Raw genomic sequence first — 115,070 nt, 5'->3', positions numbered from 1 at the left:
TAACTCTGAGCAGCGCGTCTCCCGCGGAACGATGGACTGGGTATATCCTGGTTCTCTATTTGGTGACTGCCGCCACCATCGACCTTTCTCGGGGGTTGATTCCCAATCGTCTCAACTTGACTGCCGCCCTTTTCTTCGTGATGTGTCACGCTATATCGGATGGAGGGTGGATCGAGCCGCTTCTCGTTGCCAGCGGGGGCGCTGCGTTCCTGTTGGCAGTCGCTCTTCTCTCCCGCGGCGGAATGGGAGGCGGTGATATTAAAATGGTGGCCGCCTCTGGAGTCGCACTGGATTGGACTGGCATGGTATCCGGTTTGGCGGTGGCCATTATAAGTGGCGGACTCTGGTCCATTTTGCTTCTTCTCAGGGGAAAGGCAATGAAAAGGACGCCGCTTCCTTTCGCCCCCCATCTGGCGATCGGTTTTTTCGTCGGTTTTCTGTGGGGGGAGGAGCTGGTGCAGGGCTATCTTTCCTACCTTCATTTGGAATCCATCCTGTAACCCTGGCTTATCTTTCATCGGGTTCTATCTCAATCTATCAAAACATAGATTATTGGTAGTACTCGCTGGAAGAAGGAGACGATGGACCGATGGCAAAAATCCGAATTCGTATGCGAGCTAAACATGCCACGACGCCCCTTCCCCGTCGGTCGGAAGAGAAACCCCCGCATGATACAGAGGAAAGTAAGCAGAAAACGGCTGCCGGGAGGGAGATCTCCCCCAAGGAAACGAGGGCGGAGGATGGGGGTTTCCGGAAATGGCCTTTGTCCTGGAAGAGTCGGGAAGAAAGCGATGGGAAGACGGTCGGATGGGGAAGTCCCTATTCCGGAAACCGGCGGCGGGGACGTCCAGACGGGCGGCTCTGGGCGATTGTGAAAGCGGTCGGGGGAGCGGTGCTGCTGGGAAGCTTGATGGGTGCTTTGATCATGTCCCTCTTTTTTTCCGGTGATGCAGATGTCTCCAACTGGAGCATCGATTCCCATTTACAAAAGGTTCCTGGGAAGGAGGAGGAGTCAGAGACGGGCACCACTAAAAAAAAGGAATCCTCCGATCAAAAGGAAGGTTCCTTGCCAAAATTGGAAGCAGTCTTGGTTCAGGCCGGAACATTTAAGAAGGAGCCCAACGCGCTGAAAAAGGTGCGGGAATACCGTTCCCAAGGGATGGCGGCGGTGACCACCGAACAAGCTCCCTACCGGATTTATCGCGGTGTCGGCATGAATAAAAAGGAGGCTGAGGCTCTTTCCTCCTCCTTGCAGGAAAAAGGAGCGGATCTTCATCTAAAGCCGATTCGGGTTGCGGACAAGCCCGTCTCGCTTGCCGATTGGACTAACGACGACAAGGAGCGAAAAGCGTTGTCAGACATGATTGAAGAGGGGCATGAGGTTTTTCGGCTGATGGGTGAGAAGAGTACGACGGGGCTTCGTCAGGGCAAGGATTCGGTTTCTTTTGAGTCGGTATGGCAAGATGTCTTTTCCAAATACAGTGAAGTAGCCCAAAAAGCACCTAAAATGGAGAAGTCGCTGCCGAAAGAGGCCACACCACACTTGGTACAGATGGTTCGAGCCTTGGATCAAGTGGTGCAAAATAGTCGAACCTATCAAAAAGATCCGGAGACAGTCACTTTGTGGCAGATCCAGGAAGGATTAGTTCGATATGCTTTGGCCTACGAAAATTTCTTGGAAGCCTTCCGGTAAAGGAGGGAATCTTTCTTGTTCCACCAGACCGAATTTGCTAAACTGAACTTGTATGTCACATGTTTTCTCCGATCCTGTTCGTCCCTGTTAGGGACGGTCGTCCGGATCGCTTCCGGACGGAGATAGCAGGGTCGATTTCTTTGGTTTTATAAGCTCTGAACGCGAAACCCGACTGGATAGATGACACATAGAGGAATGCAACTAGAGTCGGTGCAGAAATTGAAGGAGGTCGGGGTCCCATGCCGCCGGAACTCGTTCTCGCCTCCGCTTCCCCTCGACGAAAACAGATGCTGAAAACTCTGGGTCTTCCTTTCTCCGTTCACCCGAGTTCAGTGACAGAGGAAGTCCCTGGAGACCCGACACCTGGGGAGCTGGTCGAGATTTTGGCCGCCAAGAAAGCATTGGCGGTGGCACATACAAAAAAACAGGCATTGGTGATCGGTTCAGATACGGTCGTGGCACTGGGGGATGAAATCCTGGGAAAACCGGCGGACGAAACGGAAGCCTGTCAAACTTTGGAACGCCTTCAGGGACAATCTCACCAGGTATACACGGGGATCGCCTTGGTGGAGGTGACCGGAGGTAAAGTCAATCGGCGTCTGATCAACCATCGCGTGACCGAAGTGATGGTCCGTAACATGAGTCGGGAAGAGATTGAATGGTATGTCTCCACAGGGGAGCCGATGGACAAGGCGGGAGCGTACGGCCTCCAAGGAACGGGCTCTCTGTGGGTCGACTGGATTGACGGCTGTTATACCAATGTGGTTGGGATGTCGCTTCCCCTTTTGTACGACATGATGAACGAGATGGGCTACCCGGTGTTGAAACCATCATTTTCTCCGGAAAATAAGGCCTAACAACCAGACCAAACACCCTGCTTCCTTATGGACCGGTTGACGGGAGGTTGTATGGGTTGCGTCAAGAGGGACAGTTGATGATCCGGGATGTGCCGGAAGAGGAACGGCCCCGGGAGAGGATGGCCCGGGAAGGACCGACCACCCTGTCCAATGCGGAGTTGATCGCTATCCTTCTTCGCACTGGTACATCCGCCGAATCTGTTGTTCAACTGGCCGGCCGGGCTTTGGCCCAGGCAGGGGGATTGAAAGGGCTTGCCGGTTCTACGATGAATGAATTGGTGAAGATTCGAGGCATTGGACCGGCCAAAGCGGTGCAGCTGCTGGCGGGGGTGGAGCTAGGACGTCGTGTGTCACGTGCTCTGCCCGCGGAACGAGCTGTGATTCGGTCCCCAGGGGATGCTGCTGACTATGTGATGGACGAGATGCGATACCTAACTCAGGAACATTTTCTGTGTCTGTTTTTAAACACGAAAAACCGGGTGCTCGATAAACAATGTATTTTTGTCGGAAGCCTCAACTCATCGGTGGTTCATCCTCGAGAGGTGTTCCGGGAAGCGATACGCCGCAGCTCCGCCGGGTTGATATGCGTACATAATCATCCCAGCGGAGATCCGACGCCAAGCCGGGAGGATATTCAGGTGACGGAACGGCTGTTCGAGGCAGGACGGATTGTCGGCATCGAACTCCTGGACCATATCATTATCGGGGACAACCGGTTTTACAGCTTGAAAGAAAAAGGGATTATTCCGCTGCAAGCCTGAATATAAAAGAAAGAACTCAAAGCAAAGGGTTGAGACAACTCATGCGATTTTGGTTTGGGAGCAAGGGAAACGACGGGGAAACAGAAACCATTTTTCAGAAATTCGGCGGTTTTACTCGGGATATGGGTATTGATCTGGGAACCGCCAACACCTTGGTATATTTGAAAGGGCACGGCATTGTGGTACGGGAGCCTTCGGTTGTTGCTCGGGAAACGGGAACAAAGGAGATCAAAGCGGTCGGCAATGAAGCGAAGCGCATGATCGGGCGGACCCCCGGCAACATTGTGGCCATCCGTCCGATGAAAGACGGGGTGATTGCTGACTACAATACCACTGCCACCATGTTGGAGTATTTTATTAAAAAAGCCCAGAATCAACGGGTTTACCTTCCTCGACGCCCCAATGTGATGGTTTGCGTTCCTTCCGGAGTGACACCGGTGGAAAAGCGGGCGGTGGAGGAAGCGACTCGTGCGGCCGGAGCCAAGGAATCCTACACGATTGAGGAGCCATTTGCCGCTGCTATCGGTGCGGGATTGCCTGTCTGGGAACCGACAGGCAACATGGTAGTGGATATCGGCGGTGGAACTACGGAGGTGGCCGTGATTTCCCTAGGCGGCATCGTGACCGCCAATTCTTTGCGCGTGGCCGGAGATGAAATGGATGATGCCATCATCCACTACATCAAACGGGTTTATAACCTGATGGTCGGAGAGCGGACCGCGGAAAATCTGAAGCTGGAGATCGGCTCCGCCCAACCATCCGATGAAGAAAAAAGCCGGGAGATCCGGGGCAGAGACCTAATCTCCGGCTTGCCCAAAACGATTGAGATCACCACCTCAGAAATTGTGAAGGCCCTTGACGACACCGTCAATTCGATTATCGATTCGGTCAAGCTCACTTTGGAGCAGACCCCTCCGGAGCTGGCCGCCGATATTATGGATCGCGGCATCGTGTTGACCGGTGGAGGGGCCCTGTTGAAAGATCTCGATCAACGGCTGTCCGAAGAGACCCAAATGCCCGTGGTGGTGGCGGATAACCCATTGGATTGCGTCGCTATCGGCACCGGTCAATCCCTTGAAAATATCCATCTGTTTAAATCCGGGGCGGGGATCACCTCCTCCCGTCGTCGTCCGTAAAGGGTGATGTCTTTTGTTCATGCGATTGTTTGCCAATCGTCGTCTGTTTGTCACCCTGTTGGCCGTGATCTTGTTGGTCGTCAGTATAGGGCTCACACGGGAGCGAGGAGGACTTACCTGGGCAGAAGCTGGTTTAAAAAATGCGGGTGCATGGTTGAGCGGTTGGCTGGCTACCCCTTCCCAGGCTGTAGCAGATTGGTTTGGCGGTGATGTGGTTGCGGGGGACGGATCGGAATCCGATCGGATCCTACAGCTGAAAGCGGAAGTGGCCCGGCTGAAACAAGAAAATGATAACCTGAAAGAAGTGGCTGGCTACGATAAAGAGGATAAGCGTAGCTACATCACAGCTAAAACCGTCGCCCGCAGCCCAGATCGCTGGAATGATCGGGTGGTGATCGATCGGGGAAAGGATGACGGGGTGAAAAAAGGAATGCCGGTCATCACCGAGGAGGGATTGATCGGCCGGGTATCGGCAGCGACCGACCACATGGCCGATGTCCAACTCATGACCGACTCGGGCAGCACCCCCGGGATTGCAGCCCAGGTTCAGGCAAAAGGGAAAAATGTGTTCGGTCTGATCGAAGGTTACGATGCGAAGAAAAAACGATTGCTGCTGAAAAAGGTTCCTGACGGGGCCGAGCTGAAAAAGGGACAACTGGTGGTCACTTCCGGACTCTCCGATCTATTTCCGGGGGATCTACTGATTGGAACCGTAGATGAAGTGACCCGAGGAGAATTTGGGGTGGACCGGATGGTCTACGTTAAACCGGCGGCCCGCTTTGAACAACTTCACTATGTGATGGTCGTCCGTGATCCGGCCAAGATTCATGTGGAAGAACACCGCAAGGAACTGAATAAACGCAAAGGGGGAGGAGATTAAGTGGTGGTTTGGATACTGACCGGCTTCCTCTCCTTCCTTTTTTTGTTGGAAGGGACGGTTTTGCAGTATGTAGCACCGCAAGCTTGGGGTTCACCTCTTGTCTGGATTCCCCAGCTGGTGACTAGCGGTGTCATTATTCTATCGTTGTACCGCGGCAGAAAATCAGGGATGATCTTTGGATTTTGCTTTGGTTTGATCCATGATGTGATCTATGCACAGGCACTAGGTGTTTACGCCTTCAGTACCGCCGCGATCGGATATGTGGCAGGGTTGATCTCGCGTCAATTCTTTTCCGGGCCTCTGGTTGCCCTGATGACAACGGGAGTTTGTCAGGCCGTCCATCTTTTGATGAGCTATGGTTGGTTCCGCTTATTTAATATGACGGAGATGCCTTGGAAAATGGCTTTATTCTACCATATTATTCCTTCGGTGCTGATCAATATGGTAGTTGCCTATCCCATCTATCGCGGTGTTCGCTGGATTCTTAAACGCTCTCACCCTCATTCCGTCCAACTGTTCGATTGACCGGCATAGTGATCGTCCGGTGTGACAGAAGCATGATAAAATACGAGCGGCGGCAACGGCTGTACGATTCATTATTTCATTCGATCGTTGCCCGCTGCATTTAACACAATGCTTCTAAGGATAGGAAGGATTTCCGTAAATGGTGCCGAAAACATAAGAGTGAGGCGGGGTGACGCAACATGGGTAAAGTGTTAAAGCCGGCGGTCAATATCAAGGGGACCAAGGACGGGCTCCTATTTCTCCTCGATGAATCCCGTCCGTTTCCCGCGGTCTTGAGCGAACTGAAATATAAGCTGGAAAATGCTTCTAATCTATGGGACGGGCCAGACACCCGCGTCTGCATTAAGTTAGGGAATCGGCAGATTACGCGGGACGAGGAAAAAGAGATGCGGGAGTTGTTTTCCACACACAAAAACCTGATCATTCACACGATCGAGGCGGATCACGGTAAACCGTATCTGGTGGATGATCAGGGAATTCAACTCCAGGCGGGCACGGTCCGTTCTGGACAAGTATTGGAACATCGGGGTGATCTGTTGCTTCTCGGCGACGTCAACCCGGGGGGCACCGTTCGTTCCACGGGGAGCATTTTTGTATTGGGTGCCTTGCGCGGACTTGCTCACGCCGGGGGGGAAGGGGATGATTCGGCTATCATCGCCGCTTCCAGCCTGTGCCCAACCCAACTCCGGATCGCCAATGTGGTCTCTCGCCCCCCGGATGAATGGGAAACATCTGAAACGTCGGGCATGAACTTCGCTTACTTGGTAAACGGTCAGATCGCCGTAGACAAGATGCACCATCTGAGCCGGATCCGTCCCGATATCGAATGGAAGGATAACCGTTTTAAACGATAGAGGGTGACAGGATATGCCGGAAGGGGGAGGAAGATGGGTGAAGCCATTGTGGTCACATCCGGAAAAGGCGGTGTGGGTAAGTCGACGACGTCGGCCAATATCGGTATTGCTCTGGCGCTGACCGGAAAAAAAGTGTGCCTGTTGGATACCGATGTCGGCCTCAGGAATCTGGATGTGTTGATGGGCCTGGAAAATCGCATCATTTATGACCTTGTGGATGTGATGGAACAAAATTGCCAAATGAATCAGGCGCTCGTCAAGGATAAACGTTGCGAAGCCCTATACCTTTTGCCTGCGGCCCAGACCAAAGATAAATCCTCCATCAATACCAAACAGATTCGTTGGCTGATCGCCGAGTTGCGGGAACAATTCGATTATGTGATGATTGATTGCCCTGCCGGGATTGAGATGGGCTTTAAAAATGCCGTTTCCGGTGCAGACCGGGCGATTGTGGTCACTACTGCAGAGAGCGCCTCGATCCGGGATGCGGATCGAGTGATCGGATTGCTGGAAAAAGAAAAGGTGCCGCAACCCAAGGTGGTGATCAACCGTTTTAAGTCGCAGATGGCGAAGGACGGAGGTATGATGGATGTGGATGAAGTCGTCTCCGTTCTGGCTGTCGACCTGTTGGGTGTCGTACCGGACCATGAGGATGTTATCCGCTCTGGACATTTGGGAGAACCCATCGTTTTACATAAAAAGACGCCGGCGGCTAAGGCATATAAGAATATCGCACAACGAATCCAGGGAGAAGCCGTCCCCCTTCTCCTCGGGGAAAAGGAGCGGGGATTTTTCAAGCGGATGAAGCGGTGGTTCGGCTTCGCATGATGAAGGATCTAAAAAGAGCCTTCTCCGGGGATGGAGGAGACTCTTTTTTACTGATCTTCAGACCAGTGGCGGCTATACGTTTTTAGGTGGCATGGGTGGGGAAAGAGTAATAAGAGGTTCTGACCCGTATACGAATTGCTGCAGAGGAGGAGCAACATGGAATATGATCAGATCTTTATCGAATTGGATACAAAGGATAAGAGTTTGTCCGAGGGGTTGGAGGCGGTGATTCGTCAGGTCCAGCAAAAAAAAGAGGCGGAGTTCGTGTTTATCCAGCAGGTGGTTCGTCACGATGATTCAAACTTTACAGTGATTGTCAACTATCGTTGAGATTGGGGCGTCCTGGAGATGGGCGCTTTTTTGCTGTCGGAATGGAGGCCATCCCGCTTGACGGTCAGGGGAGCGAAAGGATAAAATACTAACCAAAAGAAAGTTGCTTTTTTTTGTTTAGTTTAGGAGGTTTCCCATGAGCAAACAGACCGCTGGCGTTCATCATATCACAGCGATTGTTGGTCATCCGCAAGAAAATGTGGATTTTTACGCTGGAGTCCTGGGACTTCGCTTGGTGAAAAAGACAGTCAACTTTGACGATCCCGGCACCTATCATTTTTATTTCGGCAATGAGTCCGGGCAGCCGGGAACGATCATGACCTTTTTCCCATGGCCGGGAGCCCGGCAGGGCCGGGTGGGTGCCGGTCAGGTGGGAGTGACTACCTTCCTCGTACCCGAAGGGAGTCTCGGTTTCTGGAAGGAGCGATTGGACTCCTTCGGCGTATCCGTGATGGAAACGGAGCGCTTCGGTGAGAAATTTCTCCAGTTTGACGACCCCCATGGTTTGAAATTGGAGTTGGTCGCCCGTAAGGAGGGCCCGCAGAGTAAATGGTCCTTTAACGGTGTGCCTGCGGAAAAGGCGATCAAAGGTTTTGGCGGAGGGATTCTGTGCTCAGCCCATCCCGCTCGTACCATGGAGCTGATGGAATCGGTGATGGGAATGGATAAGGTGGAGGAAGATGAGTCTTTTATCCGTTTTCGGACCTCCGGCGAGCTGGGGAGTGTCATCGATGTGATGAAAAACGCTCCCGGTCCCGGACGGATGGGGGCCGGCGTCGTTCATCACATCGCCTGGAGCGCAGTGGACGGCGAGGATCAGGTGCAGTGGAAACAGTTATTGGAGCGGGAGGGCTATCATCCCACACCGGTACAGGATCGGCAGTATTTTACCTCGATCTATTTCCGGGAAGCCGGTGGTATCTTGTTTGAGATAGCGACCGACCCGCCGGGGTTTGACCTGGACGAACCATTGGAAGCTTTGGGAGAAAAGCTGAAGCTGCCCCCGTGGCTGGAACCCCATCGGGATAAAATCGAACAGGTTCTGTTGCCGATCGAGGTACGCGAACGAAAGGCGGATGGCAAATGAAGCATATATACCGCGAGGGAACCGATCTCAATCACCCCACCCTGCTGCTGCTCCACGGTACCGGTGGGAATGAAGAGGATCTGTTGCCGCTGGCTCGTATGATCTCTCCTTCTTCCTCTGTATTGAGCGTCCGGGGCAATGTTTTGGAAAACGGGATGCCCCGCTTTTTCCGCCGGTTGGCGGAAGGGGTCTTCGATGAGGAGGATTTGATTCGACGCACCGAGGAACTCTATGGGTTTTTGGACGAAGCAGCAGAAGAATACGGGTTTGACAGGAAAAACATCGTCGCCGTCGGGTATTCCAACGGGGCCAACATCGCTGCCAGTCTGCTCTTCCATTATCGCGATGCCTTGGCCGGCGCTGTCCTCCATCATCCGATGGTTCCTCGACGGGGGCTGAAGCTGCCCGATTTAAGCGAGCTTCCGGTCTGGATCGGAGCAGGCCGCCAAGACTCCATCTGTGCTCCCGAGCAGACAGGAGAGTTGCAATCCCTGTTGGAAAAAGCAGGAGCTAAGGTGGAAGTGGCCTGGCAGAATGGAGGCCATCAGTTGACCCGAACCGAAGTGGCCCAGGCGGCTGCCTGGTATGAAAATATGTTTACATGATGATATCCTCCCCCCGGCATATGCCGGGGGTTTTTTAGGTATAACCGGCTGAGACAACTCATAGGATGTACAAAAATGCGGAAGAGACCAAAGGCGGTGAAGGTTTCATGAGGGAATGGTCCCGGGGGGTAAGCAAGCGAAGGCAGGAACAGATCCACCGGATTAAACGAGGAAAGGGGGAGATGGGGAGAAAACCTCGTTACTCTGCGCGGAGGGCCGCCCCGTCCCAGGAAAGATGGGACGAGCTTCCCTGGAACCGGCCGGGAAACTGGATGGATGAACGGAAAAAGAAAAAAGAAAGCCGCCTGTTGATACAAGCTTTTTTCGCTTTTTTCCTCTTGACTGGCACCTACCTGGTGTTTCAGTCGGACTCCTCTTCAGCCAAACAAGCCCAAGCCTTTATATCCGAGGTGATGGTACGGGACTACAACTTCGCCGGTGTGGCACAGTGGTATGAAGAAAACATCGGAGGCATGCCCACGATCCTTCCGGCCTTTCAGGAAAAACCATCTGATGATCGTGACGCGACTTCCTGGATTGCACCGCTGAAAGGCGAGGTGGTACGTCCCTTTACAGCCGAGGACCGGGGGATGGTGATTCGCGCAGCGGAAAACGCTCCGGTGGTAGCGGCGGCAGAAGGTTGGGTGGTGCAGGCCGGTCGGGAGGAAGGGTTAGGGAAGGTGGTGGTCATCCGCCATGGGAATGGTTGGGAAACCTGGTACGGGTGGCTGGGGGAGATCCAAGTGAAAGAAAAGGATTGGGTGCAGCCGAAGCAGTTGTTAGGTGAGGTGGCTGGAGAGGAGGGCGACCCCCTCCTCTTTTTTGGGATGAAACAGGGAGGACAGTTTGTCGATCCGGCGGGAGTGGTGCCCGTTGAATGATTCCCTCCCCTGGCAGGGAATTCACTTTCGAATCCATGGGCTGTTTTGGATTGTGATCTTGACTTCTGTAATCACCGGATATTTTATGGAAGTGATCACTCTTTTCGTGCTGGTGCTGATTCATGAGATGGGTCATGTCACGGTGGCCAAGTCCTTGGGATGGCGGATGACAGACGTTCAATTGTTGCCCTTTGGCGGTGTGGCTCACACGGATGAGTGGGGAACCGTCCCGGCCCGGGAGGAGATCGCCGTCGCCCTAGCCGGTCCTTTTCATAATGTCATGATGATCCTGTTCGGTTATTTTTTTTATCGGATGGGATGGTGGTCTCCAGAGTGGACAAACTATTTTATCCATGGCAATGCGTTGATGGCGGGATTTAATCTCCTGCCCATTTATCCCTTAGACGGGGGACGAGTGCTGCAAGCTCTGTTCAGTTATCATCTCCCTTATCGAAGGGCGTTGGTTTGGAGTCTCAGCGGGGGCTGGGTGGGTGGTGGGCTGCTCCTTCTATACAGCTTGGGAGGGAGCAAGTGGGACCTCAATCTGGCCATGATCGCTCTGTTTTTGATATACTCCAATGTGACGGCGTTTAGACAGCGGGAGTTTCAATATATGCGCTTTTTGATCCGGCGCAGGGAATCTCCGGTTCCAGAGGATGCGCGGATCGTCGAAATTCCTGTTCAACGTGAGGAGGCGCTGACCAACGTGATGAGAAAGCTGCGGAAGGAATCTTATCACGTGCTGTTGGTTCAGGATCTCCGCGGCAGATGGCATCCGCTTCCGGAAGAGGCGGTACTCCGTCGCTTTTTCGATGAAAAAAAGCCGGACAGTCGTATGGGGGATCTGATCGCCTGACATTGACAGGGATAAATTGATATGGTATGATTAGCGTTGTGTGAATTCGCTTGCTCTCCCGGAGTAGGCAAAAACCGCTCAGGTTGGGTTTGAAGGGGGAAGGGTTCTTCCACCCACACCTGGCGAGTCTTCATGAGGAGGAGGTTCCGGGATGTACGCATTGATTGAGACTGGCGGCAAGCAGTATCGCGTCGAAGAGGGACAAGCGCTCTTCGTTGAGAAACTGGATGCTGAAGAAGGCCAGACGGTTACCTTTGACAAGGTGCTGCTCGTCGGCGGGGAAGACGGTACCACCGTCGGTACTCCCCTGGTGGAAAATGCCAAAGTAACTGGAAAAGTGGAAAGGCACGGCAAAGGGAAAAAGCTGACCGTGTTTAAATTTAAACCGAAAAAGAACTACAAGCGGAAACAGGGTCACCGCCAACCCTTCACCAAAGTGGTCATCGACAAGATCGAAGCCTGATTCACATGATCCGGATTTCATTGCACCATGATGGTGAGGGAAGACTGGAGAGGATCGTCGTGCAAGGCCATGCAGGTTATGCCGAGGCCGGTGAAGATATTGTTTGTGCGGCGGTATCCGGTATTTCCATCGGTCTGGCTAACGCATCGGAAACCCTGTTAGGTGTTACCGTGGTTCAGGATGCGGATGAGGAGGAAGGCGGTTATCTCGATTGCCGCATTCCCGAAGAGTTGGAACCGGACAAAAGAAAGCAGGTCCGCTTCCTCCTGGAAGCGATGGCCGCATCCCTCCAGTCCGTTGCGGATGAACATTCTGCTTATGTACAGATGAACCGATATTAAAAATATTCCTTTAAAGGAGGTGGATGTCATGTTGAAAATGAACCTTCAATTTTTCGCCCAGAAAAAAGGTGTCGGCTCCACCAAGAACGGTCGTGACAGCATTGCGAAACGTCTCGGCGTGAAACAAGCGGACGGCCAACTGGTAAATGCCGGCAGCATCTTGGTCCGCCAACGGGGAACCAAGATCTACCCGGGAATGGGCGTGGGCCGCGGCGGTGACGACACTCTCTTTGCCAAAGTGGACGGTGTAGTCAAATTTGAACGCATGGGTCGTGACCGCAAGCGGGTGAGCGTCTACAGTCAAGCGGATCAGCCGCAAGTGCAGGCTTAATCCCTTTTACGACTAAAACCTCGGCTTTGCGCTGGGGTTTTTTTACTGCCGCAAATCCGGTAAAATGAGGGACGCCCGGAAGATTCAATAAATGGGGGAGATGTTGTGTCAAATGGGTGGTCCTTTTGGCTGAAACGATCTTTCCCGGTCGCAGCGGGAATCCTGCTGATCGCCGTACAGCCCTGGGGTTGGAAGGTCGGGATCCCGATCGGAGTTTTGCTGTGGATGGGGATCATCCGATGGCTGAGGCGGTTATCGGAGGATTGGATCGAGCATAACCGTGTCGAAACGGCCCGTCACCAGCTGACCCAGCTGCGCAGACAACGCCATGACTGGATGAATCACATCCAAGTCTTATTGGGATACGCTTCGCTGAACAAAACGGATCGAATCACCATTTATCTTCGGCAGTTGACAGAACAGTTGGAGATGGAACGCAAGTTGGCTCAGGTGAAACATCCGCTGTTGGCCCTCTCCTTGGTTACGATTCAAAGACGGCATCCGGAATGGCGATGGACGCTGGAGTTGGATAGTGTGGATCAGCTGCCGGAGCAGAGGGCCGATCAGATCCGAAAGGTGCTGGAAGAGGTTGCTGGATGGCTGAATCCTTGGGCTTCGCAAGAGGTTCCGGATCTATACTGCCGGTTGAGCGGCCAAGAAGATGGTGTCCAGATTTTTTTCCACCCGGAGTGGGATGCGGAGACAGTCCCTGCGAGTGAATGGTGCGCGCTTCGGGAACAGATAAAGATATACGGCGGTTCGATGGACTCGACTGACCGGGATACCAACATCACGATTCAGATTTCCGGGTAAGGCAGTAGCACTACATAGACAGGCGGTGTGGGCAATGTTTGTCGATAACGTGAGCATTTTGGTCAAAGGGGGCGACGGCGGAAACGGCATTGTCGCCTTCCGCAGGGAGAAATACGAACCGAAGGGAGGCCCGGCGGGCGGGGACGGCGGACGTGGCGGAGACGTCATCTTCCGTGTGGACGAAGGCTTGCGGACGTTGATGGATTTTCGCTATCAGAAGCACTTTAAAGCAAAAAGAGGCGAAAACGGACGCTCCAAAAGCCAGCACGGCAAAAATGCGGAGCCGTTAGTGGTCCGTGTGCCGCCGGGAACGGTCGTTTATGAGAAAGAGACAAAAAATGTCATCGCTGATCTGACCCGTCACGGCCAGGAGGCGGTGATCGCCCGCGGCGGTCGCGGCGGCCGCGGTAACATCCGTTTTGCCAACCCCAAAAATCCAGCGCCGCACCTGGCTGAAAACGGAGAACCTGGAATGGAGCGTCAGGTGGAACTGGAGCTGAAGCTGTTGGCCGATGTGGGCTTAATCGGTTATCCCAGTGTCGGAAAATCCACGCTGTTGTCTGTTGTTACCGCTGCCAAGCCGAAAATCGGGGCTTACCCCTTTACGACGATCCATCCCAATCTAGGTGTCGTTGAAGTGGAGGATGGGCGCAGCTTTGTGATGGCCGATCTTCCGGGCCTGATTGAAGGAGCTCATGAAGGAGTCGGTCTGGGTTATCAGTTCCTGCGTCACGTGGAACGGACCCGGATGTTGATTCACGTGGTGGACATGGCTGCCACCGAAGGGAGAGAGCCCTATCAGGATTGGCTTCACATCAACGAAGAGCTGAAAAAGTATCGGGAAGCTCTAGCTCGCCGCCCACAGATTGTGGCTGCCAACAAAATGGATTTGCCTGGTGCGGAAGAAAACTTCAAGCAGTTTAAGGAAGCCGTAGGACAGGAAGTCTCCGTCTATCCCGTCTCGTCAGCGACACGTCAGGGATTGCGGGAATTGTTGTTTGCGGTGGCTGATCGGTTGGACGCATTGCCGACGGAATCCCCGGATGAGGAGGAAGAGGAGCGGAAGATTTATCGGAGCGAAGCACCACCCACTCCCTTCACCATTCACAGGGAGAATGAAATCTATGTGGTAGAAGGGGAACGTGTAGAGAAGCTGGTTCGTATGACCAACTTCCAGTATGATGAGTCCATTCGCCGGTTTGCCCACATCCTAAAGGAGATGGGCGTGGATGATGCACTTCGCGCCAAGGGGGCAAAAGCGGGGGATACCGTTCGCATTTTGGATATGGAATTTGATTTTCAAGACTGATATGGGTGGAAGGTGATTCTTGTGTTGACAATATTATGGGGAATCGGCGGGATGTTGGTGGTCCTTCTGATCGCTTGGCTCTTCTCGTCGAACCGCAAAGCGATTCGCTATCGGACGATTCTGGGCGGATTGGTTATTCAGTTCAGTTTTGCCCTCATCGTGTTGAAGTGGGAGGCGGGAAAAGAGGCGCTCAGCTGGTTTAGCGCCAAAGTGCAGAGCCTGATCAATTACGCCAACGATGGGATCAGTTTCTTGTTCGGTGATTTGCTAAAAGGCAACGAGGGTCCCATCTTTGCCTTACAGGTGCTGCCGATCATTATTTTCATCTCGGCTCTTATCTCGATTTTATACTATTTAGGCGTTATGCAGTGGATCATTAAAATCCTCGGCGGTGCCGTATCTAAACTCTTGAAAACCAGCAAAGCGGAATCGCTGTCAGCGACGGCCAACATTTTTGTGGGGCAGACGGAAGCTCCGCTTATGGTTCGACCCTATATTGCTAAAATGACTTCCTCGGAGCTGTTTGCCGTGATGACCGGTGGGTTTGCCTCTGTTGCCGGCTCCGTGTTGGTCGGGTACTCCCTCTTGGGGATTCCCTTGGAGTATCTGTTGGCTGCCAGTTTTATGGCCGCACCAGCTGGGCTCGTCATCGCCAAAATCATGGTTCCGGAGACGGAGAAACCGGTGACGCAGGATGACGTGGAGATTGAAGCGGATACCCAGCACACCAATGTGATTGATGCGGCAGCTTCCGGCGCTTTGGACGGTTTGCGGTTGGCGGTCAATATCGCCGCTCTGTTGCTGGTGTTTATCGGTTTAATCGCCTTGCTCAACGGGATCCTGAGCAACATCGGCGGGCTGTTCGGATATTCTGGGTTAACACTTGAAAAAGTGCTGGGATGGGTTTTTTCTCCCTTGGCTTTTGTGATCGGCGTTCCCTGGTCGGAAGCGATGGCCGCAGGCAACTTCATCGGCCAAAAAATCGTGTTAAACGAATTTGTCGCTTACACTAGCTTTGCGCCTCAAATCGACTCCTTGACACCGAAAACCGTAGCAGTGGTCACCTTCGCCCTGTGCGGCTTCGCCAACCTTTCCAGCATCGCCATCCAACTGGGCGGACTGGGCGGCATGGCTCCCCAACGCCGAGGCGATATCTCTCGCTTCGGCTTGAAAGCGGTTTTAGCCGGTACCCTGGCCTCCCTCCTCAGCGCCTCCATCGCGGGGATGTTGATTTGAGATTGGTTCAAAAAACCAGCCACTCTCCCTAAACGGGAATGGCTGGTTTTTTTATTCCTTGGCATACTGTTCCAATATCCGGTCCACGGAGGGGCCGTAGGATTCTCCGAAGAGATTGAGGTGAACGAGAAGGTAGTACAGCTGATAGAGGGGTTTCCGTTCCTCATACCCGGGATCCAGAGGCCAGGTCTCTTGATAAGCTTCGTAAAAGCGGGTGGGAAAGCCCCCGAACAGTTGGGAAAAGGCGAGATCGACCTCCCGGTGGCCGTAGTAAGCGGCGGGATCAATCAGGTAGGGGACGCCGTCGGGACCGGCCATCCAGTTGCCGCCCCAAAGGTCACCGTGCAAGAGAGAAGGGCGGATGGATGGATCCTGCAACCACTTGTCCAGGTGATCGATCAAATAGGTGAGCAGCCGCTCCCTGCGAAGAGGGAGGTGTTTTCGTTTTCGGGCGAGCTCTAGCTGAGGCGTTAGCCTTCGCTCTCGGTAAAAATCGGTCCAGCGATCCATCCAGCCGTTCACCTGAGGGAAAAGGCCGATAAAGTTGTCCTTCTCTAGCCCGAAGGCAGGGGCGGTCTGGCGGTGGATCTCCGCCAGTCCTTGACCGAGGATCTCAGCAACCACGGTTGGGGGTGAGGGGTTGCTGTCCACCCACTCCATCAAAATCCAACCGGTGCCCGGTTGCTGTTCCGGTCCTTCATGGGCGATCACCCGGGGGCTTCGGACCGCGGTGCTACCTCTGGCGAGGAGTTCCAGACCCGTTCGCTCGGCGGTAAAAAAGTTCGTCGGTACATCTTGTCTGTACTTGAAAAAATAGCGGTCGAATCCCGTTTCCAGACGGAAAGAATGACCGATATCCCCACCGGAAACCGGATGGATCTGTTGTATCGGTTTCGGGACTCCCTGCTGGCTAAGGGCGGTGGTCACTGCGGACAGAAGCTGACGGGCTAGCATCACAATCCTTCCCGTTCCCGGATCATCTGTAAAATTCCCCGACAACCGGATTCCACCAAGCGGTAGGTCTCTTCAAAATTGCCGGTGAAGTAGGGATCGGGCACTTCGGAATAGGAGGACTCGGGAATGAAATCGACCAGACGGTGAATATGGATCCCCGACTCCTGGGCCATCTGGTCAACCTCTCGATAATTATTTTCGTCCATTACGATGATGTAGTCGAAGTGAGTGAGATCGTCTGCTTCGATGGGCCGAGCCTGAATCCCCGCATCGGAGATTCCGTGTTTGGACAAAATATCTCGGGTTCCCCGGTGGGGCGGTTTGCCGGTGTGCCAGTGGCCGGTGCCGGCGGAATCGACCCGCACCTTGTCTCCCAACCCTTCCTGTTGCAGCTGGTGGCGCAAGACCGCCTCAGCCATAGGAGAGCGGCAGATATTCCCGAGACAGACGAACAAAACGGAAATCATGTGAATCACTCCTCATCCAACAACCAGATAAAAATGGCTTTTTACATTTTAACACAAGCTTGCAGAGGAAGCGGGATGTAAGCGCTTCAAAAAACTTAATAAAAATAAAGGTTGCAGATGGGGGAACTGGCCATCTATAATTGTCCGTAATACATGAACATATGTTTTTTGAGGGAGGACGGTGGCATGGGCCAACAGGAAGAGACCTATTATCTCATTCGTTCCGATATGTTGCCGGAAGCGATTCGGAAAACAGTGAAAGCTAAACAGATGCTTGCCTCCGGCGAAGCGCAAACCGTGCAGGACGCCGTGGATCGGGTCGATATGAGCCGAAGTTCGTTTTACAAGTATAAAGATGGAGTTTATCCTTTCAACGCGTTGATGAAGGAGAAAATCGTAACGGTCTCCCTGACCCTTGAGCACCGTGCTGGAGTTCTCTCCGGCTTGTTATCTCACCTGGCTTCAAGAAAGGGAAATGTGCTGACCATCCACCAGACGATTCCGCTGTCAGGAGTGGCTGGCGTCACGATGTCCCTGGATACAGCGAATATCGAAGAAGAGCTTACCTCCCTGATTGATGGCTTGCACGAATTGGATGGTGTGATCCGGGCTGTGCTCGTGGCCCGGGGCGAATAAAGACAAACCTAGCGAGGAGTGGAGAATATGGTGGATGAGCCGATCCGGGTCGGTCTGATGGGCTTGGGAACTGTTGGTACCGGTGTGGTTCGACTGATCGAAGAACACCAGGAAGATCTTGTACATCAGACGGGCAAACCGATTGCAATCGAGAAAATCCTTGTCCGGGATCTACTAAAAGAACGTCCCCTTGCTGTCGATCCCGACTTGTTGACGAATCGGCCGGAAGAGATTGTCCAAAATGACCGAGTCGATCTGGTGGTGGAAGTGATGGGGGGCATTGAACCGACACGGGGCTATTTGCGAGAAGCCCTGGAAAACGGTAAACATGTGGTGACCGCCAATAAAGATCTGATGGCGGCTCACGGTGCTGAACTCTTGTCGATTGCCGCTCAGCGAAATTGTGACGTGTATTATGAAGCGAGTGTAGCCGGGGGGATCCCTATCCTGCGGGCGCTGGTTGAAGGGTTTTCCTCCGACCGCATCACGCGGATCGTCGGGATTGTCAACGGCACCACCAACTATATTTTGACAGAGATGGCCCGGAAGGGAACTCCCTTTGAGGAGGCCCTCGCCCGGGCTCAGGAGCTGGGATATGCGGAGGCGGATCCCACCGCAGATGTGGAAGGGCTGGATGCGGCTCGCAAGATGGCTATCCTGGGCAACTTGGGTTTCCATACGAACCTGTCCCTGGAGGAGGTGTCGGTCCGGGGAGTATCCGACGTGACCCCAGCGGATGTCCACTTCGCGGAGCAATTAGGCTATGTGTTGAAACTGGTGGGGATCGCTGGTTTGGATAAGGAGAAGGTGGAAGCCAGTGTGCAACCGGTGCTGCTCCCCCGCTCCCACCCCTTGGCTTCCGTTGACGGCGTCTTTAACGCCGTGTGCGTCTATGGCGAAGCGGTGGGGGAAACCATGTTTTACGGTCCTGGAGCGGGAGAGCTGCCTACGGCCACCGCTGTGGTGTCCGATTTGGTGACAGTGGCGAACAATATGCAGTTGGGTGTGACGGGTCGTAGTACCGTCACCCCCTACCGGGAAAAACGGATGAAGGGGGCCGACGAGGTTTTTTCCAAGCATTTTTTACGGGTTCGTGTGGAGGATGAAGCCGGTGTGCTTGCTTCCTTGACCCAAATTTTTGCCGAAGCCGGGGTCAGCCTGGAAAAAGTGTTGCAGGTCCCCCATTGTGAAGACGGGGAAGCGGAAATCGTTCTGATCACCCATACAGCCAGCCAATATCAGTTGAAAGACGTTCAGTTTCGCATGGAAGAGTTGCCGGCGGTGCGGCGGCTGATGAGCTATTATCGCGTGGAGGGGGGAGAACAATGAGCTATTCCGGTCTGATTCACCATTATCGTTCCTTTTTACCTATTAATGAAGAGACCCCACACCTCACCCTGCATGAGGGGGACACCCCGTTAATTCGGGCGAACCGCCTTTCGGAGGAGTTGGGGATCGACTTGTATCTGAAAGTGGAGGGGTTGAACCCTACCGGTTCATTTAAGGACCGGGGGATGGTGTTGGCCATCGCCAAGGCAGCGGAAGCCGACAGTGAGGCAGTGATCTGTGCATCGACAGGGAATACCTCCGCTTCCGCCGCCGCTTATGCCGCCCGAATGGGGATGCGTTGCATTGTGGTGATTCCGGATGGGCATGTTGCCCTCGGCAAATTGTCCCAGGCGGTCATCTACGGGGCGGAGGTGTTGGCGGTTCAAGGCAACTTCGACCAGGCCTTGGAGATTGTTCGGGAAATCGCCGAACATCATCCCGTCACCTTGGTCAACTCCGTCAATCCTTATCGTATCGAAGGACAGAAAACCGGGGCCTTTGAGGTATGCGACCGGTTGGGAGACGCTCCCGATGTGTTGGCGATTCCCGTTGGAAATGCCGGAAATATCTCCGCATACTGGAAAGGTTTCAAGGAGTACCAGGAAGCCGGACACAGCGCGACTCTTCCCCGGATGTGCGGTTTTGAAGCCGAAGGGGCCGCCGCTATCGTGCGGGGGGAACGGGTGGAACAGCCGGAAACGGTGGCCACCGCGATCCGTATCGGCAACCCGGCCAGTTGGAAAATGGCGGTGGACGCGGCGGAAGAATCCGTCGGAAAGATCGGCTCCGTTTCCGATGCGGAAATCTTGGATGCGTACCGGGATCTCACGCGGAAGGAAGGGGTTTTTGCCGAAGCCGCCTCCGCCGCCTCTTTAGCCGGAGTGAAAAAGTTGCGCTGCTCCGGAGAGCTGGCGCAAGGCGCGCGGGTGGTCTGTGTACTGACTGGCAATGGTCTCAAAGACCCGGCTGCGGCGATGGAGGCCGTTCCGGTCAAACCGAAGGTGCTCCCCTGTGAGCGGGAGGCGGTGCTACAGGCTGTGAAGGAAGGGAGCGAGGCGGGTCATGGATCCCTTTCAACCCTTTGAGGTGACCGTACCAGGCAGCACAGCCAATCTGGGATCCGGGTTTGACTCGATCGGGATGGCGGTCAACCGGACACTCCGGTTATCCTTTTCCCCCGCCTCCCATCTGACCCTAACCACTCCAGACCCAGAGCTAAAACCCATGATCGAGGAAGAGGAGAATCTGATCCTGAAAGTGATGCGGGAACTCTTTTTCGCAGCCGGGACATCGCTGCCCTCCTTTCATCTGGAAATCCGAAGCAATATCCCGCTGATGCGGGGGTTGGGAAGCAGTGCCGCTGCGATTGTGGCGGCACTGGTGGCTGCCAACCATCTCCTGGGACGCCCGCTGGACCGGGAAACGCTTTTTCAGCAAGCGGTGAAGTGGGAAGGACACCCGGACAATGTTGGCCCTTCCCTCTTCGGCGGCGTGGTTATTTCCTCCTGGGACGGGGAGGAGGCGAGCCGGGTGCAGGCGCCCGTTCCTCCCTTTCACCTGGTGGCAGCAATCCCCGAGGTGACCCTGGCCACCACTCGGGCCCGGCAGGCGTTACCAGAGCAGCTGACTCACCAGGAGGCCGTTTTGGGCAGCAGCCGGGCCAATCTGTTGACTGCAGCGCTGCTCACCCAGAATTGGGAGGCCCTTCGGGTGGGGTTGCGGGACCGTTTTCACCAACCTTACCGGAGTGCGTTAGTTCCAGGCTTGGAACGGGTGTTGACCGATGCCGGGGAACACGGCGCCATCGGAGCCGCTTTAAGCGGTGCGGGCCCTACGGTGATCGCTTTTTCCATGGAGCCGGTATCTACCCGCCGCTTCATGGAGGAATCCTTTCAAAAAGAAGGGGTTCCGGTAAAGGTGATCGGGCTGAAACCCTGTTCAGAAGGGGCGAAGGTTCGGTTGACAGGGGAAAAGGAGCATAGTAGATTATTGGGAAACATCAAAGGAGCGAGCCGATGAAACAACCGGTTGCCTATCTCGGACCTCGAGGTACCTTTACCTATGAAGCGGCCAGGTCCCTGTTTCCCGAGGAGAGTTACCAACATACGCCCTGTGATTCGATTCCCGATGTGCTGACTGCAGTGGATTCGAAAGAGTTTGCCTACGGGGTGGTCCCGGTGGAGAACGCTATCGAGGGATCGGTCAATATGACACTGGACTGGCTGGTTCATCATGTGGATGTCCAGATTACCGGGGAATTGGTGTATCCGATCACGCAAAATCTGATGACCCATCGGGAGCACGCGGATTGGTCTTTTGATCGGTTTACCCGGGTCATCTCCCATCCCCAAGCGGTGGCCCAGTGCCGTTCCCACCTGCGGGAAATCTTACCGGAGGCGAAGATTGCCTATGCGGACAGCACCGCTGAAGCGGCCCGGCAGGTAGCCGGCCACCCGGAGGAAGCCTGGGTAACGGTAGGACCCCGGAGTGCCGGTGAGCTGTATGGTCTGTCCGTCCTCCGCTCGGGCATTCAGGACTATGCCAACAATTTTACCCGCTTTATCGCCGTAGGCGAAAAATGGAGCCATCCCATAGTGGCACCGGAAAGGGAGAAGTGCAGCCTGCTGATCACCCTGCCCTCTGATTTTCCCGGTGCGCTGCATCGGGTGCTGGCCTCTTTCGCCCGGAATGGGGTCAACCTGAGCCGGATTGAATCCCGTCCCACCAAGAAAAAGCTAGGGACCTACCATTTTTTCATCGATGCGGAGCAGGGAGCGAACCAACCGGGGGTTGCCGAAGCGTCCCAGGAAATTAAGAAATGGGGCTGCGGGGTTCGTCAACTGGGTTCCTATCCCTGTTACAGTTTCGATAAAATCAGCGGGAACCGTTCCGTTGACAAAGGGGTCACGACGCCCTATAATCAACGTTAAATTTAATATTTTGAATCGTATAATCAGGAGGATACCTAGGGTTCCGCTTTGTGTGACAAAGGTCTGGTCCGAGCGGTATCAACACCGATCACTGGTGTACACCGTGGGGAAAAAAGCCCCTAGCGGCAGGTTCTGATTTCTCCTTAACCTGCGCAGGGGCTTTTTCTTATATCCAAAATGAACCATTCCGGGGGTGTTATGCAATGGAACAGCGTTGGGTTTTCATCAATGGAAAATATGTGAAGAAAGAGGAGGCCTCCGTCTCCATTTTTGACCACGGTTTTTTGTACGGAGACGGGGTGTTTGAAGGAATTCGCGTCTACGAAGGGAATGTGTTTCGGCTGCGTGAACACCTGGAGCGTCTGTACGATTCGGCCCGCTCCATCTTGTTGGAAATCCCTTATACCATCGACGAGCTGGAAGAGGCTGTTGTGGATACCGTTCGAAAGAATGAGCTGTCCAACGCTTATATCCGTCTGATTGTCTCCCGGGGCGTGGGTGAATTGAGCTTGGATCCGGCCCAATGTTCCGACCCGCAGGTGATCATCATCGCGGATCAGGTCACTATGTTTCCTCAGGAAAGGTATGAAAAGGGTCTGAATATCGTCACGGTTCCGACCAGAAGGAACGTTCCGGATGCTCTCAATCCCAAAATCAAGTCCCTCAATTACCTAAATAATATTCTGGTGAAAATCGAGGCCAACCGTGCCGGAGTGGGGGAAGCGTTGATGCTGAACCATGATGGCTATGTGGCCGAAGGGTCCGGTGACAATATCTTCATCGTCAAACGGGGCGTTCTCTTCACACCTCCGGGGTATGTGGGTGCTCTGGACGGGATCACCCGCCAGGCGATCATCGATCTCTGCAACCGGTTGAGCTACGAAGTGAAACAAGAGCCTTTCACCTTGCATGATGTCTTTACCGCTGATGAATGCTTCCTCACTGGTACCGCCGCTGAAGTGATCGCTGTGGTAGACGTGGACGGACGCACCATCGGAGAAGGGAAACCGGGACCGATCACCAATCACCTGTTGGAGGAGTTTCGCAAACTGGTGACGGTGGATGGAACTCGGGTGGACCAGAAAACAGTAAGCCCGGCGGGTTGAGCGAGCACCCCTCTCCAGCCCTGATCTCGAAAAGAGGTCAGGGCTTTTGCTTGCCTCCGAAGTATCGAATATTGAAAAAGTTGGATGAATAGAAAGGGTTTGCATTTCGAGAGGGAGAAATATTAACAGGTCGGTAAAAGGGGGGACCGACGCGTCATCTTGGATACAAGAAAGGGGAGTTGATTGATTGAATATGAAGAGAACATGGTCAGGATTCCTGGCTGCCGCTCTGATCATGGGGGTTGTCGGTGCGGGCAGCGGGATGTCGGATGTCTCCGCAAAACCGAAACCTTCTGAGGAAGAAGGTCCGTTTGTGGATTGGGGAACGGTCAACGTCGAACGGTTGGCCCAAGCACTTATTGATCAGGGTAAGATTGATCGTGACGCTCCCTCCAAGGATGTGGAACAGGCCGTAAAAGAATATGTGAAAAATCGGAAGGTTCCCCACGGGATCGACACTTCCACCAAGGCGGGGAAAAAGGCCAAAAAAGGACTGGAACAGGTCCGCGAGCGGGGACACAAAAATGCCAACCGCGGACTGAAAAAAGGATTGGCCAGGGCACCGCACACCGATCAATTAGTGATGGCCTTGATCGAATACCCGGATTTCCCTCACAACCAGATCAAGCAGGAGGAAGGAAACCTGTACACCGAGGACTTTTCTCCTGAACACTATGAACAGATGCTGTTTCATCCCGATGGGTATACCACACCGGAGGGCCTGGATCTGATGACGATGACCCAGTATTACCAAGCACAATCCGGGGGATCCTGGACTGTGGACGGGACGGTGATCCCCTGGATTGAAGCGGAACATGAGGCCGCTTATTACGGGGGAAACAATTCTGACGGAAGTGACAAGGCACCCCGGGAGCTGGTGCAGGAGACATTGGAACAGGTAGGCGAATCGATCCGAGGAAACGAGGAGAAATTTGACCAGCGGGATCCCTATGATCTAGATAGCGATGGGAATGTGATGGAGCCAGACGGCCTTTTGGACAACCTGATGCTGATCCACTCCGGCATTGGTGAAGAAGCTGGAGGCGGCGAGCTGGAAGAGGATGCTATCTGGTCCCATCGCTGGACATTGAAAGAGCCCACGGAAATCCCCGGCACCTCGCTCAAAGCGTATGACTACATGATTCAACCGGAAGATGGTGCGGTCGGGGTGTTTGCTCACGAATACGGACACAACCTGGGACTACCCGATCTATACGATACGATCGGTTCTGGCCTCGGTTCTCCAGTGGGTTCCTGGTCGCTGATGTCTGCCGGCAGTTGGAACGGAAAAGTCCTGGGGACGGAACCCACCGGTCTCGATCCTTGGTCCAAAATGTATTTGCAGGCCACCTATGGCGGTAACTGGATTTCCCCGATGGAAATGGATTACGAAGCGATCAAAGGCAAGAGGCATGTTCCCATCAAGGAAGCGGTCAGCTCCGATCCCCGTAAGAAGGTATTGAAGGTCAATCTCCCGGATGTGGAGAAAGAACCGCCAACCCAACCGGTGGGTGGGGAGTATGCCTATTTTTCCGACTATGGCGATGATTTAAATACCAAAATGACGTCTCAGCCGATCGATCTGACCAGGGCGGAGTCAGCCCGCTTAACCTTTGACAGCTGGCGGGAGATCGAAACCGGATATGACTACCTCTATGTCCGTGTGATCGATACCGCCACCGGTGAAAAAACCACCCTCCAATCCTACGATGATTCCACCGAAGGGGAATGGGTGCAGGAAAGCCTGGACTTGTCCGCGTTTGCTGGTAAAAAGATTCAGCTGGAATTTAATTACGTGACCGATGGCGGTCTGTCCAAAGCCGGTTTTTATGCTGATCATATCACCGTGGAAGCTGATGGTCTGCCGATCTTTCAAGATGACGCCGAAGGAGAACCCAAGTTCCAGTTGGACGGGTTTAAACATTTTGACGGGAGCGGGGAGAAATTTCCCAGCTTTTATCTGATCGAATGGCGCACCCACAACGGGGTGGATCAAGGACTGGCCAACCTACGGCGGGGCCAAAGCTTTATAACGTATGACCCGGGAATGGTGGTTTGGCATTATGACGGTCGATATGCCAAAGGGGCGGACAACCATACCGGAAACCACCCGGGTGAAGGATTCCTGGGGGTTGTCGATGCCCATCAACGGGTTCACTATTGGAACGATGATCCGGATCATCCGGCGACGGACCGGTACCAGGTGCTGGACGCCGCCTTCGGTCATGAACCGACATCAGAGATCCATATCGACAATTATGTGGATCTCGGCAGCATGCACTATCCGTCATTACCTGGGGTTCCGGTCTTCTATGATGGGAACGATTACTCTATGCCGGGAGCGGAAGATGTGGGTAAAATCCTTCCCCAACTAGGCCTCCAATTTAAAGTGAAAAAGGAGATCCAAAAGGGAAAAGCGGGGTTGGTTGAGGTTTCCCGAAAATAAAGCCGATGCCTCCGGTTCATCCAGAGCCGGAGGTTTTCATCTATTGACAGCCTGTATATACAGGTGTAAGATCTCTATTGAAACCGCTAAAATGAAAGGGCTTTCTATTTCACTCTTATCTTGTCTATACAGGTTTCGGTTTGGGGAATGGATATAGACACCATCCTGTTGTGGAATAACAAGGTTATCAGAAAGGGAGTGTGAAGGATGATGGCCAAGAGTCGAGGGATTTCATTTGACTTTTTCCAGCGCGTCGGCCGCTCAATGATGGCTGTCGTGCTGATATTGCCTCTGGTTTCCATCCTGATGGGTTTGGGAGGGGTGCTGCTCAACCCCAATGTTCATCAATTGATGCCTTTTTTGGCCGGTGATGGATTTCAGGCGGCAGGTGAATTGATGCAGCGGGCTGGACAGGCGGTCTTCAACAACCTGCCGGTTTTGTTTGCTGTCGCCATCGCCATCACTTGGACCGGGGCAGGGATGGCCGGTTTCGCCGCCTTAGTTGCTTTCTTCATCATGCACACGGTGTTGGGATCACTGATCGACATTACCGGGCTGCAGTTAAATGACCAGTTGACGGGGGAAGAACTGGGCATCGAGACGATGCAGACCGGGGTATTCGGCGGGATTCTGATCGGGTTTTTAACTGCCTGGTTGTATAACAAGTTTTATCGAACGGAATTGCCCGATGCCATCTCCTTATTCAGCGGAGAACGCCTGGTACCGATCGTCGCTTCTTTTGCCTCCATCGGTGTGGCGATACTCTTTTACTTCGTCTGGCCGGTGATCGGACAGGGTATTTTTATACTCGGAAAATACGTTGCCACGCACACCAATCCATTGATCGTCGGGCTGTATGGCGGGATCGAAAAACTGCTGATCCCCTTCGGTCTGCATCATATTTATAATACTCCACTTCTGTTTACTGAGATCGGGGCCAGCTATGAAACCTTGGATGGAGCCCGGGTGGTCGGGGACCAAAATGTCTACATCGCCCAGGTGATCGATAAATTGCGGGACCCCTCGATAGCGATCACTGGAGGAACCTATATTGCTGGTAAATTTATTCCGGTGATGTTCGGGTTGCCGGCTGCGGCCTTGGCGATGATCCGAGTGGCCAAAGATGACCGGAAAGCAAAGGCCCGTTCCCTGTTGATCGCTGCTGCCTTTACCGCCTTCTTGACCGGGATCACCGAGCCCTTGGAATTTACCTTTCTGTTTGTGGCACCGCTGTTGTACGGAGTGCATGCCCTCTTGACGGGAGTCGCTTTCGGACTGGCTAATTTCTTGGGTATGAAAGCCGGATTTGCTGGAGGATCAGGCTTGATCGACTTTGTGCTGTTCAATATCCTTCCCAATCAGTCCAACGCATGGTTGTGGACTATCGGGGTTGGGGTGGTCTTTGCCGTCGTCTACTACTTTGTCTTCCGTTTCCTCATTGTTGCCCGGGACCTGAAAACCCCAGGTCGTGAGGAGGAAGGGGAGGAGACACGCCTTTACTCCAAGGAGGAAGCTCGGGAAAAAATCGGCGTATCCAAGGGAGAAAAAACGACTGATAATGGGGCAGCCGACGACAGCCGCGCCGCTAAAATTTTGGCTGCTCTAGGTGGAGAAGAGAACATCACCAAACTGGACGCCTGTATCTCCCGGCTTCGGGTCGGTGTGAAAGATACGGATAAAGTGGATGAACAGGCATTGAAAGACGAGGGGGCTTCCGGCGTCTTGCGGGTCTCTGATGGAGTTCAGGCGGTATACGGAACCCGTTCCTCGGTAATCAAGGAAGAGATTCAAGAATTGGTGGGTAAGGAGCATTTGTCATGACAGAATGGTGGAGAAAAGCGGTCGTTTACCAGATTTATCCCAAGAGTTTCTTGGATACCACAGGAAATGGGATCGGCGACCTTCGGGGGATCATCAGTAAACTGGATTACTTGAAACAGCTGGGGGTGGATGTGTTGTGGCTGACACCGATCTATGCTTCTCCCCAGCAGGACAACGGCTACGATATCAGCGATTATCGTCGGATTTTTGAGGAATACGGAACGATGGAAGATTTTGAGGAGCTGTTGCGAGAAGCCCATGATCGGGGGTTGAAGATCATGTTGGATATCGTGGTCAATCACACCTCCACCGACCATCAATGGTTCCAAGAAGCCCGTCGCTCCAAGGAGAACCCTTACCGGGACTTCTATATCTGGAAGGAAGGAAAGGAAGGCGGGAAACCTCCGACCAACTGGCAGTCCAAATTTGGAGGCTCCGCCTGGGAAAAAGATGAAGAGACCGGGGAATATTATCTCCATCTATTCGATGTGACCCAAGCGGATCTCAATTGGGAACACCCGCCGGTGCGTCGAGAAGTGTACGAGATGATGCGCTGGTGGTTGGACAAGGGGGTAGACGGGTTCCGCCTCGATGTGATCAACTTGATTTCCAAGGATCAACGCTTCCCTGACGACGACGGTTCTGTTCCACCGGGAGACGGTCGCAAGTTTTACACGGACGGGCCGCGGATCCATGAGTTTCTGCAGGAGATGAACCGGGAGGTCTTTTCCCGTTACGATATAATAACGGTCGGCGAAATGTCCTCTACCAGCATTCCTGAATGCATTCGGTATACCCGCCCCGACCGCGGGGAGCTGAACATGACCTTCAGCTTTCACCATTTGAAGGTGGATTATCCCCAGGGGGAAAAATGGACCCGGGGCGAGATGGATTTCCTCGCCCTAAAGCGGATCCTTGCCGAATGGCAACGGGAGATGCACGCCGGCGGTGGATGGAATGCCCTCTTCTGGTGCAATCACGATCAGCCGCGGGTGGTCTCCCGGTATGGGGATGACGGACGTTACTGGAAAGAGTCGGCCAAAATGCTGGCCACCGTTATCCATATGATGCAAGGGACCCCCTATATCTATCAGGGGGAAGAGATCGGGATGACCAATCCCGGCTTCAACTCGATCGATGACTACCGGGATGTGGAGACCCACAACATGTATCGCATCCTGTTGGACCAGGGCATGGATGAAGAGGAAGTGATGGCGATCATCCGGGAGCGATCTCGGGATAATTCCCGCACGCCGATGCAGTGGGACAGCTCGGCTCACGCCGGATTTACCAAAGGGGAACCCTGGATCCAGGAGGCCCCCAACTATCGTCAGATCAACGTGGAGCAGGCTCTGGCTGATCCGGATTCGATCTTTTATCATTACAAAGAACTGATTCGGCTGCGCAAGGAGTACGAGGTTGTCACCACCGGCGATTTTCAGCTGCTTTTACCGGATGATCCCCATCTGTTTGCTTATGTTCGAAACGGAGAGGGAGAGAAGCTGCTGGTGCTCAATAACTTCAGCGACAACGAAGTTCCCTTCGCCTTGCCTCAAGAGGTCGCCCAGCTGTCGTCCTGGAAGGGGGAGTGCCTTCTGGCCAATTATCCGGATCCGTCAGAGGATTTTCGGGAACTGACACTCCGTCCCTATGAATCGGTGATCTATCGGTTGCACGAACAATAAATAGAACCATTGCGGGAGGGGTGGAATGGACAACAAGTATCTGACCATTTACCGCGATTTTGCGGAGCGCATCGAATCGGGACAGCTCCGAGTTCGAACCAAACTGCCCTCAGAACATGAATTGACCCAATTGTACGGGGCCTCCAGGGAAACGGTACGAAAGGCCTTAAACCTGCTGGCGGAAAATGGATACATCCAGAAGGTGAAGGGGAGAGGCTCTTTTGTCCTGGGTGTGAACCGGTTTGAATTTCCCGTCTCCGGGTTGGTCAGCTTTAAGGAACTGGCTGCTCGTATCGGTAAGGAATCCCGCACCCGCCTCGTCTCTTTAGAAACAGTGGCCCCGAACCGGGAACTGGCTGACCTGCTGCATATCCGGGCTAACCAGCCCGTCTGGGAAGTGGTGCGAACCCGTACCATCGGCGGGGAGACGATTATTCTGGATAAAGATTACCTGCGCCGGGATCTGGTTCCCAAACTGACGAAAGCGATCTGTGAGGACTCCATCTACGAGTATCTGGAACGCACCCTGGATCAATCGATCAGCTTCGCCAAAAAGGTGATCACAGTGGAGGAACCGACACCGGAGGACCAGGATTTGTTGGAGATGAAAGGTTACCCGATGATCGTGGTGGTGCAAAACCACGTCTACCTGGAGGATGCCACCCTCTTTCAATACACAGAGTCCCGCCACCGCCCGGACAAGTTCCGCTTCGTCGACTTTGCCCGGCGGCACCAATGATCAACCCCTTTCCTATCAGTGGGAAAGGGGTTTTTGTGATGAGAGGATCCGGGAACCTTTGTCGAATGAGCATAAAGAGTTCAATCTTCTGTAGTCATGAAGAGGTGGAGCCGATGACGCAATTACCAACAACACTTCAATTTCGGATTCACCCGGTGGGGGAGATTTCCCAGGCTTTTCTGCATCTCGGTATTGTCAGGTACGACAGGGCGGCTGAATATGTGTGTCGGATTCCTTACGGACGAAACCGAGATCGCGGAGATTTTCGGTAGGTGCTCTCCGAAGGGTGGGGGACCTGCAGCACCAAACATGCACTTCTAGCTCGGTTAGCAGCAGAACAGGAGCAACCTGTCGATTTGATGGTGGGGATCTACCGGATGAATAGAGCCAACACACCAAAGTTGGAGCCGGTGCTTGCACGATACGGATACTCTTTTATTCCGGAGGCCCATTGTTACGTGAAACAGGGAGACCGAAGGTTTGGCTTCACCAGGTACTCGGACAAGACAGAGGATCAGGATCCTTTTGACTCCCTCCTGTGAGACAGTGGATCCGTCCAGAGGATATCGGGGAAAGAAAAATTCGTCTGCATCAGGAGTTTATCATCGATTGGACGATGACCCGGGGGGGGGATCCGCCTGAGGCGTGGAAGCCAGGGAAGCTTGTATCCAAGCATTGACCCAAAATAGACGGGCCGGAGGAAGGAACAAAATCGGATGATGATTAGAAAGCCCGAGCAGAGTCGGGCTTTTCAATTTTTCTCCGTCAGAATGACGGGGCCGTCTTCGGTTACCCAGATGGTGTGTTCGTACTGAACGCAGAAGGAACCGTCCACGGTGCGGGCGGTCCAGCCGTCGGCATCGATTTGGGCTCTCCAGTCGCCCAGAGTGAGCATCGGTTCGATGGCCAGGGTCATCCCTGTCTCGATCCGGGGTCCGGTTCCAGGTAAACCAAAATGGGGGATCTGCGGGTCTTGCCACAGCTTACGGCCGACGCCATGGCCGCAGAATTGACGGACGACGCCGAGGCCGAGGGGCTCGGCAAAAGATTGGATCGCATGACCGATATCGCCCACCCGATTTCCGGGACGGGCCTGTTCGATGCCTAGAAAAAGAGCTTGTTTGCAAGTTTTCATCAGCCGGCGGACCTTCGGTCGCACGTTGCCTACGGCATAAGTCCAGGCGGAGTCTCCGTGGTAGCCGTCCACCTGGGCTCCGATGTCGATGGTGACCACATCTCCTTTTTTTAGCGGGGTTTTGCGGGGGAATCCATGGCAAATCTCATCATTTACTGCGACGCAAATAGAGCCGGGAAAACCGTGATGCCCCTTGAAACTGGGCGTAGCACCGCGCTTTCGAATGTGCTTTTCCACCAGGTGGTCCAGGGTGACGGTGTCGATGCCGGGTTGGATGCGGTCGGCGAGGAGAGCGTGGCACTCAGCGACGATGGCACCCGCCCGGCGCATGTTGTCGATCTTCTTCGCGTTCAATCGGTTCACCACCTGAATAAGGATGAAGAGTATTCAGACTGTACAGAAATCATATCCGATTGCCGCCGATTAAGCAAGAAAGGCCGACCCTTAAAGGGGTCGGCCGCAGGAAATTTGATGTTTAGACGTTTAACCAGTCGGTGTGGAAGTTTCCTTCCTTGTCTATACGCTGGTAAGTATGGGCGCCGAAATAGTCCCGCTGGGCTTGGAGCAGGTTGGCGGGAAGCCGTTCAGATCGGTAGCTGTCAAAATAAGCAAGGGCGCTGGACATAGCCGGAACGGGAATACCGCTATGGATGGCGAGGGCAATCACTTTGCGCCAGGCGTTCTGATACCGATCCAAGGTATCTCGGAAGTAGGGTGCGAGCAGCAGGTTGGACAATTTGGGATCCTCATCGTAGGCTTCTTTGATATTTTGTAGGAATTGAGCCCGGATGATGCAGCCTCCACGGAAGATCATGGCGATACTGCCATAGTCCAGATTCCAGTCGTACTCCTCGGATGCAGCCTGCATCTGAGCGAAGCCCTGGGCGTAGGAGCAGATTTTGCTGGCGTAGAGGGCCTGCCGGATCGACTCGATCCACTCCTTTTTGTTATCTGTGGTGATGGTGCCGGCCTCTGGACCGGTCAGGATCTGGCTCGCCTTGGTGCGCTCCTCCTTGAGGGCGGACAGAAAGCGGGAGAAGACGGATTGAGTGATTAAGGTGAGAGGGACGCCTAAGTCCAGAGCGCTCTGGCTGGTCCATTTCCCGGTTCCCTTCTGGCCGGCGGTGTCCAGGATCACGTCAACCAAGGGTTGGCCCGTTTCCTCATCTTTTTTGGTAAAAATATCTGCTGTGATTTCGATCAGGTAACTGTCTAACTCCCCTTTGTTCCATTCGCTGAACACTTCGTGCAGCTCATCGGTGGACAGGCCAAGGACCTCTTTCAGCAAATGGTACGCTTCACAGATCAGCTGCATGTCCCCGTATTCGATGCCGTTGTGGACCATCTTGACGTAATGGCCCGCGCCATCGGGGCCGATATGGGTCGTGCAGGGGTCGCCGTCCACCTTGGCGGCGATGGCGGTCAGGATCGGTTCCATCTCCTTAAAAGCCTCTTTCGGGCCGCCGGGCATGATGGAAGGACCTTTTAGGGCTCCCTCTTCTCCGCCGGAGATCCCGACTCCCATAAACCGGATGGCTTCCGCCTCAAGTTTCTGGGAGCGACGCAGGGTATCCTGGAAAAAGGCGTTACCGCCGTCGATCAAGATGTCTCCTTTATCGAGCAGGGGCTTCAATTCTTCGATGGTGGAGTCGGTCGGGCCGCCTGCCTTCACCATCAGGATGATTTTGCGCGGCTTTTCCAGAGAATCGACAAATTCCTCTAGGGTGAAGCACCCCTTGATGTTTTTACCTGCAGCCTCTTCGAGAAACTCCTCCGTTTTTTCCCGGGACCGGTTGTAGACAGCTGCGGAAAACCCCTTGCTCTCAATATTGAGGGCGAGGTTTTTGCCCATCACCGCCAGTCCGACCACTCCAATTTCCTGCTTGGACATGATCATCGTCCTTTCTTTCTAAATTGCTGGATGCATCTCTACGAAAAAGGAATGCCACCCGTATTTTTCCCCGGTCGGGAGAGGTTCAACCCTATGTGACGAAGATAGACGGGGGGACGTTCAATTTGACATTGTTTCAGGTATTTTTCTATTTGTCCAGTTTTCCTTTGCGATGTTCAATCCCTGTGAAAAAAGGAATGTGTCGCGACGTATGTCATTTTATCCGAGACAGGTAAATGATTCAATTCAGACGCAGCCATTGCATTTCGTTACAATTCCTCGTAAACTGACATTAACAATAAAAAAAGTGAAGCTTCCCTCATCCTCAAAGGTGAGGTAGAGGAGCAGTGACGATGAGTAACCGGCAGGAGGTTTGGGGATAACCATTGATGGTCGGTGAAAGGCGGAACTGCCGAAACCTGTGGATCTGTTTCCCCGAAGTCACGGGTTGGGCCCGTTCCCTAAGAGGGGCGGGACTGTCACGCGGAATCCCCGTGTGGAGCGCTATCTCGGAAGGTGATGTGGCCAAACAATGCCGCCGTTCCTTTCGGTGGTGTTTTTTTGTGCCTTCAATCAGGCTCCTTTCGAGTAATCAAGGAAGGGAGTGACAACATATGTCCGATAAGCAACAGGATGGCGGTCAACTGCGCCGCGGACTGAAGTCCCGGCATCTGTCGATGATCGCCATCGGGGGTGCCCTCGGCACCGGTCTGTTTGTAGCTAGCGGAAGCACCATCGCGACAGCGGGGCCAGGAGGTGCTTTGGTCGCCTATATCGCTGTCGGTATCATGGTTTACTTCTTGATGACCAGTTTGGGTGAAATGGCTTCTTACATGCCGGTAGCCGGTTCCTTCAGCACCTATTCCGCCCGTTTTGTTGACCCGGCTCTGGGCTTTGCCATGGGGTGGAACTATTGGTATAACTGGGCGATCACCATTGCCGCCGACTTGTCCGCCGCAACCCTGGTGATGAAGTTCTGGTTCCCCGACAGCCCCTCGATGTTGTGGAGCGGATTATTCCTGGCTCTGATGTTTTTGTTAAATGTCCTATCTGTCCGGGGCTTCGGTGAAGCGGAATATTGGTTTGCCATGATCAAAGTGGGGACTGTGGTGATTTTCCTCGTCGTTGGTCTATTGATGATCGTTGGCATTATGGGCGGGGAATCGATCGGTTTCAAAAACTGGACCTTAAACGATGCTCCGTTCCATAACGGCGTCGGAGCGATTTTGGCCGTCTTTTTGGTGGCCGGCTTCTCCTTTCAGGGGACGGAACTGATCGGCGTGGCGGCCGGTGAGAGTGAAAACCCGCGCCGCAACATTCCCCGGGCCGTCCGGCAGGTGTTTTGGCGCATCCTCTTGTTTTATGTGCTGGCCATTTTTGTGGTGGGTCTCTTGATTCCTTATACCAATCCCCATCTGGTCAACGAAGATGTACAAAACATTGCGGTCAGTCCCTTTACCATTATTTTTGACCGGGCCGGTCTCGCCTTTGCCGCTTCTCTGATGAACGCGGTCATCTTGACGGCGGTACTGTCCGCAGGTAACTCCGGGATGTACGCCTCTACCCGCATGTTGTGGCACCTGGCCAAAGAGGGGCATGCTCCGCGGGTGTTTGCCCGGGTCAATCGCTGGGGCATCCCGATCTGGGCGCTTTTGCTGACGACCGCCGTCGGGATGTTGGCATTTATGGCATCGATCTTCGGTGACGGTACCGTCTACGTTTGGTTGCTAAATGCCTCTGGCTTGTCCGGCTTTATCGTCTGGCTGGGGATCGCGATCAGTCATTATCGGTTCCGTAAGGCTTTTGTCGCCCAGGGCAAGGATCCGGCTGAACTGCCGTATCGAGCCAAGTGGTTTCCTTTCGGTCCGCTGTTCGCCTTTGCCCTCTGTCTAATCGTGATCGCGGGGCAAAACTACACGGCCTTTACCGGCGGTGAGATCGATTGGTACGGGGTCTTGGTCTCCTATATCGGTCTGCCTCTGTTTTTGGCTCTTTGGCTCGGTTACAAATGGGTGAAAAAGACGAAAGTGGTCTCGCTCAAAGAATGTCAGTTGGACGAAACGGAAGGATGAATCAAACCCCCGTGTGCAGAGGTTCCGCACACGGGGGTTTTTTATGCCAACACGTCCCGTTTTGCAAAGACGGTAAAAGCGATTATCAAACCGGCCAAAGACCAGAGGGTGAGGATGCTCAAGGAAAAAGGGAGGCTCATTCCCTCGATCATCGCTGGCCGTCCCGACAGATAATCGGTCAGGCGAAGGTTGGTGAAGGCCAAGTACTTCAGTGCGGTCCAACTGGGCGCAATTTGGGTGAGGAGACTACCGGAAATGACTGCCGCCAACATCGTCCCCATGCTGGCAGCGGTGCTCCGCATCAGTACCGACACCATGAAGGAGAGGGTGGCCACAGTAAGAGAGGAAAACCAAGCGAGACCGTATGCCATCAGGATATATTGCCATTGCGGAACCAAATGTACCTGTTGGGTGATCAGCTCGCCGTTGTTCTCCTTAAATCCTGTGAAAACCGGCATCTCCCAACCAGCGTATCCGAAGATCACCCCGGAAATCAGGGTACCCAGTATAGCAGTGGCTGTCACCGTAAAGGAGACTAATAGCAACAGAGCCACATATTTGGAAAGGAGGACCTGCCAACGTCGGACGGGGCGGGTGAGCAGCAGTTTGATCGTTCCCGCTCCTCGTTCCGAGCTGACAATATCGGAAGCGATCACGACCACCAAGAGGGGGAGGAAGAGGGAGACCGCCTCCCCGATAAACTTCCGTACAAAGGTGGGAGCTCCTGGTGTTGCTGGGTTGATGTCATGGTCCAGATAGTACTGCTGTTGTTGGATGTGGAGTTTCAGATGCTCTTTCCATTCTGGGGGCATTCGGCTGGATGACAGGCGGTTCTGATTGTCGATGATCTGTTGTTGTAGGATCGATCGCCAGTCCGATGTTTCCATCTGATCGATGGTGTTTTGTATCGTTCGGTATTGGCCGTAGGTGAAAAGAGGGATCAACACAGCGATGATTAAGAGCACGCTGAGGACCCGTTTTTTCTTCACCATTTTCAACAGTTCATTGTAGACCAGTCCGCTCATGTTACCCACTAGAATCCCCCTCCGTCATTTGGAGGAAAATATCCTCCAGCGTTAGAGACTGGCGATCCATCGCCTCCACTCGAATGCCGGCCCGAATCAGTTCCCGGTTGACGTCCCCGATCTTCTCCTCCGGAATGTGGGTGCGTATGCGGCGGTCACTGAGCGGTTCCAGGTCATGAACATAGGGCAGAGACTGCAGAACTTCCAAGCCGCGATCCAGGGGATCGATTCCCCACTCTACGGGGCCATCGCCTTCCAATAGGCGCTCAACCGGGCTGACGCGGATCATTCGGCCCCGGTTGAGAATGGCGACTCGGTCGCACATGAGTTGAATCTCGTGCAGAATGTGGCTGGAGATCAGGACGCTCATTTTCTCCATCTGCGCCAGTTGGAGGATCAACTGGCGTATTTCACGGATGCCGGCGGGGTCCAATCCATTGGTAGGCTCGTCCAGAATCAGAAGTTTGGGACGATGCAACAGCGATTGAGCGAGGCCGAGGCGTTGTTTCATTCCCAGGGAGTAGGTTTTCACCGTATCGTCCAAACGATCCCCCAGCTCTACCTGCTGAGCCACCTGATTGATCCGTTCCGGTGGCACCCCTTCCGTCATCCGTGAAAAAAGCTCCAGGTTTTCCCGACCGGTTAGATAGGGATACAGTTCGGGGTTTTCCACGATACATCCCACATGTTTGAGGGCGTTTAAGGGATCACGGGCTAGGTGGTGGCCAAAAATGGAAACGGACCCGGCAGTGGGGCGGATCAGACCGACTAGCATGCGGATGATGGTGGTCTTTCCGGCACCATTAGGGCCAAGAAAGCCGAATATTTCCCCCTCGTTGATGTGAAAGGTAATGTCGTCCACCAGGGTCCGCTTGCTGATGCACTTTTTCAAACCGGAGACGCGAAGGACTTCCCGCTTTTGATCACTAATCATTGACGGACACCTCCCGGACTTTGTCCATTCATCGCCTGCAGCAGGCGGTCAGCAAAAAATTCGTATCCCGTATGATTAGGGTGAAACAGGTCAGAGGCTAAGTATTTTTTGGGGTGGAGCTGGAAGATGTCAAAGACGGGAATAACGACGACTTGATCAAATGAACCCGCCACCTGGATCAGGGTGTTGTTCCATTGGTGAACGACCGTATCACCGGCACGCGGATCTTTCAGATGGCCGAAGGGATGATACAAGCCGAAAAGGAAGATTGGAGCGGTTTGGTTTTCTTGCCGGATCAGGGTCAGGATCTCCTTTAGGTTTTTCCGGTAAGCGATCCGGGCCTGTTGGGTGTGTTCGGTATCTTCCTCCAGAGCTGCTCCTTTCCGGAAGAGGTCGTTTCCGCCGATGGTCAAGGTGATCCAACGGGCATCAGCAATCACCCTGCGTACCCGTTTCAGCTTTACCTGCTCCAGCAAACCTTCGGAGGTTTGTCCCATCACCGCCAGATTGACGGCCCGGACCGCCTCGTTATTTTTCTGCAGGGCCTCCTTGACCCGGGTGACATAGCCTTGGCCCTCTCTATCCCCGGTGCCGCGGGTCAAGGAATCCCCCAAACTGACCAACAGTTTGTCTCTGGTTTCCTTTCGGGCGCCCGCTTCTCGAACTTCTTCCTGAGAAACCGGGTCTCCGGGAGATTGGATCACATCTTTGACTGCCCAGACAAAACCGAAAGCCAGGGTGAGGCCCATCAACAGGGATACCAGGCTGAACATCACCCAGAGCGGGTGTCCTTTGATCCGCATTGGTCATCCTCGCTCTCTTTGTTCGGAAGTAGTATCTTTTTATATCTTTTCCCCAGTTCGAGTGGGCAAACCGCCCAAACGCGCATATATATAAAACGTATTGTCTTTTTAGAGGAGGGACATCAGTTTGAAACTGTATATCGTGCAAAAGGGAGATACGCTTTCAAAAATTGCTCAGCAGTTTAACCTCCCCGTGAAACAATTGCAGGCAGCCAACAGGAATCTCAACCCAAAAGAGTTGAAACCCGGTACCAAGGTGCGAATTCCTGGTGAGAAAGTTCGAGTCGCTCGTCAGGAAGGGAAAAAAGCTGCGGAACATTCCCGGGAAATTTCGGAAAGGGAGGAATCGCCCCAAGAAAAACCATTGCCGAAACCGCCTGAGGACAACTGGAACTCGACAACGCCACGGGAGATGATGCCACCGATGCCAAAAGCTCCACAATACCGCGGGGAATCACCGAGAATGCCGGCACCGGGACCGGCTCCCGGACCGCCGACACCTCCTCCGCAATCATATCCCTATCCCTCCCCCCCTCCCTATGGAGGAGGATGTGGGTGTGGCGGGCGACGACCCTTTATGCCGCCTTACGGTTCCTACCCGCCGATGATGAGGCCGATGCAGCCAGGTGCCGGTTGGCAAAGCCCACCTCAACAGCAGCCACCGATGATGCCGTATCCCTTCCCCGGTCAACAGCCGGGAGGTGGCGGAGAAGGGCAGCCACCGATGATGCCGTATCCCTTCCCCGGTCAACAGCCGGGAGGCGGCGGAGAAGGGCAGCAACCGATGATGCCGTATCCCTTCCCCGGTCGACAGCCGGGAGGTGGCGGAGAAGGGCAGCAACCGACGATGCCGTATCCCTTCCCGGGTCGACAGCCGGGAGGTGGCGGAGAAGGGCAGCAACCGATGATGCCCTATCCCTTGCCTGGGCAACAGCCGGGCTGCGGTGGAGATCTGCAACCGCCGATGAAGCCTTTCCTCGGACAGCAATCAGGTGACGGTGGTGGAGAGCTGTTATCTCCCTTTGAACAGATAGGGCAAGATTATTCCTCCTTTCTTGAAGAGGAAAAAGAATGGGAGGAGAGTTCGGCAGAAAGGTGAGAAGTCCGTGGTTTCGAATTGTGAGGAGGGATGGGGATGGACGGTGCAGAAATCCTTCGTTGGAAACAGATCCTGGGGGAGACCATCTACACCGTCCACAGGAACCGCAGGTATCCTCTGCTGGAAACCCCGTCAGGCAAGTGGGTCGCAAAACCCCTTCGCAACCCCTCCCATTTACGCTGGTGGTACGGAGTGGACCGGGAATTAAGGCAGAGGGGATTTGACCCGATGCCTTCCTTCCGAACCGACGGGAGGGATTGGTTGTTAACCGCCTGGGTAAACGCTCGGCCAGCCACCTATCGGAACCGGGAGGAGATCCGGATGGCCGCGGATCTCCTCGCCCGTTTCCACCGGGCTGGACGGCATCTTTTCACCCCGCCCCCGTCTTTACGCTATGTTTCCCTGTGGGAGCGGATCGACAGTCGGTACCGCTCTTTTTCTTTATTGATGAAAAAGGCCGACAGAGTAGGCGGGGAGTTGGGTCTCTTATTGCGAGCGTATGGTGAGCACTTTCTGAAGTTCGCAACGGGGGCTCGGCAACGCTTGAGTCGCCTTCCGCTGAAGCCTTTGATCGGGTGGGAACGGAGTTTGCATTGTATCAGTCACCGGGATCTAGCCAGCCATAATATACTGATCGACGGAAATCAAACCGCATGGTTGATCGATTTTGAGACAGCAGACTATGATGCTCAAGTGGGTGATTTGTGGCAGTTGTTAAGCCGTTCATTAGCGGAACAGGCTTGGGACCCGGAGATTTTTATCGACGTGTTGAACACGTACGAAACTTATCGGGTATTGAGCCCTTTGGAGAGGGAGGTATTGACCGCTCTCCTCGGTTTTCCTAATGAATTTTTTCGTGAAGCACTGGGTATCGCTTGGAACAAGACCGGGTTTGACCGTGAAAAAATCATTCCCTACCTGCAAAAAATCGTCGACACCCTGCCCCGTTTTCTCTATTTTCTCCGGTATTGGGCCGGTTGGACGATGAAAGACCCTGTGATATGATGTTAGAGTCATCCTTCGGTACGGTGGAGAAGCTCGGAATCGGAATTGGGGTCGGGAAGATAAACCGTTTTGACGAAAAGAAAGGATCCGCCGTTCCGGATTTGTCCGCGGTGGATCCTTTACTTTCCCATCCTGACAATGATAGATGTTAAGGATGAAAGAGGTGTTTATGATGGCTGGTCACTCGAAGTGGAAAAATATTCAACACCGAAAAGGCCGCCAGGACGCAATCCGCGGAAAGGTTTTTTCCAAGCTTTCCCGCGAGATCTCGGTGGCAGCGAGAGAGGGGGGAGGCGATCCCGATCAGAACCAGCGACTTCGTCTGGCCATTTCTAAAGCCCGCGCACAAAACATGCCGAATGACAATATCGAGCGGGCCATTAAACGGGGAACCGGAGAAGATGGCGGCGGCAACTACGAGTCGGTCACCTACGAAGGTTACGGACCGGGCGGCGTCGCAGTGATGGTGGAAGCGTTGACGGATAACCGCAACCGGACCGCTGCCGATCTCCGCCACATTTTTTCCAAACGCGGAGGCAACCTGGGCGAAAGCGGCTGTGTCGCATGGATGTTCGATCGCAGGGGGTTTCTGCGCATCGATCGGGAAGAGGATGCCCTTGATGAAGAGGAAGTGATGATGCAGGCTCTGGAAGCGGGAGCGGAAGATGTGGAAGCGACTGATGATTCCTATGAAATCATAACCTCCCCTGATCAGTTTGAAGAGGTGAAGGATGCCCTGGAGCAAGAGGGATTCCGTTTCTCCACTGCGGAAGTGACCATGATTCCCCAAAATACGATTCATTTGACAGGGGATCATGTACCGAAGATGTTCCAACTGGTCGATGCCTTGGATGATCATGACGATGTACAAAACGTTTATGCCAATTTTGAAGTGGATGATCAGGAGATCCAAAACTACCAGGATTAACCCTTGGTCAGTGTAAGGGATCCCGAGACGGCCGTTTATCGGTCGTTTTTTATTTGCTCCTTTTCACGGAAAGCTCATTGGTATAAAATAAAAGTACAATATATGAACATTTGCTCATATAATGGATGGAGGGGGTTCCCTTGCGTTCCGATCCGGAACTTTTCTTATCCTCGAAGCAGGTGGAGGAGTTGGCCAGGACATTTAAAGCGCTGTCGGATCCCACGCGGATCCGCATCCTGTGTCTCCTTTCCGCAAAGGAGCATGCGGTGGGACAGATTGCAGATGCCTTGGGACTTTCCCAATCAGCGGTATCCCATCAGCTGGCGTTACTTCGCAACCTGCGGTTGGTTAAATACCGGAGAGAAGGACAGACATACCGATATTCCTGTGATGACCATCATGTGATCAGTCTGTTGCAGCAAGCGATCCGCCATACAGAACATCGATAAAGGAGGAAGGGGATTGCATCATCACCATCATCATGATCATGACCAGCGGACGCAAAATAAAAAAGGTCTGACCATCGCCCTTGCCATCACAGCGGGGATCATGCTGTTGGAGTTTTTCGGCGGGCTGTTGACCAACAGTTTGGCCCTTTTGTCCGATTCCGGGCATATGTTGAGCGACACCGCCTCTCTGGCGCTAAGCTTAGTAGCGATGTGGTTCGCCACTCGCCCTGCTTCACCCAGCAAAAGTTACGGTTTTTACCGTTTTGAAATCTTGGCTGCCCTGTTTAACGGGCTCACCCTTTTTGTAATCGCCGGTTTTATCGTCTGGGAAGCCGTGGAACGGTTGATGTCCCCACCGACGGTGGCCGGAGGGTCGATGATGATGATCGCCGCCATCGGCCTGATTGCCAACCTGTTGAGCGCCTGGTTTCTTATGAAAAAAGGGGATGTTCGGGACAACGTCAATCTGAAAAGTGCCTACCTCCATGTTTTGGGTGATGCCCTGGGGTCGGTGGGGGCGATTGTTGCGGGAGCGTTGATGATGGCCTTTTCCTGGTATGTGGCGGATCCGGTCATCAGTGTCCTAGTCGCCCTCCTGATCCTTAGAAGCGCCTGGGGGGTGTTATCCCAGAGCATTCATATTCTGATGGAAGGTACACCAGTCACCATCGACCAAGCAGAAGTGAAAAAGACCCTGGGGGCGATCGAAGGGGTTCGTGATGTCCATGATCTTCATATCTGGACCATTACCTCGGGACTGGATTCCTTAAGCTGTCATTTAGTGGTGGAAGACAGCCGGGACAGTCAGACCATCCTGCAACAGGCGATCCGAATCATCGACGAACAATTTCAGATCAAGCATACGACGATTCAAGTGGAGACGTCGGATTTACAACACCCTGAAACAGAAGTCTGAATCGTGTCCCCGGCCGTGAAATTTCTGCGTGCCCTACTTTGGACACCTCCATATCGATGGGTCATCTGGGGTGGTGGGTGATGGGCCTGGATTCCGGGTAAGATGGGGCGGGGGTGCTTTTTTGGCTCTGTCTCAGAAGGTGAAGAACCACGACAGTCTACTGCAAAACCCGGAGCCCAATGTGAAGCTGAAGAGGTTTGGAAGTGCGCTAAGGATCGAATCGGTCTCACGGTTCCATAGCTCCATTTAAAAAGCAGACGGTGTTAAACCGTCTCAGAGTGTGGAGAAAGCAGTGAAGGGCTTTCTCCACAAGACGGTGTTAAACCGTCTGCTTCTTTATGGGTTATACCCACCCCATTCCACGGACGATGGAGGAGACGGTATAGGTGACGCCGATGGCGATGGCGGTGGGGAGGGCAAAGGCAACAAAGGTCCACTTGGGGCTTTTGGTCTCTTGATAGATGTTAAACAGGGTGGTTCCGCAGGGGTAGTGGAGCAGGGAGAACAACATCATGTTGAGGGCAGTCAGCCAGGTCCATCCGTGATCGAGGAAGATCTGTTTCAGATCGGCCATGTTTTCCACTTCGATCATCGCTCCCGTGGACAGATAGCCCATCAAGAGGATGGGAAGCACGATTTCATTGGCGGGCAAGCCGAGAATGAAGGCGATCAAGATATAGCCATCCAGCCCCAGTGCTTGGGCAAAGGGGTCGAAGAAGCCGACGACATGTTCCAGCAGGCTCTGATGGCCGACGATCAAGTTGGCTAGAGTCCAGGTGACCACACCGGCAGGTGCGGCGACGAGCACGGCTCGTTTTAACACGAACAGGGATTTGTCCAGAGTGGCCCGAAGGATGGTATTCCAAATCTTTGGCCGGCGATAGGGGGGCAGCTCCAGCGTGTAGCGAGTGGGCACCCCTTTCAAAGCGGTTTTGGACAGCACCCAGGAGACCACGAGGGTGACCAGGATTCCGAAAAGAACGATCCCCATCACCATCGCAGCAGTCACCATCGTCGACAAACCGCCGCCAATGCCTGCGGCCATAAACAGGGAGGACAGAAGGATCAGTATCGGCCAGCGTCCGTTGCAAGGAACAAAGTTGTTGGTGAGGATGGCTAGCATTCGTTCCCGTGGTGATTCGATAATGCGGGTGGAGAGAATGGCCGCCGCGTTGCAGCCGAAGCCCATAGCCATGGTGAGGGATTGCTTGCCGTGACCGCCGGCTCCTTTGAAGAGACGATCCATATTGAAGGCAATCCGAGGCAGGTACCCGGCATTCTCCAACAGCGCAAATACCGGAAAAAAGATGGCCATCGGCGGTAACATGACGCTGACCACCCAGGAGACGCCCCGGTATAAGCCCAGGACCAACAGGCCGTGGAGCCAATCGGGAGCGTTCAGGGCAGCAAAAGTAAGACTCAGGTAACGTTCCAAGTGGCCGAACATTTCGGCCAACATCGCGGAGGGAACATTAGCCCCGGTGATGGTGATCCAAAAGATGGCGGCCAAGAGGGCGAACATAATCGGAAAGCCCCATAGGCGAGAAGTGAGGATGCGGTCGATCCGATCAGAAGTCTGATGGGGATCCGATGCGGTATATTGAACCACATCGCGGCAGATGGAAGCGCTGGTTTGGTAAAGAGGTGTGACGATCTCGTCGCGGCTGACCGATCCGGCAAGGTCTTTTATCGAGGCAAACAGCGGTTCTGATCGGTTATGCTTCCATCGGGTGGAAGTCATTGGATGTGTCCTCCTGTTCGATCCGTTTTTTGAGTGCGTCGATCAACAGCTGATCTCCCTCTAACAGACGCAAGGCGATCCAACGAATCGGAAACTGCTCTCCCAACGCGCGTTCAAGCCCCGGTGTGATCTCCTCGATCTTTTGCTCCATTTTATCGCTGTATCGGATTCTGAGGGGGCGAGGTTCCATCTCCTCCAGCACCATCTGACGCACAGTTTGTTTCAATTGGGTTAGCCCCTGTCCGTCTCGGGCCGAGGTTTTGACCACTGGGACACCCAGCCGTTTAGATAAGCCATGGTGATCGATCCGAATTCCTTTTCGGCGGGCTTCATCGATCAGATTGAGGCAAATCACCACTCGGCGGGACAGTTCCAACACTTGCAGCGCGAGGTTCAGATTTCGTTCCAGGCAAGTGGCATCCAGTACAACGACGGTAACGTCAGGTGGGTTAAAGAGGAGCACGTCCCGGGTTACTTCTTCATCCGTGGAGTTGGCGTCGAGAGAATAGGTTCCGGGAAGATCGATCAGGGTGTGGGTCATCCCCTTGAAACGGTATGCCCCCTCAGCATGTACCACCGTTTTTCCCGGCCAGTTTCCGGTATGCTGGCGCAGGCCGGTTAAGGCATTAAACAACGTGCTTTTTCCAGTGTTGGGGTTTCCGACCAGTGCAATTCGGCAACGGTTCCATCCGTCCACTTTTATCCCCTCCTGATGATCTCACCAAAAATATGTCCGTACTCCTCCCGACGCAAAGCGATTGTGGTGTGGCGGACCCGAAAGGCGATCGGGTCACCCAGCGGGCTTTTTTGCAGCACATCCACCGTTGCACCGGGGACAAATCCCAAATCCAACAAGCGATAGCGCGCGTTTCCTGTCAAGCTCATGCGCCGGATGCGTAATGTTTGCCCTGGTTGGGCTCTTGATAAGGAGATTTCTGCAGACATCCATTGCGCCCTCCTTTTTGTCTTGGTTCATCATTATTTTATAAGACAATAAATTTTGCTCCACAGAATTAAAGTTTCCCTTATGCAAACTTATGGCTTAAAGGTATTGTATGTGGGGATGGAAGATCTGTCAATCCCTCACTTGCGGGACAGGGTATCGTATAAAACAGAGGGGGGAAGGATGGAGTCGAAGGAGGCGAAGGGGGAGGCGGATGATTCATTTCAGGATTTTGGTGGCAAAGTTTGTAACAATCTATGTAGGTTTGCTGATCGCGTTGACTTGGGTGGTTAGACTGAACTGGACCGCCTTAGGCGTGATCAGCCTGATTTTTACCGTGGTAGGATACGTGATCGGGGAATGGTGGGCGCTGCCCCATCTCCATAACCTCACGTTATCCCTGGCGGACTTTTTGTTTGCACTCCTGGTGATCGGATGGACAGGGAACTGGTTGTACCAGATGGAATGGTCCTTGATCAATTTCTCCTTTTTCCTGGCAGGGGCGGCCTTTGTTGCTTTAGTGGAATGGGGGGTCCATGTCTATTACCGGAAAAAGGTGTTAAAGCGGGTGTTTTAACATTAAAGAAGAAGCCGACCCGCGGTCGGATTCTTCTTCGGGGCATCAGGAGGCTTGCGATGGTTGAATTTGTTGGCGTACTTCCTGAGCGTTGGTCTGGCTGTAGGCCGGCAGAACATTTTGTGTCGCCGTCTACGTCTGGGGTTGGGCATTGAACGTTTGCACCTGATTGGGCCATCTGTTGTACCTGCTGGAGTTGTTGGGCGGCCTGTTGTTCCTGGAAACCGAAGTTATTGGAACTGCCAGGTGTTTTACAATTCTTGTTGTTGCAGTTGCTGGCCGATCTGGCGAATCTGTTGCAGCGCGTATTGGGCTTGTTGAAGTGCTGAATCGATACGATGAGCATGTTATCGTTTCTACAGCGGTATTTTATACACCGAAAACGGCTGATTTATGGCTGCTCCACCCGCTTCCAAGTGAGAGCCGGATATTCCTCTTGATAACGTTGATAAGCATCATTGTTGATATAGCCGCCCCGCTGTTTGTCGTAATTCTGTTCAAACTTGGTCACGCGCCAACGGCCGTTCGTACGGCGGACACGAACTTTGAAATCCCTCTTGTCCGAGGGGCGGTGGATCAGGATCGTTTTTTCAAACATTTGCGAGTCTGTAGGTGAGACCGTCACCATGATGGGAGGATTTTTTCGTTCCGCAGAGGTTGTCTGCTCCACCCGCCACTGCAGATCATCGGATTCAGAAACGTGATCCAGCATACCCTGGGAGTGGTTGGTGTCCCCTTCCACCCACACTTCTTTATAAAAATCGACAGCGGCTTGTTCCGATCCATTGAGAGCATTGTCGCCACATCCAGCCGTATACAACATCAAACCGGCGCCGAGGATCAGCAGGTAAAAATGTTTCATCATATCCAAGACACTCCCCGTGTTCGTTCTCTTTTCATCATTTGCTGTTCGGATGGGTTTCATGCGACAAGATTCTCCCAAAATCGGGCGTAAATTGTGATATAATTGATCAGTTCCCAAAGAGAATAGGTGTTCGGATGGGGAGGAGAAAACGTGCGGATTTTGGGGATTGATCCGGGGATCGCCATTGTCGGTTACGGGGTGATCGACCAACGCGGTAATCGCCTCAAGCCGGTGGATTACGGCAGCATTCAGACCGAGGCGGGCCTGCCGACAGCGACCCGGCTCAAACAGATTTACGATGCGGCGACGCAATTGTTTTCGCGGTTTCAACCGGAAGTGGTAGCGATTGAGAAGCTGTTTTTTAATCGGAACGTCACCACCGCCTTTGCCGTGGGTCAGGCCCGGGGGGTCGTGATGTTGGCGGCGGAGGAAACGGGAGCTATGATCACCGAATATACCCCGCTGCAAGTGAAGATGGCGGTGGTTGGGTACGGACAGGCCCAGAAACGGCAAATCCAGGAGATGGTGCGGATGTTGCTCAACTTGCCGGAGATCCCGAAGCCCGACGATGTGGCTGACGCCCTGGGTGTGGCTATCTGCCAGGCACATTCCACCACCTTTTCCAAGCGGATTGGACAGGGGAGGGAAGGCTTGTGATCGACTTCATCCAGGGAACCGTCGCTTATCACACGATGGAGGCCGTCGTTGTGGAAACAACAGAGGGTGTCGGCTATCAGATTTATTGTACGAATCCCTTTGAGTGGGAAGAGGGAAGCCGGGTTCGGGTATATACCCACCAGGTGGTCCGGGAAGATGCCCACCTGTTATACGGCTTTAAGGAACGGGATACTCGGGATCTGTTTCGGCTGTTGTTGGAGGTGTCGGGAATCGGACCCAAGGGAGCGTTGTCCATCGTCGGTTCCGGTTCACCGGAGCGGCTGGTGGAGGCCGTGGAACAGGAAAATCTCAAGTTTCTCACCAAACTCCCGGGAATTGGGAAGAAAACGGCCCAACGCATGGTGCTGGACTTGAAGGATAAATTTGAAAAGGCGGGTTGGTCCCAACGATGGCTCCCCTCTGAAGGGGATAAGGGGATATCCGAAGCTGGAGGGGGTCAGGAGCGGGAGGCGATTGAAGCGCTCAAGGCCCTGGGCTATAATGAGGAAGAAGCTGCCCAATCCGTCCGTCTTGCCCGTGAGGGATGGGGGGATGGTCAGCCTGACCTCGACGAATGGATCCGGCGCGCGTTACAACTTTCCATGAAAAGTTAAAGGGGGGATGCGGGATGGATGAACGGATCATCTCTTCCCATCTGTCAGCGGAAGACGAACCGGTGGAGTTCAGCCTGCGCCCCAAATATCTGGATGATTATATCGGCCAGACGCGGGTGAAAGACAATCTGAAGGTATACATAGAAGCGGCCCGGATGCGGGGAGATTCGCTGGATCACGTGCTTCTGTACGGACCTCCTGGGTTGGGGAAAACCACCCTATCCCACATTATCGCCAACGAGATGGGGGTGCAGGTTCGGGCCACCTCCGGCCCCGCCATCGAACGACCCGGGGATTTGGCAGCGATCCTGACCAATCTGGAGCAGGGGGATCTCCTCTTTATCGACGAGATTCACCGATTAAACCGGAGTGTGGAGGAAGTTCTTTATCCGGCGATGGAGGATTTTGCCCTGGATATCGTGATCGGAAAGGGGCCCAGCGCCCGTTCGGTCCGATTGGATCTGCCGCCCTTTACTCTGGTGGGGGCCACTACCCGAGCCGGTTCCCTCTCTTCCCCGTTGCGGGACCGGTTTGGAGTGGTCAGTCGTTTGGAATATTACACCCAGGAACAGCTAACCCTGATTGTGATGCGGGCGGCAGATCTGATGCGGGTGGCCATCCGGGAAGACGGGGCCGAAGAGATTGCCTGCCGAGCGCGTGGAACCCCGCGGGTGGCCAACCGGCTGCTAAAGCGGGTTCGCGATTTTGTCCAGGTGAAGGCGGAGGGCGTGATCACTGCGGAAACCGCCCGGGACGCATTGGACCGGATCCAAGTGGATAAACTGGGACTGGATGAAGTGGACCACAAGCTCCTGCGATCGATTATGGAGCACTTTCGCGGCGGTCCGGTCGGGCTGGAGACGATTGCGGCTACCATCGGGGAAGAGGCCCATACGGTGGAAGATGTTTATGAACCTTATCTGATGCAGACCGGCCTGTTGCAACGGACCCCCCGGGGCCGAATGGTGACACCGCGCTGCTATCAACACTTTGGGGTGGAAATGCCAAAATGAGTCCGATCCCGAAAATGCTGATCTTCATGGGAGCCGTTCTGCTGGCGGTCGGCTTGGTCTGGCACTTTGGCGGCCGGCTGTTCAACCTGGGACGGCTGCCGGGAGATATTGTGGTTGAACGAGAGAACTTCAAATTTTATTTTCCCATTGTGACCAGCATCGTGATCAGTGTGGTGTTGTCACTAATTTTATACCTATTTCGCCTGTTCCGGTGAGGGACGGGCTTTTTTCCTGTGAGAAAGGACGAATTCTATTTTATGGATGTTTCGATGTTTGATTATCCGTTGCCAGAAGACTTGATCGCTCAAGAGCCGACAGAGGAACGAAGCGCATCGCGGTTGATGGTGGTGGATCGGGAAACAGAAAAAATCCAACACCGCCGCTTTCCTGATATCCTGGATTACTTAGGAGCGGGGGATGTGCTGGTATTAAACGATACCCGAGTCCGCCCCGCTCGCCTGATCGGAACCAAGGAAGGGACCGGAGCCCGCATCGAGCTGCTGCTGTTAAACCCTCTGGGTGAGGATCGCTGGGAATCCTTGGTAAAACCGGCGAAACGGATCAGGGAAGGGACGATCGTTCACTTCGGGGAGGGGGATCTAACAGCGGTGGCGGAGGAAAAAACCGAAGCAGCTGGAGGCCGGGTGTTTCGTCTCCACTACAACACCTCTGATTTGGAGCGATTGTTGGACAAGTTAGGAGAGATGCCGCTGCCACCATACATCCGAAAGCAGCTGGACGAGCCGGAACGGTATCAAACCGTATACTCCCGTGAAGTCGGTTCTGCCGCTGCCCCCACCGCCGGGCTCCATTTCACCCGGGAGTTGCTGGAGCAAGCCAAAGAAAAGGGTGTAGAGATCGTTCCGATCACCTTGCACGTCGGATTGGGCACCTTCCGCCCGGTGACTGCGGAGAACGTGGAGGAGCATCAAATGCATGCGGAATTTTACGAGGTATCCGAGGTGTCTGCGACAGCCATCCAAAAGGCGAAAGAGAGGGGGAACCGGGTGGTAGCCGTCGGAACCACCTCGGTACGCACCTTGGAGAGCGTTGCCAGGGAACATGGTGAGGTGCGAGCAACCCGGGGATGGACGGATATCTTTATCTATCCCGGCTTCCCCTTCCGGGTCGTGGACACCCTGCTGACCAATTTCCACTTGCCCAAATCGACGCTGCTCATGCTCGTCTCTGCTTTTGCCTCCCGGGAGTTGATGCTGGAAGCCTACCGGACAGCGGTTTCCGAACGATACCGTTTCTTCAGTTTCGGGGATGCGATGTTGATTCTTTGACGTTTGTGTCAAGTTATCGTTTATCCGCTCCGCCACTTCAGGTATAATGGAATGAGTAGGAGGAAGCCACATTGGCCGTTCGATATGAATTGATCAAAACATGCCGTCAATCTGGCGCCCGTCTCGGGCGATTACATACGCCCCACGGTACGGTGGAGACCCCCGTGTTTATGCCTGTGGGCACTTTGGCCACGGTGAAGACCATGAGTCCCGAAGAGTTGAAGGAGATGGGCAGTGGCATCATTTTGTCCAACACCTACCATCTCTATTTGCGGCCGGGTCACGAGGTGGTGCGGGAAGCGGGGGGATTGCACCGGTTTATGAACTGGGACCGGGCCATCTTGACCGACAGCGGAGGATTTCAGGTGTTTAGCCTGGCCGATCTCCGGAAAATTTCCGAGGAAGGCGTCTCCTTCCGCTCCCATCTGAGCGGGGAACCCCTTTTTCTCAGTCCTGAGAAGTCGATGGAGATTCAAAACGCACTGGGAGCAGACATCATCATGGCTTTTGATGAGTGTCCTCCCTATCCGGCAGAGCGGGACTATGTAAAGGCTTCTCTCGATCGTACATACCGCTGGTTGAAACGGTGCACCGAAGCCCACAGTCGGAAGGAAGACCAAGCCTTGTTCGGCATCATCCAGGGGGGCATGTATCGGGATCTTCGGGAGGAGAGTGCCCGGCTCATCACCTCCATCGATCTGCCAGGTTACGCTATCGGAGGCCTCAGCGTCGGGGAGCCGAAGGAGAAGATGTATGAGGCTCTGGAATGGACTACCCCCCTCTTACCCGAAGAGAAACCCCGCTATCTGATGGGGGTCGGCTCCCCCGATGCGCTGGTGGAGGGTGTGATCCGCGGGGTGGATATGTTTGACTGTGTGCTTCCCACCCGAATCGCCCGGAACGGGGCAACGATGACCAGCCGGGGACGGGTCGTGGTGAGAAACGCCAAGTATGCCCGGGATTTCTCCCCCCTTGACCCGGAGTGTGACTGCTACACCTGTCGCAACTATACACGGGCTTATCTTCGGCATCTCATCAAATCGGACGAAACCTTCGGCATCCGGCTTACCACCTACCATAATCTCTATTTCCTGCTCCGATTAAAGGAAAAGGTGCGCCAGGCCATCCGGGAGGATCGTCTGCTGGACTTTCGGGACCGTTTCTTTGAAGAGTATTACGGTTCCACAATGCCGACGAGAAACTTTTAATGAAAAACATTTAGATAGGAGGATGTTTGATGGAAGCAGCATTAGCCCAATTCCTGCCGCTGATCATTATTCTCGCCGTTTTCTATTTCCTGCTGATTCGTCCTCAGCAGAAGCGTAACAAGGAGCGTAACGCGATGCTGGCCGGCTTGAAAAAGGGGGATAAGGTGGTTACCATCGGCGGTTTACATGGTACGATCATGGATCTTACCGATGACCGCGTCACCTTGAAGGTGAACGATCAATCTCGCTTGGTGTTTGAACGTTCCGCTGTGAACGCTGTCGTTAACCAGGACGGAGATAAAGAGGAGCAAAAGGAGAACAACAGCTGAGCCAACAGGCGGGCCTTTCTGGCCCGTCTTTTTCTTTGCTTGCTTTTAGCATCTGTACAAACGATGTTTCTCTACTTTCGATCCAACAGCGGTACGATCAGGGAAGGTGGCACATAGGTTCCGAGGTTTTTTCTGTGGGCACGTAGTTTCAGTTGATGACTTCCCAGCGGTAGCACCCCCAAACGGAAGGCAAGTCCGACACTGATGGAAGCCAGGACGAATCCTCCGATCAGATCGACCCACCAGTGGATCCCCAAATACAGGATGGACAATAAGATCACACCTGCCGACAAGAGGCTGACCCCGGCCAGCCTTCGGTTTTCGGAATGAAGGGCGATCATCGCCATTGTCACCGAAATCGATGTGTGGAGACTGGGAAAGGAGTTGTCCATGCCGGAGAAGTAGCGGTACTCTAGCTCAAACCGCGGATACACCTCAGGTATCAAAAACTGGATGTCCGGATGGCTTGTCCATGCTTCCATAACAGGGGCGAATAGGAAAAAGGGAATCGCCAAAAAGTAATTGCAACTGATCCCGTAGACCAGGGCATACCAAGAACGGAAATCTCCTTCGCGATGATAAACGAGAAGGGAGACAAACATCAGCACACTAAACACGACCACATAGAAAAAGGTCGTCACCTGGGTCAGCATCGGATGCTGAAACATTTCCTGAACCAGCGGGGTGACGTTTTCCTCGAAGGCCCGGATATACGCGGTCCAATCGTTGACTTCTTCCCTCAGTTCCGGTTCCAACATCAATTCCAGCTTGTTCATAACCAGGATACTGCTCCCGCCGAGAAGGTGAAACAGCATCAGCCGATGGCGCACCAGATCCCGGGTACAGGCGATGATTACCGGGAAGGGATTTTGCCGGAGACAGTAAAACAGAATGACCAGGAACGTGATGAGACTGGCAGCCAGCAGGGTGATGGTGGATTGAAACACGGCTCACACTACTTGGCTGAATAAGGTTCGGCATAAAAGAAAGGCTTCGGCTTAAAGAGGAAAACCGAAGCGGATGGTTTTTGTAAGAAAAGAGTTCCACAAAAGCCGTGTGTTGAATCATGAGCATCAGCGTGGGTCGGTGTTGACACCGAAAATTCCCCCCAAGGCGCTCAGCCCAGTTGCGCAAACGGTAAAAAGGAAGGGCTGTACTCGCATCGTGGCGTCAAAAGCCAGAAAACCGATGATCAGCACAATAAGAACATACAGGATCCCTGTGATTCCCCCGTACATCCATCCCTTCTGACCGGCTCGTCTTCCGGCCATCCATCCTCCGGACAGAAGAGCGATGCCATTGATGGCGTAAGTAAAATAAGGGAGGGAAGCTTCCGCGATTCCTGTGAAACGGAGGAGCAGCGTCGTCAGAACCGATCCGACCAAAACCGTTCCCAAGACGACAGTGACTCCCGTGAGCAGCGGGGATCGCAAATAGGGGCGGGTGGATTCACCTATATTGGACTGCTGTTGCTGTTTCATCAGTGCACCTCCCGGCGGTGTTTGTACATGGGTATGAGCGTGTCTTCCTTTTTATGCCGCGGCTTAACGGCAAATGCCGGGAGGGTGGGTTCCTGTGGCAGCAGCGGAACGGGCCATGAGGATAGCTGATCTTTATCGCTGGTAAGCCTCTTCTCCACTGGATATGGGAAATCCTTCAAAAATATAACGCAGGCAGAGTGGCAAAAACTAAGTCTGAAGTGCCTATGGGGGGAGGGGTTTGGACCGATGTGGACCATGCTGTTCCGCTCTTTATTAATCTACCTGTTTGTCTTAATCGTTTTGCGGTTGATGGGAAAGCGGGAGATCGGCAAACTTTCTGTTTTCGATCTGGTGGTCTCCATCATGATTGCTGATTTTGCAGTTTTGTCCATCGAGAATACCGACATGCCCTTTTTCAGCGGCTTGGTCCCGATCCTGGTGATGATGAGCGCACAGATCCTCTTCTCCTGGTTGTCCCTGAAAAGTGCCACGATCCGCCATCTCGTAGACGGAAAACCGACATACTTGATTCGCAACGGAAAAATTCAGGAAGAAGAGATGCGCAGACATCGGTACAACATGGATGATCTCCTGGTCCAACTGCGGGAAAAAAACGTGGCTAATGTAGACGACGTGGAATTCGCCATTCTGGAAACATCAGGGAAGCTGAGTGTGTTCCCCAAAACGGAGAAAGAAGCGGTCAAAAAAGAGGATGTATTGGGCCCCCCGCCGTTTCCTCGCATGATGAGTCTACCCATCCCCTTGGTGATCGACCGGGAAGTTCAGGAAGACTCCCTTCGAGAGATCGGCAAGGATCGTTTCTGGTTGGAGGAGCAATTGAAAAAGTACGGCTACCAAGACCTGAATCAGGTTTTCTTCGTCAGCGTAGACCACACCGGAAGGCTCTATATCGATCCCCGGGATGATCAATAAGGAGCAACTCAATCGATGTATAGTCAAAAGTTAAAAGACCGGGACCCTTTGGGCGGCCCGGTCCTTCTTATTTCTAGCGCGGTAGAAAGGCTGCCAGCCAGTGGCCGATGTAGGGGATCCGCCTGACGTCGTCTTGTTTTAAGAGGGAGAGAACCACCAATGCGATCAGGTAGACGGCGACACTGGTGGTAAGGGAGAGAAGGATGCGCATCCACATCTGTCCGGCGGCATGGATAAAGACCAGGTGAGCCACAAAACCCATTGCCCCCACCGCCAGCGCCAACTTTAAAAGATCTCCCGCCATCAGGGGAAAGGGGGTGTAGCGCATCACGCTGAGAAAATGGAACACGGTGACGATCACCAGACCGCAGTTAAGGGCGATCACGACCCCGTCGATACCTAGAAAGGGCTGGGAGCCCAATAGAAAGATGAGCGCCGTTTTCACTACTGCCCCGAAAATGGAGTTGCGCATGGCATCCTTCGCTTTGTCCAATCCCTGCAGTACTGCGGATAACGGTCCCTGCAAGTAGAGGAAGACGGCGAAGGGAGCCATGATCTGCAGCAGCCGGGCGACGGAGGTGTTGTGGTATAAAAGGTCGGTTAACGGAACCGCCAACACAAACATGATGATGGCACAGGGGCCGCCCACCACCAGGGCGAGGCGCATGGCCTGGTTGAGCCGGTGGGCCACCATCCGGTGCTTTCCTTTGGCGGCAGCTTCGGAGATGGCGGGGACAAGGGAGACAGACAGGGCATAAGTGATAAAGGCCGGGAAATAGAGGAGTGGGATCGCCATCCCCTCCAGCTGTCCGTAGAGGGCTGTGGAAGCCGCCACGGAGATACCGGCGATGGCTAAGCTCTGGGACACGATGATCGGTTCCACGGCGTAGGAGAGGGACCCGACGGTCCGGCTGGCCGTGACTGGAACGGCCAATCGCATCAACCGCATGATTGTTTCCCGGAAGCGGCCCCATTGTTTCCATTGAAACAACTCCCTTGGCTTAAAGCGGAGAGGGGGACGTTTCGGATCGTTTTTATAGGAACGGAGCAAAAACAGCATGCCGGCAAACTCGCCGATCACCATCCCGATCATGGCACCGGCGGCGGCGTATTCCACCCCATAGGGCAACAGCAGGCGTGCGATCATGATCACGGTAAAGATACGTGTGATCGTTTCCACAATCTGAGAGATGGCATAGGGACTCATATGCTGCCGTCCTTGAAAATAGCCCCGGAAAATCGAGGAGACAGCGATGATCGGAACGATTGGAGCGATGCCCATCAGGGGATAGATGGCTCGTTCGTCTGTCAAAAGGGTGCGGGCGATCAAGGGAGCTCCCACCAGTGTGAGTAAGGTGAAGAAGAGACTGGCACAAATGACCACGAGGATGGAGACGATCAGGATGGATCGGATTCGCTGTTCATCCCGTTTCGCTTCGGCTTCTGAGACCAGTTTGGAAATGGCGACCGGAATGCCCCCGGTAGTGATGGTGATGATGAAGATCAGGATCGGGAAGGCCATCTGAAACAAACCCATCCCTTCATCCCCGATCAACCGAGACAGTGCGATCCGGTAGACAAACCCCAGGACCTTGGTGACGAATCCGGCACCGACTAAGATCAGGGTTCCGTGCAAAAATGTCTGTTTGGTCAAAACCGGACCCCCTTCTTTTTCCGCAGTTTGCTTGTGATACAAGCTTATGCGCCTGTCCCCCAGCTTCATGACTGAAAGAAAGGCTGGATCCGGGACTTGCCCTTGCTGTTCACGCGCCGCGGCCATATAATTGATCCTAGGGATACAAATCGTTGGCAGGTTCGTTACTCGATCCACGGGGGAGCACCCCACCGTGGACAAGTCCCGGGTGGCGGATGGGATCGCCCGCCGGTCCCGGGCCTTTATGCTTTCAAGGGTTCTCATTCTGTGCAAAGGAGGGAGAGGGGTTGGCAAATCTGAAACCCGTCAGCAACCGGCGCCAGCAGTCGGTGGAGCTTTTGAGCGAGTCGGATTTGATGAAGTGCATTGAAGACCTGTGTAACAGTAAAGCGGCGGAGTTCCGTTATTACGGATATGAAAATGTGACCGGCGAACAGGTCTGGGCCTGTGTTTCCGAAAGCTATCGCAGCGGTTGGCCGAGGCTGAACCGGTTGGTTAACGACATTTTATCCTTAAAAGCGACGCGGTTTATGAACTGGTTGATGGTGAGCGTATACAAAAACACAGGCGAGGAAAAATAATCGCCTGTGTTTTTGTATCCCATAAATTGACATATTTTCTCGGTATTGGGATAATGGGCATGGTTGTCTTCGAAGAGAAGGAGGAAGGTCAGCATGAGGGTTCGCAAGGGGAAGATCGTGATCTTTTCCCTGCTGGTGATCGCTATCCTGGCAACGGTTCTCTTGACCGGAAAACAGGTGGCCCAGGATATCACTTTGGGGTTGGACTTGCAAGGCGGTTTTGAAGTTCTGTACGAAGCCCAGCCCCAGGAAAAAGGGCAGAAAATCACGGAAAATACGCTGAAGGACACCGCTCAGGCCTTAAGTCGACGGATCGACGTTTTGGGGGTGACGGAACCCCAGATCACTGTGGAAGGGGAGGACCGGATCCGGGTGCAGCTAGCCGGGGTGAAGGATCAGGACAAAGCCCGGGAAGTGCTCGGTAAGCCGGCGAAACTCACCTTCCGCACGCCGGACGGAAAGAAGGTTTTGATGGATGGGTCCGATCTGAAAGAAGGCGGGGCCAAACAGGATTATGATCAGAGCGGTCAGCCTGCGGTCACCGTTCAGTTTAAAAGTGCGGATAAATTTAAAAAGCTGACACAAAAATATATCGGCCAGCCGATACCGATCTATCTGGACGAGCAGCAGTTGTCCGCTCCAGTGATTCAGGAAGCGATCCCCAACGGGGAAGCCATCATCAGCGGCAATTTCACCGCCGAAGAAGCTCAGGAGTTGGCAGAGCTGTTGAATGCTGGTGCGCTACCCGTCGATCTGAAGGAGATACATAGTTTCGCTGTCGATGCCTCCCTAGGGAAGGAGTCGCTTCAACAAAGTGTGGAAGCAGGCCTTTATGGCGTTTTGATCATCTTTATCTTTGTGATCGGTTATTACCGATTGCCCGGGCTGGTGGCGGTCCTCACCCTGATCAGCTATACCTATCTGGTGCTGCTCGCCTTCTCCCTCTTGCAGGTGACTCTCACCCTGCCGGGGATCGCCGCGCTAATCCTAGGGGTGGGTATGGCCGTCGATGCTAACATCATCATGTATGAGCGGATCAAAGAAGAGATGCGCTACGGGAAGAGAATCTCGTCGGCCTTACGCGCCGGTTCCCGTCGTTCGTTCCTGACCATTCTCGACGCCAATATCACCACCATCATCGCCGCGGCCGTGTTGTTCTACTTCGGGACATCCAGCGTGCGCGGTTTCGCCGTCTCTCTCATCACCGGGATCGTGGTCAGCTTCCTGACAGCGGTAGCCTTGTCCCGGATCATGTTGAATCTGTTGGTCCGGTCCAATCTGTTCCGCCATCCCGGCTGGTTTGGTGTGAAGGAGAGTGAAATCGGTGAACTATAAGCTGGATTTTGTCAAGCACAGAAAATGGTTTATGTTGTCCTCCGCAGTATTTCTGGTGGCGGGGTTGCTCTCCCTCATGTTCCAGGGGCTCAACCTGGGTGTGGACTTTGTCAGCGGGACCCGTGTCGATGTCAACATCGGTCAGGCATACAACTTAGAAGTGGCCAAGGATTATTTGGAGGAGCTAGGTTACAACAGTCCCGATGCTCGCAAAGCGGGAACCAACGACGATATTCTTGTCTTCCGCACCAGTCAGGTGTTGTCACCGGATGAGGTAGGCGAGATCGAAAAGAAATTCCAGGCGGAATACAATAAGAACGTCGGGGTGAATGAGCAGAAGGTGGACCCGGTGATCGGGCGGGAGCTGGCGCGAAATGCCATCATCTCCGTGTTGTTGGCCGCGCTGGCGATCATCCTCTATATCACCATCCGCTTTGAATACCGGTTTGGGGTATCGGCAGTGATCGCTTTGCTTCACGATGCGTTGTTCGTGATCGGGATGTTCTCCATCTTCCAGTGGGAAGTGGATTTGGTCTTTATCGCCGCTATACTCACCATCGTCGGTTACTCCATCAACGATACGATCGTCATCTATGACCGGATCAGGGAGAACATGAATTTTAATAAGCCGAAAACCTGGGATGAGCTGAAAAAAACGGTCAACGACAGTATCGGGCAGGTGCTGGTCCGTTCCCTCAGTACCTCCTTTACCACGGTCTTTGCTGCCACTGCCCTGTTTATCTTCGGCGGGGAGAGTATCCGCTACTTCTCCTTAGCCTTGCTGATGGGACTGGCTGCCGGGACCTACTCTTCCATCTTTATCGCCAGCCAGATCTGGATCACCTGGAAGTGGCGCTCGATGGCGAAGGAAAAAATGAAAGCCCAGACTGCCGAATAAAAAATGGTGTACCGGCCATAAACTGTAATGGAGACAGCCGCGGGATTCCCGCGGCTCCATTTTTCGGGAGATGAAACGATGGATCGGGAACGGGTACGCAAAGCGGAATGGGGGGCATGGGTCGGGATTGTCGGTAATCTCCTGTTGGCGATTCTGAAAGGGAGTATCGGTCTGATTGCCAACAGCCGGGCCTTGTTGGCGGATGCCGTCCATTCCGCTTCGGACGTGGTCGGTTCCTTGGCTGTGCTGATCGGTGTCCGTGTGGCCAAGGTGCCGCCGGACAAAGATCATCCATACGGCCATGGAAAAGCGGAATCCATCGCGGCGATCATCGTGTCCGTCCTGCTTGGGGTGGTGGGCCTGGAGATCGGTTATCAATCCTTTCAAGCACTGTTTGAACCTATCGAAGCCCCGGGCGGTTTGGCGGTGATTGCCGCCCTGGTGTCAATGCTGGCCAAGGAAGGCATGTTCCAATACAAATATCGCCTAGGCAAGCGCATCGGCAGTCAGGCGGTTATCGCCAATGCCTGGGAACACCGGTCCGATGTTTATTCCTCCATCGCAGCCCTGGTGGGGATCGGCGGTGCGGTTTTGGGGGAACGATGGGGGATCTCCTTTTTGCTTTATCTGGACCCGATCGCAGGGGTATTGGTCTCCCTGTTGGTTCTGCGCATGGCTTATCATTTGGCGAAAGAGTCGATTCACAACACCTTGGACCATGTGCTTCATGATGAGGATGCCCAGGACCTGGTGGAAGCCGCCGCCAAAGTGGACGGGGTGTTGCGGGTGGATGAATTGCTGGCCAGAGAACACGGCTTTTACGTGATCGTCGATGTGAAGGTGGCGGTGGAACCTGGAATCACAGTAGAAGAAGGGCATCGGGTGGGAAAAGAAGTGAAGGAGCGACTGATGAAAGATTTTCATCATGTCTCCAACGTTTTTGTTCACATCAACCCCTACCGCTCGAAACATCACCAGCAGGATGATTTTTGAAAGGAGCACTAGTAACAACAGCTTGGGCTAACGAAGAACAAATTGAAGGATATTATCAAGACGACATTCAACCAGTTCTTCTCGAAGCCACTCCTTGCCCAAGCCTTTTATTGCTGGGTTGTCAAAAAACAAAAAGAAGGAGTGGATACCCATGAGTAAAGCTATGTTTTTGCATCGGGAAGAGATCTTGTTGGAAGGTCTCGTGATGATCTCCATCCCCTCTTCGGATGGTTTTGGTGAAAAGATGAATGCGATACATACGGAGATAACTGAATCCATCGGTTAAACAGGAAGTGATTTTGTCTGTCACTTCCTTTTTTCCGGGTCAACTTCGGTATGCTATAATAAAAAACGGCAAGGGAGGTGGTTCCCTATTGCTACGATCGAAAACACGATGGCAGCCGGTTGAGGCAAAAGAGCCTCTCATCCGACAGTTGGCGGAGGAATTGGAGGTGCATCCTCTAATCGCCCGTCTCCTGGCCAACCGTGGACTGACCGAGCCGCAACAAGCCCGTCAGTTTCTTCAGGCGGATGGTTCGGATATGTACGATCCGTTTTTGCTGGACGGGATGAAGGAGGCGGTGGCCCGAATTCGGGAAGCACTCGACCGGCGGGAACGAATTCTGGTCTATGGTGACTACGATGCGGACGGCGTTAGCAGCACCAGCCTGATGATGATGGTTTTCAGGCGCCTCAGCGCAGACGTCGATTATTACATACCCAACCGCTTTACCGAAGGATACGGTCTCAACGAAGAGGCGCTCAAACAGGCGAAGGAGGCAGGGGTACAGCTGGTAATCTCGGTGGATACCGGTATCAGCGCTGCGGCGGAAGCCGAGGTGGCGAAGGAGTTAGGGTTGGACCTGATCATTACCGACCACCACGAACCCCCAGAAATTCTGCCCGATGCTTATGCGGTGATCAATCCCAAAAAGCCGGGTTGCCCATATCCTTTTGACATGCTGGCAGGGGTGGGGGTGGCGCTAAAGGTGGCCCATGCCCTCTTGGGCTCCCTCCCGGAAGAAGTGTTGGACCTGGCGGCATTGGGGACAATTGCTGATCTGGTCCCGCTGTTGGATGAAAATCGGATCATCGCCTCGCTGGGTCTGGAACGGATGAATCAGCAGAGAAACCCGGGTCTAACCGCTTTGATGGAAGCTTCTGGAGTGAAACCTCCCGTCGGGGCCGGACATGTCGGTTTCTCCCTCGGTCCCCGGATCAATGCCAGCGGTCGGTTGGAGTCGGCCGGTATTGCTGTGGAACTGTTGCTGACCGAAGACCGGGAAGAAGCCCAGTCCATGGCGGAAGAGCTGGACCGATTGAATCGGGAGCGACAACAGTTGGTGGAAGAGATTACCCGGGAAGCGACGGCGATGGTGGAGGCGGATCCCGACCGCTACCGCCGTTTTATCCTGGTGGCAGCCCCGGGATGGAATGTGGGTGTGATCGGAATTGTCGCCTCCCGGCTGGTGGAGAAGTATTATCGTCCGACGATCGTATTGGGGATCGACGAAGAAACAGGCATGGCCAAGGGTTCGGCTCGGAGTATCGCCGGTCTGGATATGTATCGGGCATTGACGGAATGTGCCGATCTCTTGCCCCACTTTGGAGGTCACGAAATGGCGGCTGGCATGTCCCTTCCTCGGGAAAACCTCCTCAAACTGCACCGCCGGCTGGATCAGATCGCCGGGGACTGGCTGCAGGAGGAAGATTATATCCCCTTGTCCCGAGTGGAGGCCGACTTGACAATCGGCGATGTGGATGTGGACCTGATCCAGGAGTTGGAACGGTTAGCCCCTTACGGTGTGGGCAATCCGACGCCTCAGTTCCGGATCACGGGAGCGGGCCTTTCCCGGATGCAGTTGATCGGTAGGGAAAAAAACCATCTGAAACTGACCTTAAAAGATGGGGATCGTGTCTTAGAGGCGGTGGGTTTTCGGTTGGGGGAACTGGCCGAAGAGATAGCGCCCTCCGCCGCACCGGAATTGTTAGGGGAGCTATCCATCAACGAGTGGAACAATCGGCGGATTCCTCAGCTGATCATTAGGGATATCGCGGTACCTCATCTGCAGGTGTTTGACTGGAGGAGCAACCGGGATAAGTCGGATCAGTTCCGGCGCTTGGCTGCACAGTCCGGATCCGTTTTTGTGTTCCGGAAGGAACCCCGCGCCGCCAACTGGCTATCGACATCCCGGGTCTTATTGTGGGGAAAGATAGAGGAAATGTCCTCCCTTCCCCCTGTTCATCAGCTGGTTTTGGTCGATCTGCCTCCGTCAGTGGAAGCTTTTAACCGGTTGCTTCAGAAGTGTTCCGATGTAAAACGGGTATATTTCGCCTTCGGGGATGCGGAATTGGACGGCAGCTTAGCCCGCACGCCTGACCGTGAACAATTTAAACGTCTGTACGCATATTTGCTGAGAAAAAAGCAGTATCAGGTTCCTTCGGAGCTTAAAGGGTTGTCGCGACGAACGGGACTGTCCCCACGGGGGGTGGCTTTTATGCTGCGGGTATTTGATGAACTGGGCTTTGTACACCTTACCGACCATCAGCTGGACGTGGTTCCGCAACCTGCCAAACGCCCCTTGAGCGAATCGCATCTTTACTGCCAACAGCAGGAACGGGAACAGGTCCAACATGCTTTTGTTTATTCTTCATACAAAGAACTTTGTCAGAGAACGGTTTCGGTGATTTCGGGTGATCCGAAATGAGGAGGAGCAAACATGGACTTTAAAGAAAAAATCCGGTTGATTCAAGACTTTCCCCAACCGGGTGTCAATTTTAAGGATATCACCACTCTCTTGAAGGATGGGAAAGCTTTTCACGCAGCGATCGATCAAATGGTGGAACAGTTGAAGAGCAAGGAGATCGATCTGGTGATCGGTCCAGAGGCTCGCGGCTTTGTGGTGGGCACACCCTTGGCCTACGCCATGGGTGTCGGCTTTATCCCGGTCCGTAAGGCGGGAAAATTGCCGGGTGAAACGGTGGAAACCGGGTATAGCCTCGAATACGGCAAGGATCGGCTGGCGATTCACAAGGATGCCATTCGCCCCGGCCAGCGGGTGCTGATTGTGGATGATTTGTTGGCCACCGGAGGTACCGTCAACGCCACCCTAGACCTGGTTCGCCAATTGGAAGCGGATGTGGTCGGCGCCGCCTTTGTGATCGAGCTGACTTATCTCCATGGCCGGGCCAAGTTACCGGACCTCGATATCTATACCTTGATCCAATACTGATATATAGACGGAATCCAGCACCACCCCCTTTCCCTTTTACAGGAATGGGGGTTTTTTGCAATGTTGAAAAATAAGGAGGATGCAGGGAGAAAATGCCGAATAGGATTAGAAAGAAGAATCCTATTTTAAAACGGGAGACAGGGAGGTGTCGGCCTTGGACTGTCAGAAAGAGGATTTCATCTCGGAGGATGTGGAGAATCTGGAGGAGCCGGAGTTGTATGGAATCCTGATCGGTTTGGGACTCTGGGGAGCCACCCTGATTTCGTATATTGTTTTAGTTCGATTAAATTGGATCGCCGGGCTCTGAGTGATTCCTCTGGTCCCGGGGCCGTATATCCTGGTGAATGGACCATGCGCTGTTCAGTGCATGGTTTGTTTTTTCGTTGATAAAAGACATCGTGGCAGAATCGTGGTAAGGTCATGATGAGGGAGGGAGAGGAATGGAGTCGAGTGAAGGAGCGCCTTATGAAAGTTATCGGGCGTGGAAGATGCTGGGAATCCTCCTGGCGGCCCAGGTGGCAGTCGCCTTTCTCGGACGGGGGTTGGCGCCGTTGGGGCCGCTTATCGAGAAGGACCTGTCAATTACGAAGGCACAGGTGGGGATGTTGCCTGCTGCTCTTTTTCTGGGGCAGTCTTTTTTTAATTTACCATCGGGCTATTTTGCCGATCGATACGGTTCACGGATCATGCTCCTGATCTTGTGCCTGTCAGCGGCGGCCAGTTTTATACTGGTGACAGGCGTTCCTTTTTTCGGCTGGTTGCTTCTCTTTGTGGTTGTAGGCGGTTTTGCTTACGGCGGGATGCACCCGGTGACCAACCGGGGGATCATCTATTGGTTCCCCCAGCAAAGGCGGGGGACGGCGATGGGAATCAAGCAGACGGGAGTGACGGCAGGGTCCGCCTTGGCCGCACTGATCTTGCTTCCGGCGGCCATGACCTGGGGTTGGCGGGAATCCTTGATTGCCGCTGCTCTTTGTACCGGTGGGGTCGGCGTGCTCGTCTATCTCCTGTACCGGGATTCCCGAGAGGCCGCGCCGAGAAAGAAAAACGAAGGCGTTTCGCTGATTCATTCGGTTCGTCCCCTGGCCAAAAGTCGTCCACTGTGGTGGCTGAGCCTGGCCGCCGTCGGGCTCAACATGGGAAACCTGGTTCTCAGTACTTATGTGGTCTTTTTTGCTTATGAACACTTGGAATATCCTTTGTATGTGGCGGGCACGCTCCTGGTGGTATCTGAGGTGGCTGGGTCTGCTGGCCGGATTATATGGGGCTGGGTGAGCGATCGGTTGTTAGGGGGACGGCGCTTGGTCGTGTTGATGGGGATCACGCTGATCACGATCGTATTAAGCGTCATCTTTGCTCTGTTGCCGCCACACGTGCCGTACTTTTTGTTTCTACTGCTGGTGGTGGTGTTTGGCTTCTCCATCTCCGGATTTAACGGGATCTGGATGAACGCCGCCACCGAGTCGGTTCCCCGGGAACAGGCGGGCATGGCCAGCGGTTTCAGCGTTTCCATCGGTTCTTGGGGCGTCATTCTGGGCCCGCCGCTGTTTGGCTGGGTGGTGGATCAGGGAGGTTACACCCCGGCCTGGTTGGTGTTGGCCGGGATGATGGTCGCTGTTTTGCTGCTTCTTATCGGGATGGAAAAATCGTCGAGAATCCCTGTTAAGGAGGGTTACTGATGCCAATGGATCGAAGGATTCCCCCGGTTGTTCAGATCGTCGGTTTTTCCAACACAGGAAAAACCACTTTGATCACCCGCCTGCTTTCCCGGCTGTCGGAAGAAGGATGGAAAGTGGGCAGCATCAAACGTCACGCCGGGAACCTGGAGTTCGATGTGCCGGGAAAGGATAGTTGGCTGCACCGTCAGGCGGGGGCGGATCCGGTGGCGATTACCGCTGCCAATCAGACGGCCTTGATCTTTCCCCGCCCCCTTTGCCTGGATGAGCTTTTAATCCATTATCAGGAGCAGGATCTAGTGCTGGTGGAAGGATTTAAATATGCCTCGCATCCGAAGCTGGTGATGGCGACGGAACAGTCCCACCTCTCCCTAGTTCAAGAATTGTCCCATGTCCATGGTGTGGTCACCCCTGTTCCCATGGAAGGGGCGGGGGTTCAACAATTTCGACGGGATGATGTGGAAGGTGTGGCGATGGCGGTGAAACAGCTGGCAGGCCTGAAAAAATAGGGGAAATTTCCTTTCTGGCCCCAAAACAACCGAAGTCGAAACGGTCGTTTATTTTTCGATATTAAGTAAAGATTTTATCGATTCCGCGGTCATGAATTGGTACAGCGTTTTTTTATTTGGATTGTTCCCTTATGGTGACGACCATCTAATTCCTTATCCGACGGCGTTCGATCAAATCACTTCAAAGTAAAAACACGCGAATTCATTTCGTTGATGGCGGTGAAACGGTTGGGAGGCTTGATATCCTAAAAACAAAAATATCGAATGACGGGCCGTCAGATGCAATTGTTCAGAGTGTTTTCCAACAGGACGGGGCCCAAGTCCTGGTTTGTCGATTGACTGAGCCGTACCTGGACCCGGGTATCCGGGGTGAGTCGGGCCGTAATATGGTCAAATCGTCCCGCCCAGGTAGGGGCATCCGGCTCCGGGGTGGGATACAGCCGAAACCGCCAACTGATCACACCGGGTACCTGGGCAAATCCCTCATATTGATCAAAGGGACCCCATGAAGCGGGATGAGGCAACCCGTATGCCAGAATCGCCACACGGGTCCGAGTGCTGCCAAAGGGGGTGGTGATCCTTTGAATGAGGGAAACCCCGGATGGATAATCGGCTCCGGGATGAACTGGTGGCAGCACCAGACAACAGGGCATATCCACGCCGTTGTCCGCGATCCGGATCACTTGTCCCGGCAGGGGTTCTCCTTGCAGGTGGGGATTGGCTTGCATCAGTCGATCCAGAGGGGTTCCCACCCGTTGCGCAATCGCAGCTAGGGTCTCACCATCCCGTACCGTATACCATCGGCTGTCAGCAGACATCATCTGTGGATCATCTCCCGTAAGAAAGATGTTCCATTCTATGCGCAAACGGGAGAAAGTGGTCATTGCCCCAGGAGATCACCTGAACTTCCCTGATGGGGTTTGGATGTAGAGGTTGAAGAGATGTAAAAAAAGGTCAAGCTGCTTGCGGCAACGATACCACAGGCGCATTGACCCTTGTTAGTAGTCCGTACACCTTCTTCACCGTGGGCCCGTTCCCTCGTTGCCCCTTTTCTGTATAGATGCCCCGCAGACATAAAGGAAAACGAAAAATTGTAAATGCGGTGCCCTTATGTGCGAGGATTTGGAGTTTTGCACAATGGGTTGGGAATGATTGCAATGAAAAGGGGGAATCGGGACTATGCCCTTTTATCATCGCTTGGGTACCATTCCACCCTGAAGCGATCCCGGCCCCCTACTGGCACAGCAACGTGAACAGCGATGAAGTGTTATACGATGTGGAAGGCAACTTTATGAGCCGGAAAGGGGTGCGGAAAGGCTCGATCACCCTCCATCCCAGTGGGTTTCCCCACGGTCCCCATCCAGTTAAGGCGGAAGCCAGCATCGGGAAAAAAGGACGGAAGAATGGGCCGTGATGATCGACACCTTCCGTCCCCTCTACGTGACCCAGGCGGCGCGGAACGTGGAAGATCCACAGTATTTGACTAGTTGGTTGCCCGACGATCATGCTTAAATAGGAAGGGGATCCAGGTGCAGATCAATCCAAAAGATCAGGCCAAAAAAGAGAACGACAGGCTGTTGATCGGAAGCGTCCTTCCCCGACCCATCGCCTTCGTCACCTCTCTGAACGAGGAGGGGAAGGTGAATGCGGCCCCCTTCAGCTTTTTCACTGTGGTCAGCTCCGATCCGCCGATGCTGGCTGTCACCGTCAACCGCAAGCCGGGAGGTGTTCAAAAGGATACGGCCCGCAACATTGCGGCTTATAAGGAGTACGTGATCCAGGTGGTGGATGGGGAGAATGTGGAACAGGTGAACCAGTGTGCTACCGACTTCCCGCCGGAGATGAGTGAAGCGGAGGCCGTTGGATTTGATGTGGTTCCTGGTCAAAAAGTGAAAGTTCCCCGGATTGTTCAATCCAAAATCCAGATGGAATGCCGTCTTCATCAGATCCTATCGATGGGTGGAACGGCGGCCGAACCCAATGCCGATCTGGTGATCGGCGAAGTGGCGCTGTTCCATGTCCGGGATGATCTGTATGAGCAGGGGCGGATCGATAGCGAAACATTGGATCCTGTGGGCCGTCTCGCCGGTCTCTCCTTCGGGAAAATAGGCGAAACCTTCTCCCGTCGCCGTCTCAGCTATAAGGAATGGCAGGAGCGCGAGAAAAGTAAATCCAGCAGATCATAAAAACATCGGCGCCTCACAGGAGGTGCCGATGTTTTTGGTTACAACAACCATAGTGCAAAGGCGGTGCCCACGCTGCTGTACAAGAGAGCGAATCCGATATTCCAGCGGGTGATTCGGTAGGGAGATTCCCGGGTCAACTGCGTCATCATCGCGACGGTGGTGTTATAGGTGCCGGAAGCGTCGCTGGCGAGGTTGGCGGTTAACAACAGCACCGCCAGGCTGAGAGGATTTAAAGTGTCTAAGAGCGGTTGCAGAAGCAACCCCTGCAAGCCGAGGGTGACTAAGGGATGAAAACCGACCAGGGCCAGCAGAATAGCGGAAAGCTGAATCAGCACGAAAAGCAGCACCGGTGTCTCCGCGAGGGAGAGAAGCGGACCCTGTAAATAGGACAAGATATCGGTCTCCTCCACCATCCGATTAAAAAAACCGAGGGAAAGAAACAAGAGGGCCAGATTATGAAGTCCCGGGACCTGCTTTTTCCAAGCGAGCAGGCTGTATTTCCAATAGGCTTTGCCCCGCCGGATCAACAGCGCCCAGATCAAACAGAATGGCAGAATGAACAGCGTAATTGCGGCAAAAAAGTCGATGCTCAGCCAATCCGTCAATAGATTAGACATTCCGATCAGGAGGAACAGGGCGGCGATCAACTGCAGCAGTTTGCCCGGCCGGGCGGTCGCTCCCCCTGGGGTGGGGGTGACCGCAGGTTTCAGGGAGTGTTTGCGGTAACGTTGGGCCAGCAGCCAATCGATGGCCAGCATCACCACAGAAAAGAGAAGCAAGTAAGGCAACAGCTCGGGATAAGCGACCCCAGTCGCTCCCGATGCTACGACAATAAAGACTTCAACCGGGCTCCAAACAGTGGCGATGGAGAAAGCCCGCAGGATCGATTCGCTGGCAAACCGATGGCGCAAGGATTCCTGCAGCCCGCTCAGGGGCTTTTGCAACACCCGGTGGACCAAGGGAATCGATGCGAAAAAGAGGAAAATGCACAACACATAGCTGACCAGCGAGGTGCGCCGGTACAGGCTAGCCAGATGGCGGGTTCCGTTTTTCAACAGACGTCCCAGGTGCTGCTCATACCGGCCCACGGTGATCAAGTTGTTGATCCAGGGCAACATGTAGAGCAGCGACAGGATGAGTCCCGTCGAGGTGAAAAAGGTGGGAAATTGGGTCCAGCTCATCCCAGAGGTGATAAACAGGATCAACCCTACCGTTAAAAAAACAAGACTGACCGCCTGAAATGTCCGTATCGAACCGGGATAAGAAAGGGGGAGACACAGGATCGCGATCCCCCCCGTTATGCACGCCAAGTGGGGAGAGTCGAGAAACAAGTTCCCCATGTAGAACAGCACGAGCAAGGTATAAAGCCAGCGGCGTAGGGTATCGATGGCAAGCATGGTATCGGGACTCCTTTAGTAAACAATAGATTAGTGAGCCAGTGGTTTAAATAGCCGCCGGAGCAGAGGTGGAATGAAAAATAGGATGAAAAAGACGCGAAACATCTGGTATCCCGTTACCGTGGCCAATTCGGCATCCACCTCCCGCGCCACCACGCCCATGGTGGCCATTCCTCCAGGAGAGAGGCTGAGAAAGGCGGTGACCAGCGACTGATGGTGCAGGGAGACCAACAAGAGCCCCAACCCCCATGAAAAGAGCACCAAAGCCAACCCGGTGACCGGAGCCAGCAAGCCGATGCCGCGGCGTCGAAACAGATCCTCCCATTTCAACATGCGGCCGAAATAAGCCCCCATAAAGAGTTGGGCGAAATTCCGGATCAGGGAAGGGAGTTCCGGTGGATGAATGCCCGATACCCCGAATAGGGCTATCACCAACACCGGTCCCATCAAGAACGGGGTCGGAAAACGTAGCTTGCGGGCAGCCCAGGCACCGGCTGCGGCGATCAGACCGAACAACAGCAATGACGGATCCAACGACACCCCGTCGGTCTCACCGCCGGTCGCCGCGGGTGCGGCTTTTCCGGTCAAGCCGAGTACCAGGAAAGGGACGATAAAGATCACGGTCAACAGGCGAGTCACCTGATAAAAAGTGACGATGCTGAGATCGATCCCTTTCATTTCTTCTCCCAGGGTGACCATCTGGGAGAGGCCGCCGGGGATATTGGCCGTCAGAGCCGTTCGAAAATTAAGGCCGGTGTGGCGGGAGATGAGTAGTGCCAAACCGACGCTAAACCCCATCATCAATGTGGTCATCAGCAACATCGTCGGCAATTGAGCAATCATTTGGGCCAGGGTTTGACGGTTGAAAGAGGAGCCCAGCATATATCCGATAGCGACCAGCCCGGCATTGCGCCACCCCGAAGGCCAATAGAGAGGCGCGGGAGCGAAACGGGACCAGAGGAGGACGCTTACCATCGGTCCCAGGATCCAGGGAAGGGGAAGGCCGACAAAAGCAAAAATACCCCCACCGGACAGAGATAGGAGAAAGGTCCGGAACCAGGGGAGGAAGGAAGTTCGTAAACGTTGGATCGATGTCACCTTCTTACCCAATGAAGTCATATACGTTCAACTTAAACCAAAGGTGGGTTTTTAGCAACCGTTTCGAATAGCGAAAGGTTAAGCGCTCCATTCCATTTGAAACCGAGGAAAGCCGCCAGCAAACCTAGTGAGTAGGTGAGCCCGAGATAAAGATATCGGTGTTTAACACTCATCTGGAGCGTTTCCCAATGCAACGTGGAAAAGGTAGTGAAGGAGCCGAGCAAACCCGTTCCGAGGAACAAAAACCAGTCATCGCTCCAGCCCGTGTCGGCGATCGAGCCGAGCAGAAAGGAGCCCGCCACGTTCGCAGTCAATGTTCCCCAGGGAAGGAGGCGGTGGGGCCGGTTGAGCCATTGGCTGACAGCGTAGCGGAGAAGCGCCCCCGATGGCTACCCAAAAGCCGTGGATCAGCATCTGTTGTTCCTCCTCTTTGTCCCCAAACGGGAACCGGTATGGACAAGCAGGATCCCGCCCCAAAAACTGAGCAACAGATATATAACGGCCATGACTACATCCCCTTTTTGCGTCAGGGTTAATGTTTCGACACTGAAGGTGGAAAAGGTGGTGAAAGAGCCGATCATACCTGTACCGATGCCGGATCGAAGCAGGACGGATGCGGGGAGATGGGCATTTAACCAGCCCAATAGCAGACAGCCTGTCCAGTTGGCGGCCAGGGTGTCCAAAGGAATCCCTGCACCGGGGTGGAACAGAATCAATCCTAAACCATAACGAAGTAGCGCTCCGATCATTCCCCCGATGCCCACCGCGACGATATGATTCATAACCGTATCCCTCATCGATTGGTGTTTTCATTACCCTTCTCAGTTTAGAAAATTCGGTTAACGGGTGCAATCGAAGGGTGTTCCGATGAAGCCATACGTCGCTTTTTACAACAAGGAGCGTCTCCAACAAACATTTGGCGGCCTTTTCCCGTAGAGATGGATTAAGGCCGCTGTTATTTTACCAACCGGTAGAGAACTCATGGCTTGACCTGGCAAAAGGCCGGCTTTCTCAAAGGTTCAAATCGATCACGATATCATCGGTCTCCTCTTCGGTGACTCCAATATATCGCAGGGTGACCGATGGCGCGGAATGGTTGAAGATCGATTTTAACCAAGTGATATCTACCCCTGATTTATACGCATGGTAACCGAAAGTTTTCCGCAAGGTATGTGTTCCGATTTTATCTTGAATACCAACAGAACGAGCCGCTTGATTCAAAATTTGGTGCGCACGCTGTCGGGAGATGGGTCTGGAGCCCATGCGAGACTTAAACAAATACTCATCTGAATCGGGCCACTGACCGGTCTCCTCCACGTACAGATTGATGGCATTCCGCACATTTTCACCAAACGGAAACGTCTTTTCCTTCATGGTGCGGGATTCTATCAGTCGAAAAAACGTTCGAGGGCGTCCCCCATGGTCCATGACATCTCGGATTCGTAACCGCAAAATATCTGAAATACGAAGCCCTGAATTAATACCCAGCACGAATAAGAGGTGATCACGGGCAGACTGGGCTAGCAATTTCTTCTTCATTTCTTCAATCTGCTTCAGATCTCGGATCGGTTGAACGGTCTCCATCTCTTTTTATTCTCCTTACTGTATAATATAATACATTATGTAAAATTGAATAATCCTCTGGGAGGTATGGTGAATGATAAAAAGTCCATTCAAATCGTTTTTCTCTCCTAAACGCGTTTCATGGAAACTCAACGCCGGTTATTCTATTCTCCTTATTTGCCTTTACCTCCTTTTCTTCTCCCTTCTCTCCATGATCAACTGGAAATTAGCCGGTGAAAAAGGGCTGTTTTTAGCGATCGCTTCTTTTCCGATATTGGCCTACATATTGGCGCAAGTTCTCTTTTCGCAATTGTACCGTCCCCGACCCACTGTAAAACACCATTCCACTGTTTTCAGAAACATGCCACGCCCCAAGGTGGCTGCTATTCTGACGATGTACAATGAGGAGGGTCGGATGGTAAAAGAAGCGGTAAACGGCCTTCTTCACCAAAAGACCCCCGTGGACGAAATCTACGTCGTTGATGATGGAAGCCACGACCTTTCAGGCTATAAAACGGTTCTGAAGTTAAAAAGAGCATGGGAATCCTCACACGCCCAGGTATCCTCAGACAGTATCGCGATTTCAGAAAAAGCGAACCACAACCTGAAGTGGAAGATCCATCGTTTCCCGATCAATCAGGGGAAACGACACGCCCAGGCATGGGCTTTACGGCAGACAGACGCTGATATCATTGTGACGATGGATATGGATAGCGTTCTCCAAGCAGAAGCGATTGAACAATTGATTCAACCGTTTTTCCAGCAAAACGTGATGGCTGTAGCGGGTGATATCGGTGTCACCATGAAAAAGAAAAACTTGTTGACCCGTTTGACCGATTTTCACTACCAATACCTTTTCCGTACAGAATGCGCCGCCCATTCTGCCACCGGACACCTCTTGTACTGTTCAGGACCTCTTGCCGCTTATCGACGGGAAGTCATCATTGATCACCTCCATGAATATGTGAACCAACGGTTTATGGGAAAACCGATCCAAATGGGCGACGACCGTTTTCTTACCGGTTTGGCCAATCGGTTGGGGCACACCGTCTATCAATCCACCGCCCGTTGCCAGACACAGATCCCGGAACGTTGGTCCTCGTTTATTCAGCAACAGTTGCGTTGGGCTCGCTCATTCATTATTGAGAGTATGACTGCGTTGAAAACGTACGCGACCATGAAAAAGGCGGCTCCCTTCCTCTGGACATTGGGGGAATTGTTCACTTGGCCGATCTTTGCTGTGGCTTTTTTACTGGATATGGTTTTAAACAGCGGACAGATGGGTTGGAGCCTTCTTCTTTACTATTTGGGCTATATATCCCTTTTCGCTTACTTGAGAAACATGGGTAGCCTGTTTTCCGATGCGAAACGCTACCTCTGGATGAGTCCCCTCCATGGACTGTTGCAGTTCGGGTTGATGACCTGGATCCGGATGTATGCCCTGTTTACCCTTCGCACGACAGCATGGGGAAACCGATGATGGGGTGTGTTGCGGGGTTCTATTAACCTCGTACTGTTTTATGAATCGGGGAGGGTGGAGACCGGTTTTGATCTCGTGTTTGAAGGGGGCATCGCTGTCAGCCTTCACTTGGTTCACCCCGAAAGCGGACGGTGGTCGACGCGGAGGAGATAAGGGGTGGGTGGCGGTACAGATTTGGATGCACCGGCGTCGGATGGTGATGCCATACATTCCTGGCCGAAGAAGTCGCCGGGGTGCCAAGGGACACGGAGCAGTTGGTACGTGACGATGTGAACCGGTTGACACATTTCTCCGTCTTTATATAAGATGATAAGCGATTCCAAATGCGAAAAATGAGTACAGGGGTGCCTGCGGGCTGAGAGGGAGAATTCCCAACCCTTAGAACCTGAACTGGCTGATACCAGCGAAGGGAGTACGGCTGCTGCTTGATGATGAGGCCACTCCCCGATGGAGTGGCTTTTTTGGTTCCCCGTACTCAGAAAGGGGAAATCGGCAATGCAACTTTCAGGAAAAACCGTATTGGTGACAGGAGGAAGCCGGGGGCTGGGTGCGGCAATCTGCCGTGCGGCCGCCGCCCAAGGAGCGGCAGTGGCGGTCAATTACCGGGAGAGCCGGGATGATGCAGAAGGCGTGGCGGAGGAGATCCGCAGCATGGGTGGACAAGCGTTGCCGGTCCAGGCGGATGTTCGGGAGCGGCAAGCGGTGCAACAGATGGTGGAAGAGATCGAGCAAGCTTTAGGTCCGGTGGATGTTCTAGTGAACAACGCCTTATACCGGTATCAATTTGATCCGGAACACCGCGCGACAGTGGATACCCTTACCTGGGAAGAGATGCAAAACCAGCTGGACGGGACCTTAAAGGGGGCTTATCACTGCGTTCAGGCCGTCGTCCCCAAAATGAAAGCGCGCCGGAGCGGACGGATCATCCAAATCGGGACCAACCTGTTTGACCACCCGGTGGTGCCTTATCACGATTACACCGCCGCCAAAGCGGCATTGACCGGGTTGACCCGCACACTGGCTTCGGAGTTGGGTCCCTACGGAATCACCGTCAATACCGTAGCCGGTGGCTTACTGGATAAAACCCGGGCTAGCGAAAAGACATCGGATGAAGTTTTTGAAATCATTCGCTCCTCCACTCCGCTGCGGCGGGTCACTCGGCCGGAGGATGTGGCCGGTGCTGTCCTGTTTTTCGCCTCGGATTTCTCCCAGCAGGTAACCGGACAATATTTGATCGTAGACGGCGGATTAGTCATGAACTGATGAAGGGAGAGAAGCGTGTGGAAAGCGATCTCGCACTGATTGACAAGGTTCGGAAGCGACAGCCCTTGATCCATCATATTACTAACGGGGTCACCATCAACGATTGCGCCAACATCACTCTCAGTTGTGGGGCGTCCCCGGTGATGGCCGATGCGCCGGAGGAGGCAGCGGATATGACCCGGTTGGCTTCCGCTCTGGTGCTCAATATCGGAACGCTTCATCAGGATCAGGTGGAAACCATGATCCAAGCGGGCTTGGCTGCTAACAAGAAAGGCATCCCTGTGGTGTTGGACCCGGTAGGAGTCGGTGCGACCCCGATGCGGACCGAAGCGGCCAGACGGCTTATGAATCGCGTTCAGATCACTCATCTGAAAGGGAATGCTGCGGAGATCGCCACTCTGGCCGGTGTACAGGCTGAGGTGCGAGGGGTTGATTCTGGACAGGTGGGCTCCGATCTGGAGACCCTCGCTAAAAAAGCAGCTCAAATCTGGGGAGTAACAGTGACCGTGACCGGAGCGAGGGATTGGATCACCGATGGGCAGGAGCAGATTGAGGTGGTGAACGGCCATGAGCTGATGAGTACCGTAAGCGGGACAGGGTGCATGAGTGCCTCCGTCCTGGCTGCTTTTGCCGCAACAGGGGAGGATCCGGTGGCTTCCGCCGTCTCGGCGATGGCAACCTACGGGGTGGCAGCGGAACAGGCCGCCCGTCGTTCCAGGGGACCCGGCAGTTTTCGCGTGGAGCTTTTTGACGCGATAGCCTCCTTAACGGGTGAGCAGGTGAAGGAAGCGGCGTGTGTTACCTGGCGAGGCTGACCTCCCTGGAAGGATATCAATCGGATCGGACAAACTTCGGCGTCGATGGAGGGGGATAAGCTGGTCATCAGCCAAAGCCCGGATGGGCGTATGGCCAAGGATGGGAGAGGCCTTGGTGGTGATCCGCCTCCATAAGGATGGCCCAGGTGTTAGCTTCATTGTTCACACAAAAGCTGAACAAACGGCATTCACTTTTATGCAAAAACCCCCGTCTGAGGCGGGGGTTTTTGCTCTTTCAGCAATCATGTCAGTGAATCTTTTTCTGTGTGGCGGAGTCGCTCGTGTGACGGGATGTTTTTTTCTTTCGTTTCAGCAGGAACAGGGGAATAATCCCAGCCGGAACAGGCAGTTCCTCTCGGATCACCGGTCGTTTTTTATTTTTCATCCCGCTCCCTCCTTTGAACAATAAGGTGACGATAGGGAGAGTAAATCCCCCTTAATTATAAGATAACGCGTTTTAATACAGTGTCAAGAGAAAATATCCCGTTTTAGAGCTTGAAATCGATGTGTATAAACAATGGATAGGATCTCCTTTGCACTTGAAGCCTCTTTTTTCTTTTTGGCAAAATTCCGGAAAAACAACGTGCGTCAAATATTCAGATCAAAAAAGCGATGGATCCGCTAGCTGACCGTGGCGCTGTTGCTTCCACCGACTGCCGCAGGAAGTTTCTCGCTTTCTGGGTGAATGCCTTCCATGACGGGTTTAAAACGCCGGAGCAGTGGAACAGTTGATAGAGGATGTACGGGAAGCCAAGGTCAATACGGTGATCGTTCAGGTCCGCCGCAGGGGGAGACATGTGATGGGACAAACCCTGAACGGGGAGGGTGAACCTTGGAATAGCGTTGAGTTGAAGCTTTGAAGCGGTTCCCGTCGCTATACGGTCCATACCGATGGCAGGGGTTTCTTCGGTAAAGCCGACCTCCCCCGGGATTGTACACGGTGGAAGTTGGACAAGCGACGGTTTGGGTGTGAAAGGGAGAAGGGGGCCAGATGAAGATGAAAGCAAAGTAGCCATCGATTTCGCTCCCCTGCGGGACTTCTTTTCATCCGGCGAAGGATGCGATAAAGTATAATAGAGGATTGAAGTCAGACCATTCCCAAAAATGCAGAAGGAGTTGCCGATATTGCCTGTGATTCAACTTCAACATATCAATTGGTCACGACCGGAAAAAGAAATCTTAAAGGGGATCGATTGGAGGGTTCGTAAAGGGGAGCACTGGGTCGTGCTCGGCCCCAACGGAGCCGGTAAAAGCGCCTTGTTAAACATCATTTGCGGCCACCAATGGCCCACTTCGGGAACCGTCGAGGTGTTGGGCCACACCTACGGGAACGTCGATCTTCGCCAACTGCGCCGATCGATCGGCTACATCAGTGCCTCCCTGTTGGAGAAGTTTGCCCGTTTTCATCAACAGGAACAGGCCTTGGACGTGGTGCTGAGCGGGTTTCACTCCAGCATCGGACTGTATGACCGTGTTGGAAAAGAAGAGCGAGAGCGGGCCATTCACCTTTTGGAACAGTTTGGTTGCCGTTCTCTTGTGGATCGTCCCTTTATGCAGCTGTCCCAAGGAGAGAAACAGCGGGTGTTTTTGGCCCGAGCCTGGATGGCTCAACCCCAGCTGCTCATCCTGGATGAACCGTGCTCTGGTTTGGATCTCCCGGCGCGGGAATCTTTCCTCCGTTCCCTGGAGCAGTTGGCCCAGTCGGAAACAGCGCCGACCCTGCTCTATACCACCCACCATGTGGAGGAGATTATCCCCGCCGTCACCCATGTGGCCCTTTTCCGCGATGGGCAGATGACGCATCAAGGGACCAAGCAGCAAGCCCTGACCGACGAAACTCTGCGGGATCTTTTTGACATCGATCTTCGTCTGGCCTGGGAAGGGGATCGGCCGTGGATCGTACCTGGTGCCTTGGTGTGAGGGTCTGTTAACAGCCGAACCTATCGAAGATGGGTTCGGCTTTATATATTGCAAATACAGAGTATGATGCGTCCGCTTTTAGCCTGGTTTTAAGAAGTGGTAGTTTTCTTTCATCAGATTTCTTTGAAGGGGGTACCGATCTGCAGATGAACATCATGCAGGCAGTCCGATCATGAGGGTCGGTAAACATCTGGGGGAGTCTGATGATACATTCCGGAATGGAGAAACACTGTATCGATCGAAAGTTACAATTGGTAAATAGCCAAGCGAGTCGTCTCTCCTGTCAAAGTGAGTACACATTCCTCTAAACACAGGCAAACCTTCGTTCTTCATCGCGGATAAATCCTACGGATCGAATGGAAGGAAAAAACATTTAAACCCGGCTCATGTTCTTTTTCCTTCTCTTCAGCAAACACGGGTCTCCCTTTCTTATTCGAACAGCTTTTTACAGGGAAGAAGAGAGCTCCCTACTGGTGGGGATATCGAGGCCCATGACGGGGTCAATCGCCGTATAATAGAAACAACTGCTGTTAAAGAAGGAAGAAGGATACGGGACAAGAGTTGAGAAAAGATATAAGTGTGGGGGTGAAGGAAAAATGTGGTTGGCCGGAGGGGAGAACCGGTTGTACGGACCAGAAGATCGAGAGCGTCGATTTGGCGGGGGAGCTCGGTCTGGCCGGGATCTTAGGGATCCTTTTGAGCGAGACTACGGACGGATCATCCACAGTGCGGCGTTCCGTCGTCTCCAGGCAAAGAAGCAGGTGATCGGGACCGATGCGGGGGATTTTCACCGGACGCGGCTCACTCATTCCATGGAGGTGGCGCAGATCGCCCGGGGGATCACCCTCTCCCTTAACCGGCGGTCGCCTCTGCTTCAGGCAGGGGAAAAGATTGACGTCTCCCTGGTGGAAGCCGCCGCTCTCGCTCACGATCTGGGTCATCCCCCCTTCGGTCATGAAGGGGAACGGGCTCTGCATCAGTGCATGCTCCCTTATGGCGGGTTTGAAGGGAACGCACAAACCTTTCGCATCCTCACCCGGTTGGAAGGAAAAAAGGGAGAAGGGCTCAACCTGACCCGCGGATTGCTGCTGTCGGTGATGAAGTATCCGATCCCGATGGAGGAAGCGATGGGGGAGATCAAGGGCTTGACCGGAGATAATCGCCCCCCTAAAGCTAGTGTCTACGCCTCGGACAGACCGGCTTGGGAGTGGCTGTTGGCTTCTTTGAGCCAGAGGGAGCGGGCGTTTTATACGGAAACAGGGCGGGAACCATCTTCCCCCTTTCACCAGACCCGACGCATGTCCCTGGAGTGCTCGCTGATCGATTTGGCCGACGATATCGCCTATGCTACTCACGATCTGGAGGACGCGGTCAATTTTCGGTTGGTGGAGGTGGAGGAGCTGGCGGAGGTTTTGATAAATGCAGCGGCTGAAAATCCCTTCTGTGAGGAATTGGGCCAGGCTGCCCACCTCTCCCGAAGCCTTCATCTCCGGCAGGAGGATTTTAAGCATCATTTGAAACAGGTGTTCGCCAATCTCATTTCCGCCTTTGTCCATGCTGTCGAGCTGAAGAAGGAGGGGGAATCGAAGTTTTCGCCACGACTTCGCTACCGGGCTCTGTTGCCGGAGGGGCTGAGGGAGCTGAACCGCCAGTTAAAGAAAGTGGTGGAGCGCCGGGTGATCCATTCCCCTGATGTTCAGGCCTTAGCCTTTAAAGGGGATCGGATCGTGCGGCGCTTGTTTGAAGCCTTGATGGATGAAGAAAAGCTGCTGCCGGAGAACGACAGGAAGCAGTTGGAACAGCATCCTGAAGACCGGGCCCGGGTGGTATGTGATTATCTGGCGGGGATGACCGATCCCTACGCTGTTCGGATGTTTGAGCGGTTGTACGGGTCCGGACGGACTCTGTTTTAATAGGGAGTTCCTCTCTGTTGCAAACTGAAGGCACAATCAGTTTGCATAAGGGAGGAATGGCTGTGAACAACCGGCGAAGCAATGGATTCGTGTTTTTGCTGCTCCTGGTTTGGGTCGGCTTTGCAGCAGAGGCGACGGCGGAAGTGCCGACGTTTACCGTCACCGGCACCATGCAGTTTCACCCGCTCCAGGGGGGATGCTGGCTGCTGGTGGATGAGCAGGGGATCTGGTATGAGTTGGTCGGGGAGGCTCGCTTGCTACAGCCCCTGATGAAGGAAGGGTTGCGGGTGACGGTAGAGGTCCGGGAGGATTCCCAATTGGTAGGGAAATGCATGGCCGGACGAATGGTCCAGTTGGTTCGAGTGATTCAGGCTAGGTCGCCGTCAGGATCGCATTATTAGGATTATGGTGTTCAGCATAAAAATCTCAGAAAGAATTAGAGAAAAATTTGAGAAATCGGAGGTTGAAACCGAATGGATATGAAAGCGTTGTCATTTTCCAGCCGACTGATGCATGGAACGGATAAACCCTGTCCCACGACGGGCTCTCTGATCCCGCCCCTCTATCAGACATCCACCTTTGTCTTCGACAACATGGAACAGGGGGGGCATCGATTTGCCGGAAAAGAAGAGGGATACATCTATTCGCGATTGGGCAACCCGACCTTGGCTGAACTAGAGGCTAAAATGGCTGATCTGGAAGGGGCCGAGGCCGCAGTAGCTTTCTCCTCCGGAATGGCCGCAGTCTCAGGAGTTTTGCTACACCTTCTCAAAAGCGGAGATCATGTGGTCGCATCTGATGGAATTTACGGATGTACCTTTGGGTTATTAGACATGTTGGAAGAAAAATTTCAGGTGAAGACCACCTATGCGGACCTGACCCGGCTGGAAGCTCTGGAAGGGGCGCTCCGTTCTGAAACCAGGGTCATCTATTTGGAAACCCCGGTCAACCCGACCATGAACTTGATCGATCTGAAAGCGGTCAGCAAGATGGCCCGCCAGAAGGGAATCAAGGTGGTTGTGGACAATACTTTTGCCACTCCTTACCTACAGCGTCCGCTAGAGCTGGGGGCTGATTTGGTCATTCACAGCGCCACCAAATATCTAGGCGGTCACGGAGATCTGATTGCCGGAGTGGCCGTAGGCGGAAAAGAGGAGATGGAGGCGGTGCGCCTGACCACCTTGAAGGATGTAGGCGGGATGTTGTCCCCCTTTGACGCCTGGCTGCTCTTGCGAGGGATCCGGACGTTAGCGGTGCGGATGGACCGCCATGTGATCAACGCGAAGAAGATCGCTCGCTTCCTGGAAGATCATCCAGCGGTACATCAGGTGCTCTATCCGGGATTGGAAAGCCATCCTCAGCATCAGTTGGCCAAAACACAAATGGCTGCACCGGGGGGGATGATCAGTTTCCGAGTGGCAGGAGGCCGTGCAGGGGCCCGCTCTTTTCTCGATGGGGTTCGTCTGTGCCGGTTGACGGTTAGTCTCGGAGAAGTATGCACACTTGTGCAACATCCCGCCTCGATGACCCATTCCGTCATTCCTGAAGATGCCCGGCAGCGGATGGGGATCACGGAAGATCTGATTCGCATCTCCGTCGGTCTGGAAGAACCGGAGGATATCATCGCTGATCTGACCAGCGCCCTCGATCCGATCGGGGGAAGCGGCAAAGCCCCGTTGACCGACAGGGACAGCCGGTTGGCTTGAAGCGGCTAACGCGCCAATGATATATTGGAACTATCTTAAAAAAGCGAAGGTTCCCTATGCTTCTATAAGAAAGATATTTTTTAGACCTGTGTCAGCTCAGGTTTCTGCCGGGAGACCGCAATTATTGAGCAGCCCGTCCACAAATTTGCAAATGATGTGTACGGTGTCTCTGGATGGAAAGTGTAGGAGGGTTTACGGTTGAAAATTTCTTTGGTGCAAATGGATATCGTCTTGGGTCGGCCGGAAGAGAATCAAAATCGAGTGGCCGATCATCTGGATTGCACAATGGCTCAGGAATCACCGGACATTGTCGTTCTCCCGGAGATGTGGAATACCGGGTATGATCTCTCCCGCTTGGAAGAAATCGCTGATCGGGGGAAGCTTCCCGCTTGGCTGGCGGAACTAGCTGAAAAATACCGTGTGACGTTGGTGGCGGGATCGATCGCGGAAAAACGGGATGATGGATTCTATAACACGTCTTACGTTTTCTCTCCTGAAGGGAAAGAGTTGTCTGCTTATAGCAAGGTCCACCTGTTCCGGCTGATGGAGGAGGAAAAATATCTCCAGCCGGGGAAGCGCCGCGCTCCCCTGTTTTCTGTGGGAAGTGCCCAGGCCGGATCGATGATTTGTTATGACCTGCGCTTTCCGGAACTGACTCGAGCTATGGCCCTGGAGGGGGCACAGTTGCTTTTTGTTCCAGCCGAGTGGCCCCATCCCCGTCTGAACCACTGGCGGCTGTTAAATCAGGCTCGAGCGGTGGAAAACCAGATGATCGTCATCGCCGTCAATCGTGTCGGCAGCGACAAGAATAACACCTTCTGCGGCCACTCCATGGTGGTGGATCCCTGGGGAGAAATCTTGGGGGAAACCGGTGAGGAGGAAACAGTGCTCACGGTGGAAGTGGATCCGGAGGAAGTGGACCGGGTGCGAAACAAGATTCCCGTCTTCGAAGACCGGGTACCCAGCTGCTATCGCTGAAATGATAAACTCCCCGATACGGGGAGTTTTTTCGTGAAAGAAGTTGGAGAGAAAAGATTAGGACCTTTTTTTTCGGGAGGGGCGGACAGATGTCGGTTGTTGTGGGTTTTTACCGGTGGAGTCCAACTCTGTAACCAGGGGTTCCCGCTCGATATCGAGCACATCTTGCCATTCAATCTCCGTCTCTTCTTCTTCTGGCTTTACAATGATCCGATCCACTTCGACGGTATGTACCTCTTTGCGGATATGGAGGGATTTGAGTACGAAATACTTCTCCAGCACCTGTCGCAGATCCCGGTGAAAGGATTCCTTATCCATTCCGTCCTGTTCCCGTGCGACCTCAATCTGGATGTCCAGTTTACGCATGTTGTCTCCTCCCTGTAGGCTACCTCTCATTCTTGATCCTATATAAAAAAGAAAGGGTCTTATCGTGCCTCACGATAAAACGCGATGCACAACCCGAGTTTGGGAAGATCAGAAGGAGCATGCCAGTTTTGGCCTTATTTTAATAGTAAGTCAAGAATGGGGGGATCGACAAGCGGTTCCTATTAGAAAAGCCCGTCTCTCTATTTTTGAGAGGCGGGCTTCCTTTATCAGATGTTTTTCAGGTTTTTCAGCGGCATCGGTGGCGAGATGCGCGCGGTCAGCTTGGACACAACATAAATAGTGATCAGGCTAGAGACCATGGCCAAGGTTCGGAAGGGGAAGAGTACGACTCCGTCTTCCACCATCGGATAAGGGATCCATTGAGGAATTCCCATCGCCGGTTCCCCGCCGCCAAAGCGCAGGATGAAGGCGACGATCAAGCCGGCGATCGCACCGTAGCGGTTGGCGCCTTTGAAAAAGAGGGCCATCGTCAACTGCGGGAATAGGATACAGTATACAAAATCGCTGCTCAAATACCACAATTCGTACACACTTTTCACGTTGAGGGCGATCAGGGTGGCAGCAACACCGACGATGATGATAGAGCGCTTGATAATCTTCTGCAGTTGTTCACCGGTCGCCTTCGGTTTGATTAACGGACGGTACACGTTCCATGATGCCAGTGAAGAGGCGGACAGAATGGAGGAGTCCACCGAAGACATCACCGCAGCGGCCAGGGCACCCAGTCCCAATGCAGCCAGCCACTCCGGTGTCATATAACGAAGGACATAGGGCAGAATCATGGAAGCGTTCTTCGGTTCCTGCAGTCCCAGTGCCGACCAGTCGGCGGTATAACCGATCGCTCCGATCAGGACGGCGGGAACGGCGGCGACCAGCGCCCACCCACCGGCGATAATGGAAAACCACATGGCGGAACGTTCACTGCTGGAGGAGAGAACGCGTTGAAAGTAAACCTGCCACGGGATACCGCCGAAAATAAGCAGCAGTGCGCAATCCCACCAGTTCCAGAAATAAGGTCCCCAGTCGGGATCCTTCCAACCGTCCAGAGGAGGGAAGAGCTGGGCGTAGTTGCTGCCCATCTTCTCCATGCCGGAGACGTATTCGGTCCAGGTGATGGAGAGTCCGCCGGTCTGCCCAAGGGCATAGGGCACGATCAGATACAACCCGATAATGATAATTGCGAACTGAAGCACATCGGTGAGTGCGACGGACCAAAGTCCACCTACCACCGTATAAGCGATGGCGATCGCGGCGGAAAGAATAATCGATGTGGTGAAGTCCAGCCCGAGGATCGTACCGAAAGTGGTTCCCAAAGCAGTCAGAATAGCGCCACTCCAAAAAATTTCACCGGCGAGAGCGGGGATGAACAAAATTCCCGTCAGTCGCTTTCCAAAGCGGGCTTCCAGGGGATCCAACATGGTGGTAAACCGATAGCGGCGCATTTTACGGGCGTAAAAAACGCCGCCGATGATCAAGCTTAAGGCGTATCCCCAAGGGGCTTGGGCCCATACCAGGCCGTCGGCGTAGGTGGCTTCCGCCGTTCCGTTGATATAGCCGCCCCCGACCCAGGTGGCAGCCATGGTAAACATAGAGACCCATATCGGCATGCTGCGGCCGGCCAGCATCATATCTTTCAGATCGTTGCTTTTCTTCCCTCCGGTAACGGCGCCGATATAGTAGACGAGAGCGTAGAAAAAGAGAAGAAAGAGAACGCCTCCCCATTGGATCTCTCGTCCGGTATAAGCGCCGTAGACAGCGATGAAAGTCACAGCGAGAAAGAAACCGATCATCCCTAGCTTGCCGGGGGTCCAGAAGGATTTTCGCTTAATCTCAACATCCATGAGTCTGCATCATCTCCTTCATGTGATATCAGGATTTGTCCGACTCCTCGGGAATCGGCACATGATCGAAAATTTCGCCGGATTCAAAAGCAGAGACCAAATGCTCCAGCCAGCTGTAATAACGCTTAGCGTTTTGCAATTTTTCCAGATCCCTTTTGACAGTTTCCTTTTCATCTGGGGTCACATCCGGGTCATCTAAGAGGTTTTTTAGCTTTCTCTCGGTTTTTCGCAGTGTTTTTTGGTTGAGTTCAATCTCTTTCTCCCATAGCTGGGCAAAAAACTCCACGAAGGATCGAAACTGGTCATGTTCCGCTTCATACAGGTCCTTACGGACCCCTTTTTTCCATTTTTTGTGTACCAGTTTGAGCTGGGAAAGCGCACGTACGCCTGTGCTCATACTGGTTTTGCTCATACCGGTTAAACTTCTCATCTCATCCAGGGTGATCGGTTGGTCATGGAAAAACATGATACCGAACAATCTCCCCATGGATGGGCTCAAACCATACATTTCCATCGTTTCGGCCAGGGATTCGATATAATCCTGGCGGGCTTGTTCAATTTTTTCCGAGGATTGCATAAGCACGCACCCCAATCCGTTAAAGATACCCTCTTAGTATGACCCAAAAAGACCGGGCGGAAAATTCGGTTTGTACAGTTTTAACCGTACATACGTTTCACATCGTAACACAGGTGAAGATAAAGTCAAACTTCCGCAGGCTGGGAGGTGTGAATAAAAAACGGTTGCCATAAAAAACAGACAATGTTAATCTTGCAGATGAAACAGTTCGTACAGAAAAAACTGTACAAATGGAGTGAGTGGACTTTGGAATCAAAACAGATGTATATCAACGGGAAATGGGTTCCGGCCCAATCCGGTAACATAAGGGAGATCATTAACCCTTATAATCGGGAAGTTGTAGCCATTGTCCCTGAGGCGGACCGGGAAGACGTGAGGTACGCCATTCGATCCGCCCGGAAGGCCTTCGACCGTGGGGAATGGCCCCATACGCCCGCTGCCGACCGTGGCAAAAAGCTGTTTCAAGTAGCGGAGCGGATTGATCAAAACAATGAAGAGTTGGCCCGTCTGGAAAGCCTGGATACAGGCAAAACGCTAGTGGAAAGCCGGGCCGACATGGAGGATATTGCCAATGTGTTCCGGTACTTCGCCGGACTGGCAGATAAAGATGGCGGAGAAGCGGTGGAGCCCCCCATACCCGATGCCGTCAGTAAGGTGGTTCGGGAGCCGGTTGGGGTCTGTGGGATGATTACACCTTGGAACTACCCCTTGCTCCAGGCCGCTTGGAAGCTGGCGCCGGCATTGGCAGCCGGTTGCACCATGGTCCTGAAGCCGAGTGAAATCACACCGCTGACCTCCCTTAAAATTGCGGAACTGATGGATGAGGTCGGTTTCCCGGACGGGGTGGTCAATGTTGTGACCGGTCCCGGGGCCTCGGTGGGAGCGGAGTTGTCCGAGTCCGATCAGGTGGACTTGATCTCCTTTACCGGTGGGATTGAAACCGGGAAGACGATTATGCGTGCAGCCGCCAACAACGTAAAAAAGATCGCTCTGGAGTTGGGGGGAAAGAACCCCAATGTGATTTTTGCCGACAGCGACTTTGAGACGACGGTGGATTACGCGCTGAACGCCGTGTACTTCCATGCTGGACAAGTCTGCTCCGCAGGCGCTCGCCTGATCGTGGAAGAAAGCTTGCACGATCAGCTGGTGGAAGAGCTGGTGAAGCGGGTGAAAAGGATCAAACTGGGTAATGGCTTTGATGCGTCCACCCAGATGGGTCCGCTTATCTCCGAAGAGCATCGGGCCAAGGTGGAGAAATATATCGAGATCGGGAAGAAGGAAGGGGCTCGTTTGCTGATCGGTGGTAAACGTCCGGAAGGTCCCGAGTTTGAAAAAGGATTCTTTGTGGAGCCGACGATCTTTGACGGTTGCGATGCGAGCATGCGCATCGTGCAGGAGGAAACCTTCGGTCCCATCCTGACTATCGAAACCTTCCGGACCGAGGAAGAAGCGGTTTGCTTGGCCAATGACTCCATTTACGGCCTGGCGGGAGCGATATGGACCCAAGACCTGAGCCGGGCGGAGCGGGTCAGTCGCCAATTGCGGATGGGAACGGTCTGGATCAACGATTTCCACCCTTATTTCCCGCAGGCTCCCTGGGGTGGCTACAAGCAATCGGGGATCGGCCGGGAATTGGGCAAAACCGGGCTGGAAGAATACACCGAGCAGAAACACATTTTCCACAATCTGAATCCGCAACCGATGAACTGGTTTAAGTAAATCTTTTGAAGGAGTGATGCAGGGATGATGCGTTTCGAACAGATGATGGATCTGACCCAATTTGTGATGCCGACCAAGGTGGTTTCCGGGATCGGTGCCTCGAAACAGGTGGCCGATGAAATCCGGGAACTGGGTGTGACCAAAGCAATGATCGTGACCGATAAGGGTATCTATACCTCTGGTATTATCGATCCCATCGAAAAATCGCTGCGGGATGCAGGTATGGATGTTCATATCTTTAACGAAATTGAAGGGGAACCGGATACGGAGCTGGTAGCCAAAGGGAGTCGCATCTTTAAGGAGCAAGGCTGTGACGGCCTCGTTGCCATCGGCGGGGGCAGCTCCATGGATACCGCCAAAGCGATCGGGGTGGAAGCGGTTCATCCGGAGCCGCTGATCACCTACGAAGCTTCGGACGACGGCAAGCCTTTGGAAAAACGGATCCCGCCCTTGACCACGATTCCCACCACCGCCGGGACCGGCTCTGAAGTGACCCAATGGGCAGTGATTAAAGATCCGGTTCGGGAAATCAAATTTAACGTCGGCGGACCGCTGATCCCGGCTCACCTGGCTATTATCGACCCGGAGCTGCACCTGTCGATGCCGGCCCACATCACTGCCGCCACCGGGGTGGATGCCATTTCCCACGCTATCGAATGTTTCACCATGCATCAATCCCAACCGATCACCGATGCGGTGGCCCTCTTGGCGATTGAGTATGCGGCCAAGTATATCCGACGGGCCTACGCTAACGGAAACGACATCGAAGCCCGCTACGGTATGGCTCAGGCCGCCATGCTGGCTGGACTCTCCTATGGCAGTGATTCTGCGGGCGCTGCTCACGCGATGGCCCAGACCTTAGGTGGGATGGTGCCGGTGATGCACGGTCAGTGTGTCTCCGCCATGCTGCCGGCTGTGATGGAGTACAACTGGATGGGGGCTCCGGAAAAATTTGCCCGGATCGCACAAGCGTTAGGTGTCAACGTGGAAGGTTTGTCCACTGAGGAAGCGGCCAAGGCGTCCGTACGGGAAGTGGAAAACCTGGTACGTGAACTGAACATTCCCACTTTGCGGGAACAAGGGGTCAACCCGGATGAGATTGATCGCTACGCCCAGGCAGCCTTCGACGATCCGCAAACCTTCGGTAACCCCCGCATCATCAAAAGCCCCGAAGAATACAAATGGATCTATCGTCGTTGCCTCGGTTTAGAAGAATCCACTCTGGACTAACAGCCTACCACAAACGGACCGTAGCCCACGGTCCGTTTGTTTGTTTTACAGCAGGAAGCGATGACCTGGTGTATCATATTCGTGGTCGAACTTACCAGACTGTTCCCACTACCATACAAGTATGCTAGTATGTTATTGTAAAAGCAGGTGAGGTGAAAGCCTTTGCAAGCTGGATGGAAAGCGCATATAAGTACGCGGGACTCGGTGTATCAACGGTTGTATGAGGAGATCCTCCAATTGAAGCTGGAACCGGGTCAATTGATTTCGGAGAAGGAGATCTCGGAGCGAATGGAGGTAAGCCGGACGCCGGTACGCGAGGCTTTTCAGCAACTGGCTCGGGAAGAGTTGCTGGAGATTTATCCGCAAAAGGGCACGCGAGTCTCTTTGATTGATCTCTCCCTGGTGGAGGAAGCTCGATTTATGCGGGAACATTTGGAGACTGCGGTGGTAAAACTCGCTTGTAAGTCGTTTCCGGAAGAAAAATTGATGGAGTTGGATTGGAATCTCAACATGCAGTCGCTTTATCGACAGAAGAGGGATGAACGGCAGATTTTTTCCTTGGATGAACAATTTCACCAGACGATTTTTTCCGGTTGTGGAAAGTCACGGGTGTGGGCGGCTATTCAGCAGATGAATATGGATTTTAAGCGGGTTCGTGTCTTGCGCCTGGTGGCGGACTACAATTGGGATGACATTGTTGAACAGCACCGCGATCTTGTAACCTGTATAAAAAAACGAGATGCGGCTGCGGCAGAAGCCAAGATGCATGAACACCTGACACGCGTTGTGATCGATAAGGAAAAATTGACTCAACAGTTTCCAAGCTATTTTAAGGTTTCTAAAAGAAGTCCTCAGTAACAGCCAATAGGAAGGGAAGTTTGTACAACATGGCAGAACAACGGGTGGCACATGAACGATTAAAGGCCTTGGTTATCCATCGCTTGCAAGGAGTAGGCGTGCAGGAGAAGCATGCTGAGGTTGTGGCAGATGTACTGGTGCATGCCGATTTGAGAGGGGTCAGCTCCCACGGGGTGCTGAGAACTGAGCATTATTGCAAACGCTTTCGGTCCGGTGGCTTCAATCCCGATCCTCGTTTTTCCCTAGAAAAAACAGGGCCTTCTTCGGCTATTTTTGATGGAGATGACGGAATCGGTCATGTGGTGGCCAAGGAGGCGATGGAGGCGGCGATCGGAATTGCTGAACAGAGCGGGATCGGGATGGTCGGAGTGAAAAACAGCAGCCATTGCGGAGCATTGTCCTACTTCGTGCAGCAGGCGGCGGAACAGCAGATGATCGGGATCGCGATGACCCATACCGATCAAGCGGTGGTTCCCTTTGGAGGGGCGCGGTCGTTTTTTGGGACCAACCCGCTTGCCTTTGGTGTGCCGGCATTTCGCCATCCACCGATCATTCTGGATATGGCGACGAGTCAGGCCGCTTTGGGCAAAGTATTGCACGCCCGGGAACAAGGGGAACGAATTCCGTCGGATTGGGGGGTGGACAGACAAGGGAGGCCGGTGACGGATCCCCACCGGGTGTCGGCCTTGCTCCCCTTTGCCGGTCCAAAGGGCTACGGTTTGGCCATGATGGTTGATGTCTTGTCCGGAATTTTGACCGGATCTACCTTCGGCCCGCATATTACAGCGATGTACGGTGATTACGAGGAAAAACGGAAACTGGGTCATTTTTTCTGTGTAATTGATCCCGCCATTTTCACCGAGAAAGGGGCGTTTAGACAACAGGTGGATCATATGATCGACGAAATTCATCAAACCCTGCCGGCTGAAGGGGTTGAACAGGTACTGGTTCCCGGGGAGCCGGAGCAACTCAAACAGAGAGTGCGGTTGAAAGAGGGGATCCCGGTGCCCAATTCCGTGTTTCAATTTTTGAACCATTCGGACCCGATCCTGTAACGGAGGTGCGCAAGATGAAAAGGATCACTGCGGTATTACTCGCCATGTTGCTGTTGGTGACCGCTTGTATCAGCAGCGCGTCGCCTGGGCCACAAAAGGGTGAAAAGATCGAGTGGAAATTTGCCCATATTTCCGATCAGAATCATATTTGGCATAAAACGGCCGTGAAATTTGCCGAGTTGGTGGAGAAGAAGAGCGACGGGCAGATTGAAGTCTCGATTTATCCCAACAGTCAGCTGGGCGGCGAAGTAGACACGATCAACAGCATCAAAACCGGAGCCGTCGATTTAACCATTTCCGGAGAAACCATGCAAAATTGGGCTCCAAAAGCGGCTCTGTTGGCGGTACCCTATGCTTTTCGCAACCAGGAACACATGCGCCAAGTGATCGAGGGGGAGATCGGGAAAGAGATTGAACGGGAGATTGAGAATAAGGTGGGAGTGACGCCGCTGTTTTACATGGAGCGAGCCCCGCGGAATTTAACATCCAATCGCCCGATCCACAGGCCAAAGGATTTGCACGGATTTAAGATGCGAGTGCCTAATGTGCCGCTGTTTATGGAAACGTGGGAGGCGGCGGGAGCCAAACCTTCCGTGATGGATCTCAGCGAGGTGTTTACCGGGTTGCAACAGGGCGTGATCCACGGCCAGGAAAACCCCTCTGACCTGATTTACAGCAACGGTTTTTACGAAGTGCAGAAATATGTCAATGAGACGGAACATGTCTTTTCCTGGATCTATGTGGTGATCGGAAATGAACAGCTGGCGGCACTCCCTGATGAACAGCGGACAGCGGTGATGGAAGCCGCGCAAGAAGCGCAACAATACAGCAATCAGCTGTTGGAAACCGAAACGAAACAGGTGATCGCCCAACTAAAAGCGGAAGGGATGATCATCAACGACGACGTGGATCAAAAAGCCTTTCAAAAGGCAATGATCCCGGCGATCAAAAATAGTTTGACCCCAGAGCAGTACGAGCTTTATCAACGGATCTTACAGGTTCGATAACAGGAGGGACGAAAATGAAAGCGGTAAAAGTGCTTGATCGCATATTGGAAATCGCCACGTCGGTAGCTTTCACCGGATTGATCGCTGTGGTTTGCATCCAGATCATGAGCCGTTATCTCCCTTATACTGCCGTTTGGACCGAAGAACTTTCCCGTTATCTCTTTATTTATGCGATCGCCTTTGCAGCCCCCTTGGGGATTCGTAGGCAAGAATTTATCCATGTGGATTTGATTTTTTCTCTGTTTTCAGATGAGACAAAAAAGAAGTATGAAGGTGTGATTTATGGTGGTGTGGCCCTGTTTAGTGCCGTCGTCCTGATCCACAGTTGGTCCTTTATTCAGTTGGGGATCGGTTTTTCGTCGACAACGCTGGCTGTGGATATGTCTCTGTTCTACGCCAGCATCGGCATTATGTTTTTTTTCCTGACCATCTACAGCCTGTTGCACATGATCGACTGCATCCAAGCCAACCGGCAGGGAAGTGATAACAGATGATGGCCTTGTTTCTTTTTCTCACTTTTTTGGCACTCATTTTTCTGGGGGTGCCGATTGCCTTCAGTCTGGGGATCTCCTCCTTATTGTACCTGGTAGTGGCCGATACCCCCTTAAGTATTGTTCCGCAGAAGATGTTTTCCGGGATCAACTCCTTTGTACTAGTTTCCATTCCTGCCTTTATCTTGGCGGGTAACCTGATGAATGCTGGCGGGATTACCAATCGGATCATCCGGTTTACCAATGACGTTATCGGCCATATCCGGGGCGGGCTGGGATTGGCCAGCGTCGGTTCATCCATGGGATTTGCGGGGATCTCGGGAACGGCTCTTGCCGATACGGCCAGTCTGGGTTCTGTTTTAATCCCGGCGATGAAGAAGGAAGGGTACAGCGCTCCTTTTTCGGCGGCTGTTACTTCCTCATCCTCCACTTTGGGGCCGATCATTCCGCCATCATTGCCGATGATCATTGTCGGAACCCTGGCCGGGGTTTCTATCGGGGACCTGTTTTTGGCCGGAATTATTCCCGGTGTGCTGTTAGGCGTGGGATTGATGATCGCCGTCTATATCATATCGGTCAAACGAAACTATCCAAAAGGGGAGCGACAAAGCCTCCCGACGATCGCCCGCTCCTTTTGGGGGGCTTTTTGGGCGCTGTTGATGACCGTGATCATTTTGTTCGGTATCTTGGGCGGATATTTTACGCCGACAGAAGCAGCAGTGATCGCTGTTCTGTATGCCTGGTTGATCGGTCGGTATGTCTATAGGGAGCTTCCCATGAAAGAGGTGCCCGCCATCATGATCCGTTCGATGGTGGGAACGGGTTCGATTATGGTGTTGGTCGGCTTTGCCAATCTCTTTGGGTGGATCCTCGTCAGTGAGCGAATTCCCCAGTGGATCGCCCAAGGAATCCTCGGTTTGACGGAAAATCCGATTCTGATCGTTTTGATCATCAATGTGTTGTTGCTGTTTGTCGGTATGTTTATGGAAACGATTGCGGCGCTGGTGATTTTGTTTCCGGTCTTATTGCCAGTGGCGGAAAGCATCGGGATGGATCCGGTCCACTTTGGGGTGATGATGGTGTTGAATCTGATCATCGGATTGTCCACCCCGCCTGTAGGCGTCTGTCTCTTTGTCGCATCCAGTATCGGCAAGGTGTCGATCGGAGAGACGACCCGCGCTTTGTTGCCCTTTTTGGCAGTCAGCCTCGTGGTCTTGCTGTTGGTCAGCTATGTGCCGGAACTGACGCTTTTTTTGCCCAGTCTATTTCAATAACAGGGGATGAAGGATGATGAGAGCATTCCAAGTGACTGAGCCGGGAACGATTCAACCGATCGAAAAAGAGATGCCTGCAATTCAGCGGGCGGATGAGGTCTTGATCCAGGTGAAAAGGGTCGGTATCTGCGGCTCCGACTTACACATCATTCACGGCAGCAATCCGATGGCTGTCTATCCGCGGGTGATCGGACATGAAGTGGCTGGTGTGGTGGAGGCTGTCGGCAGCGGGGTGACCGAGGTGTGTCTGGGGGATCGAGTGGTATTGGAGCCGATTTGCTCCTGTGGTGAATGTTATGCTTGCCGGATCGGACGAGCGAATGTCTGTGAAAAGCTGCAAGTATACGGCGTCCACCGGGACGGGGGTTGTCAGGAGTATATGGTGCTGCCCGTTCGCAATCTGCATCGCCTCACCGATCATGTGGACATTTCCGAAGCGGCGTTGGTCGAGCCTTTCACGATCGGAGCGCAAGCCAACTGGCGCGGCGGCGTACAAAAAGGGGATGTGGTTTTTATTATCGGGGCCGGCCCGACGGGGCTCTGTTGCCTCAACATCGCCAAAGCAAAAGGGGCTATCTGTATCATCTCCGACCTCAGCGAGGAGCGGCTGGCCTTTGCCCGCCAATGGGGGGCCGATCACACTATCCACGCGGCATCCGTCGACGTGTGTGCTGAAGTATTACGCCTTACTCAACAAATGGGTGCCAACATAGTGATCGATGCTGTCGGTTCGCCGACATTGGTGGAAGATGCGGTTCACGTGGCGTCGGTTGCTGGCCGGGTGGTCACCCTCGGTTTTAGTGAGCAGCCATCGCAACTAACCCAAGTAGATATGACAAAAAAGGAGCTGACCATTGCCGGATCCCGTTTGCAGACGGACCAATTCCCACAAGTGGTGCAATGGTTTAACGATGGGACCATCCAGCCCGGAGAGATGATCAGCCATCACTTTCCCATGGAGGAGATCCAATCGGCCGTCCGCCTGATCGAGAATGAGCCGAACCGTGTACGCAAAGTCCTTTTACATGTCAACGAGTGAGCGATGGAGGAATAAACGATGAAGATGACATTTCGGTGGTTTGGTGAATCAAATGATACTGTAAGCTTGGATCAGATCAGGCAAATCCCCGGAACCGAGGGGATTGTATGGGCTCTCCACGATCAACCGGCAGGTGCGGAGTGGCCGATGGATCAGATTCTGAAAGTTAAACGAGCAGCGGACCGTCACGGTCTTCATATCGATGTGGTGGAGAGCGTCAATGTTCATGAGGATATTAAGCTGGGACTGCCGACCAGAGAGACTTATATAGAAAATTATCAACGGACGATTGAAAAGTTGGCCCAAGTCGGTGTCAAGGTGATCTGCTACAACTTCATGCCGGTGTTTGATTGGACGCGCACCCAATTGGACAAAGAGTTGCCCGATGGGTCGACGGCCTTGTTTTATGAACGGGCGAAAGTGGAAGGGATGGATCCTGCAGCCCTCGTCGAAGAGATCGCCGGTGATCCCACTTTTACCATGCCTGGCTGGGAACCGGAGCGTCTACAAGATTTGATAAGCCTGTTACAGGCTTATCAAGGTGTGACCGCAGAGGACTTGTGGGCCCATCTGCAGTATTTCCTGGAAAAAATCATCCCGGTCGCGGAACGAAATGGGGTCCGAATGGCGATCCATCCAGATGATCCACCATGGTCTGTCTTCGGTCTGCCGCGCATCATCACTAATCAGGACAATATCCGTCGTCTGTTGCAGATAGTGGACAGCCCCTATAACGGAATCACCCTATGCAGCGGCTCCTTGGGGGCTGATCCGGACAACGATGTGGCGCAGATGGTGAGAGAGTTTGCGGACCGCATTCCCTTTGCTCATATTCGCAATGTGAAGATCTTTGAAAACGGCGATTTTGTGGAGACGTCCCACCGAGTCACAGACGGCTCCCTCGATATTTATGAGATCGTCAAAGCGTACCATGATATCGGCTATACCGGCTACGTCCGTCCTGATCATGGTCGGCATATCTGGAATGAATCTTGCCGGCCGGGTTACGGCCTGTACGACCGGGCTCTTGGCATCATGTACTTGTGGGGGATTTGGGACAGTTTGCAAAGAAGGGAGTAGGAGAGGGATGTTGGGTCAGCATCAAAACCTGAGGGGTAAAGTGGCAGCGATCACTGGTGGAAGCGGCGTGCTCTGCCGCGCCATGGCAAAGGAGCTGGGTCGGCAAGGAGTGAAGGTGGCCATTTTAAATCGCACCCCGGCTAAGGGTGAACAGGTGGCAGAGCAGATCAGACAGGCTGGCGGGAATGCCCTGGCGATCCCTTGTGATGTATTGGATAAGAAGAGTGTGGAACAGGCGGAAGAGAGGATGAGCGAGGAATGGGGAGGGTGTGACATCCTCATCAACGGAGCCGGCGGCAACCATCCCGAGGTTACGACCACCAAGGAGACGCTGAAATGGGAAGACTTGGCGGACGCCGGACTTCGAACCTTTTTTGATTTAGCGGAGGATCACTTTCGCTTCGTCTTTGATTTAAATTTATTGGGAACATGGATTCCGACGCAGGTGTTTTCGAGACGAATGATCGACCGCCGGGGAGCGACGGTGATCAATATGTCATCGATGAGTGCCCCCAGTCCGATGACGAAGGTGCCGGCCTACAGTGCGGCCAAAGCCGGTATCGATAATCTGACCCAATGGTTGGCGGTCCATATGGCTGATGTGGGGATCCGGGTCAATGCCATCGCCCCCGGTTTTTTCCTGACCGAACAAAACCGGCGTTTATTGACGGAAGAAGACGGCTCGCTCACAGACCGGTCCCACAAGATCCTCTCCCATACCCCGATGCGTCGGTTTGGCCGGCCAGAGGACCTCCTCGGTACGCTGTTATGGTTGGCTGATGAAGAGATGTCCGGCTTTGTCACGGGTATCACCGTTCCAGTTGACGGGGGGTTTATGGCTTATTCTGGGGTGTAAACAGAAGAATCAGTCCCTGAGGTAAGATGGAAATAGGGAAGGGTGGGGTCAAATATGGTACACTAGGGTCAGTTTGTAACAGGAGGATCAGGATGTCGATGAAAATCATCCAGGTAAAGGATTACGAAGAGTTGTGTCAAAAAGCAGCCCAAATATTGTTGCAGAGGGTGAAGGACAATCGGCGACTGCGCTTGGGTTTGGCTACTGGGGGAACGCCGGTAGGCGTTTATCGAAATATGGTCCAGGATCACTTGGATCATGGCACCAGTTACCGTGAAATTCAGACCTTCAATCTCGATGAATACTTGGGCTTAGCCCCAGATCACCCCCAAAGCTACCATGCATACATGGAGGAACACCTCTTCCGGTGGGTGGATCTCCAGCCCAACAAGACCCACATACCCGATGGAAAAGCTGCCGATCCGGAAGCGGAATGTCGCCGCTATGAGGAGATGATTCAGCAACAAGGGGGCATCGATCTGCAGCTGTTAGGGATTGGCGTGAACGGGCATATCGGCTTTAATGAACCGGGAACCCCCTTTGATTCAACCACCCGTGTGGTTCAGCTTGCGGAATCGACGCGCCGCGCAAACGCACGCTTCTTTTCCGAGCAGGAGGAAGTGCCCACCCACGCTATCACGATGGGCATCGGCACGATTATGAAAAGCCGAGAAATCCTGCTGTTGGCCAGCGGAACTAGTAAAGCGCCGGTGATGCGGTCGATGTTGCAGCAGGAGGTAAGCGAGCAGCTGCCGGCGAGTGTCCTGAAGCGTCACCCCCGGGCACAGGTGATTGCGGATCAGGATGCCTTGTCTCTGGTGGAGGAGGAGCTCCTTCAGCGATTTCGTTAAACAAACATGAATACAGCGTGTTTATCGCCAAACGGTACAGTACGACCCCTTCGTCTAGATGGTTGGTGACGATCCCCGTTATTCTATTTAGGAACAACTGAGAGAACTGTTGGATTTACTGAAATACAGAAACAGCTGGGCGCCTGTTGGTCAGGCCCAGCTGTTTCTGTATCTCGGAAAGTTCAACGCACTTTCTTGATATGGATGACCTTTGAGGCATTTATTTTTTGTCCGTTGATTTGCACCTTCGCGTCTTTAGGAGAGCCAAGGTAGATCCAGAGGTCAGTGGTTACATTTTTCGGGTGGGTAAACCGGAAGGGGGGATCCCCTTTTTCCAGGGTGATATCTTTCAGATAACCACCCTCTTCATTTTCTTTAACCTGGACCCAGCAGGTGTCATCGGCTTTGACCTCCAACAGCAGGTCTTGGTTATTGGCCATTTCGTAAACACTTTTCTGATCGTCCCGGCTAACCAGGGCCATCCCTTCCGGTGTATAGGCGTCTGCATCATCGGTCACCGCTTGGTTTTCGGAAGGGGATCCAGCCGATGTACTCCCGATTCCTGACAACATACCGCCCATCCACAGGCCCAGAGGAATCAGCAGCAATGCCCCGATCGCGGCTACCCATGCCGGCCAGCGGAAGCTGGAGGCGATGTGACGAATTTTTCTGCGGCCCGGTATGGAACGGCTGGGCTTCTCTTCCACTGTAGTGGAAGGTGTGTGGGAATCGGAGGCTGGGGAGGTGGAGACGGAATCTGGTTTTTTGTGTTCTGTCGAGGTGACAGTTGGGGTGGTCCGGTACGGATGATGATCATTCACCCCGGACAGGGGGTTGGAGACAGCGGGTTGACTGCCGGTCACCCGGCGCTGGCTCCCAGTGATGCGGGGTTGACTCCCGGTGGAACGGCGGTTGCCCCTGTTCCACCGGGACCGATCATCGGTCACGCGGGGGTGACGCCCAGTCAGGCTGGCTTGATTGCCGGTAAACCGCTGAGTTGGTTGACTGTCTCCCCCTGATTGTTTTCCAGAGAAACGGGGTTGGCCTCCGGTTATTCTGGGGTGATCCCCAGCGGCACGGGGCTGGGGGCCGGTGGTACGGGGTTGGTTCCCGCTTTCCCAGTGGGACGTCGATGTTTTTGCCCCTGCGCTGGGTTGTGGGTCTGTCGGCCGGTACTGATTCAACAGCGGGGTGGGTTCCAATCCTACCTTGGTGGCATAGGCACGTAGATATGCCCGGACGTAGAAGGGTCCGGGCAACTGTTCGAACTTCCCGTTTTCCAAAGCGGCCAGCTCTCCACGGGAGATTCGGGTGAGGTCCTGCAGTTCGTCCAGGGTTAAGCCGGCTGCCATCCTCGCCTGTTTCAGCTGTTGAGCGATCTCGGTCGACAATGAGTTCCACCTCCACGTTCCTGTCTATGTCAAAGGAATGTTTGCCCGCATGAAATGAGAGATGTTCTTTTAAAGATAGCATGTGGCGATGGAAGGTGATAGGGTTTCTCTCTTAAATATAGAGAGAGGAAAACAAATCTTAATAAACCCTTTACAAAAGGTGAGTGTTTTGTCAGTCAATCACCGGATGATCCGCGTCCAAATAAAAAAGCCCTGCATTGATCACCTCCACTTCGATCCGGGGGTGGTATTGCCAGACAGTTTCCCGGATTCGTTGTTTCTTCTCATCGTGAAGCTCATCGCTCATCCGCCATTCTTCCGGATAATAGGCGTGAAGCTGTTGCATCTCTCGATCCAGTCGTTCTTTGGCCCTTTTCGCCCAGGATAGGTCCTGATGTTCGATGTACCCCTGAAGGTTGTATTCCAATTCTCCGACTGCTTCCGGGATGGACAGCAGATTAGGGAGAATGTGGCGATGTGCGGGCATGACAGAAGTCCAGTTGCGGGATCGGATCCGAGGATAAAAGTTTTCCTGGATGTCCCCGGTTCGCAGGTGGATGCCGAAGGGGAGAATTTCGTCTTTTTTCATGTCACAGATGTAGGAGACCCGATAATTGATTCCCAGCCAGGGCTCGTAGGGTTTGGATGTGGATCGGCTGCGCACAGGTGAAGGTCGATCCTCAAAAAGACGAGCAAACCGTCCGCGCTTCTGGGCGGATTGCAACATTTGATTAAATCGGGAGGAACCGAAGCTTAAAAGTTCCGCCCGTCGATCGGTCGGGGCTTTCTTCGCATCAAAAAACCAAGTCAAGGTGACTGTCTGGGGTGCCAAGCCCATCTTTTCGACATACATCCAATAAAAAGGGCGGTGGACCAAGTCTTGGTCCGCTTCAATGGAGAGTTCCGTCTCCACCCAGTCCGGCGTCTGCTCGATCACCCGGCAGTTGTAGGCGTCCAAATACCGTTGTGCGAAGGATTTAACTTGGTTGGGTTCCATCCAGCAACACGTCCCGTTTCTGTTGTTTGGCGCGGGCTTCTTGCCGTGCCTGATCAAAATTTTCTCCGAGATGGTCCAACCGCCGGCGGAGATCCCGGTCCCCTTCTGCTTCCAACATAATTTTCATCAGGCTTTGTTCCATATCGGCTTGGTCGCCCATTTCCGCAAGGATCGTTTCGATATCCCCGATCACGGAGCGAAACATATCGATTTTCTCATGAAGGAGCCATAAAATATGCTCTTCAATCGTGTCCTGGGTGGCAAAATTGTAGATCGTGACATCCTTTTCCTGTCCCAGGCGATGGACGCGGCCGATCCGCTGTTCCACCCGCATCGGGTTCCAGGGAAGATCGTAATTGATGATATGGTGGCAGAATTGCAGGTTGATTCCTTCGCCGCCGGCTTCTGTCGCCACCATCACTTGGGCTCGGGTGCGGAACAGCTCCATCATCCAATCCTTTTTATTACGGGCAAATCCACCTCGGTAGGGGACGGCCGGGATCTCTTCCTCGGCCAGGCTTCTGAGGAGTAGATCCTGAGTGGCCCGGTATTCGGTGAATATGATCATTTTTCCCTCGGTGGCACGGGCCAGCTTCACCGCCTCTTCCACCTTGGATTGCTTGTCCACATCCCGCAGCAAGTTGACAAGCCGGTAGACGTCTGGCGGGAGGTCTTCCTTGCCTTCCACCCCCTTTTTCAACAGCTTGAACAGGGTGGGAAAGGCGGCATCGCGGCTGCTGCAGACTTCCCGTTGCAGCGTGATCAGAGAGAGAAGGCTCTTGATCGATCCGCCTTTTCTGTACTGGTCTTTGACAAAATGAGTGATCCCCTCATAAAGCCTTCGCTCTGACGGGGATAGAATGATGGGTACCGTTTCCACATGTCGACGGGTGAAGTGAACATTTCCGTCGTTCCGCCGATTGCGAATCATCACCCGGTGGACCTCTTCCCGCAATTTTTCTTCGTTTTTGGCCAATCGTTTGCCGGCGACATATTGGGTGCTGAATACTTGTTGCTGACCCAGCTGTCCGGGCTTCAACAGGTTGACCAGGTTGTACAGTTCGTTTAGCTCGTTTTGCACCGGTGTGGCTGTCAGGAGCAAGGCGTATTTCTTGCGAATTTCCTTGACGAATCGATAATTTTTTGTGCGCCGATTTTTCAACTTGTGGGCTTCATCGATGATCAACATATCATAATGGCGCTCCAACACCTTGGCTCGGTGCGGGTCCCGTTTTGCGGTATCGATGGAGGCGACAAGAATATCGTATTTGTCCCACATCCAAGCTTTTTTTTGCGCGACGGCGGGGATTTGAAACTTCTGATTCAACTCCCGAGTCCACTGTAAAACCAGGGAAGAAGGAACCAGGATCAGTGCGTTTTTAACCAAGTCGCGCACTAAGTATTCCTTCAGGATCAGTCCAGCTTCGATGGTTTTACCCAGTCCGACTTCATCGGCCAAAATCGCCCGGCCGTGCATCTCCCCCAGTACTCGTCGCGCCGTTTCCAGCTGATGAGGAAGAGGGGTGAATCCCTGGAGAAAGGCTTGACAGCGAAGGCTGTCAAAATCGGGGATTTGTTGGGCTTTCGCCGCTTCTAGAGCTAGTTCGAATCCCTCAGGGTCAGACCAGCCCTGATCAGTCTCCAAACGTTCCTGAAATTGAGTCAGCCACCGTCGGTCCATCCGAATCGGAACGGTTTTCATCCTGCAGCACCTCCACCCTTTTTCCAAATTAGTATGGAAAGATTTTCGTCTCCTTATGTAAATCGAGCCAAAGTGTCGAATTAAGGGGCCAACTATGGCACAATAAAATAGAATTCCTTTGTTCCAAAGCGGTTGATGACGGGAGGAGAGACCACAGTTGGTGGCGCCGAAGGAGCAAGCCGGTTGCCCGGCGAATCTCTCAGGCAAAAGGAGGCCCGTCGGACGTTTCCCTGGAAAGTGCCGCGATTTGCGGCCACCCAAGGGGCAAGCTCGAGATTTCGGGTTGAACTCTCAGGTTAGGCGACAGGGGTGACGGATCGAGGATCATTCAGCATCTTAATATTCAGCGGAGGTGAAGGTTGTGTCCCAATTGAAGCGAACACCGCTGTATCCCGTCTATAAGGATGAGGCCAAACTGGTGCCCTTTGGCGGTTGGGAAATGCCGGTTCAATTTTCCGGGATCAAGGCGGAACACGAGCGGGTGCGCACTCGCGCCGGACTCTTCGATGTATCCCACATGGGTGAGGTGGAAGTGACGGGCCCCGATGCGTTGGCGCTGCTCCAACAGCTGATGACCAATGATGTGTCCACCCTGGAATCCGGACGAATCCAGTATACCGCCATGTGTTATCCCGACGGCGGCACCGTGGATGATCTGTTGGTCTATAAGAGAAGCGATGAGCGCTATCTGTTGGTGATCAACGCCGCCAATATCGAAAAAGATGTGGAGTGGATCCGTAAGCATGCCACGGGGAATGTGAGAGTCACCAATGTTTCCGATGAAACTGCCCTACTAGCCCTGCAGGGGCCTCAGGCGGAAACGATCCTGCAAAAGTTGACGGAGACGGATCTGGCATCGATCAAACCCTTCCACTTCCAGGAAGAGGTGCGTTTAGGTGACGTCCGGGGTCTGGTCTCTCGGACCGGGTACACCGGCGAGGATGGTTTTGAAATTTATTTGCCGGCGGAGGATGCCCCCGTATTATGGAAACGCATTCTAGAAGCAGGAGAAGAAGAAGGGGTGGCCCCTTGTGGCTTGGGCGCCCGGGATACCCTTCGGTTTGAAGCGCGGCTGGCCCTGTACGGTAACGAGCTTTCCGCCAGCATCACACCGGTGGAAGCTGGACTCGGGTTTGCTGTCAAGCCGGGGAAAGGGGATTTCATCGGTCGCGAAGTATTGGCCAAACAGAAGGAAGAAGGCCCACCCCGAAAACTGGTCGGTCTGGAAATGATCGGACGGGGGATCCCTCGTTCCCACTATCCTGTCTATGTTGGAGAAGAGGAAGTGGGCGAGATCACTTCAGGAACCCAATCCCCCACCTTGAAAAAGAACATGGGCCTAGCTCTGCTTCAGTCTGAACACGCCCAACTGGGAAATGAAGTGGACGTGGATATCCGGGGAAAACGCATCCCGGCAAAAATCGTAAAAACCCCTTTCTATCAACGGTCAAAGCAGTAAACGAGATCGGAACCTTTCCTGAGGAGGAGTCGGGATGAATTATCGATATTTGCCCATGACCGAGGCGGATCGACGGGAGATGCTCAAGGTGCTCGGTATCCAATCCGTCGATCAGCTCTTCGATGACATTCCGGAGAGTGTCCGTTTTCAAGGCTCCCTCAATATCCCGAAATCGATGTCGGAACCGGTCCTAACCCGGCACATGAAGCAGCTGGCCGGAAAAAACTGGTCCTTGGACCAGTACCCATCTTTTCTGGGAGCGGGTGCCTATGAACACTACATTCCCAGCGTGGTTGACCATGTGATCTCCCGTTCGGAATTTTACACCGCTTATACGCCCTATCAACCGGAAATCAGTCAAGGGGAACTGCAGGCGATTTTTGAGTTTCAATCGATGATCTGCGAGCTGACTGGGATGGAAGTGGCCAACTCGTCCATGTATGACGGAGTGACGGCCCTGGCGGAGGCCGCCGGGGTGGCCTCCGCAGTAGCCCGCAAGAACAAGGTGCTCATTTCCCGTGCGGTGCATCCGGAGGCCCGGCAGATCCTGTTCACCCAAGCGGAGGGTCTCGGCCTGGAAGTACAGGAGATCCCCTGCCGGGACGGTGTCACCGACCTCAAGGAACTTGAAAAGGCATCGGATGCTGATACCGCCGCTGTCATCGTGCAATCCCCCAACTTTTTCGGCAACTTGGAGGATCTGTCCCGGGTAGAGCCAATCGCCCATGCCCACAAGGGGCTCTTCATCGTCAGCGCCAACCCCATCTCCCTGGGTTTGTTAAAACCTCCGGGGGAATACGGGGCTGATATCGTGGTGGGTGATGCACAACCGATGGGCATCCCGGTCCAGTTTGGCGGACCTCACTGCGGATTTTTTGCGGTGACCCGAAAGCTGATGCGGAAAGTGCCTGGCCGCATCGTTGGTCAGACGACAGATGAAGATGGCGTGCGCGGTTTTGTGCTGACGCTGCAAGCGCGAGAACAGCATATACGCCGGGAAAAAGCCACCTCCAACATCTGCTCCAACCAGGCGTTGAATGCCCTGGCCGCATCTGTTTGGATGACCGCCCTCGGCAAGAAGGGCTTACAGCAGTTGGCCAAACTGAATTTGGATAAAGCCCATTACGCCCGGAAACGGCTGAGCCAGGTGGCTGGAGTCACGCCTCTGTTTGATCGTCCATTCTTCAATGAGTTTGCGCTACATCTCGACCGCCCGGTAGCGGAAGTGAACCGGAAGCTGCTGGAGGCAGGCATCATCGGCGGCTACGACCTGGCCCGGGATTATCCGGAGTTGGAGAATGCGGTCCTGATCGCTGTTACTGATATGCGGACCCGTGAGGAGATTGACGAGCTGGTTCGAGTACTGGAGGGATTGGCATGAGCGAAGCAAAAGCACTGATCTTCGAATTGAGCAAGCCGGGCCGAACCGCATACAGCCTGCCGGAATCCGATGTTCCTGAAGCGGCCTCGGACGCGGTTCCGGAGGAGATGCTTCGCACATCCCCGGCGGAACTGCCCGAAGTGTCCGAACTGGATCTCATCCGCCACTACACGGAATTATCCCGCCGCAATCACGGCATCGATAACGGATTTTACCCGCTGGGCTCCTGCACGATGAAATACAACCCTAAGATCCACGAGGATGTCGCCCGTTATCCCGGTTTTGCCCAGATCCATCCCGCGCAGCCGGAGGAGACGGTACAGGGGGCGTTGCAGTTGATGTATGAGCTGCAAGAGGACCTGGCGGAAATCACCGGCATGGACCGGGTAACGCTACAACCCGCCGCCGGAGCGCAGGGCGAGTGGACCGGTCTGATGATGATCAAAGCCTACCATCGCAGTCGGGGGGAAAGCGGTCGCAACAAGGTGATCGTTCCCGACTCCGCCCACGGGACCAACCCAGCCAGTGCCAGGGTGGCCGGGTTTGAGGCGGTGACAGTGAAGTCCAATGAAAAAGGCTTGGTCAGTGTAGAAGACTTGAAGCAGGTGGTGGGTCCAGATACCGCTGCGCTGATGCTGACCAACCCCAATACCTTGGGGCTGTTTGAAAAGGAGATCAAAGAGATCGCCGATATCGTTCACGAAGCCGGCGGCCTCCTCTACTACGACGGCGCCAACGCCAATGCGATCCTGGGCAAAAGCCGACCGGGGGACATGGGTTTTGACGTGGTCCATCTGAACTTGCACAAAACCTTTACCACTCCCCACGGCGGCGGTGGGCCGGGCTCTGGTCCCGTCGGCGTGAAGGGTGTGTTGGTTCCCTTCCTGCCGGTGCCGGTGGTAGATCGCGGGGAAGAGGGATACGTGTTGAAGGACGATTTTCCCCAAACCATCGGCCGGGTGAAGGGATTCCACGGCAACTTCGGCATGTTGGTTCGGGCTTACACTTATATTCGGACCATGGGGCCGGAGGGCCTCCGCAGGGTGTCGGAGGATGCGGTCCTGAACGCCAACTACCTGATGAAATGCTTGGAACCTCACTTCGAGATGCCTTATCCCCAGGGGTGCAAACACGAATTTGTGCTGTCTGGCGTTCGGCAGAAGAAGCTGGGAGTTCGCACCTTGGATATGGCTAAACGTTTACTGGACTTCGGCATCCATCCACCGACGGTCTATTTTCCGCTCATCGTCGATGAATGTATGATGATCGAGCCGACGGAGACAGAGAGCAAGGAAACACTGGACCGTTTTGTCGAGGCGATGATCGAGATCACCAAAGAGGCGGAAGAAGATCCGGAGACGGTACAGGAAGCCCCTTACCACACCCCGGTGAAACGCCTCGATGAAGTGACCGCCGCCCGCAAACCGGTGCTCCGCTGGCAGAAAGAGAATTGATCCTGTAACCAAAAATCCCCCCTCGCCTTAGCAGCGGGGGGATTTCAATACAACCTTTCTCGCATCATGTGTCCCCCTTTCCAATATCTTCATAAAAAGGGGGTGAAGAGGAGGAGATAGATTGGAATAGGAATATGGAGGAAGCGAAACTTGCTTGCAACCGTGTTTATACCCCATAAGCCGTACGCACCTCCATGAAGGGAAGAAGACTTTATTCGATCGATAACCCTTGGCGTTTCTCTTATAAGAGGAGGATCATATTTTTTGACTATTTCATATTGACAGACCGTTAGGCCCATGTCTATAATACGAATACGTACTGGTATCGGATGGGAGTGTAGGGGATGCAATCATTGTTGTCCATGAAGCAGCTGCCAGAACATGCGAGGGAAAAACTGTTGTTTGCGGCCATGACTCTGTTCGCTTCGCCGAAGGGGTTTAAAGAAACTTCTATCTTGGATGTAGTGGAGGTAGCCCGCGTTTCCAAAACCACCTTCTACAATTTTTTTCACAGCAAAGAGGAACTGTTGTCCACGCTGTTTGAGCAGCTAGCCGATGAGTTTCTGCAAGAAGTGGAAAAGGCGATCCTGAAGGAGAAGCGCGTGGCTTATAAAGGGTATGCGGGCATTCGGCGTTACATGGAACTCTGCAAACAACATAAACCGATTACACAAGTGTTACTGGTCGCTTCTGTGGGCGTCAGCGAGGAAGTGGAAGAGGTCCGCCGCAAAGCCCATAACCGGTTCGCCGCGGTAATCTATGAAACCGTCCGGGGTGTGCTTCCCGAGACGGTTTCCGAACAGGAGATGAAAATGGCCTCCCAGGCGATGGTGGGTGCGATCAATGAAGTAATCATCCAACATTTGATGGTTTCTGACGAGGCAGAAGTGGAGCCGGTGGCCCGCCTGCTCAACCGGATCACAGTCGGCTCTTTTACTTCCTTGGCGATGGGCCGTACTCCCCTCTCCCGATAAGCCCTCGGAGTTTCGGATACCGGTGCGTGTAGTGATCCGGGCACCGGGGGTATCCCTGTGTGTAAAAGAAAACGCTATCAAACGGAATCGCTGATTTGAAAGGAGAATGACTCATGAGCGTTGATATGAGCGTGACACAAGTGTTTGCAGAAATTGAAAGCCGTCTGCAGGAGGATCCGAAACCGATTGAAGGCATGGACACGGTATACCAATTTGATCTTTCCGGGGAGGAGCAGGAGGTTTTCCAGCTGCAGTTGTCCCAGGGGAGCGCCAAGGCGGAACAGGGAACCCCTCATGAAGCGGACTGTACCATTCAGATGAAAGCAGAGGATTTTAAAGAGATGCTGCTTGGCAATTTGAATCCCACGGCTGCTTTTATGAGTGGGAAACTGAAAGTAAAAGGGAACATGGGTCAAGCGATGAAACTGCAAAGTGTCCTGAACCAATATAAGAAGTAAACGGGTCTCTTTTTAGTCGGAATATTTGAAAGCGTTGAAAGCCGTGTCTGCAGAGATCGTTAATTCTGGTGAGGCGTGAAAGTCCAAGATGAATGGAGGCTTAATGATGAAGCCTAAAAATCTGTTGGACATGGTAGCGAAAACCGTTGATCGTTTTTCGGATAAGGATGCCTTAATGTATAAGAGCGGGGCAGCTTATCAGTCGATCACCTATGGGGAGATGTGGAGGCAGGTGAAAGAAGCGGCTGCCGGTCTAGCGCACTTAGGGATCGGTTTCGATGATAAGGTGGCTCTCTTGTCCGAAAACAATCCGATGTGGCCGATTTCCGATTTGGCGATCGCCAGTATCGGTGCGGTCAGCGTTCCTATCTATCCGACCCAGACGGCGGAGCAGACCGCTTATATTTTAAAAAATGCTGACTGCCGGGGAGCCATCGTGGAAAACAAGGAACAGCTCCGGAAAATCCGTTCCACTGAAGTGGAGCTGGAATTTATCGTTTTGATGAAGCCGGAGGCCGGTTTTTCCGATGGGGATCGGGTGCTCTCCTTTGATTCCCTGCGTAAGGAAGGGGTGGATCACCCACTGCCCGGTTGGGAGCAAGAATGGCAACAAATCGATGGGGATCAGCTGGTCACGATCATTCACACCTCGGGAACGACCGGTCCGCCCAAAGGGGTGATGCTAAGCCATAACAATTTTATCTCCAACACCGAAGGCGTCAACTTCTGGGTGATCGAACTGGTACCTGAGGATGTCACCTTGTCCTACCTGCCTTTATCCCACGTCTTCGAACGGATGGCAGGACAGTTTGTCCCCTTGAAGGTGGGGGCGACCATCGCTTACGCTGAGGGGATCGATCAGATTGAGGAGAATCTGCTGGAAGTTCGACCTACGGTGTTGACCAGCGTACCGCGCCTGTTTGAAAAGGTGCACGCCCGTGTACAGGAACAGATTGAGTCGGGGACACCGCTCAGGAAAAAGATTTTCAACTGGGCGGTGGACGTGGGCAGACAACGTTATGAACACCTCTTGCGCGCCCGGGTCGATCAGTTGATTCTGGGGGATCCGCTCCCTCCCCAACTCAAGCGGAAATTTGAGCTGGCCAATCGGCTCGTCTTTCAAAAGATCAAGGATCGCCTCGGCGGGAATCTTCGGGGGATGGTTTCCGGTGGAGCTCCCTTAAACCCGGAGATCACGGATTTCTTCTGGTCGGTGGATATGCCGGTGTTGGAAGGATACGGTCTGACGGAGACATCGCCTGTCATCGCATCCAACCCGATGTTACGACCTCGCATCGGTTCTGTGGGCCGGCCGCTGCCCAATCTGGAAGTCAAAATTGCGGAGGATGGCGAGATTCTGGTGAAAGGGCCCAGCGTGATGAAGGGATATTACAAAAACGAGGAGGCTACCGCAAAGACGATTCAAAAAGGTTGGCTCCATACGGGGGATTTAGGGGAGTTGGATGAAGATGGTTATCTCAAGGTCGTCGACCGGAAAAAAAATATCCTGGTGCTCGCCACTGGGAAAAATGTGGCCCCCCAACCGGTGGAGAACGCTATCAACAACAGCCCATACATCGAAAATTCTGTTTTGATAGGCAATGGGCGCAAATTTGTCATTTCCTTGGTGGTGCCTGATTATGAGAATTTGCTTCCGTGGGCGAAAAAGCAAGGCTTACCAGAGCAAGATCCGGAAAATTTAGCTGGCCACCCCAAGGTGCAGGCGTTGTTGGAAAGTGAAGTGAAAAGGCTTACCAAAGGGTTTGCCGCCTTTGAACAACCGAAACAGGTGAAGGTGTGTGCAAAAGAATGGACGGTTGACAGCGGCGAATTAACTCCTACCTTGAAAGTCCGGTTGAAAGTGGTGGAAGAGAAATACGCCGATCTGATTGAAGAAGCCTATGCCGACGCCCAGGCGGCGGCGACAACCGGGCAGAGCTGATCGATTCTGTTCAAAACCCTTTTTAGCTAATTATGACTGAGTATTCATTCATTTCGAGGAGGTTTTTACATGTCTTACTCACTGGAAGGAAAAGTGGCGTTGGTGACCGGGGCTTCCCGTGGCTTGGGCCGGGCAGATGCTCTGGCGCTGGCCCGGGCTGGAGCCGACGTGGTGATTACGGACATTTTGCTGGAAAGCGGAGAAAATGAAGAGGTGGCGGCTCGCTTTGGTCCCATGAGTCAAGTGATGCAATCCACCGGTGTGGTCTACACGGAGAAAACCGCCCAAGAGATCCAAGAGATGGGCCGACGGTCGATGGCGATTCAGATGGATGTGACCAACCGGAAACAGGTGGCTGAGGTGTTTCAAAAAGTGAAAGAAGAGATGGGCGGGATTCATATCCTGGTCAACAATGCCGGCACCCTCGACCATGTGTCGCGAATCGAACACCAGAACGATGAGTTTTGGGAGCGGGATCTGAAGGTAAACCTGACCGGGGCCTATAACACCACCAAGGAAGTCTGGCCGATCATGAAGGAACAGCAGGGGGGACGGATCATTAACATGGCTTCCGTCGCCGGTACTCTGGGCGGCTTTGGCCAGGCCAGCTACTCCGCGACCAAAGCAGGTATTATCGGTTTCACCAAGAGCATGGCTCTGGAAGGTGCCAAATACAACATTAATGTGAACGCCATCGTACCCGGTGTGATTAACACAGAAGCTTTCCAGATGACCAATCCCGACATGCGGGAACGTATGATTGAGAGGACCGCATTTAAAAAGCCGGGGGAACCGGAGGATATTGCCAATGCCATCTGCTTTTTAGCCTCGGATCATGCTCGTTACCTCACTGGAATTGAACTAAATGTGTCCGGTGGAATTGAACTGTTCACCTTTTGAGGAAAGGAGCCTTTACTATGAACGCACATGATGCGGTGATCCTTGATGCTGTCCGCACACCGATGGGGCGGAAAAAGGGGAGTTTAAGCCAGAGACGTCCTGATGAACTGGCGGCCGATCTTCTGTCCAAACTGGTACAAAAAAACCAACTGGACCCAGGTGAAATCGAAGATGTCAAAATGGGTTGTGTCACTCAAGTTGGAGAGCAGGGGTACAACATCGGCCGCATGGCCCCCTTGATCGCCGGTTTTCCTGTAGAAGTGTGCGGGGTGAGTTCCAATCGGATGTGCGGTTCCAGCTTGGAGACGCTCAATCAGTCAGCACATGAGATTATGGCCGGGATGGGGGAGCTGACGATAGCCGCTGGGGTGGAAAATATGAGCCGTGTGCCGATGGGCTCCGACGGCGGCAACTTTAGCGATCGGTTGACCGATCGGTATTCGATCATTCCCCAAGGTTTCTCTGCGGAAATGATCGCTGAAAAATGGGAGCTGTCCCGGGAATCTTTGGATCAGTTCTCTTATGAAAGCCATCAGAAGGCGCTTCAAGCCCAGCAGGAAGGCCGCTTTGATAATGAAATCCTGCCGGTGGAGGCGGAAAATGAAGACGGGGAAACCTTCCTGATGGAAGCGGATGAAACCCCTCGAGCGGATACGACGGTAGAAAAAATGTCCGGCTTGACACCTTCCTTCCGGCCCGATGGTGTGGTAACCGCGGGTAACTCCAGTCAGATCACCGATGGAGCAGCTGCTGTTCTCCTCTCCTCTCGGAAAAAAGCGGAGGAGCTGGGGTTGCGGCCTCGTGCTCGGGTGGTGGCGACGGCGACGGCTGGAGTGGATCCCACGATCATGTTGACCGGCGTGATCCCCTGTACCAAACGCGTGTTGCAAAAAGCGGGCTTGAGAAAAGAGGATATCGACCTTTTTGAGGTGAATGAAGCATTCGCTTCTGTGGTGCTCGCGTGGCAGAGGGAGACGGGAATTCCTTGGGAAAAGGTGAACGTCAACGGGGGCGCCATCGCTCTGGGACACCCTCTGGGAGCCAGCGGAGCCCGGATCACGGCGACTCTTTTGAACGAGATGGAACGTCGGGACGCTCGTTATGGACTGGCCACCATGTGTATCGGGTTCGGGATGGCCATCTCCACCATCTTGGAGAGGGAGGAATAACCGCATGTGGGAAAACTTTGTGACGGAAACCAGGGAGCGGGTCACGACGGTGACGATCCAACGGCCGCCTTTAAATACCTTGAGTGTGTCGGCTCTGATGGAGTTGGGTGAGATCCTGGATACTCTGGAGAAGGACGAAGAGACGCGAGTGATCTTGTTGACCGGTGACGGGGATCGAGCTTTTTCTGCCGGTGCAGACATCAGTGAGTTCGGTCAGCTTGAAGGAGGACCTCGGGCAGCGATACAGCGGGCACACGATCTTTTTCGCCGGATCGAGTCTTTCCCCAAACCGGTGATCGCGGTGTTAAACGGACGTGCCTTGGGCGGTGGCAATGAGCTGCAAATGGCCTGCCACCTGGCCTTTGCTTCGGACCAGGCTCGGATTGGGCTGCCGGAGGTGAAGTTGGGGATCATCCCCGGTTATGGGGGAACGCAACGGTTGCCCCGGCTGATCGGGAAACGGAAAGCCCTTCAATTGCTGTTGAGTGGAGAAGAGATGCAGGCCGAGGAAGCGAAAGCTTGCGGATTGGTCAATGAAGTGTTTCCCCATGATCAGCTGCGGGAAGCGGCCTTTGAACGAGCCGCTCAACTGGCCCGTCTCTCTGCCCCCTTGGCGATGGAAGGAATTCTCCGTTCGGTTGACCGAGGAATGGAGGGCTCCATCGAGAATGGTTTGGAGCAGGAAGCGGAGGAGATGCTCCGGGTTGCCAGCTCGGAAGATGCCGCAGAGGGCATCCAAGCCTTTTTCACCAAGCAGGAACCTGCCTTTAAGGGACGGTAGTGATGCACCGACAAACTCTGTTGAGCGGTATGAGGGTGTTGGATCTTTCCCGGTACCTCCCGGGTCCCTACGCCACCTTGCGACTGGCGGATATGGGCGCCGACGTGGTCAAGGTGGAGGAGCCGAAGGCAGGTGACCCTCTTCGTCACCTGCCTCCTACCGGGGAAAAGAATGGGTTTCTCTTCCAGATGATCAACCGCAACAAACGAAGCTTAGCCCTCGATTATCGGAGACCGGAGGGTCAGGAGCTGCTCCGCCGTCTGGTGGTGGAAGCCGATGTGGTGGTGGAGAGCTTCCGGCCCGGCGTGATGGCGAGCTGGGGCTTGGATGCCGCTACTCTCACCCAAATCAACCCGTCTTTGATCTACTGCTCGGTGACGGGTTACGGCCAGGAGGGAAAGATGGCCCAGATGGCCGGTCACGACCTCAACTACAACGCGCTGACAGGGGTGCTGGACGGGGTGGGTCGCCTCGGTGAGCCGCCCGGGATCCCTTCCGTTCAGATCGCCGACTTGGCCGGCGGATTGGCGGCCAGCGAGCAAATTCTGGCCGCCTGGGTGCACCGCTTGCAGACTGGTGAGGGTACCGTTCTGGACATTTCCATGGTGGATGTTCTTTACGGATGGCAAGCTTATGCCCTGTCTTTGCAACAGTCGGGCCATCCCGTTTCCCGGGGGAATCATGTGCTGGGGGGCGGGGTGGTCGGATATAACCTGTACGAGACGGCGGACAACCAATATATGGCATTGGGAGCGTTGGAACCGAAGTTTTGGAATCGGTTTGCCGATGCGGTAAACCGCCCGGAATGGAAAGAACGAGGGTTGACGCCGATTGTGGCGGATCCGGATCTTTACCGGGAAGTGCAGGCGCTCTTCCGTTCCCGAACCCGGGAGGAGTGGACTCGGATCGGCAGGGAGGCCGACTGTTGTCTCACACCGGTACTCTCCCTTTCCGAAGCGGTTGACTCCCGTCTCGCCAAGGATCGTCGGGCTGTCTTCTCCGAGAGAAAGATGCCGTCGACTCTGTTGCCCAATGGAGGAACCCTGCGGGAGGAGGGACCGGGTCCCCAGGTGGCCTCGGCTCCCCGACTGGGCGAGCATACCGAAGAACGGTTGGCGGAAGCCGGCTGTTCCCAGGAGGAAATCGCTCGCTTGGTCCGGGAAAAGGTGATCAGTGGAGGAGTGAACCCGGGATGATATCCTTTACGTTGACCGATGAGCAACGGGAACTGACTCAATTAGCGCGAAGGTTTGCAAGGGAAGAAATGCGGCCTGCGGCACCGGAATATGATGAGAAGGAGAGCTTTCCTCGGTTTGTCTATGAAAAGGCCCACCGGGCCGGCCTGATCACCTATCGTTTTCCGGAGACATATGGGGGCGGCGGTGTGGATAGCCTGCTCACTTCCTGTATCCTCTCCGAGGAGTTATTTTGGGGATGTGCGGGAATCAGCACTTCCTTCGGAGTGACAGCGCTGGCCGCCGGGCTGATTTACCGATTCGGGGATGAGGAGCAGAAGCGGCATTGGCTCCGCTATCTGTGCGACCCGGATGCGGCCCGGTTGGGGGCGGTCTGTTTGACAGAACCGGAAGCGGGGTCTGATTTCGGTTCCATCCGAACCCGGGCCGTGGCTGATGGGGACGAATGGGTGCTCAACGGTCGCAAATGTTTTATCACCAATGGTGGGATTGCCGATCTCTATCTGGTTTTTGCCAAAACAAAACCGGAGAAAGGGGCTTACGGGATCTCCTTGTTTCTGGTTCCGGCAGACCGACCCGGTATCTCGCCCGGGAAAAAGGAACGGAAGATGGGACAGCGAGCCTCCCATACCGGCGATGTGATCCTGGAGGGGGTCCGTCTTCCCCGGGAGTTTCTGCTTGGTGAGGAGAATATGGGTTTTCTGTACGCCATGAAAATGCTGGAGGATTCCCGGCCGATGGTCGGCGCCGGAGCCGTCGGCGTGGCCCGCGCCGCCTATGAGTACGCTCTGGGTTACGCCAAAGAACGAAAACAGTTTGGCAAACCTATTTTTAAAAACCAGTCGATCGCCTTTCTGCTGGCCGATATGAAAACCAAAATCGACGCTGCTCGTCTGTTGGTCTGGCGAGCGGCGGAAAAGGCGGACCGGGGGGAATCTTCGGCCATGGAGGGGAGCATGGCCAAAGCCTTTGCCGCCGAGACGGCGATGGAGGTGACCACCCATGCCGTTCAGATCCTCGGCGGATATGGGTATATGCGGGATTACCCCTTGGAAAAATGGATGCGGGATGCCAAGATCCTCAGCATTTACGAAGGAACCACCCAGATTCAGAAATTGGTGATGAGCAAACTGATGGAAGCGGAGTAAAAAACCAGCCTTCCCCGCGGCGATGGGGAAGGCTGGTTTTTGCTTTGGCATCGATCATGGGTTCAAGATCCGGATGCGGGCCTGGTCTTTGGGAACTTCGCATTGAAACAGAAGGGATTTGTCACCAGCATCCCGGGATTTGGTGTCGTCGACGCTGTAGGCGGTCCAGGTCGCCTTATACGGTGTCAGTTCCATCACGCAATAGCCGTGGGTGGTGCTGTTAAACAACTTGATCCAGGGGTTTTCCGTCTGGATGATCCCATTCAGTTTGTCTACCACAAAATCGACTAAGGATCGGGTCAAGGGTGTCGTAACCCCCAGGATCCTGCGGATGATTTCTTGGATCGCCTCCAAGGGAAGCGGATTGGAATGAGCTCCCAGGGCGGTGTTGGTTGCCGCCTGGTAAATCATTTCGCTCAGGTTGGAGGAGGTGACGGAGCCAACCATAAATTCGATGCCGACTGCCGCATCGTCGGGATCCTTTTGGTAATCTTCCATGATTAGATTGGCTTCAAAGGTGTGCAGATCCCCGGTGATGGTGATGAAATTTTTAATACCGGCATCTTTGAGTGTCTGGGTGATTTCTTTCCGTTCCCCGGCAAAACCGTCCCAGGCATCCAAGTTAACATAGCGGGTCAAGGCTTTCAGAGGGGTGAATTGCACTTCGTTTCCCCATATTTTCCAGAGGGAGTCGGAGTTTTTTATCCGGTGGAGAAACCATTCCTTCTGTTGGGATACCCCGGCTCCCAGCATCGTTTGCGCCGGATCGTACATCCGGGGGCAGCCGGCGCTGAAATATCGGTCCAACGTTTCTTCCCCGCAAGGGTGGGAGCTGCGGTAGAGCCGTTCATCGGTAAAAATAAATTCCGCTAGGTTGCCGACCTGAATGGATCGATAGATCCGAATCGAATCCTTAAAGCTTTTGCCGGGGTCAAACTGAATCCGGGCCGGGGTATATTCAAACCAGACCCGGTTGGCGATCTGGCGTCGGTCCGGATGGGATTTAAGACTGTCGTCCGGGGCGACCGCCGGATAGTAGGCGTCATTGGCAAACTCATGATCGTCCCAGATGGAGATCATCGCGTGACGTTCATGGAGCTTTCTCAAGTCGGGATCCGATTTATAGGTTCGATATAAGGTGCGGTAGTCCTCAATCGTGAACGCTTTGGGTTGGCCGCTGGGCAATCGGATCTGGCGGTCGGGCAGCGGGTTTTGGTAGGAGGGATCACCTACTGATTCATAGATATAGTCTCCCAGGTGAATGACAAAATCGACTTCTTCTTCGGCGGCAAAGCGGAGGGCATGGTAATAGCCGTTAGTATAGTCCTGGCAGCTTACATAAGCGAACCGGAGGGAGTCCAAATGGGATTCCTTAGAGGCCAACGTGCGGAAGCGGCCGATGGGGCTGACGTGGCCAGTTTTGGTGATGAAGCGGTAATAGTAGGTTTTCTGTGGTGCCAGCCGTCCGTCGGTATCCACCTTGACTACGTTATCGTAATCTCGCCAGATTGGGGTGTATCCCCGGAGGGCTACCTGGGAGAAATCTCGGGTGGTCGCAATCTCCACCATGACAAAGGTTCCGTCGTCGATGGCCCGACGAACCGCATCCTGCGGGGAATCGGAAGCACCGTCCAACCATTGCACCAGGGCTGGATCGTAATCGGCGGCACGGATTCCAGGGACCAGCTCCGGATCGATCCGGGTCCACAGAATAGCACCGGAAGAGGTGGGATCACCGGCGGCGACCGACTGGCCAAATCCCTGTCCTGGATGATGGCGGGGTTGGTAGCGGGGTAAGGAGTGGGTGGCGGATTTACCGGCACGGACCAGCGCATCGGTGAGATGGCGTCCCCCCAACTGGTCCAGAACCACCAGTGCTGAACCGGCCAACAGCGACTTCAGAAAAACCCTCCTTCCGCGGTCGAAGGCACCGGAGGTATTTGAACGGTTGTGTCCGGTGATGAGATCATCACTCATTTTTAAACCCTCCTCGGATCGAATCAAATATCAACCACTCAAATGTACCGGAGAAATATGAACTCTGATCCTATAGAACATTAAAAATCCTTGAAAAAGAAGTGCCACTGCGCTTGTCACTCAAATGAAATTGAGTAAGTGCCACCGTTAGCTTTTTGCAACGTTTCTAGCTATTCGACACAGGAAGGGACATCCCCTGTATAGAACCGCCAATCGATCCATCGGTAAATTTCACGGTTTGTGAAGTGATAGTAGAAATAAATTTTCTCCTCCGGGGAAGGAGTTCCCATGATGCTGTCGAAAGGAAAAGGTGGGACAAATGATAACGGTCCCTTTGCCTCAATCCTGCACAGAGGAGGAATGAATGGGATGAGTGTGGCTCTGTCCAGTTACAAGAAGCCTAACGCCGAAGGTAGTCTGGTGCAGTACAAGTCCCAGTACGAAAACTTCATCGGAGGCGAGTGGGTGGCCCCTGTCGGAGGCGAGTACTTTGACAATCCATCCCCGGTGGATGGCAAGGTGTTCACCCGTGTGCCTCGCTCCAAGAAAGAAGATATCGATTTGGCGGTAAGAAAAGCCCATGAGGCAAGGGAAAAATGGGGGAAAACACCGGTAGCCAAGCGCAGCCGCATCCTCCTGCAAATTGCTGACCGGATCGAAGAGAACCGGGAGAAATTGGCTCTGTCGGAAACCTGGGATAACGGAAAACCGATCCGGGAAGCTTTGGCGGCCGACGTCCCCTTAGCCGCGGATCACTTCCGCTACTTCGCCGGCGTCATCCGCGGGGAAGAAGGCGGCGTATCGGAAATCGACGCTAAGACCGTTTCCATGCACATCAAGGAGCCGATCGGCGTCGTGGGACAGATCATCCC

General features: G+C 53.8%; 114 protein-coding genes, 2 pseudogenes, 3 riboswitches and 1 other annotated feature (1 of these 120 running past the window's edge). Of the genes and pseudogenes, 88 read left to right on the top strand and 28 right to left on the bottom strand.

The genetic code is table 11. From position 1 onward, the window contains the following. The 20 genes from BLP91_RS04095 to BLP91_RS04005 all read left to right on the top strand — a co-directional run. Nucleotides 1-500, top strand: the 3' portion of a protein-coding gene (locus BLP91_RS04095; RefSeq protein ID WP_176757805.1) for a prepilin peptidase. Its footprint begins 136 nt before the window's first position; the window shows 500 of its 636 coding nt (coding positions 137-636); its start codon lies beyond the left edge, outside the window; its stop codon occupies nt 498-500. 89 nt (nt 501-589) lie between these two features. Next, on the top strand, nt 590-1,693 hold the full coding sequence (locus BLP91_RS04090) for an SPOR domain-containing protein (protein WP_091566944.1): 1,104 nt from the start codon (nt 590-592) through the stop codon (nt 1,691-1,693). A 239-nt stretch (nt 1,694-1,932) separates the two neighbouring features. Beyond that, complete coding sequence (locus BLP91_RS04085; RefSeq protein ID WP_091566942.1) at nt 1,933-2,550, top strand: Maf family protein; 618 nt, start codon at nt 1,933-1,935, stop codon at nt 2,548-2,550. Nucleotides 2,551-2,627: 77 nt separating this feature from the next. Then, complete coding sequence (gene radC, locus BLP91_RS04080; RefSeq protein WP_091567078.1) at nt 2,628-3,311, top strand: RadC family protein; 684 nt, start codon at nt 2,628-2,630, stop codon at nt 3,309-3,311. Nucleotides 3,312-3,352: 41 nt separating this feature from the next. Further along, complete coding sequence (locus BLP91_RS04075) at nt 3,353-4,447, top strand: rod shape-determining protein (RefSeq protein ID WP_091566940.1); 1,095 nt, start codon at nt 3,353-3,355, stop codon at nt 4,445-4,447. 19 nt (nt 4,448-4,466) lie between these two features. Then, on the top strand, nt 4,467-5,327 hold the full coding sequence (gene mreC / locus BLP91_RS04070; RefSeq protein WP_245662108.1) for a rod shape-determining protein MreC: 861 nt from the start codon (nt 4,467-4,469) through the stop codon (nt 5,325-5,327). Further along, nucleotides 5,328-5,852, top strand: coding sequence for a rod shape-determining protein MreD (gene mreD, locus BLP91_RS04065; RefSeq protein ID WP_091566936.1), 525 nt, complete (start codon nt 5,328-5,330; stop codon nt 5,850-5,852). It abuts the gene before it with no gap. Nucleotides 5,853-6,031: 179 nt separating this feature from the next. Next, complete coding sequence (locus BLP91_RS04060) at nt 6,032-6,706, top strand: septum site-determining protein MinC (RefSeq protein ID WP_091566934.1); 675 nt, start codon at nt 6,032-6,034, stop codon at nt 6,704-6,706. Between the two features lie 33 nt (nt 6,707-6,739). After that, nucleotides 6,740-7,534 carry a septum site-determining protein MinD gene (minD, locus tag BLP91_RS04055; RefSeq protein WP_091566932.1) on the top strand — a complete coding sequence of 265 codons (795 nt, stop codon included), beginning with the start codon at nt 6,740-6,742 and terminating at the stop codon, nt 7,532-7,534. 156 nt (nt 7,535-7,690) lie between these two features. Continuing rightward, nucleotides 7,691-7,864: a hypothetical protein gene (locus tag BLP91_RS16590; protein ID WP_176757804.1), complete on the top strand. Its 174-nt coding sequence runs from the start codon at nt 7,691-7,693 to the stop codon at nt 7,862-7,864. Between the two features lie 136 nt (nt 7,865-8,000). Next, nucleotides 8,001-8,951, top strand: a complete 951-nt coding sequence (locus tag BLP91_RS04050; protein ID WP_091566931.1) for a ring-cleaving dioxygenase — start codon at nt 8,001-8,003, stop codon at nt 8,949-8,951. Further along, nucleotides 8,948-9,556 carry an alpha/beta hydrolase gene (locus BLP91_RS04045; protein WP_091566930.1) on the top strand — a complete coding sequence of 203 codons (609 nt, stop codon included), beginning with the start codon at nt 8,948-8,950 and terminating at the stop codon, nt 9,554-9,556. Before BLP91_RS04050 ends, BLP91_RS04045 begins: the two co-directional genes overlap by 4 nt. A gap of 107 nt (nt 9,557-9,663) precedes the next feature. After that, a complete protein-coding gene (locus tag BLP91_RS04040; RefSeq protein WP_176757803.1) occupies nt 9,664-10,437 on the top strand; it encodes a M23 family metallopeptidase in 774 nt (257 codons plus the stop codon). After that, nucleotides 10,430-11,293, top strand: coding sequence for a M50 family metallopeptidase (locus tag BLP91_RS04035; RefSeq protein ID WP_091566926.1), 864 nt, complete (start codon nt 10,430-10,432; stop codon nt 11,291-11,293). Before BLP91_RS04040 ends, BLP91_RS04035 begins: the two co-directional genes overlap by 8 nt. 62 nt (nt 11,294-11,355) lie before the next feature. After that, nucleotides 11,356-11,433: a sequence feature (ribosomal protein L21 leader region), on the top strand. Nucleotides 11,434-11,444: 11 nt separating this feature from the next. Further along, complete coding sequence (rplU, locus tag BLP91_RS04030; protein WP_091566924.1) at nt 11,445-11,756, top strand: 50S ribosomal protein L21; 312 nt, start codon at nt 11,445-11,447, stop codon at nt 11,754-11,756. Nucleotides 11,757-11,761: 5 nt separating this feature from the next. Continuing rightward, on the top strand, nt 11,762-12,097 hold the full coding sequence (locus BLP91_RS04025) for a ribosomal-processing cysteine protease Prp (RefSeq protein WP_091566922.1): 336 nt from the start codon (nt 11,762-11,764) through the stop codon (nt 12,095-12,097). 28 nt (nt 12,098-12,125) lie between these two features. After that, on the top strand, nt 12,126-12,428 hold the full coding sequence (gene rpmA, locus BLP91_RS04020; protein WP_091566920.1) for a 50S ribosomal protein L27: 303 nt from the start codon (nt 12,126-12,128) through the stop codon (nt 12,426-12,428). Nucleotides 12,429-12,533: 105 nt separating this feature from the next. Beyond that, nucleotides 12,534-13,241, top strand: a complete 708-nt coding sequence (locus BLP91_RS04015; RefSeq protein ID WP_091566918.1) for a Spo0B domain-containing protein — start codon at nt 12,534-12,536, stop codon at nt 13,239-13,241. A 34-nt stretch (nt 13,242-13,275) separates the two neighbouring features. Next, nucleotides 13,276-14,550, top strand: a complete 1,275-nt coding sequence (obgE, locus tag BLP91_RS04010; protein ID WP_091566916.1) for a GTPase ObgE — start codon at nt 13,276-13,278, stop codon at nt 14,548-14,550. Nucleotides 14,551-14,574: 24 nt separating this feature from the next. Then, nucleotides 14,575-15,786, top strand: a complete 1,212-nt coding sequence (locus BLP91_RS04005; protein ID WP_091567077.1) for a NupC/NupG family nucleoside CNT transporter — start codon at nt 14,575-14,577, stop codon at nt 15,784-15,786. A 51-nt stretch (nt 15,787-15,837) separates the two neighbouring features. Here the strand turns inward: BLP91_RS04005 and BLP91_RS04000 are convergent, their stop codons facing one another. Both BLP91_RS04000 and BLP91_RS03995 read right to left on the bottom strand, forming a co-directional pair. Next, complete coding sequence (locus tag BLP91_RS04000) at nt 15,838-16,740, bottom strand: fructosamine kinase family protein (protein WP_091566914.1); 903 nt, start codon at nt 16,738-16,740, stop codon at nt 15,838-15,840. Beyond that, a complete protein-coding gene (locus tag BLP91_RS03995) occupies nt 16,740-17,207 on the bottom strand; it encodes a low molecular weight protein-tyrosine-phosphatase (RefSeq protein ID WP_091566912.1) in 468 nt (155 codons plus the stop codon). The genes BLP91_RS04000 and BLP91_RS03995 overlap by 1 nt, the downstream gene beginning before the upstream one ends. A gap of 186 nt (nt 17,208-17,393) precedes the next feature. Here BLP91_RS03995 and BLP91_RS03990 point away from each other — a divergent pair, with 186 nt between their 5' ends. From BLP91_RS03990 to treR, 10 genes are all read left to right on the top strand, one after another. Then, on the top strand, nt 17,394-17,843 hold the full coding sequence (locus BLP91_RS03990) for an ACT domain-containing protein (protein WP_091566910.1): 450 nt from the start codon (nt 17,394-17,396) through the stop codon (nt 17,841-17,843). Between the two features lie 30 nt (nt 17,844-17,873). After that, nucleotides 17,874-19,172, top strand: coding sequence for a homoserine dehydrogenase (locus BLP91_RS03985; protein ID WP_091567075.1), 1,299 nt, complete (start codon nt 17,874-17,876; stop codon nt 19,170-19,172). Continuing rightward, the gene (gene thrC / locus BLP91_RS03980; RefSeq protein ID WP_091566909.1) at nt 19,169-20,257 is read left to right on the top strand and encodes a threonine synthase; all 1,089 of its coding nucleotides are present in this window, start codon (nt 19,169-19,171) and stop codon (nt 20,255-20,257) included. The genes BLP91_RS03985 and thrC overlap by 4 nt, the downstream gene beginning before the upstream one ends. Beyond that, on the top strand, nt 20,235-21,191 hold the full coding sequence (thrB, locus tag BLP91_RS03975) for a homoserine kinase (RefSeq protein ID WP_091566907.1): 957 nt from the start codon (nt 20,235-20,237) through the stop codon (nt 21,189-21,191). Before thrC ends, thrB begins: the two co-directional genes overlap by 23 nt. Further along, nucleotides 21,188-22,102: a prephenate dehydratase gene (gene pheA / locus BLP91_RS03970; protein ID WP_091566905.1), complete on the top strand. Its 915-nt coding sequence runs from the start codon at nt 21,188-21,190 to the stop codon at nt 22,100-22,102. Before thrB ends, pheA begins: the two co-directional genes overlap by 4 nt. A gap of 203 nt (nt 22,103-22,305) precedes the next feature. Continuing rightward, nucleotides 22,306-23,208: a branched-chain-amino-acid transaminase gene (gene ilvE, locus BLP91_RS03965; RefSeq protein WP_091566903.1), complete on the top strand. Its 903-nt coding sequence runs from the start codon at nt 22,306-22,308 to the stop codon at nt 23,206-23,208. A 193-nt stretch (nt 23,209-23,401) separates the two neighbouring features. Further along, complete coding sequence (locus BLP91_RS03960; protein ID WP_091567074.1) at nt 23,402-25,654, top strand: immune inhibitor A domain-containing protein; 2,253 nt, start codon at nt 23,402-23,404, stop codon at nt 25,652-25,654. A 210-nt stretch (nt 25,655-25,864) separates the two neighbouring features. Beyond that, the gene (locus tag BLP91_RS03955; protein WP_176757802.1) at nt 25,865-27,475 is read left to right on the top strand and encodes a PTS transporter subunit EIIC; all 1,611 of its coding nucleotides are present in this window, start codon (nt 25,865-25,867) and stop codon (nt 27,473-27,475) included. After that, nucleotides 27,472-29,160 carry an alpha,alpha-phosphotrehalase gene (treC, locus tag BLP91_RS03950; protein WP_091566899.1) on the top strand — a complete coding sequence of 563 codons (1,689 nt, stop codon included), beginning with the start codon at nt 27,472-27,474 and terminating at the stop codon, nt 29,158-29,160. The genes BLP91_RS03955 and treC overlap by 4 nt, the downstream gene beginning before the upstream one ends. 25 nt (nt 29,161-29,185) lie before the next feature. Next, nucleotides 29,186-29,899: a trehalose operon repressor gene (gene treR, locus BLP91_RS03945; protein ID WP_091566897.1), complete on the top strand. Its 714-nt coding sequence runs from the start codon at nt 29,186-29,188 to the stop codon at nt 29,897-29,899. A gap of 751 nt (nt 29,900-30,650) precedes the next feature. Here treR and map read toward each other — a convergent pair. Both map and gndA read right to left on the bottom strand, forming a co-directional pair. Beyond that, nucleotides 30,651-31,388, bottom strand: a complete 738-nt coding sequence (gene map, locus BLP91_RS03935) for a type I methionyl aminopeptidase (RefSeq protein ID WP_425412167.1) — start codon at nt 31,386-31,388, stop codon at nt 30,651-30,653. Nucleotides 31,389-31,509: 121 nt separating this feature from the next. Further along, nucleotides 31,510-32,925: an NADP-dependent phosphogluconate dehydrogenase gene (gene gndA, locus BLP91_RS03930; protein ID WP_091566891.1), complete on the bottom strand. Its 1,416-nt coding sequence runs from the start codon at nt 32,923-32,925 to the stop codon at nt 31,510-31,512. A 329-nt stretch (nt 32,926-33,254) separates the two neighbouring features. Beyond that, nucleotides 33,255-33,440, top strand: a riboswitch (Lysine riboswitch). Between the two features lie 99 nt (nt 33,441-33,539). Here gndA and BLP91_RS03925 point away from each other — a divergent pair. Beyond that, entirely contained in the window at nt 33,540-34,997 is a 1,458-nt protein-coding gene (locus BLP91_RS03925; RefSeq protein ID WP_091566889.1) for an amino acid permease, read from the top strand. 41 nt (nt 34,998-35,038) lie between these two features. Here BLP91_RS03925 and BLP91_RS03920 read toward each other — a convergent pair whose 3' ends face one another. From BLP91_RS03920 to BLP91_RS03910, 3 genes are read right to left on the bottom strand one after another with little or no spacing between them, the layout of a single operon-like run. After that, nucleotides 35,039-36,022, bottom strand: a complete 984-nt coding sequence (locus tag BLP91_RS03920; protein WP_091566887.1) for an ABC transporter permease — start codon at nt 36,020-36,022, stop codon at nt 35,039-35,041. 1 nt (nt 36,023) lies between these two features. Next, the gene (locus BLP91_RS03915) at nt 36,024-36,956 is read right to left on the bottom strand and encodes an ABC transporter ATP-binding protein (protein WP_091566885.1); all 933 of its coding nucleotides are present in this window, start codon (nt 36,954-36,956) and stop codon (nt 36,024-36,026) included. Beyond that, nucleotides 36,953-37,759, bottom strand: coding sequence for a GDSL-type esterase/lipase family protein (locus BLP91_RS03910; RefSeq protein WP_091566883.1), 807 nt, complete (start codon nt 37,757-37,759; stop codon nt 36,953-36,955). Before BLP91_RS03910 ends, BLP91_RS03915 begins: the two co-directional genes overlap by 4 nt. A gap of 127 nt (nt 37,760-37,886) precedes the next feature. Between BLP91_RS03910 and BLP91_RS03905 the strand changes: the two genes are divergently transcribed. The 5 genes from BLP91_RS03905 (at nt 37,887) to BLP91_RS03885 (ending at nt 42,156) form a co-directional block, all read left to right on the top strand. After that, complete coding sequence (locus BLP91_RS03905; protein ID WP_091566880.1) at nt 37,887-38,858, top strand: LysM peptidoglycan-binding domain-containing protein; 972 nt, start codon at nt 37,887-37,889, stop codon at nt 38,856-38,858. Nucleotides 38,859-38,894: 36 nt separating this feature from the next. Next, a complete protein-coding gene (locus tag BLP91_RS03900) occupies nt 38,895-39,863 on the top strand; it encodes a phosphotransferase (RefSeq protein WP_176757801.1) in 969 nt (322 codons plus the stop codon). Nucleotides 39,864-40,035: 172 nt separating this feature from the next. Then, nucleotides 40,036-40,791, top strand: coding sequence for a YebC/PmpR family DNA-binding transcriptional regulator (locus BLP91_RS03895; protein WP_091567071.1), 756 nt, complete (start codon nt 40,036-40,038; stop codon nt 40,789-40,791). Between the two features lie 140 nt (nt 40,792-40,931). Beyond that, a complete protein-coding gene (locus BLP91_RS03890; protein WP_425412166.1) occupies nt 40,932-41,240 on the top strand; it encodes an ArsR/SmtB family transcription factor in 309 nt (102 codons plus the stop codon). 13 nt (nt 41,241-41,253) lie between these two features. Then, the gene (locus tag BLP91_RS03885) at nt 41,254-42,156 is read left to right on the top strand and encodes a cation diffusion facilitator family transporter (protein ID WP_091566875.1); all 903 of its coding nucleotides are present in this window, start codon (nt 41,254-41,256) and stop codon (nt 42,154-42,156) included. A 343-nt stretch (nt 42,157-42,499) separates the two neighbouring features. Here the strand turns inward: BLP91_RS03885 and BLP91_RS03880 are convergent, their stop codons facing one another. The 3 genes from BLP91_RS03880 to BLP91_RS03870 are packed head-to-tail and all read right to left on the bottom strand — an operon-like array spanning nt 42,500 to nt 44,842. Beyond that, entirely contained in the window at nt 42,500-43,897 is a 1,398-nt protein-coding gene (locus tag BLP91_RS03880) for a nucleoside recognition domain-containing protein (RefSeq protein ID WP_091566873.1), read from the bottom strand. Next, complete coding sequence (locus tag BLP91_RS03875) at nt 43,872-44,594, bottom strand: FeoB small GTPase domain-containing protein (RefSeq protein WP_091566871.1); 723 nt, start codon at nt 44,592-44,594, stop codon at nt 43,872-43,874. The genes BLP91_RS03880 and BLP91_RS03875 overlap by 26 nt, the downstream gene beginning before the upstream one ends. 2 nt (nt 44,595-44,596) lie before the next feature. Then, nucleotides 44,597-44,842, bottom strand: coding sequence for a FeoA family protein (locus BLP91_RS03870; RefSeq protein WP_091566869.1), 246 nt, complete (start codon nt 44,840-44,842; stop codon nt 44,597-44,599). Between the two features lie 212 nt (nt 44,843-45,054). On the opposite strand from BLP91_RS03870, the gene BLP91_RS03865 reads away from it, so the two are divergent. Beyond that, on the top strand, nt 45,055-45,417 hold the full coding sequence (locus BLP91_RS03865) for a DUF2512 family protein (RefSeq protein WP_176757800.1): 363 nt from the start codon (nt 45,055-45,057) through the stop codon (nt 45,415-45,417). A gap of 391 nt (nt 45,418-45,808) precedes the next feature. On the opposite strand, the gene BLP91_RS03860 is transcribed toward BLP91_RS03865, so the two are convergent. Further along, nucleotides 45,809-46,282: a hypothetical protein gene (locus BLP91_RS03860; protein ID WP_143003453.1), complete on the bottom strand. Its 474-nt coding sequence runs from the start codon at nt 46,280-46,282 to the stop codon at nt 45,809-45,811. A gap of 150 nt (nt 46,283-46,432) precedes the next feature. Between BLP91_RS03860 and ruvC the strand changes: the two genes are divergently transcribed. The 7 genes from ruvC (at nt 46,433) to yajC (ending at nt 51,392) form a co-directional block, all read left to right on the top strand. After that, a complete protein-coding gene (ruvC, locus tag BLP91_RS03855; RefSeq protein ID WP_091566863.1) occupies nt 46,433-46,939 on the top strand; it encodes a crossover junction endodeoxyribonuclease RuvC in 507 nt (168 codons plus the stop codon). Then, a complete protein-coding gene (ruvA, locus tag BLP91_RS03850; protein WP_091566861.1) occupies nt 46,936-47,553 on the top strand; it encodes a Holliday junction branch migration protein RuvA in 618 nt (205 codons plus the stop codon). The genes ruvC and ruvA overlap by 4 nt, the downstream gene beginning before the upstream one ends. Nucleotides 47,554-47,567: 14 nt before the next feature. Beyond that, on the top strand, nt 47,568-48,566 hold the full coding sequence (gene ruvB / locus BLP91_RS03845) for a Holliday junction branch migration DNA helicase RuvB (protein ID WP_091566859.1): 999 nt from the start codon (nt 47,568-47,570) through the stop codon (nt 48,564-48,566). Further along, nucleotides 48,563-48,781: a DUF2905 domain-containing protein gene (locus BLP91_RS03840; protein WP_091566857.1), complete on the top strand. Its 219-nt coding sequence runs from the start codon at nt 48,563-48,565 to the stop codon at nt 48,779-48,781. The genes ruvB and BLP91_RS03840 overlap by 4 nt, the downstream gene beginning before the upstream one ends. 42 nt (nt 48,782-48,823) lie before the next feature. Continuing rightward, the gene (gene queA, locus BLP91_RS03835) at nt 48,824-49,855 is read left to right on the top strand and encodes a tRNA preQ1(34) S-adenosylmethionine ribosyltransferase-isomerase QueA (RefSeq protein ID WP_091566855.1); all 1,032 of its coding nucleotides are present in this window, start codon (nt 48,824-48,826) and stop codon (nt 49,853-49,855) included. A 71-nt stretch (nt 49,856-49,926) separates the two neighbouring features. Further along, nucleotides 49,927-51,063 (top strand): tRNA guanosine(34) transglycosylase Tgt, encoded by a 1,137-nt coding sequence (gene tgt, locus BLP91_RS03830; RefSeq protein WP_091566853.1) that lies wholly within the window; start codon nt 49,927-49,929, stop codon nt 51,061-51,063. 29 nt (nt 51,064-51,092) lie between these two features. Further along, nucleotides 51,093-51,392, top strand: coding sequence for a preprotein translocase subunit YajC (gene yajC / locus BLP91_RS03825; protein WP_091566851.1), 300 nt, complete (start codon nt 51,093-51,095; stop codon nt 51,390-51,392). 71 nt (nt 51,393-51,463) lie between these two features. Here yajC and BLP91_RS03820 read toward each other — a convergent pair whose 3' ends face one another. Next, nucleotides 51,464-52,339 carry a phosphatase PAP2 family protein gene (locus BLP91_RS03820; RefSeq protein WP_091566849.1) on the bottom strand — a complete coding sequence of 292 codons (876 nt, stop codon included), beginning with the start codon at nt 52,337-52,339 and terminating at the stop codon, nt 51,464-51,466. A gap of 126 nt (nt 52,340-52,465) precedes the next feature. After that, entirely contained in the window at nt 52,466-52,873 is a 408-nt protein-coding gene (locus tag BLP91_RS03815; protein ID WP_091566847.1) for a TIGR04086 family membrane protein, read from the bottom strand. Nucleotides 52,874-53,119: 246 nt separating this feature from the next. Here BLP91_RS03815 and BLP91_RS03810 point away from each other — a divergent pair, with 246 nt between their 5' ends. Beyond that, entirely contained in the window at nt 53,120-53,806 is a 687-nt protein-coding gene (locus BLP91_RS03810; protein ID WP_091566845.1) for a DUF421 domain-containing protein, read from the top strand. A gap of 73 nt (nt 53,807-53,879) precedes the next feature. Here the strand turns inward: BLP91_RS03810 and spoVB are convergent, their stop codons facing one another. Next, entirely contained in the window at nt 53,880-55,460 is a 1,581-nt protein-coding gene (gene spoVB / locus BLP91_RS03805; protein WP_245662098.1) for a stage V sporulation protein B, read from the bottom strand. Between the two features lie 287 nt (nt 55,461-55,747). Between spoVB and BLP91_RS03800 the strand changes: the two genes are divergently transcribed. From BLP91_RS03800 to mobB, 10 genes are all read left to right on the top strand, one after another. Beyond that, nucleotides 55,748-56,041 (top strand): post-transcriptional regulator, encoded by a 294-nt coding sequence (locus BLP91_RS03800; RefSeq protein WP_245662096.1) that lies wholly within the window; start codon nt 55,748-55,750, stop codon nt 56,039-56,041. 93 nt (nt 56,042-56,134) lie between these two features. After that, on the top strand, nt 56,135-57,376 hold the full coding sequence (gene secD / locus BLP91_RS03795; protein WP_091566844.1) for a protein translocase subunit SecD: 1,242 nt from the start codon (nt 56,135-56,137) through the stop codon (nt 57,374-57,376). After that, nucleotides 57,366-58,274, top strand: a complete 909-nt coding sequence (gene secF, locus BLP91_RS03790) for a protein translocase subunit SecF (RefSeq protein ID WP_245662095.1) — start codon at nt 57,366-57,368, stop codon at nt 58,272-58,274. Before secD ends, secF begins: the two co-directional genes overlap by 11 nt. A 78-nt stretch (nt 58,275-58,352) precedes the next feature. After that, nucleotides 58,353-59,267 carry a cation diffusion facilitator family transporter gene (locus BLP91_RS03785; RefSeq protein WP_091566842.1) on the top strand — a complete coding sequence of 305 codons (915 nt, stop codon included), beginning with the start codon at nt 58,353-58,355 and terminating at the stop codon, nt 59,265-59,267. A 151-nt stretch (nt 59,268-59,418) separates the two neighbouring features. Then, nucleotides 59,419-59,553 carry a hypothetical protein gene (locus tag BLP91_RS17235; RefSeq protein ID WP_281220364.1) on the top strand — a complete coding sequence of 45 codons (135 nt, stop codon included), beginning with the start codon at nt 59,419-59,421 and terminating at the stop codon, nt 59,551-59,553. An 88-nt stretch (nt 59,554-59,641) separates the two neighbouring features. Further along, the gene (recJ, locus tag BLP91_RS03780) at nt 59,642-61,975 is read left to right on the top strand and encodes a single-stranded-DNA-specific exonuclease RecJ (protein WP_091566840.1); all 2,334 of its coding nucleotides are present in this window, start codon (nt 59,642-59,644) and stop codon (nt 61,973-61,975) included. 12 nt (nt 61,976-61,987) lie between these two features. Further along, nucleotides 61,988-62,500 (top strand): adenine phosphoribosyltransferase, encoded by a 513-nt coding sequence (locus BLP91_RS03775; protein ID WP_091566838.1) that lies wholly within the window; start codon nt 61,988-61,990, stop codon nt 62,498-62,500. 154 nt (nt 62,501-62,654) lie between these two features. Then, nucleotides 62,655-62,807, top strand: a complete 153-nt coding sequence (locus tag BLP91_RS16585; protein WP_176757799.1) for a hypothetical protein — start codon at nt 62,655-62,657, stop codon at nt 62,805-62,807. A 133-nt stretch (nt 62,808-62,940) separates the two neighbouring features. Next, a complete protein-coding gene (locus BLP91_RS03770; protein WP_091566836.1) occupies nt 62,941-64,179 on the top strand; it encodes an MFS transporter in 1,239 nt (412 codons plus the stop codon). Next, nucleotides 64,179-64,685: a molybdopterin-guanine dinucleotide biosynthesis protein B gene (gene mobB, locus BLP91_RS03765; RefSeq protein WP_091566834.1), complete on the top strand. Its 507-nt coding sequence runs from the start codon at nt 64,179-64,181 to the stop codon at nt 64,683-64,685. Before BLP91_RS03770 ends, mobB begins: the two co-directional genes overlap by 1 nt. 275 nt (nt 64,686-64,960) lie before the next feature. Here mobB and BLP91_RS03760 read toward each other — a convergent pair whose 3' ends face one another. Then, nucleotides 64,961-65,506: a LysM peptidoglycan-binding domain-containing protein gene (locus BLP91_RS03760; RefSeq protein ID WP_176757798.1), complete on the bottom strand. Its 546-nt coding sequence runs from the start codon at nt 65,504-65,506 to the stop codon at nt 64,961-64,963. 356 nt (nt 65,507-65,862) lie between these two features. Here BLP91_RS03760 and BLP91_RS03755 point away from each other — a divergent pair. Together BLP91_RS03755 and BLP91_RS03750 are read left to right on the top strand one after the other, a co-directional pair. Continuing rightward, nucleotides 65,863-66,197: pseudogene (locus BLP91_RS03755) on the top strand (homogentisate 1,2-dioxygenase); the annotation flags it as partial. A gap of 17 nt (nt 66,198-66,214) precedes the next feature. Next, a complete protein-coding gene (locus BLP91_RS03750; protein ID WP_091566830.1) occupies nt 66,215-66,871 on the top strand; it encodes a flavin reductase family protein in 657 nt (218 codons plus the stop codon). 38 nt (nt 66,872-66,909) lie between these two features. On the opposite strand, the gene BLP91_RS03745 is transcribed toward BLP91_RS03750, so the two are convergent. The 5 genes and pseudogenes from BLP91_RS03745 to BLP91_RS03725 form a co-directional block, all read right to left on the bottom strand. Next, nucleotides 66,910-68,268 (bottom strand): hypothetical protein, encoded by a 1,359-nt coding sequence (locus BLP91_RS03745; RefSeq protein ID WP_091566828.1) that lies wholly within the window; start codon nt 68,266-68,268, stop codon nt 66,910-66,912. 30 nt (nt 68,269-68,298) lie between these two features. Continuing rightward, the gene (locus BLP91_RS03740; RefSeq protein ID WP_091566826.1) at nt 68,299-69,387 is read right to left on the bottom strand and encodes an AbrB family transcriptional regulator; all 1,089 of its coding nucleotides are present in this window, start codon (nt 69,385-69,387) and stop codon (nt 68,299-68,301) included. 11 nt (nt 69,388-69,398) lie between these two features. After that, nucleotides 69,399-69,740, bottom strand: a pseudogene (locus BLP91_RS17490) (fluoride efflux transporter FluC); the annotation flags it as partial. 33 nt (nt 69,741-69,773) lie between these two features. Continuing rightward, nucleotides 69,774-70,148, bottom strand: coding sequence for a fluoride efflux transporter FluC (locus BLP91_RS03730; protein ID WP_091566822.1), 375 nt, complete (start codon nt 70,146-70,148; stop codon nt 69,774-69,776). 229 nt (nt 70,149-70,377) lie between these two features. Continuing rightward, nucleotides 70,378-70,950, bottom strand: coding sequence for a site-specific integrase (locus tag BLP91_RS03725; RefSeq protein ID WP_091566820.1), 573 nt, complete (start codon nt 70,948-70,950; stop codon nt 70,378-70,380). Nucleotides 70,951-71,023: 73 nt separating this feature from the next. Here BLP91_RS03725 and BLP91_RS03720 point away from each other — a divergent pair, with 73 nt between their 5' ends. The 3 genes from BLP91_RS03720 (at nt 71,024) to thiM (ending at nt 74,487) form a co-directional block, all read left to right on the top strand. Further along, complete coding sequence (locus BLP91_RS03720; RefSeq protein WP_091566818.1) at nt 71,024-72,409, top strand: glycosyltransferase family 2 protein; 1,386 nt, start codon at nt 71,024-71,026, stop codon at nt 72,407-72,409. 330 nt (nt 72,410-72,739) lie between these two features. Continuing rightward, nucleotides 72,740-72,838: riboswitch (TPP riboswitch) on the top strand. A gap of 66 nt (nt 72,839-72,904) precedes the next feature. Further along, complete coding sequence (locus BLP91_RS03715) at nt 72,905-73,672, top strand: 3-oxoacyl-ACP reductase (protein ID WP_091566816.1); 768 nt, start codon at nt 72,905-72,907, stop codon at nt 73,670-73,672. 17 nt (nt 73,673-73,689) lie between these two features. Next, on the top strand, nt 73,690-74,487 hold the full coding sequence (gene thiM / locus BLP91_RS03710) for a hydroxyethylthiazole kinase (RefSeq protein ID WP_245662094.1): 798 nt from the start codon (nt 73,690-73,692) through the stop codon (nt 74,485-74,487). Between the two features lie 247 nt (nt 74,488-74,734). Here the strand turns inward: thiM and BLP91_RS16580 are convergent, their stop codons facing one another. Then, nucleotides 74,735-74,872 carry a hypothetical protein gene (locus BLP91_RS16580; RefSeq protein ID WP_176757797.1) on the bottom strand — a complete coding sequence of 46 codons (138 nt, stop codon included), beginning with the start codon at nt 74,870-74,872 and terminating at the stop codon, nt 74,735-74,737. 746 nt (nt 74,873-75,618) lie between these two features. Between BLP91_RS16580 and BLP91_RS03700 the strand changes: the two genes are divergently transcribed. From BLP91_RS03700 to BLP91_RS03680, 5 genes are all read left to right on the top strand, one after another. After that, nucleotides 75,619-76,407: an ABC transporter ATP-binding protein gene (locus BLP91_RS03700; protein WP_245662105.1), complete on the top strand. Its 789-nt coding sequence runs from the start codon at nt 75,619-75,621 to the stop codon at nt 76,405-76,407. A gap of 596 nt (nt 76,408-77,003) precedes the next feature. Next, entirely contained in the window at nt 77,004-78,320 is a 1,317-nt protein-coding gene (locus tag BLP91_RS03695) for an anti-phage deoxyguanosine triphosphatase (protein WP_091566808.1), read from the top strand. Nucleotides 78,321-78,382: 62 nt separating this feature from the next. Continuing rightward, nucleotides 78,383-78,721 carry a hypothetical protein gene (locus BLP91_RS03690; RefSeq protein WP_091566806.1) on the top strand — a complete coding sequence of 113 codons (339 nt, stop codon included), beginning with the start codon at nt 78,383-78,385 and terminating at the stop codon, nt 78,719-78,721. Between the two features lie 72 nt (nt 78,722-78,793). After that, nucleotides 78,794-80,026: a methionine gamma-lyase gene (gene megL, locus BLP91_RS03685; protein WP_091566804.1), complete on the top strand. Its 1,233-nt coding sequence runs from the start codon at nt 78,794-78,796 to the stop codon at nt 80,024-80,026. A gap of 198 nt (nt 80,027-80,224) precedes the next feature. Beyond that, nucleotides 80,225-81,004, top strand: a complete 780-nt coding sequence (locus tag BLP91_RS03680) for a carbon-nitrogen family hydrolase (protein WP_281220362.1) — start codon at nt 80,225-80,227, stop codon at nt 81,002-81,004. Nucleotides 81,005-81,061: 57 nt separating this feature from the next. Here the strand turns inward: BLP91_RS03680 and BLP91_RS03675 are convergent, their stop codons facing one another. The 3 genes from BLP91_RS03675 to cudC all read right to left on the bottom strand — a co-directional run bounded on the left by BLP91_RS03675 (nt 81,062) and on the right by cudC (nt 83,809). Then, a complete protein-coding gene (locus tag BLP91_RS03675; RefSeq protein ID WP_091566802.1) occupies nt 81,062-81,370 on the bottom strand; it encodes a hypothetical protein in 309 nt (102 codons plus the stop codon). A gap of 227 nt (nt 81,371-81,597) precedes the next feature. After that, entirely contained in the window at nt 81,598-83,232 is a 1,635-nt protein-coding gene (locus BLP91_RS03670) for a high affinity choline transporter 1 (protein WP_091566800.1), read from the bottom strand. 28 nt (nt 83,233-83,260) lie between these two features. After that, nucleotides 83,261-83,809 carry a choline uptake/conversion transcriptional regulator CudC gene (gene cudC / locus BLP91_RS03665; protein WP_091566797.1) on the bottom strand — a complete coding sequence of 183 codons (549 nt, stop codon included), beginning with the start codon at nt 83,807-83,809 and terminating at the stop codon, nt 83,261-83,263. 261 nt (nt 83,810-84,070) lie between these two features. Between cudC and betB the strand changes: the two genes are divergently transcribed. The 11 genes from betB to nagB all read left to right on the top strand — a co-directional run bounded on the left by betB (nt 84,071) and on the right by nagB (nt 95,269). Then, entirely contained in the window at nt 84,071-85,528 is a 1,458-nt protein-coding gene (gene betB, locus BLP91_RS03660; protein WP_425412169.1) for a betaine-aldehyde dehydrogenase, read from the top strand. A 27-nt stretch (nt 85,529-85,555) separates the two neighbouring features. Next, complete coding sequence (gene gbsB / locus BLP91_RS03655; RefSeq protein ID WP_091567059.1) at nt 85,556-86,758, top strand: choline dehydrogenase; 1,203 nt, start codon at nt 85,556-85,558, stop codon at nt 86,756-86,758. Nucleotides 86,759-86,920: 162 nt separating this feature from the next. Next, complete coding sequence (locus BLP91_RS03650; RefSeq protein WP_091566796.1) at nt 86,921-87,616, top strand: GntR family transcriptional regulator; 696 nt, start codon at nt 86,921-86,923, stop codon at nt 87,614-87,616. Between the two features lie 29 nt (nt 87,617-87,645). Further along, nucleotides 87,646-88,671 (top strand): ureidoglycolate dehydrogenase, encoded by a 1,026-nt coding sequence (gene allD, locus BLP91_RS03645; protein WP_091566794.1) that lies wholly within the window; start codon nt 87,646-87,648, stop codon nt 88,669-88,671. A 14-nt stretch (nt 88,672-88,685) separates the two neighbouring features. Continuing rightward, on the top strand, nt 88,686-89,678 hold the full coding sequence (locus tag BLP91_RS03640; RefSeq protein ID WP_091566792.1) for a TRAP transporter substrate-binding protein: 993 nt from the start codon (nt 88,686-88,688) through the stop codon (nt 89,676-89,678). 14 nt (nt 89,679-89,692) lie between these two features. After that, nucleotides 89,693-90,172 (top strand): TRAP transporter small permease, encoded by a 480-nt coding sequence (locus tag BLP91_RS03635; protein WP_091566789.1) that lies wholly within the window; start codon nt 89,693-89,695, stop codon nt 90,170-90,172. Next, nucleotides 90,169-91,443 (top strand): TRAP transporter large permease, encoded by a 1,275-nt coding sequence (locus tag BLP91_RS03630; protein ID WP_091566787.1) that lies wholly within the window; start codon nt 90,169-90,171, stop codon nt 91,441-91,443. The genes BLP91_RS03635 and BLP91_RS03630 overlap by 4 nt, the downstream gene beginning before the upstream one ends. Before the next feature lie 16 nt (nt 91,444-91,459). Continuing rightward, the gene (locus tag BLP91_RS03625; protein WP_091567057.1) at nt 91,460-92,482 is read left to right on the top strand and encodes a zinc-binding alcohol dehydrogenase family protein; all 1,023 of its coding nucleotides are present in this window, start codon (nt 91,460-91,462) and stop codon (nt 92,480-92,482) included. Between the two features lie 18 nt (nt 92,483-92,500). Continuing rightward, a complete protein-coding gene (uxuA, locus tag BLP91_RS03620; protein WP_091566785.1) occupies nt 92,501-93,562 on the top strand; it encodes a mannonate dehydratase in 1,062 nt (353 codons plus the stop codon). A gap of 7 nt (nt 93,563-93,569) precedes the next feature. Further along, nucleotides 93,570-94,418, top strand: a complete 849-nt coding sequence (locus BLP91_RS03615; protein WP_091566783.1) for an SDR family oxidoreductase — start codon at nt 93,570-93,572, stop codon at nt 94,416-94,418. Nucleotides 94,419-94,516: 98 nt separating this feature from the next. Next, a complete protein-coding gene (gene nagB / locus BLP91_RS03610; RefSeq protein WP_091567055.1) occupies nt 94,517-95,269 on the top strand; it encodes a glucosamine-6-phosphate deaminase in 753 nt (250 codons plus the stop codon). Nucleotides 95,270-95,451: 182 nt separating this feature from the next. Here nagB and BLP91_RS03605 read toward each other — a convergent pair whose 3' ends face one another. The 3 genes from BLP91_RS03605 to BLP91_RS03595 all read right to left on the bottom strand — a co-directional run bounded on the left by BLP91_RS03605 (nt 95,452) and on the right by BLP91_RS03595 (nt 99,359). Beyond that, complete coding sequence (locus tag BLP91_RS03605) at nt 95,452-96,660, bottom strand: helix-turn-helix domain-containing protein (protein WP_091566781.1); 1,209 nt, start codon at nt 96,658-96,660, stop codon at nt 95,452-95,454. Nucleotides 96,661-96,832: 172 nt separating this feature from the next. Next, on the bottom strand, nt 96,833-97,657 hold the full coding sequence (locus tag BLP91_RS03600) for a YqhG family protein (protein ID WP_091566779.1): 825 nt from the start codon (nt 97,655-97,657) through the stop codon (nt 96,833-96,835). Then, nucleotides 97,638-99,359: a DEAD/DEAH box helicase gene (locus BLP91_RS03595; protein WP_091566777.1), complete on the bottom strand. Its 1,722-nt coding sequence runs from the start codon at nt 99,357-99,359 to the stop codon at nt 97,638-97,640. The genes BLP91_RS03600 and BLP91_RS03595 overlap by 20 nt, the downstream gene beginning before the upstream one ends. Before the next feature lie 132 nt (nt 99,360-99,491). Next, nucleotides 99,492-99,584: riboswitch (glycine riboswitch) on the top strand. A 136-nt stretch (nt 99,585-99,720) separates the two neighbouring features. On the opposite strand from BLP91_RS03595, the gene gcvT reads away from it, so the two are divergent. The 11 genes from gcvT (at nt 99,721) to BLP91_RS03540 (ending at nt 112,221) form a co-directional block, all read left to right on the top strand. Next, nucleotides 99,721-100,818 (top strand): glycine cleavage system aminomethyltransferase GcvT, encoded by a 1,098-nt coding sequence (gcvT, locus tag BLP91_RS03590; protein ID WP_091566775.1) that lies wholly within the window; start codon nt 99,721-99,723, stop codon nt 100,816-100,818. Between the two features lie 34 nt (nt 100,819-100,852). Next, on the top strand, nt 100,853-102,199 hold the full coding sequence (gene gcvPA / locus BLP91_RS03585; protein ID WP_091566773.1) for an aminomethyl-transferring glycine dehydrogenase subunit GcvPA: 1,347 nt from the start codon (nt 100,853-100,855) through the stop codon (nt 102,197-102,199). Next, complete coding sequence (gene gcvPB, locus BLP91_RS03580; RefSeq protein WP_091566771.1) at nt 102,196-103,653, top strand: aminomethyl-transferring glycine dehydrogenase subunit GcvPB; 1,458 nt, start codon at nt 102,196-102,198, stop codon at nt 103,651-103,653. The genes gcvPA and gcvPB overlap by 4 nt, the downstream gene beginning before the upstream one ends. A 344-nt stretch (nt 103,654-103,997) precedes the next feature. Next, the gene (locus BLP91_RS03575; RefSeq protein WP_091566769.1) at nt 103,998-104,627 is read left to right on the top strand and encodes a TetR/AcrR family transcriptional regulator; all 630 of its coding nucleotides are present in this window, start codon (nt 103,998-104,000) and stop codon (nt 104,625-104,627) included. 113 nt (nt 104,628-104,740) lie between these two features. Next, nucleotides 104,741-105,085 carry an SCP2 sterol-binding domain-containing protein gene (locus BLP91_RS03570; protein ID WP_091566764.1) on the top strand — a complete coding sequence of 115 codons (345 nt, stop codon included), beginning with the start codon at nt 104,741-104,743 and terminating at the stop codon, nt 105,083-105,085. A 106-nt stretch (nt 105,086-105,191) separates the two neighbouring features. Further along, entirely contained in the window at nt 105,192-107,027 is a 1,836-nt protein-coding gene (locus BLP91_RS03565; RefSeq protein ID WP_245662087.1) for an AMP-dependent synthetase/ligase, read from the top strand. A 69-nt stretch (nt 107,028-107,096) separates the two neighbouring features. After that, nucleotides 107,097-107,927: an SDR family NAD(P)-dependent oxidoreductase gene (locus BLP91_RS03560; protein ID WP_091566760.1), complete on the top strand. Its 831-nt coding sequence runs from the start codon at nt 107,097-107,099 to the stop codon at nt 107,925-107,927. Nucleotides 107,928-107,944: 17 nt separating this feature from the next. Next, nucleotides 107,945-109,096 carry a thiolase family protein gene (locus BLP91_RS03555; protein WP_091566758.1) on the top strand — a complete coding sequence of 384 codons (1,152 nt, stop codon included), beginning with the start codon at nt 107,945-107,947 and terminating at the stop codon, nt 109,094-109,096. A gap of 4 nt (nt 109,097-109,100) precedes the next feature. Then, nucleotides 109,101-109,877, top strand: a complete 777-nt coding sequence (locus tag BLP91_RS03550; RefSeq protein ID WP_176757795.1) for an enoyl-CoA hydratase-related protein — start codon at nt 109,101-109,103, stop codon at nt 109,875-109,877. A gap of 2 nt (nt 109,878-109,879) precedes the next feature. After that, nucleotides 109,880-111,073, top strand: coding sequence for a CaiB/BaiF CoA transferase family protein (locus BLP91_RS03545; RefSeq protein WP_091566754.1), 1,194 nt, complete (start codon nt 109,880-109,882; stop codon nt 111,071-111,073). Further along, complete coding sequence (locus BLP91_RS03540) at nt 111,070-112,221, top strand: acyl-CoA dehydrogenase family protein (RefSeq protein ID WP_176757794.1); 1,152 nt, start codon at nt 111,070-111,072, stop codon at nt 112,219-112,221. Before BLP91_RS03545 ends, BLP91_RS03540 begins: the two co-directional genes overlap by 4 nt. 54 nt (nt 112,222-112,275) lie before the next feature. Here the strand turns inward: BLP91_RS03540 and BLP91_RS03535 are convergent, their stop codons facing one another. Then, nucleotides 112,276-114,198 carry an alkaline phosphatase D family protein gene (locus BLP91_RS03535; RefSeq protein WP_091566752.1) on the bottom strand — a complete coding sequence of 641 codons (1,923 nt, stop codon included), beginning with the start codon at nt 114,196-114,198 and terminating at the stop codon, nt 112,276-112,278. A gap of 369 nt (nt 114,199-114,567) precedes the next feature. Between BLP91_RS03535 and BLP91_RS03530 the strand changes: the two genes are divergently transcribed. Continuing rightward, the coding region (locus BLP91_RS03530; RefSeq protein ID WP_143003452.1) for an aldehyde dehydrogenase family protein at nt 114,568-115,070 on the top strand (503 nt) is incomplete at its 3' end.

The organism is Melghirimyces thermohalophilus, assembly GCF_900102685.1.
In the GTDB taxonomy this organism is placed as follows: Bacteria; Bacillota; Bacilli; order Thermoactinomycetales; family DSM-45169; genus Melghirimyces; species Melghirimyces thermohalophilus.
The sequence above is the reverse complement of the archived record's forward strand: the minus strand, read 5'-3'. Positions and strand labels throughout refer to the sequence as shown.

Bases quoted from the DNA above. Each gene is read 5' to 3' on its own strand.
- BLP91_RS03560 (WP_091566760.1), top strand. From the start codon at position 107,097: ATGTCTTACTCACTGGAAGGAAAAGTGGCGTTGGTGACCGGGGCTTCC.
- gcvPB (WP_091566771.1), top strand. From the start codon at position 102,196: ATGAGCGAAGCAAAAGCACTGATCTTCGAATTGAGCAAGCCGGGCCGA.
- BLP91_RS03600 (WP_091566779.1), bottom strand. From the start codon at position 97,657: ATGGAACCCAACCAAGTTAAATCCTTCGCACAACGGTATTTGGACGCC.
- BLP91_RS03535 (WP_091566752.1), bottom strand. From the start codon at position 114,198: ATGAGTGATGATCTCATCACCGGACACAACCGTTCAAATACCTCCGGT.
- BLP91_RS03595 (WP_091566777.1), bottom strand. From the start codon at position 99,359: ATGAAAACCGTTCCGATTCGGATGGACCGACGGTGGCTGACTCAATTT.
- BLP91_RS04075 (WP_091566940.1), top strand. From the start codon at position 3,353: ATGCGATTTTGGTTTGGGAGCAAGGGAAACGACGGGGAAACAGAAACC.
- BLP91_RS04050 (WP_091566931.1), top strand. From the start codon at position 8,001: ATGAGCAAACAGACCGCTGGCGTTCATCATATCACAGCGATTGTTGGT.
- BLP91_RS03730 (WP_091566822.1), bottom strand. From the start codon at position 70,148: ATGAATCATATCGTCGCGGTGGGCATCGGGGGAATGATCGGAGCGCTA.
- BLP91_RS04040 (WP_176757803.1), top strand. From the start codon at position 9,664: ATGAGGGAATGGTCCCGGGGGGTAAGCAAGCGAAGGCAGGAACAGATC.
- BLP91_RS04000 (WP_091566914.1), bottom strand. From the start codon at position 16,740: ATGCTAGCCCGTCAGCTTCTGTCCGCAGTGACCACCGCCCTTAGCCAG.
- BLP91_RS03925 (WP_091566889.1), top strand. From the start codon at position 33,540: ATGTCCGATAAGCAACAGGATGGCGGTCAACTGCGCCGCGGACTGAAG.
- BLP91_RS03990 (WP_091566910.1), top strand. From the start codon at position 17,394: ATGGGCCAACAGGAAGAGACCTATTATCTCATTCGTTCCGATATGTTG.
- BLP91_RS03565 (WP_245662087.1), top strand. From the start codon at position 105,192: ATGAAGCCTAAAAATCTGTTGGACATGGTAGCGAAAACCGTTGATCGT.
- BLP91_RS03715 (WP_091566816.1), top strand. From the start codon at position 72,905: ATGCAACTTTCAGGAAAAACCGTATTGGTGACAGGAGGAAGCCGGGGG.
- mreC (WP_245662108.1), top strand. From the start codon at position 4,467: ATGCGATTGTTTGCCAATCGTCGTCTGTTTGTCACCCTGTTGGCCGTG.
- gcvPA (WP_091566773.1), top strand. From the start codon at position 100,853: ATGAATTATCGATATTTGCCCATGACCGAGGCGGATCGACGGGAGATG.
- BLP91_RS03695 (WP_091566808.1), top strand. From the start codon at position 77,004: ATGTGGTTGGCCGGAGGGGAGAACCGGTTGTACGGACCAGAAGATCGA.
- thrB (WP_091566907.1), top strand. From the start codon at position 20,235: ATGGATCCCTTTCAACCCTTTGAGGTGACCGTACCAGGCAGCACAGCC.
- yajC (WP_091566851.1), top strand. From the start codon at position 51,093: ATGGAAGCAGCATTAGCCCAATTCCTGCCGCTGATCATTATTCTCGCC.
- BLP91_RS03540 (WP_176757794.1), top strand. From the start codon at position 111,070: ATGATATCCTTTACGTTGACCGATGAGCAACGGGAACTGACTCAATTA.
- BLP91_RS04060 (WP_091566934.1), top strand. From the start codon at position 6,032: ATGGGTAAAGTGTTAAAGCCGGCGGTCAATATCAAGGGGACCAAGGAC.
- BLP91_RS16580 (WP_176757797.1), bottom strand. From the start codon at position 74,872: ATGAAAAATAAAAAACGACCGGTGATCCGAGAGGAACTGCCTGTTCCG.
- BLP91_RS03910 (WP_091566883.1), bottom strand. From the start codon at position 37,759: ATGCGGATCAAAGGACACCCGCTCTGGGTGATGTTCAGCCTGGTATCC.
- BLP91_RS04025 (WP_091566922.1), top strand. From the start codon at position 11,762: ATGATCCGGATTTCATTGCACCATGATGGTGAGGGAAGACTGGAGAGG.
- BLP91_RS03770 (WP_091566836.1), top strand. From the start codon at position 62,941: ATGGAGTCGAGTGAAGGAGCGCCTTATGAAAGTTATCGGGCGTGGAAG.
- BLP91_RS03895 (WP_091567071.1), top strand. From the start codon at position 40,036: ATGGCTGGTCACTCGAAGTGGAAAAATATTCAACACCGAAAAGGCCGC.
- BLP91_RS17235 (WP_281220364.1), top strand. From the start codon at position 59,419: ATGAGTAAAGCTATGTTTTTGCATCGGGAAGAGATCTTGTTGGAAGGT.
- BLP91_RS03615 (WP_091566783.1), top strand. From the start codon at position 93,570: ATGTTGGGTCAGCATCAAAACCTGAGGGGTAAAGTGGCAGCGATCACT.
- BLP91_RS16590 (WP_176757804.1), top strand. From the start codon at position 7,691: ATGGAATATGATCAGATCTTTATCGAATTGGATACAAAGGATAAGAGT.
- gndA (WP_091566891.1), bottom strand. From the start codon at position 32,925: ATGTCCAAGCAGGAAATTGGAGTGGTCGGACTGGCGGTGATGGGCAAA.
- queA (WP_091566855.1), top strand. From the start codon at position 48,824: ATGGATGTTTCGATGTTTGATTATCCGTTGCCAGAAGACTTGATCGCT.
- BLP91_RS03785 (WP_091566842.1), top strand. From the start codon at position 58,353: ATGGATCGGGAACGGGTACGCAAAGCGGAATGGGGGGCATGGGTCGGG.
- BLP91_RS03625 (WP_091567057.1), top strand. From the start codon at position 91,460: ATGAGAGCATTCCAAGTGACTGAGCCGGGAACGATTCAACCGATCGAA.
- treR (WP_091566897.1), top strand. From the start codon at position 29,186: ATGGACAACAAGTATCTGACCATTTACCGCGATTTTGCGGAGCGCATC.
- cudC (WP_091566797.1), bottom strand. From the start codon at position 83,809: ATGCAATCCTCGGAAAAAATTGAACAAGCCCGCCAGGATTATATCGAA.
- BLP91_RS04045 (WP_091566930.1), top strand. From the start codon at position 8,948: ATGAAGCATATATACCGCGAGGGAACCGATCTCAATCACCCCACCCTG.
- BLP91_RS03840 (WP_091566857.1), top strand. From the start codon at position 48,563: ATGAGTCCGATCCCGAAAATGCTGATCTTCATGGGAGCCGTTCTGCTG.
- BLP91_RS03575 (WP_091566769.1), top strand. From the start codon at position 103,998: ATGCAATCATTGTTGTCCATGAAGCAGCTGCCAGAACATGCGAGGGAA.
- uxuA (WP_091566785.1), top strand. From the start codon at position 92,501: ATGAAGATGACATTTCGGTGGTTTGGTGAATCAAATGATACTGTAAGC.
- BLP91_RS03725 (WP_091566820.1), bottom strand. From the start codon at position 70,950: ATGGAGACCGTTCAACCGATCCGAGATCTGAAGCAGATTGAAGAAATG.
- allD (WP_091566794.1), top strand. From the start codon at position 87,646: ATGGCAGAACAACGGGTGGCACATGAACGATTAAAGGCCTTGGTTATC.
- BLP91_RS04085 (WP_091566942.1), top strand. From the start codon at position 1,933: ATGCCGCCGGAACTCGTTCTCGCCTCCGCTTCCCCTCGACGAAAACAG.
- mobB (WP_091566834.1), top strand. From the start codon at position 64,179: ATGCCAATGGATCGAAGGATTCCCCCGGTTGTTCAGATCGTCGGTTTT.
- BLP91_RS03995 (WP_091566912.1), bottom strand. From the start codon at position 17,207: ATGATTTCCGTTTTGTTCGTCTGTCTCGGGAATATCTGCCGCTCTCCT.
- BLP91_RS03760 (WP_176757798.1), bottom strand. From the start codon at position 65,506: ATGATGTCTGCTGACAGCCGATGGTATACGGTACGGGATGGTGAGACC.
- rplU (WP_091566924.1), top strand. From the start codon at position 11,445: ATGTACGCATTGATTGAGACTGGCGGCAAGCAGTATCGCGTCGAAGAG.
- ilvE (WP_091566903.1), top strand. From the start codon at position 22,306: ATGGAACAGCGTTGGGTTTTCATCAATGGAAAATATGTGAAGAAAGAG.
- BLP91_RS04090 (WP_091566944.1), top strand. From the start codon at position 590: ATGGCAAAAATCCGAATTCGTATGCGAGCTAAACATGCCACGACGCCC.
- BLP91_RS03880 (WP_091566873.1), bottom strand. From the start codon at position 43,897: ATGACTTCCACCCGATGGAAGCATAACCGATCAGAACCGCTGTTTGCC.
- BLP91_RS03960 (WP_091567074.1), top strand. From the start codon at position 23,402: ATGAAGAGAACATGGTCAGGATTCCTGGCTGCCGCTCTGATCATGGGG.
- gbsB (WP_091567059.1), top strand. From the start codon at position 85,556: ATGCGTTTCGAACAGATGATGGATCTGACCCAATTTGTGATGCCGACC.
- BLP91_RS03670 (WP_091566800.1), bottom strand. From the start codon at position 83,232: ATGGATGTTGAGATTAAGCGAAAATCCTTCTGGACCCCCGGCAAGCTA.
- minD (WP_091566932.1), top strand. From the start codon at position 6,740: ATGGGTGAAGCCATTGTGGTCACATCCGGAAAAGGCGGTGTGGGTAAG.
- BLP91_RS03915 (WP_091566885.1), bottom strand. From the start codon at position 36,956: ATGATTAGTGATCAAAAGCGGGAAGTCCTTCGCGTCTCCGGTTTGAAA.
- secD (WP_091566844.1), top strand. From the start codon at position 56,135: ATGAGGGTTCGCAAGGGGAAGATCGTGATCTTTTCCCTGCTGGTGATC.
- BLP91_RS03570 (WP_091566764.1), top strand. From the start codon at position 104,741: ATGAGCGTTGATATGAGCGTGACACAAGTGTTTGCAGAAATTGAAAGC.
- radC (WP_091567078.1), top strand. From the start codon at position 2,628: ATGATCCGGGATGTGCCGGAAGAGGAACGGCCCCGGGAGAGGATGGCC.
- obgE (WP_091566916.1), top strand. From the start codon at position 13,276: ATGTTTGTCGATAACGTGAGCATTTTGGTCAAAGGGGGCGACGGCGGA.
- BLP91_RS03810 (WP_091566845.1), top strand. From the start codon at position 53,120: ATGTGGACCATGCTGTTCCGCTCTTTATTAATCTACCTGTTTGTCTTA.
- megL (WP_091566804.1), top strand. From the start codon at position 78,794: ATGGATATGAAAGCGTTGTCATTTTCCAGCCGACTGATGCATGGAACG.
- BLP91_RS03920 (WP_091566887.1), bottom strand. From the start codon at position 36,022: ATGAGCGGACTGGTCTACAATGAACTGTTGAAAATGGTGAAGAAAAAA.
- rpmA (WP_091566920.1), top strand. From the start codon at position 12,126: ATGTTGAAAATGAACCTTCAATTTTTCGCCCAGAAAAAAGGTGTCGGC.
- BLP91_RS03635 (WP_091566789.1), top strand. From the start codon at position 89,693: ATGAAAGCGGTAAAAGTGCTTGATCGCATATTGGAAATCGCCACGTCG.
- BLP91_RS03675 (WP_091566802.1), bottom strand. From the start codon at position 81,370: ATGCGTAAACTGGACATCCAGATTGAGGTCGCACGGGAACAGGACGGA.
- BLP91_RS03630 (WP_091566787.1), top strand. From the start codon at position 90,169: ATGATGGCCTTGTTTCTTTTTCTCACTTTTTTGGCACTCATTTTTCTG.
- BLP91_RS03870 (WP_091566869.1), bottom strand. From the start codon at position 44,842: ATGTCTGCAGAAATCTCCTTATCAAGAGCCCAACCAGGGCAAACATTA.
- BLP91_RS03815 (WP_091566847.1), bottom strand. From the start codon at position 52,873: ATGAAACAGCAACAGCAGTCCAATATAGGTGAATCCACCCGCCCCTAT.
- pheA (WP_091566905.1), top strand. From the start codon at position 21,188: ATGAAACAACCGGTTGCCTATCTCGGACCTCGAGGTACCTTTACCTAT.
- BLP91_RS03775 (WP_091566838.1), top strand. From the start codon at position 61,988: ATGGACTTTAAAGAAAAAATCCGGTTGATTCAAGACTTTCCCCAACCG.
- thrC (WP_091566909.1), top strand. From the start codon at position 19,169: ATGAGCTATTCCGGTCTGATTCACCATTATCGTTCCTTTTTACCTATT.
- BLP91_RS03555 (WP_091566758.1), top strand. From the start codon at position 107,945: ATGAACGCACATGATGCGGTGATCCTTGATGCTGTCCGCACACCGATG.
- BLP91_RS03745 (WP_091566828.1), bottom strand. From the start codon at position 68,268: ATGCTTGCCATCGATACCCTACGCCGCTGGCTTTATACCTTGCTCGTG.
- BLP91_RS03860 (WP_143003453.1), bottom strand. From the start codon at position 46,282: ATGATGAAACATTTTTACCTGCTGATCCTCGGCGCCGGTTTGATGTTG.
- nagB (WP_091567055.1), top strand. From the start codon at position 94,517: ATGAAAATCATCCAGGTAAAGGATTACGAAGAGTTGTGTCAAAAAGCA.
- BLP91_RS03640 (WP_091566792.1), top strand. From the start codon at position 88,686: ATGAAAAGGATCACTGCGGTATTACTCGCCATGTTGCTGTTGGTGACC.
- BLP91_RS03900 (WP_176757801.1), top strand. From the start codon at position 38,895: ATGGACGGTGCAGAAATCCTTCGTTGGAAACAGATCCTGGGGGAGACC.
- betB (WP_425412169.1), top strand. From the start codon at position 84,071: ATGTATATCAACGGGAAATGGGTTCCGGCCCAATCCGGTAACATAAGG.
- BLP91_RS03740 (WP_091566826.1), bottom strand. From the start codon at position 69,387: ATGACTTCATTGGGTAAGAAGGTGACATCGATCCAACGTTTACGAACT.
- BLP91_RS03955 (WP_176757802.1), top strand. From the start codon at position 25,865: ATGGCCAAGAGTCGAGGGATTTCATTTGACTTTTTCCAGCGCGTCGGC.
- treC (WP_091566899.1), top strand. From the start codon at position 27,472: ATGACAGAATGGTGGAGAAAAGCGGTCGTTTACCAGATTTATCCCAAG.
- ruvB (WP_091566859.1), top strand. From the start codon at position 47,568: ATGGATGAACGGATCATCTCTTCCCATCTGTCAGCGGAAGACGAACCG.
- BLP91_RS03545 (WP_091566754.1), top strand. From the start codon at position 109,880: ATGCACCGACAAACTCTGTTGAGCGGTATGAGGGTGTTGGATCTTTCC.
- BLP91_RS03550 (WP_176757795.1), top strand. From the start codon at position 109,101: ATGTGGGAAAACTTTGTGACGGAAACCAGGGAGCGGGTCACGACGGTG.
- BLP91_RS03865 (WP_176757800.1), top strand. From the start codon at position 45,055: ATGATTCATTTCAGGATTTTGGTGGCAAAGTTTGTAACAATCTATGTA.
- BLP91_RS03720 (WP_091566818.1), top strand. From the start codon at position 71,024: ATGATAAAAAGTCCATTCAAATCGTTTTTCTCTCCTAAACGCGTTTCA.